Source organism: Pseudomonas putida group bacterium ESBL64, assembly GCF_045277175.1.
GTDB lineage: Bacteria > Pseudomonadota > Gammaproteobacteria > Pseudomonadales > Pseudomonadaceae > Aquipseudomonas > Aquipseudomonas alloputida.
This window is the reverse complement of the sequence record NZ_CP145799.1, coordinates 2,118,146-2,233,488: the sequence shown is the minus strand read 5'-3', so window position 1 is coordinate 2,233,488 and position 115,343 is coordinate 2,118,146. Positions and strand designations below refer to the sequence as shown.

Here is a 115,343-nt window from a genome sequence, read left to right as displayed (position 1 = left end):
CCTCCACGGCCCGCAGCGGGTCGGCTTCCAGTTCCAGCACCGCCAGTCCGCTGGCTCGCACCGAGGCGCAGCGGTCATACAGGCCCGAGAGCTTCAGGCGGTCCTCGATCAATGGCACGGTGCGGTCAAGCGTGGTTACTACGGAATAGGCGTGGCCCAGGTACATTGCCGTGCTGGCGGCGGCATCAGTAATGTCCACCACAGGCACGTTGAGCAGTTCCTGCAGGCCTTCGCGGCCATGTTCGCCATAACCGGCCTGGATCACGGCATCGTAGGGCCCTTCAAAGGCCAGGACCCGGTCCATCACCGCGATGGCCGCCAGGTAGCTCTCGAAGTTGCCCTCCACCGATTCGGCGCCGAACCAGGGCGTGAGGCCGACGATTTCGGTACCGGGTGCGGCCACCGCACGGGCCTGCTCGGCAATGGCCTGGGTAATGGCTTCGGTGGTGTTGACGTTGGCGATCAGAATACGCATGGGCAGTCCTCCTTGATTAGTGGCCGCTGTGGTCGACGGCGATGCACTCGCCGCTGACGTCGTGGTAGTGGCGGTTACGTGGCGCGATCAGCAGGTACAGGGCGGCGGCGATGCCGGCACCGATCAGCCAGGAGAACGGCGCGATACCCTGGAAGTTGGGCACCAGGGCCAGCACGATGGCCAGCAGTGCGGCCGGCACGAAGGCGGCCACGGCGCGCAGGTTGATGCCCTTGCTGTAGTGATAGGCACCGGCCGGGTGCTCGGTATACAGCTCTGGCACGTTGATGCAGCCTTTGCGCAGCAACCAGTAGTCGGACATGATCACGCCGTACAGCGGGCCGAGCAGGGCGCCCAGGCCCGACAGGAAGTACACGATCACCAGCGGGCTGTTGTACAGGTTCCACGGCAGGATCAGCACCGCCAGGGTGGCACTGATCAGCCCGGCACGGCGGAAGTTCAGGTGGCGCGGCGCCAGGTTGCTGAGTACGAAGGCCGGGGCGACGAAGTTGGCCATGATGTTCACCGCCACGGTGACGATCAGGAAGGCCAGGCAGCCGAGCACCAGGAATGGCGTGCTGGGTATGGCGGCGACGATCTGCGTAGGGCTGTCGATGATGTGGCCGTTGATCTGGAATTGCGCGCCGCACAGCACCACGGTGATCACGGCGAATACCAGGATGTTTACCGGCAGGCCCCAGAAGTTGCCGACGCGGATGGTCTTGCGGCAAGGCGAGGAGCGGGCGAAGTCACAGAAGTTCAGCACCAGGGTGCCGTAGATCGCCAGCCACAGTGCGCCGCCGGCAAAGATGTTGCGCCACATCTCGTAGCCGGTCAGCGGGGTAGCCACCGACCAGGCAATGCGCGCGTCGGCCTTGAAGTACATGAACACCGCCAGGGCGGCGACGGTCAGCAGGATCACAGGCCCGGCAAAGGCCTCGTAACGGCGCACCATCTCCATGCCGTAGGCCAGGATCACCAGCTGCACCAGCCAGATCGACACGAAACACACCCAGCCCAGGCTCGACAGGCCGAGGATGCTGTCGTGGTCGTAGGCTGCCAGTTGCGGCCACACGGCGGTGAGCAGCACCCGAAGCACCACCGATGCCAGGTAGGTCTGGATGCCGAACCAGGCGATGGCGATGACGGCACGGATCAGCGCCGGGATCTGCGCGCCGTGGATGCCGAAGGCAATGCGGCTGATGACCGGGAACGGTACCCCGGTTTTCTGCCCCATGTAACCCGACAGGTTCATGAAGAAGTACACCAGTGCCGCGCCGATGGCCAGCGACAGCAGAATTTGCCAGCCGCCCAGGCCGAGGGCGAACAAGCCCATGGCGAACGAATAGTTGGCGATATTGTGCACATCGTTTGTCCACAACGCGAAGATACTGTAGCCGCCCCAGCGACGGCCTTCCATACGCGTTGGCGCCAGGTCGCGGTTATGCAGGCGCGGGCTGAGAACAAGGTCCGGCTGGTGGCCGGCAAGCGTGGACGCGGGGTGTGTGCTGGCGACGGATAGTTCAGGGGCAAGGTCGAGGCTGCTACTCATTCCGGCGGGCTCCTGATGCACATGGACTGCGATGAGCGGGCATGCGCACGGGCTCGCCATCTCGTCGGTGCAGCGTTGGCATCACAGGGTTGTGGGCGCGGCGGCTGACATTGGGTCGGCGTCGCGGATTCTTGTGTATCTATGTTTTGTTTAAGTTGTATACAAAACACGAACACATAAAAGCGAGTTCCATGCCAAGGGAAGAGCAGGTTTCAACAGGCGATCATTTCGAACTTATCTTGTTAAAAGGTAAGTTAATGAAATACAGAGAATATAAATTGACCAAATGAACAAGTTATATTTTTTGAAAGATTGATTAGTTGATCATTTGGTCAAAATAACGGGTGGAAAGTGTGTAACGAATTGGGGCGCTACTGAAGAAAGTGCACACAAAAATGGCACCTATGGTTACGTTTTTGTGTACAAAAAATAGTCAGCTTTTCCTGTGCTGGCCTCTTCGCGGGCACGCCTGCGAGGAGGCCAGTACAGGGGCCAATCAATCCATTGGCGGCAACCGCCGCTTGACCGGGGTCTTCTTGATGATCGCGGTATTGGTCTCAGCCAGCACATTCATGAGGTCGAGCAGCGTGTCTAGCTGCTCCATCGAGCGCACATGCAGTCGGGCGACGAAGCAGTCTTCGCCAATGACCTTGTCGCATTCGGTGAACTCAGGGATGGCAATGATCTGGCGCTCCACTTCTTGCAGCTTCCCCGGTAGCGGACGGATGCGCACGATCGCCTGCAACTGGTAGCCAAAGGCGCGTGGGTCGACCTCCACGGTATAGCCGCGCAGCACGCCGCGCTCTTCCAGCCGGCGCAGGCGCTCGCTGACGCTGGGTGCGGACAGCCCGCTGACCTGCGCCAGCGCCTTGAGCGAGCGGCGCGAGTCCTCCATCAGTGCGTTGATCAATAATTGGTCGATGGCATCGGTCATACCCACCTCATCAGGTGATTCGTGTTATTTGCCTTGATAGTAAAGGCAGGTTGGCGAAAATGCCTTGGTTATCCGCTGGATGGCCAGGCTGCCGCCTTTGCATACTGTGGCCATCATCAACGGGAGGTTTGAGATGGACAGTTCATTGCGCCGTGGCTCGCTGGAAATGGTGGCCGCCATGCTGATTTCCGGGACCATTGGCTGGTTCGTGCTGGTGTCCGGCCAGCCGGTGCTGGATGTGGTGTTCTGGCGCTGCGTGTTCGGTGCCGTGACCTTGCTGGCGATTTGCGCCGCGTTTGGCTTTCTGCGACCGGGCGTAATCAGCCGCACGGCATTTTTGCTGGCGATTGCCAGCGGGGTGGCCATTGTCGGCAACTGGCTGCTGTTGTTCGCCTCGTACGCACGGGCGTCGATTGCCATCGGCACGGCGGTTTACAACGTGCAGCCGTTCATGCTGGTGGGGCTGGCGGCGCTGTTTCTGGGCGAAAAGATCACCTTGGCCAAGGTGACCTGGCTGAGTGTGGCGTTCCTCGGCATGCTGGCCATCGTCAGTGCCCATGGCGCTGGGCAAAGTGATGGCGAGGACTATCTGCTGGGGATTGCCCTGGCGCTGGGGGCGGCGTTTCTGTATGCAATCGCGGCCTTGATCATCAAGCGCCTGAGTGGCACGCCCCCGCACCTGATTGCGTTGATTCAGGTAACCACGGGTGTGTTGCTGCTGGCGCCATGGGTCACGCTTGGCGGGTTGCCGGTTGAAGTGCCCGCGTTGGCCAGCTTGTTGACACTGGGCATGGTACACACCGGCCTGATGTATGTGCTGTTGTACAGCGCCATCCAGCGTTTGCCCACGGCGTTGACCGGTGCGCTGTCGTTCATTTACCCGATTGCGGCAATTCTGGTGGACTGGGTGGCGTTCGGGCACCGCCTGGCGCCGCTGCAGTGGCTGGGGGTGGGGTTGATCCTGCTGGCGGCGGCGGGGATGCAGCAGGGGTGGTGGTTCCGCTCGGCGCGGCATCCTGTAGGCGCGGGTTTACCCGCGAAGAGGCCCGCAAGGTAGAATGCCGCTTTTTGCCAGCCTGCGATCCGCCATGACCTCGCCCATCGACACCCTTGAGCAACACCTGCTTGCCGCCCTCGACCCTGCCCCACAGGAAACCCGCCGCCTGTTTCACGGCCGCGGCCGCTGCTGGCAGGGCCTGGAGCAGGTGACCGTCGACTGGCTGCAGGGCGTGCTGTCGGTCGCCTTGTTCCGTGAGCCGCCCGAAGGCCAGCTCGCCGAACTGGAAGCCATGCTGCGCAGCTTGGCCGAGCGCCCGCAGTGGACGGGTCAGGCAGTCATCATCCAGCACCGCTACCTGCCCGACAGCCCGGGCCAGTGGCTGCTGGGCGAGCCGTGCCAGCAACGCGAAGTGATCGAGGACGGCCTGACCTACCTGCTGGACTTGGGCGTGCGGCAAAACAATGGCCTGTTCCTCGACATGCGCTATGGCCGCCGTTGGGTGCGCGAGCAGGCGGCGGGCAAGCGCGTGCTGAACCTGTTCGCTTATACCTGCGGCTTTTCCGTGGCAGCGATTGCCGGTGGCGCTGAGCAGGTGGTGAACCTGGACATGGCCAAATCGGCCCTGTCGCGGGGCCGGGACAACCATCGCCTCAATGGCCACGATGCATCACGGGTGGCGTACCTGGGGCATGAACTGTTCAAGTCGTGGGGCAAGGTGCGCAAGTACGGGCCTTATGACCTGATCATCATCGACCCGCCGACCTTCCAGCGTGGCAGCTTTGTGCTGACCCAGGATTACGCAAAGATCCTGCGGCGTTTGCCGGAGTTGTTGAATGCGGGGGGAACGGTGCTGGCGTGTGTCAACGATCCGGGCATCGGGCCGGAATTCCTGATCGAGGGGATGGCGGAGCAGGCGCCTTCGCTGGCGTTTGTCGAGCGGTTGGAAAACCCGCCGGAGTTTCCGGACGTTGACCCGGCGGGGGGCCTGAAGGCCTTGGTGTTCCGCCGGGTTTGATGTTGCTTGTGCGTTACTGACCGGTATAGATCTGGTCAAACACCCCACCGTCATTGAAGTGGGTCTTCTGCACGGTACGCCAGTCACCGAAGGTTTTCTCCACCGACAGGAAGTCCACTTTCGGGAAGCGGTCGGTGTACTTGGCCAGTACCGTTGCATCACGCGGGCGCAGGTAGTTGTTGGCGGCGATCTCCTGGGCTGCGGGTGACCACAGGTACTTCAGGTATTCCTCGGCCACGGCCTGGGTGCCTTTCCTGGCCACCACCTTGTCGACCACCGTCACCGGTGGCTCGGCTTCGGCCGATACGCTTGGGTAGACCACTTCGAACTGGTCGCGGCCGAACTCGCGGGCGATCATCTCGGCTTCGTTCTCGAAGGTGACCAGCACGTCACCGATCTGGTTGGTCATGAACGTGGTGGTGGCGGCACGGCCACCGGTGTCCAGCACGGGTGCCTGTTTGAACAGCTTGCCGACGAAGTCGCGGGCTTTGCTTTCGTCGCCGCCTTGCTTGAGTACGTAGCCCCAGGCCGACAGGTAGGTATAGCGGCCATTACCCGAGGTTTTCGGGTTGGGCACGATCACCTGCACACCGTCCTTGAGCAGGTCGGGCCAGTCTTTGAGGGCTTTCGGGTTGCCCTTGCGCACGATGAACACAGTGGCCGAGGTGAACGGCGCGCTGTTGTTCGGCAGGCGGGTTACCCAGTTGTCGGGCACCAGCTTGCCATTGTCGGCCAGGGCGTTGATGTCGGTGGCCATGTTCATGGTGATGACATCGGCCGGCAGGCCATCGATCACTGCACGGGCCTGCTTGCTCGAGCCGCCGAAGGACATCTGCACGTTGACCTTCTCGTTGTGCTCGGCTTCCCAGTGCTTCTGGAAGGCCGGGTTGTAGTCCTTGTAGAAGTCGCGCATCACGTCGTAGGAAACGTTGAGCAGGGTGGGGGCGGCCTGGGCGAGGTTGCCCAGGGCCAGGCCTGCGGCGAGCAGCGAGGCGGTGAAGAGTTTTTTCACGTTGCTTCCTTGTTCTTGAAGGGTGTTGGGGCAGATTGCCTGCGACTATAGCGGGTGGGTTTATACGGGTTAAAGAACAAAAAATGCTTTGGTTATGCTTCTGCCTGTGCCGGCCTCTTCGCGGGTAAACCCGCTCCTACGGGGACCGCGCACGGTCCGGGCCTGTTGTAGGGGCGGGTTTACCCGCGAAGAGGCCGGCGCAGGCGCTGTCACGCTTTGGGAAACAACCCATTCCCACAGCGAGAACAGAACGCTGCCCCATGCTCGTGGGTCTTCTTGTGGCAGGTCGGGCAATCATGCTGCAGCTGCTCCCCACGCATGGCATTGGCCAGCTCGGCGGTAAAGATGCCGGTCGGCACGGCAATGATCGAGTAACCGGTAATCATCACCAGCGACGACAGCACCTGCCCCAGCGGCGTCTTGGGCACGATGTCGCCAAAGCCCACGGTGGTCAGGGTAACGATGGCCCAGTAGATGCCTTTGGGGATGCTGGTAAAGCCATGCTCAGGCCCTTCGATCACGTACATCAGCGTGCCGAACACCGTTACCAGCGTCGATACTGTCACCAGGAACACGATGATCTTCTGCTTGCTGCCGCGTAGCGCCTCCATCAGGTAATGGGCCTGCTTGAGGTACGGGCTGAGCTTGAGTACACGGAAGATCCGCAGCATCCGGATGACCCGGATGATGAGCAGGTACTGGGCGTCGCTGTAGTACAGCGCGAGGATCCCCGGCACGATCGCCAGTAAATCGACCAGGCCGTAGAAACTGAAGGCATAGCGCAGCGGCTTGGGCGAGCAGTACAGGCGGGTGATGTATTCGGCCAGGAAGATCGCGGTAAAGCCCCACTCGATACCGGCCAGCAGGCCGGCGTAGCCCTGGTGCACCTCATCGATGCTGTCGAGGATCACCGTGACCAGGCTGGCCAGGATGATCAGCAACAGGATCTTGTCGAAGCGGCGACCGGCTACGGTGTCGGTCTGGAAGACGATGACGAAGAGCCGCTCGCGCAGGCTCGCTGGGTTGTTCATTGGCTCGTTCCACAAAAGCGATGGGCTGAGCCTAGGGGTTGCGTATCAGCCGTGCAAGCGGCTGGCGTTGCGCTGCCTGGGTTGCGCCAGGTGACTGCCCAAGTGCATCAGCCAGCAGGCGGCAACGAAGGGGGCGGTCAGGCCAGGCACTGGCAGCAGCTTGAACAGCGGTTGCAACAGCAGGGCCAACGCTATCGCCAGCAGCGTCACCCAAGGTTTTTCACCTTGCCTGCTGAAGGCCAGTGCCGCCAGTGCGCCATTGAAGCCGTACAGGCCTAACCAGGCGGCTTGCGCCTGATCGGTGAGCAACGCCACCCCGCCGCCAATGGCCGAGCCGATCACCGCCCACAGCGCCGCATAGGGGTTGGCGATGAACATGCCGACGATGATCAGCAACCCGGCCAAGGGCTGGTCGAGCAGGAAGATCTGGCCCACGCCGCGGGCCAACGCGTACAGCGGGTCAGCTTCGACGAAGCCGCTGGGTGAGGGGCTGACGACTAGCAGTGTGCCCCAGCCCAGCAGCACGAATGGCGCGGTGTAGGCGACCAGCAACTTGCCGCCGCGCTTGCGCCACTGGTGGGTGATGATGCTGGACAGGCCGCCGGCGGCGATGATCAGGGGGGGCAATATGACCGACCAGGGCAGCACGGCGCTGATCAGGATGCCGATCAGCACGCCGTTGTAGCAGTACAGCCCGGCCTGGCGGTCGGCACGGTCATAGCCGCGTGCCTGGGCGGTGAGCAGGCCGGCCAGGGCGCCAAGCAGCGCGCCGCCGACCAGGTTGGGCGCCGTCAGCAGGATGGCAAGCAGGCAGCACAGGCCGCACAGGGGGTTGCGCAGCAGCAGCACCTGGCTGAAACCGTTGAGTAACGCCGTGGCCCAGTCGGGGCACGGGTTGACGAAATTTTTGGTGTACATGGGGCAGTCAGTGAGGTTGATGGGGGAGCGGTGGGCCTCTTTGGGCCTCGGTTTTCCGCGGTCGGGTAGAGCGGTATTCAGGGAGGGCTTTGCCCTCCAATCGCGACACGAGGCCGCTCCCACAGGGATCGCATTCCCTTGTGCCAGCGTGGCCCTGTGGGAGCGGCCTTGTGTCGCGAAAGGGGCGCAACGCGCCCCCGGCAATCTCAGATCAAAGTCTCGATCCGCAGCGTGTTAGTCGTACCCGGCTTGCCGAAAGGCACGCCAGCGGTGATCAGCAGCGTGTCGCCACGGCTGGCCATGCCTTGCGCCTGGGCAATCTCCAGGGCGGTGGAAACCACCTCGTCGACCTGACGCAGGCGGTCGTTGACCACCGAATGCACGCCCCAGGCCACGCTCAGGCGCCGTGCGGTGTTCAGGTTCGGCGTCAGGTTGAGGATCGGTGCCCGTGGCCGCTCACGTGCCGCGCGCAGGGTCGAGGCACCCGACTCGCTGTAGTTGACCAGCACCGCCACCGGCAGGATGCCGCTGATGCGGCGGATCGCGCAGCTGATGGCGTCCGACACGGTGGCCTCGGCCTTTGGCCGGCCGACGTCGAGCTGGGCCTGGTAGTCCGGGCCGTTCTCAACCTGGCGGATGATCTTGCTCATCATCTGCACGGCTTCCAGCGGGTAATCACCCGAGGCGGTTTCGGCCGACAGCATCACTGCATCGGCACCTTCGGCCACCGCGTTGGCCACGTCGGTGACTTCGGCACGGGTTGGCGCTGGCGAGAAACGCATCGACTCGAGCATCTGCGTGGCCACCACCACGGGTTTGCCCAGCTGGCGGCAGGTGCCGATGATGCGCTTCTGGATCTGCGGCACGCTCTCGGCCGGTACTTCCACGCCCAGGTCACCACGGGCCACCATGATCGCGTCTGCCAGCTCGGCGATGGCTTGCAGTTGTTCGACGGCCGATGGTTTCTCGATCTTGGCCATCAGGTAGGCGCGGTCGCCAATCAGCTGGCGCGCTTCGACGATGTCCTCAGGGCGCTGCACGAACGACAGGGCGACCCAGTCCACACCCAGCTCCAGGCCAAAGGCCAGGTCGCGGCGGTCTTTTTCGGTGAGCGGGGAGAGGTCGAGCACCGCTTGCGGTACGTTGACGCCCTTACGGTCGGAAAGCTCGCCACCGTTCAGCACCTCGGTGTCAATCGCGTCGCTGTGCTTGGCGGTCACGCGCAGGCGCAGTTTGCCGTCGTCCAGCAGCAGGTCCATACCGGGCTCGAGGGCGGCGATGATTTCGGGGTGCGGCAGGTTGACCCGGCGGCTGTCGCCCGGGGTTTTGTCCAGGTCCAGGCGCAGGGCCTGCCCGCGTTGCAACTGCACTTTGCCTTCGGCGAAGCGGCCAACGCGCAGCTTCGGCCCTTGCAGGTCCATGAGGATGCCCAGCGGGTAGTTCAGTTGCTGCTCGACTTCGCGGATCCACTGGTAGCGCAGGGCGTGGTCGGCATGCTCGCCATGGCTGAAGTTGAGGCGAAAGATGTTCACCCCGGCTTCGACCAGCTGGCGGATATCGTCGATGCCGTTGATCGCAGGGCCAAGGGTGGCGAGGATCTTAACTTTTTTATCAGGCGTCATGATTGGGCAGTCTCGAGGATCAGGATGGCGCGGAAGTCGTTGACGTTGGTGCGAGTCGGTTCGGTGACGATCAGCGCATCCAGCGCGGCGAAGTAGCCGTAGCCGTTGTTGTTGTCCAGCTCGTCGCTGGCCGACAGGCCCAAGGCTTCGGCGCTGGCGTAGCTGGCCGGGGTCATGAAGGCACCGGCGTTTTCTTCCGAGCCATCGATGCCGTCGGTGTCACCGGCCAGGGCGTACACGCCCGGCAGGCCTTTCAGGCTTTCGGTGAGGCTGAGCAGGAACTCGGCGTTGCGCCCGCCACGGCCATTGCCGCGCACGGTCACGGTGGTTTCGCCACCCGACAGGATCACGCAGGGCGCTTTGAGCGGCTGGCCGTGCTGAACGATTTGCCGGGCGATACCGGCATGCACCTTGGCCACTTCGCGCGATTCACCTTCCAGGTCGCCGAGGATCAGCGGGCTGAAACCGGCCTGACGGGCTTTGACCGCGGCGGCCTCGAGCGACTGCTGGGGTTTGGCGATCAACTGGAAGTGGCTGCGGGCCAGGGCCGGGTCATCGGCCTTGACGGTTTCCGAGGCCGGGTTGTTCAGCCAGTCGATGACCGCTTTGGGCGCTTCGATGTTGTAGCGTTTGAGGATGGCCAGGGCGTCGGCCGAGGTGCTAGGGTCGGCCACGGTGGGGCCGGAAGCGATGACCGTGGCGAGGTCGCCCGGTACATCGGAAATGGCATAGGTGTAGACCGTGGCCGGCCAGCAGGCCTTGGCCAGGCGCCCGCCCTTGATCGCCGAGAGGTGCTTGCGCACGCAGTTCATCTCGCCGATGGTGGCGCCGGATTTCAGCAGCGCCTTGTTGATCTGCTGCTTGTCGGCCAGGGTCAGGCCTTCGGCAGGCAGGGCCAGCAGCGCCGAGCCACCGCCAGACAGCAGGAAGATGACGCGGTCTTCTTCGTTGAGGTTGCTGACCAGTTCCAGCACGCGCTTGGCCACAGCCAGGCCGGCAGCGTCCGGGACCGGGTGGGCCGCTTCGACCACCTCGATCTTCTGGCAGTTGGCGCCGTGGCCGTAACGGGTCACGACCAGGCCGGAGACTTCGCCCTGCCAGCTTTTCTCGACCACTTCGGCCATGGCAGCTGCGGCCTTGCCGGCGCCGATGACGATAACCCGGCCGCTGCGATCGGCGGGCAGGTAGGGTTCGAGGACTTGACGGGGGTGGGCGGCGGCGATGGCTGTGTCGAACAGTTCGCGGAGAAGTTTTTGCGGATCGACCGACATGGCAGGCTCCCAATTATTGTTGTTCTGCAGAATCAAAAACGCCCCTGGAACTGCCTCCGTGCAGGCCGAACCAGGGGCGGGTGTTGCTCGATGCCACCATTGGGCCTGTGGTCGCAGGTTCAACGGCGTTGGTTTCTTCGCGGACAAGCCCCGCTCCTACATGCACAGCTCTGAGCGATTGTGCGGTCTTTGGTAGGAGCGGGTTTACCCGCGAAGAGGCCAGTGAAGGCTAAAAACGACTTATTTGTCGTCGCGGATCGAGAAGTTGGCCATGTGCTCCAGGCCTTTGATCAGCGCCGAGTGGTCCCAGTTGCCGCCGCCCAGTGCCTGGCAGGTGTTGAACACTTGCTGGGCATTGGAGGTGTTGGGCAGGTTGATGCCCAGTTCCTTGGCGCCTTGCAGGGCCAGGTTCAGGTCCTTCTGGTGCAGGTTGATGCGGAAGCCTGGGTCGAAGGTGCCCTTGATCATGCGCTCGGCGTGCACTTCGAGGATTTTCGACGAAGCAAAGCCGCCCATCAGTGCTTCACGCACCTTGGCAGGGTCGGCGCCGTTCTTGGCGGCGAACAGCAGGGCTTCGGCCACGGCCTGGATGTTCAGGGCGACAATGATCTGGTTGGCGACCTTGGCGGTCTGGCCGTCACCGTTGCCACCGACCCGGGTAATGTTCTTGCCCATGGCTTCGAACAGCGGCAGGGTGCGCTCGAAGGCTTTCGGGCAGCCACCGACCATGATGCTCAGGGTCGCGGCCTTGGCGCCGACTTCACCACCGGACACTGGGGCGTCCAGGTAGGCGGCACCGGTAGCCTTGATTTTTTCGGCGAAGGCTTTGGTAGCGGTAGGGGAGATCGAGCTCATGTCGATCACCACCTTGTTCGGGCCAACGCCTTCGGCCACGCCGTTTTCACCGAACAGGACGCTTTCGACCTGCGGGGTGTCGGGAACCATGACGATGATGAATTCGGCTTCCTGGGCAACTTCTTTCGGGTTGGCCAGGGCCACGGCACCGGCGGCGATCAAGTCGGCTGGCGCGGCGTCGTGGTGGGTGGAAACGAAGATGCTGTGACCTGCTTTTTGCAGGTTCTGGGCCATGGGCTTGCCCATGATGCCGGTGCCGATGAAACCGATTTTAGCCATGAGAGATTACCTCTTTGTAATTGTGATATCTCAAGCAAGCTTTGGCCCCCTGTGGGAGCGGGCTCGCCCGCGAAGCAGACAACTCGGTGGATGGCACCGGCTTTGCCGGTGTTCGCGGGCGAGCCCGCTCCCACAGGGTCCCGAGTTGTTCCTCAGATTGCGTTGTGGGTTTTCAGCCAGCCCAGGCCTGCTTCGGTAGTGGTCTTGGGCTTGTACTCCGCGCCCACCCAGCCCTGGTAGCCAATGCGGTCCAGGTGTTCGAACAGGAAGCGGTAGTTGATCTCGCCGGTGCCTGGTTCATTGCGGCCGGGGTTGTCGGCCAGCTGGATGTGGTTGATCAGTTTCAGGTTGGCTTCCATGGTGCGAGCCAGGTCACCTTCCATGATCTGCATGTGGTAGATGTCGTATTGCAGGAACAGGTTGTCGCTGCCCACCTCGGCCTGGATTTCCAGGGCCTGCTGGGTGGTGTTCAGGTAGAAGCCTGGGATGTCGCGGGTGTTGATCATTTCCATGACCAAGCGAATACCGGCGCCCTTGAGCTTGTCAGCGGCGTAGCGCAGGTTCTCGACGAAGGTCTTGCGCACGGTGGCGCAGTCCGGGCCTTGTGGGCGGATGCCCGCCAGGGCGTTGACCTGGGTGTTGCCCAGCACCTTGGCGTATTCGATGGCCTTGTCGACACCCGCGCGGAATTCCTCGACGCGGTCAGGGTGGCAGGTGATACCGCGCTCACCTTTGGCCCAGTCGCCGGCCGGCAGGTTGAACAGCACCTGGGTCAGGCCGTTGGCCTCCAGCTGCTGCTTGATTTCAGCTGCGCTGAAGTCATAGGGGAACAGGTATTCGACGCCGCTGAAACCAGCATCGGCGGCAGCCTTGAAGCGGGCCAGGAAGTCCTGTTCGGTGAACAGCATGGACAGGTTGGCAGCGAAGCGAGGCATGAGTTGTCTCCTTGCGATGAAGGCCCCCAGGGCGTGCCTGGGGGCGTCAGGCGATCAGTCCAGCAGCGAGATGGCGGTTGGCGCGTCGTTGCCGACCAGGGCCAGGTCTTCGAACTCGTTGACCGCGTTGATCTCGGTGCCCATGGAAATGTTGGTCACACGCTCGAGAATCACTTCAACCACCACCGGCACGCGGAACTCTTCGGCCATCTTCTGTGCCTTGATCAGGGCAGGGGCGATTTCTGCTGGCTCGAACACACGGATGGCCTTGCAACCCAGGCCTTCGACCACGGCGACGTGGTCGACACCGTAGGTGGCAGCGTCGGTCGAGTTGATGTTCTCGAACGCCAGTTGTACACAGTAATCCATGTCGAAGCCACGCTGCGCCTGGCGGATCAGGCCCAGGTAGGCGTTGTTCACCAGTACGTGAACGTACGGCAGGTTGAACTGCGCACCCACCGCCAGTTCTTCGATCATGAACTGGAAGTCGTAGTCACCCGACAGCGCCACAACCTTGCGCTTCGGATCGGCTTTGACCACGCCCAGTGCAGCAGGGATGGTCCAGCCCAGCGGGCCGGCCTGGCCGCAGTTGATCCAGTGGCGTGGCTTGTACACATGCAGGAACTGCGCGCCGGCGATCTGCGACAGGCCGATGGTGCTGACGTAGCAGGTGTCTTTGCCGAACACCTGGTTCATTTCTTCGTAGACGCGCTGCGGCTTGACCGGCACGTTGTCGAAGTGGGTCTTGCGCTGCAGGCTCGACTTGCGCTCCTGGCACTCTTCCAGCCAGGCCTTGCGGCACTTGAGCTTGCCGGCGGCTTTCCACTCGCGGGCCACTTCCAGGAACACGTCCAGTGCCTTGCCAGCATCGGAAACGATGCCCAGGTCCGGGGTGAACACGCGGCCGATCTGGGTCGGTTCGATGTCGACGTGCACGAACTTGCGGCCTTCGGTGTAGACATCGACGGAACCGGTGTGGCGGTTGGCCCAGCGGTTACCGATACCGAATACCAGGTCGGACTTCAGCAGGGTTGCGTTGCCATAGCGGTGCGAGGTCTGCAGGCCAACCATGCCGACCATCTGGGCGTGGTCGTCCGGGATGGTGCCCCAGCCCATCAGGGTCGGGATCACGGGTACGCCGGTCAGTTCGGCGAATTCGACCAGCTTGTCGCTGGCGTCGGCGTTGATGATGCCGCCACCGGCTACCAGCAGTGGGCGCTCGGCGTCATTGAGCAGGGCCAGGGCTTTCTCGGCCTGTACGCGGGTGGCGGATGGCTTGTTGACTGCCAGTGGTTCGTAGGCATCGATGTCGAATTCGATTTCGGCCATCTGCACGTCGAACGGCAGGTCGATCAGCACCGGGCCTGGGCGGCCGGTACGCATTTCATAGAAGGCCTTCTGGAAGGCGTAAGGCACCTGGCCTGGCTCCAGAACGGTGGTCGCCCACTTGGTCACTGGCTTGACGATGTTGGTGATGTCGACAGCCTGGAAGTCTTCCTTGTGCAGGCGGGCACGTGGCGCCTGGCCAGTGATGCACAGAATCGGGATGGAGTCGGCCGAGGCGCTGTACAGGCCGGTGACCATGTCGGTGCCGGCAGGGCCGGAAGTGCCGATGCACACACCGATGTTGCCCGGGTTGGCGCGGGTGTAGCCCTCGGCCATGTGCGAGGCACCTTCGACGTGACGAGCGAGGACGTGATCGATGCCACCGACTTTCTTCAGGGCCGAATACAACGGGTTGATGGCAGCCCCCGGGATGCCGAACGCGGTATCTACACCTTCACGGCGCATGACCAGAACGGCTGCATCGATTGCTCTCATTTTGCTCATGGTTTGTGCCTCATCGATTTTGTAATTGTATACAACTTGCTTTGCGACAGAGTGTATTCACGCCTGGCGGCTCAGGTCAATGGGTTTTCATCGGGTGGGCTCGCTTTCGTCAAAGCGGCCGTGAAAACGGCTATTTGCGCCATCGCATACGATCGTTTCAAAATATTGTATACAAAAATACATCTCGTTGTGTTCTATTTGCTCTATCGGTTTTCAACTGCCCTTAGGGCTTCTCACAACAAGAAGAGGACCTTTCCATGAACGTCTTGAACCTGAAAATCGCTGTCAGCCTGGTAAACGCCGCACTGGCGGCAGGCCGCAAGATCAACGCCGCGCCACTGACCGTTGCGGTGCTGGATGCCGGCGGGCACTTGCTGGCGTTGCAGCGTGAGGATGGCGCGAGCCTGATTCGGCCTGAAGTGGCCACTGGCAAAGCCTGGGGTGCGATTGCCCTGGGCAAGGGGTCGCGCTTGCTGGCGCTGGATGCGCAGCAGCGGCCGGCTTTTTTTGCCGCGTTGAACGGGATGGGTGAGCGGCCGGTGGTGCCGGCGCCAGGTGGGGTGCTGATTCGTGATCAGGACGGCAAGGTGCTGGGTGCCGTGGGGATCAGCGGCGATACGTCGGATATCGACGAGCAGTGTGCGATCAGTGCGATCGAGGAGGTGGGGTTGCGGGCAGATGCCGGGGTAGCGGCGTAAGGCTCAAGTCAGCTGGGGCCGCTTTGCGGCCCATTCGCGACACAAGGCCCCACAAGGACTGCGCCAGGCTTTAGATGTGTACGGCGACTTTCAGGGCTTCCAGCGCCGGCTCGACGTTGATGCCCAGCGCTGCACCCAGCTCCATTACCCAGGGTTGATGGGCGGGTTTGCGGTGATGATGTTTCTCGACACTGCGCTGGGTTGAGGCTGAACACCGGCCTGATTTGCATCGACGCTGAACCCCGGGGCTGCTGTGCAGCCCTTTCGCGACGCAAGGCCGCTCCCACACGGATCGCGCCAGCTTTCAGAAATTGAGCAAGACAGTTGCTCCCACAGGGGCGTGCGACCCCAGTGGAATGCGGTCCCCATTGGCCATGTCAGGCCACCTCTGGCTCACAACCCTTGAGCACCATGCGGATAATGGTCTCGGCCGCCGCGTCATAATCACTGTCGGCCAGCTTGGCCTTGCCGGTCACCGCAGAAATCTGCCAGTCGAAGTCCGCATAGGTCTGGGTCGCCGCCCAGATGCTGAACATCAGGTGGTGCGCGTCCACATGGGCGATCTGCCCGCGGTCGATCCAGCGCTGGATGCACTCGATGTTGTGCCGGGCCTGCTCGTTCAACTGCTCGACCTGGTTCGGTGACAGGTGCGGCGCGCCATGCATGATCTCGCTGGCGAACACCTTGGACGCATGGGGCAGGTCACGCGAAATGCGAATTTTCGAACGAATGTACGCACTCAGCACTTCCTTCGGGTCGCCGTCTGCATTGAACGGCGTGGATGCCTGCATGATCGGCGCGATGATGCTTTCCAGGACCTCGCGGTAAAGGTTGTCCTTGGACTTGAAGTAGTAGTACACGTTCGGCTTGGGCAGGCCGGCCTTGGCCGCGATATCGCTGGTCTTGGTGGCGGCGAAGCCCTTGTCGGCGAATTCCTCGCTGGCCGCGCGCAGGATCAATTCCTTGTTGCGCTCGCGAATGGTGCTCATGGTCAGGGATCTTCCTCGTGTCTGGCCACCTCTAAGGGGGATCGGGCATGGTAGCACCGGCCTCGACGGGCGCTCAAGGCAGCGGCTTTGGGCTAGAATCCGGCACATTGACTTATTTGGATACAAGCAAACATGGCAGGAAGCAGTCTACTGGTACTGATCGACGACATCGCCACGTTGCTGGATGACGTCTCGCTAATGACTAAAGTCGCGGCGAAAAAGACTGCGGGTGTGCTGGGTGACGACCTGGCGCTGAATGCTCAGCAGGTCACCGGCGTGCGCGCCGATCGTGAACTTCCGGTCGTCTGGGCGGTGGCCAAGGGGTCGTTCGTCAACAAGGCGATCCTGGTACCGGCCGCGCTGCTGATCAGTGCGTTCATACCGTGGGCGGTTACGCCGTTGTTGATGCTGGGTGGCGCGTTCCTGTGCTTCGAGGGTTTCGAGAAGCTGGCGCACAAGTTCTTGCACAGCAAGGATGAGGATGAGGCACAGCACGAGGCGCGCAAGGAGGCTGTTGCCGATGCCAGTGTTGACCTGGTGGCTTTTGAAAAAGCCAAGATCAAGGGGGCGGTGCGTACCGACTTCATCCTGTCGGCGGAAATCATCGCCATTACCTTGGGTATCGTGGCTGACTCGCCGCTGACCCAGCAGATCATCGTGCTGTCGGGCATTGCGGTGGTCATGACCATTGGTGTGTATGGGTTGGTAGGCGGGATCGTCAAGCTTGACGACCTTGGGCTGTGGATGGCCCGCAAAACCTCCAGGCTGACTCAGGCAGTGGGTAACGGCATCCTGCGGGCGGCGCCGTACATGATGAAAAGCCTGTCGGTGATTGGTACTGCGGCGATGTTTCTGGTGGGCGGTGGGATCCTGGTGCATGGCATCGAGCCGCTGCATCATGCCATCGAGGCGTTCAGCGAAGGGCGTGGTGGGGCGCTGACCGGGGCGTTGCTCAACGCTGGGGTCGGGGTTGTGGCCGGTGCCATGGTGCTGGCGGTGGTCAGTGCTGCGGGGAAGTTGTGGCGGGCGCTCAGACCTGCCAATTGAGGCGCCTGGCCGGGGCTTTGCCCCGGTTCGCGCGTGAACCCGCCCCCCAGGTACCGCGTATGCCTTGAACCCGGTGCGGCCCCTGTAGGAGCGGGTTTACCCGCGAATGGGCCGCAGCGCGGCCCCGAGCGATCCGTTCAGAAGTGAACCTTGACCAAGAAGCTCATGGTGTTCTGGTCGGTAGTGAAGGCATCGCTGTCCTTGATGCCGTACTTGTTCTTCCAGTAATCGTACTCAACACCCACATACAACTGCTTCTCGCCCAGGTGCAGCGCCTTGCCCAGGTCATACTTGATCTGCGGGTTGAAGTGCAGGTTGGCCTGGTAGGTGCCGCGGCGGTTCTCGTCGTTGTCCACCACCCAGTCCATGAAGCCGTCGATCAGCACGTCGGAGTCACCGACCGGAATGGTGTAAGACCACACCGGGGTGATCTGCCACACGTTGTCGCCCGCGCGGCTGCCGTCGGTGGTGCGGTTGTAGAAGTTCAGCTGGAAGTAGTCGAAGCCCGGGATGGCCAGGTCGAAGCCCGGACCGATCAGGTAAGACTCGGTGTCACCCTCGCCAAACTCGTAGGTCATCGCCAGCAGCACGTCCTTGACCGGGCCAAACTCGATCTTCTGGTCGAAAATCTTGCCGAACGACAGGCGTGGGCTGATCTCACCGTAGTAGGTGTTCGGGCCGTTGCCGGCGTCTTTCTGGCCCTGGTAGAAGATCTTGTCGACGAAAATGAAGTTGTCGCCGTACTTCCAGCCATCGGCGTGCTCGAAGGTGACGGTTTGCTGAATCGCCGGGTTGACCTTGAAGTTCTTGCCCCACAGGTAGGTCAGGCTGTTGTTTTGCCATTGCAGCAGGTCGCCGCCGAAGGTGGTGCCGCAGGCCAGCAGGCCGCCGGCGAGGATCAGGCTGTTGATGGTACGCATTGCGAGTGTCGCTCCCTTGATTGATCTGTTGTCAGCGCTCGTTGCCGGCGCTTTTTTGTCTTTTGAGTCAGCTTTTTTCGATGGGCCACAGCTGTTTGGCAAGGGTCGAGCCAACTTTTCCGGGTTGGCAAAACCTTCCTGCTCGACTTCGTTCTGAACGGATGAAAAGGGTCTTTCAGGCTGGCAACACGTTGGCCAACCGCCCGTATTCATTGACTGAGCGGTCAGTAAACGCAGGCAGAATCCGTTCTGCCCTGATCGAGGGGGCGCGCAGATTACTGGCTTGCGCGCCGCGCCTCAAGTGCTCCGTCCTGGAGCGGGGTGATTCAAACTTGTGCGTTTGGTCAACTTCCTAGAAGTGCACCTTGATCAGCGCACTGGCCACGCTCTGGTTGCTGTCCAGGTTGCCGCGGCTGTCAATGCCGTACTTGTCTTTCCAGTAGCTGTATTCAAAGCCGACGTAGAGCTGCTTGGCGCCCAGGTTCAGCGCCTTGCCCAGGTCGTATTTAACCTGCGGGTTGAAGTGCAGGTTGGCGTGATAGGTGCCACGGCGGGTCTGGTCGTTGTCGGTAACCCAGTCCATGTAACCGTCGATCAGAATGTCTGACCGGCCGACAGGGAGGGTGTACGACCAGCCGGGGGTAATCTGCCAGACGTTGTCACCGGGGCGGCTGCCTTCGGTGTTGCGCACGTAGAAATTGAGGGTGAAATAGTTGAAGCCGGGGATGTTCAAGTCAAAGCCTGGGCCGATCAGGTAGGCCTCGTTGTCGCCTTCACCGCGCTCGTAGGTCATGGCCAGCAGCATATCCTTGATCGGACCGAAGGCAAGCTTGCGGTCGAAGATCTTGCCCAATGACAGGCGTGGGCTGAACTCGCCGTAGTAGGTGGTCACACCTTTGCCGGGGTCGGCCTTGCCGTTGTAGAAGATCTTGTCGACGAACATGAAGGTGTCGCCGTACTTCCATTTGTTGGCGTGCTCGAAGGTGATGGTCTGCTGGATATCAGGGTTGACCTTGAAGTCCTTGCCGTACAGGTAGGTCAGGCTTTCGCCGTGCCATTGCAGCCATTCGCCTGCGTGCGAGGGTAGGGTGGCCAGCAGGCTGCTGCCCAACAACAGGGACGTGGTGATGCGCTTCATGTTGTGATTCCCGGACTTATTGTTTTTGTTGGCGGTTTTTTTGGCGCGCAGGCGCCCCGGGCGACCCATTCCGGCGGGTCGACGGCGTAGCGGTTACTGCAGAGGTGATGAGGGGCGGTCATGCACCGCCCCTTTTGGCTCAATGCTGGTGACAGACGTCGTTGTGCATTGCGCGGTCGGCACCGCCAAGGATGTTGAACAGAACGTTCAACACCAGGGCACAGACCGTGGCCATGGCGATACCGCTGTGGGTGATGGGTTCCATCCACTGTGGCATCTGGGCAAAGAACTCCGGACGCACCACGGGGATCAACCCGAAGCCGACGCTCACGGCAACCAACAGCTGGTTGCGGCGGTCGCCGATGTCCGCCTCCTGAAGAATTTTGATCCCGGTGGCGGTGACCATGCCGAACATGGCGATGGACGCGCCGCCCAGTACTGCGGGCGGGATCGAGGCAATCAGGAAGGCCGCCTTGGGCAGCAGGCTGAGCAGGATCAGCAGTGCACCGGCCACGATGGTGACATAGCGGCAGCGCACCCCGGTCATCTGCACCAGGCCGATGTTTTGGGCGAACGAGGAGTGGGTGAAGGTGTTGAAGAAGCCCGCAATGAACGACGCACCGGCATCGCACAGCAGGCCGCGACGCAGCATGCCTGGGGTGACTTCGCGATCGGTCACCTTGCCCAGGGCCAGGAACATGCCGGTGGACTCGACGAAGATGATCACCACTACCAGGCACATGGACAGGATCGGCGCCAGGCTGAAGGTCGGCATGCCAAAGTGCAGCGGGGTGACCACCTGCAACCACGGTGCTTCATTCAGACCCGACAGGTCGACCATGCCGATGGAGCCGGCCAGGATGTAGCCAAGGCCCATGCCCACCAGTACCGACACGTTGACCCAGAAACCGCGCATGAAGCGGTTGATCAGCAGGATCACGGCCAGTACCAGGCCGGCCACCAGCAGGTAGATCGGCGAGCCGAACGTTTGAGCGTCTTGGCCGCCACCGGCCCAGTTGACGGCCACCGGGAACAGCGACAGGCCAATCGAGGTGATCACCGTACCGGTGACCAGTGGGGGGAAGAAGCGGACAACCTTGGACATGAACGGCGCGATCAGCATGCCGAAGAACCCGGCAGCGATGGTCGCGCCGAAGATCCCCTGCAGGCCTACGCCGGGCATGCCGGCCATGGCCACCATGCTGCCGACGGCAGCGAAACTGGCACCCATCATCACCGGCATGCGGATGCCCACCGGGCCGATACCGAACGACTGGATGATGGTAGCGACGCCAGCGACCAGCAGGTCGGCGTTGATCAGGAAAGCGACTTCTTCACGGGACAACCCGGCGGCCTGGCCGATGATCAACGGCACGGCGATCGCGCCACCGTACATCAGCAGAACGTGTTGCAGGCCAACCAGGAACAGTTGGAACAGGGGCAAGGGTTCTCGCGGCGGCGCAATGGGGATATACGCCTTGCGTGACTCGGACATGCAGCACCTCGAGTTTTGTTTTTATTCTCGGATCCAAGCGGCAGGCCTCATGCCTGCGCGCTCGATGCTTGCTTGTTGCGTAACACATGGAGCTTGAGGCCGGGGCTTCCGGCCTCTTCGCGGGCAAGCCCGCTCCAACAGGGGAAGGTGATTCCCTTGGGGGGCGGGTTGCCTGGCGAGGTGCTGTCAGTTGACCTGGGCGCCTTTGGCGATCCAGTCGCCGACGAGCTTGCGCTCTTCGGTGGTCATCTGGGTGATGTTGCCCAGCGGCATGATCTGGCTGGCAACCGCTTGCGCCTGAATGCGCGCGGCCTGGGCCTGGATCTGCTGCGGAGTGTCGAACATCACGCCGGCAGGAGCGGCGCTGAACAGTGGGCTGGTCGGCTTGGACGAGTGGCACACGGTGCAGCGTTCCTGGATGACATTGTGGATCTTGTCGAAGTCGCCACCACCGGCCTGGGCAGCGGCCTGGGCCGGTGCCTGCGCAGGTGCGGCGGGTGCTTCGGCAGCCTTGGCGGCGTCCTCGGCACGCTGCTCGGCAGCGGTCTTGCCGCCTACGGCAGTTGCCGGCAGCGGTTGGTAATCAATCTTCGCTGCGGCTTGCTCAGGGCTTACGGCCATCGGTTTCGGACCGGTAACGTAGGCCAGGCAGATCATCGCCAAGGCGCCGACGGGCAGGGTCCAGGCGTACTTGTTGCTGTCGTGGCGGGTGTTGAAGTAGTGGCGGATCAGAACCGCGGCTACTGCGATACCGGCCAGGATCAGCCAGTTGTACTGGCTACCGTAGGTGCTCGGGAAATGGTTGCTGATCATGATGAACAGCACCGGCAGGGTGAAGTAGTTGTTGTGACGCGAGCGCAGCAGGCCCTTGGCCGGCAGTACCGGGTCGGGCGTCTGGTTGTTCTCGATCGCCGCCACCAGCTGGCGTTGGGCCGGCATGATGATGCGGAACACGTTACCGACCATGATGGTGCCGATGATCGCGCCGGTGTGCAGGTAGGCGCCACGGCCGCTGAACACCAGGCTGAAGCCCCAGCAGGCAGCGATGATCAGCACGAACAGCACAGCACCGAGCAGCGCTGGCTTCTTGCCCAGGGGCGAGTCGCACAGGAAGTCGTAGATGAACCATCCCGCGATCAGCGAACCGATACCGATGGCCACGCCTTCGGCACCGCTCAGGGTGCTGCCAGGTGCCAGCAGGTACAGGGTCGGGTTCCAGTAGAACACCACGCACAGCAGGGCGATACCGGACATCCAGGTGAAGTAGGCTTCCCATTTGAACCAGTGCAGGTTCTCGGGCATTTTCGGGGGGGCGAGCTTGTATTTCTCCAGGTGGTAGATACCACCGCCGTGAATCGCCCAGAGATCACCCGACAACCCATCGCGCGGGTTGCTTCGGTTCAGGTGGTTCTCCAGCCAGACGAAGTAGAACGATGCACCGATCCAGGCGACGCCGGTGATCATGTGAACCCAGCGAATGCTCAGGTTCAGCCATTCGTGAAGGTGTGCTTCCACAGTATGTACCTCTGCCAGTCACCGAGAAGATGACTGACCTTTTCTTATTGGTGGGGATTGAGGATCAGCATCTGTTCCTCGGTGAAGTAATGCTCATCGCAGTTGTTGCCAGAACCACTGCGATCAACCACCAGGAAATCATCCCGCTTTTCGATCGTCAGCACCGGGTGGTGCCAGACGCCGCGATGGTAATTAACGCCCTGCCTGCCATTACTGCGGAAGGCTCGGACCAAGCCTGATACAGGTGCATCGCCAACGGGCGCGACCACGATCAGAAAGGGGTTGCCGAGCAGCGGGATAAAAGCCTGGCTGCCCAGCGGATGGCGTTCCAGCATGCGCACGGTCAGCGGCATGTCCTGCGCGTCGGCGCGGAAGATGCTGATGATCGCCTTGTCTTCAGGCTCGGCGGTTTCGACCGTGGCGAGCTTGTGAAAGCGCATGGTCGAGCCGTTGTTGATCATGAAGTGGTCGCTGCCGTCGGTTTCGATCACGTCTCCGAACTGGGCGAAGGCTTCTTTGGTCAAGGGCTCGATCATCAGGGTGCGCATGCGGTTATCTCTTCTATTGTTCGTTTTCTGAATAAGGTTCGGCTGTTGCTTACAGCTGCAGCAGGCGGAACAGGGCGATCAGGTTGATCTGCGCCAGGGCTTCCTTGAATTCGGCATCGGCATCGTTGTGGATGCGTTTTTCAAAGGCGGCGAGAATCTGGTGCCGGTTACTGCCCTTCACCGCCATGATGAACGGGAACTGGAACTTGGCCTTATAGGCATCGTTCAGTTCGGTGAACCGGGCGAACTCTTCGGCGGTGCACTGGTGGATACCGGCACCGGCCTGTTCGTTGGTGCTCGATTCGGTCAGTTCGCCCTGGATGGCGGCCTTGCCTGCCAGGTCCGGGTGAGCATTGATCAGCGCGAGCTGGTCAGCGTGGTTGGCGCTGAGCAGGATGTCGCTCATGCGCTGGTGCAGCGCCTCGATCTCGTCCAGCTCGCCCAGCTGGCCCAGGTCATAGGCTTTTTCGGCAACCCACGGCGAGTGCTCGTAGATATCGGCGAAGGCCTTGACGAAGGCGTCGCGGTCCAGGGCGGATGGTTTGAGGGTATTGAAGGCGGTCATCAGGCGTTCTCTTTCTTGTACGGGTGGGTGGTGTGCCAGTGGCGGGCGATATCCACGCGACGGGCGAACCAGACCTGGTCATGACTTTTTGCGTAATCGACGAAGCGCTTGAGTGCAGCCAGGCGTGCCGGGCGGCCGACCAGGCGGCAGTGCAGGCCGATGGAAAGCATTTTCGGTGCTTCGGCGCCTTCGGCGTACAGCACATCAAAGGCGTCTTTCAGGTACTGGAAGAACTGCTCGCCGCAGTTGAAGCCCTGTACCTGGGTGAAGCGCATGTCGTTGGTGTCCAGGGTGTAGGGGATCACCAGGTGCGGCTTGCCGGTGGGGTTGTTCGGCTCCCAGTAGGGCAGGTCGTCGTCGTAGGTGTCGCTGTCATAGAGGAAACCACCTTCCTCCATCACCAGGCGGCGGGTGTTCGGGCCGGTACGGCCGGTGTACCAGCCCAGCGGGCGCTCGCCGGTGAGTTCGGTGAGGATACGGATGGCTTCGAGCATGTGCTCGCGCTCCTGGGCCTCGTCCATGTTCTGGTAGTCGATCCAGCGGTAGCCGTGGCTGCAGATCTCGTGGCCGGCTTCGACCATGGCGCGGATCACGTCGGGGTGGCGCTGGGCGGCCATGGCCACGGCGAAGACGGTGAGTGGCACGCCGCTGTCCTTGAACAGCTTCAGCAGGCGCCATACACCGGCACGGCTGCCGTATTCATACAGCGACTCCATGCTCATGTTGCGCTGGCCCTGCAGGGGTTGGGCAGCGACCATCTCGGACAGGAAGGCTTCGGATTCCTTGTCACCGTGCAGGATGTTGCGTTCGCCACCTTCCTCGTAATTGAGGACGAAAGACAGCGCGATGCGGGCGTTACCCGGCCATTGCGGGTGAGGAGGGTTGTTGCCGTAACCGATCAGGTCGCGAGGGTAATCAGCGCTCACTGCAGTCTTCCTTCTTGTGCGTTAGTGCGGGGGGTGGGCGGGCCGCGTCGGTATGTCGCACCACCGGATGGGCTGATTGTATACAACTTCTGAAATCTTTTGTAAGCCTGTTTTTCCGCATTTCTTCCCTTTTGTCGCCTGACAGCGACCTGGAAATACAGTGCAAGAAACCTGCCTGTTTGGTCAGCTAATGAGGTTGGCATCGTTATGGTGCGTGTATTTGCGACCGATGGGTCGTTTATGGGCAGCAAAGGGAGGGTGTGACAGAGGGGATCAAAAAATTGTGTACAATCCTTGGATGGAATGTCTTAATAACGTCATTCCCGCCTGCCGCAGGCGCTAAGCTGGTGCGATGGCTGAGTATTTTTTGCCCACAGATTGAACAAGAGGCGACACGCAATGGGACGTTTGACCACACACGTACTGGATGCCGCGCATGGCTGCCCGGGTAGCTCGATCAAGGTCGAGCTGTACCGCGTCGAAGGCCAGCAGCTGGAGCTGGTGAACACCGCCCTGACCAACAGCGATGGCCGCGTCGACGCGCCGCTGTTGCAGGGGGACGATTACCGCACTGGCGTTTACCAGTTGCAGTTCAGCGCTGGGGATTACTACCGCGCCCGTGGCGTGCAATTGCCGGCCCAGGCGTTTCTGGATGTTGTCGTGCTGCGCTTTGGCATCGACGAGTCGCAGGAGCACTACCATGTGCCGCTGCTGATTTCGCCTTACAGCTATTCGACCTATCGTGGAAGCTAGTTGGTCGCTAGAAGAATCTTCGTAGGTCCTTTGGCCCGCTCTCACACTGGCGGGCTTTTTTTCGTCTGCTGTTTTTGTGTGGCCTGTGCCGGCCTCTTCGCGGGTGAACCCGTTCCTACGACGGCCTGCGCCCAATCACCGATGTGTGTCCACCCCCGATCAGGTGTAGGGGCGGGTTTACCCGCGAATACGGTAGCGGCGGCAACGGTGAACGGCGGGTGGAGATTGGCCAGCAGGCCCGGCCCTTTCGCGGGTGAACCCGCTCCTACGGCGGCCTGTATCCAACTGTTCACCCCGTGGTAGGAGCGGGTTTACCCGCGAATACGGTGGCGGCGGCAACGGTGAACGGCGGGTGGAGATTGGCCAGCAGGGCCGGCCTCTTCGCGGGTGAACCCGCTCCTACGGCGGGCTGTGTCCAACTGTCCACCCCGTGGTAGGAGCGGGTTTACCCGCGAATACGGTGGCGGCAGCAACGGTGAACGGCGGGTGGAGATTGGCCAGCAGGGCCGGCCTCTTCGCGGGTGAACCCGCTCCTACGGCGGGCTGTATCCAACTGTCCACCCCGTGGTAGGAGCGGGTTTACCCGCGAATACGGTGGTGGCGGCAACGCTGAGCGGCGGGTGGAGATAGGCCAGCAGGGCCGGCCCTTTCGCGGGTAAACCCGCTCCTACGGGCGACCGCGCAGGCCTTTCAAATGTTGAGCAAGGGCGCCATATCGCGGCGTACCAACTAGGCGTTCGCGCGCGTACCTCGCAGGCATTAATGGCCCGAAACAAGCGTAGGAACGACCTTGGTCGCGACGCGCCGCGCAGGCGGCGCTCGATTTCGAGAACACTGGAAATCTAAAGCCAAGCGCCCTCGGTCAGAGGAACACGAACTTGGCAATGAAGATCGCGCACAGCACCCACAGGCTGGCCGAGATTTCCTTGTATTTGCCGGTACCCGCCTTCAGTGCCACATAGCTGATGAAGCCCAGGGCAATACCATCGGCGACCGAGAACGTCAGCGGCATCATGATCACCGTGACGATCGCCGGAATGCTGTCGGTGGCCTCATCCCAATGGATGTGCGCCATGCTGCCCATCATCAGCATTGCAACGTAGATCAGTGCACCTGCTGTCGCATAAGCCGGAATCATCCCGGCCAGCGGCGCGAAGAACATCGCGGCGATGAACAGTAGGCCTACCACCACAGCCGTCAGGCCAGTTCGGCCACCTGCGGCAACCCCCGCAGCACTCTCCACATAGCTGGTCACCGGCGGTACACCGACCACCGCACCGAACACACTCGAGGCACTGTCAGCCTTCAACGCCTTCGACAGGTTCTCGATACGCCCGTCCGGCGCCACCAGGTTGGCCCGTTGCGCAACCCCCATCAGCGTGCCGGCAGTGTCGAACATGTGCACGAACAGGAACGCCAGCACCACGCTGATCATGCTGACATTGAACACGCCAGCCACGTCCATGGCCATCCAGGTCGGTGCCAGGCTTGGGGGCATCGACATCACCCCGCCAAACTTGACCAGGCCCAGGCCCCAGCCCGCCAGGGTGACACCAATGATGCTGATCAGGATCGCGCCGAATACCCGCTTGTAGCTGAGGATGGCGATCAGCAGGAAGCACACGGCCGCCAGCAGCGGCCCCGGCTCATGCAACGAGCCCAGCTTGATCAGGGTGGCGGGGCTGTCGACGATGATGCCTGCGGTCTTCAGGCCGATCAGCCCGAGAAACAATCCGACGCCGGCCCCCATGGCATGGCGCAGGCTGACCGGGATGCTGTTGAGCAGCCATTCGCGCACTTTCGACAAGGTCAGGAACATGAACAACACGCCGGAGACGAATACCGCCCCCAGCGCCGTTTCCCAGTTGTAGCCCATGGTGCCGACCACGGTGTAGGTAAAGAAAGCATTGAGCCCCATGCCCGGCGCCAGGCCCACCGGCCAGTTGGCGTACAGGCCCATCAGCAGGCAGCCCAGCGCGGCGGCGATGCAGGTGGCGACAAAAGCGGCACCATGGTCGATGCCGGCGTCGGCCATGATGTTGGGGTTGACGAAGATGATGTAGGCCATGGTGATGAAGGTGGTCACCCCAGCGATCATTTCGGTTTTGACAGTGCTGCCGTGTTGCTTGAGTTTGAAAATCCGCTCCAGCCAGCTCGTTTCGAGCGGCGGGGCGAGATCCAGCGTAGGGGCTTCGGATTTGCGGCTTTCCACAGCGGGTACTCCTCAAGTCTTTCTTGTTGTTATGGAGCCAGTTTCCTGCGCAATGCACTTGGCGGCTCCGCGAGGGAAGGCAGACGTCTGACCTTTTTTGTTGACTCAAGGGTCAAGAAGTTGCTCGGTGGATTATGCTTTTGTGTACAAATAAAGCAAATAATGTTTTATGTTTTGTATGCGCAATGCGTCGTACAACGGCTATATAGGTAAAACGCCCCCTGCGGAATCGCCTCAGCCTGTGTACAATGGCGCCATACTTTCTCTTCGTGCCTCGAGAGCCCATGAACGAACAGCTGCAACCTCTGAAAAAACCTGCACGAGTCGGCAAGGCCGGCCGCAGCGGTACCCAGGACGACATCGTCTACGCGCATATTTTCGAGGCGATCCTCGAGCAGCGTCTGGCTCCGGGCACCAAGTTGAGCGAGGAAGCGCTGGGCGAGATCTTTGGCGTCAGCCGCACCATCATCCGCCGCGCCTTGTCGCGCCTGGCCCACGAAAGCGTGGTGCTGCTGCGGCCGAACCGCGGCGCGGTGGTGGCCAGCCCGACTGTAGAAGAGGCGCGCCAGGTGTTCTTCTCGCGGCGCATGGTCGAACGCGCCATCACCGAGCTGGCGGTGCAGCATGCCACCCCCGATCAGCTTAACGAGCTGCGGCAGATGGTGCGTGAGGAGCGCGACAGCTTTTCGCGCGGTGACCGGGGTGCCGGCATTCGCCTGTCCGGTGAGTTCCACCTCAAGCTGGCCGAAGCGGCGGGCAATGCACCGCTGGTAAGTTTCCAGCGCAGCCTGGTATCGCAGACTTCGCTGATCATTGCCCAGTACGAAAGCGGCAACCGCTCGCACTGCTCTTACGATGAGCACATGCAGCTCATCGATGCCATCGAGGCGCGCGATGCCGAGCAGGCCGTGAGCCTGATGATGCATCACATGGACCACATCGACAGCAAGCTGAACCTGGACGAGGAGAGCGCCTCCGACGATTTGCATGCGGTGTTCTCGCATTTGCTGAAAAAGCCCAAGGTTTCCGTCAAGGGTTGAACGTTTGCCAGTGTGATCGAGGGGCTGCAAGGCCGCCCCCAGCCGCTACTGGCCATAACCCAAAGGTCTGCTAAATTCTTGTGAGCAAACCTTCATCAAGCAGTTGGGCTTGCGCATTCGTTGCGTTCAACTTCTTGAGGAATGGATTCATGAGCATGTCCCTCGGTAAACGCATGGGTGCCGAACTGATCGGCACCTTCTGGCTGGTCCTTGGTGGCTGTGGCAGTGCGGTACTCGCAGCCAGTTCCCCTCTCGGCATCGGTGTGCTCGGTGTCGCCTTCGCCTTCGGCCTCACCGTACTGACCATGGCCTTTGCCATCGGCCATATTTCTGGTTGCCATCTAAACCCTGCCGTGTCGTTCGGGCTGGTGGTCGGCGGGCGCTTCCCGGCCAAAGAGCTGCTGCCTTATGTGATCGCCCAGGTGATCGGTGCCATCCTGGCGGCCGGGGTGATCTACCTCATCGCCAGCGGCAAGGCCGGGTTCGAGCTTTCTTCGGGGTTGGCTTCAAACGGCTACGCCGACCATTCGCCCGGTGGCTATACGCTGGGTGCAGGCTTTGTCAGTGAAGTGGTGATGACGGCGATGTTCCTGGTGGTCATCATGGGGGCGACCGACGCCCGCGCACCGGCAGGTTTCGCACCCATCGCCATCGGCCTGGCCCTTACCCTGATCCACCTGATCTCGATCCCGATCACCAATACTTCGGTCAACCCCGCGCGTAGCACGGGGCCGGCCTTGTTCGTCGGTGGCTGGGCCCTGCAGCAGCTATGGCTGTTCTGGGTGGCGCCGCTGATCGGTGCTGCAATCGGCGGCGCGCTGTATCGGGGCCTGGCGAAAGAACCTTAGCGCTGGTGCACGCAGCGCCCGGCGGCGTAGGTTTCACGTACGGTACGGTCATCGCCCAGGGTAGTGAGCACGAACAAGGTTTCTTCGATGCTGTTGGACTGCTGGATGCGGTAGTCCAGCAGTGGTGTGGCCTTGTAGTCCAGCACTACGAAGTCTGCATCGTTGCCTGGGCGCAGGCTACCGATACGGTCGTCCAGGCGCAGTGCGCGGGCGCCGCCGAGGGTGGCCAGGTACAGCGATTTGTACGGATGCAGGCGCGCGCCTTGCAGCTGCATCACCTTGTATGCCTCGTTCAGGGTGTTAAGCAGAGAGAAGCTGGTGCCGGCGCCAACGTCGGTACCCAGGCCCACGTTGACCTTGAACCGCTCGGCCTGGGGCAGGTTGAACAGGCCACTGCCAAGGAACAGGTTGGAGGTGGGGCAGAAGGCCACGGCCGAGCCGGTTTCGGCCAGGCGCTGGCACTCGTCGTCGCACAGGTGCACGCCGTGGGCGAACACCGAGCGCTCGCCCAGCAGCTCGAAGTGGTCGTAGACGTCCAGGTAACCCTTCTGCTCGGGGAACAGCGACTTGACCCAGTCGATTTCCTTGAGGTTTTCCGACAGGTGCGTGTGCATGTACACGCCCGGGTGCTCCTTGAGCAATTGGCCGGCCAGGGTCAACTGTTGCGGCGTGCTGGTCGGGGCGAAACGCGGGGTCACTGCATAGTGCAGGCGGCCTTTGCCGTGCCAGCGCTCGATCAGTGCCTTGCTTTCGGCATAGCCGGACTCGGCGGTGTCGGTCAGGTAGTCTGGGGCATTGCGGTCCATCATCACTTTGCCGGCGATCAGGCGCAGGTCCAGGCGCTCGGCCTCTTCGAACAGGGCGTTGACCGATTCCGGGTGCACGCTGCCGAATACCAGCGCAGTGGTGGTGCCGTTGCGCAGCAGTTCCTTGAGGAAGATCTTCGCCACCTGGTCGGCGTGGCCTTTGTCGGCGAACTGCTTTTCGCACGGGAAGGTGTAGGTGTTCAGCCAGTCCAGCAACTGCTCGCCGTACGAACCGATCATGCCGGTCTGCGGGAAGTGGATGTGGGTATCGATGAACCCCGGGGTGATCAGCGCGTCCTGGTAGTGCTCGACCGGGATGCCGGCATCCAGCGTCGGCAGCAGTTCACTGGCGTGCCCAACGGCGCTGATGCGGCCATCGTCGACCACCAGCAGGCCGTCTTCGTAGTATTCATGGGAAGCCTCCAGGCCCACCTCGGCCGGGTCGGCAATGCTGTGCAGGATGGCGGCACGGTAGGCTTTGCGGGTAACGGTCATAACACACTCGTCAAATGGCTTGGCTGCGGCGGGAGGGCGGCAGCAATTGGGCAATGGGGCCGGCATTGGCGGCAGCGTCGTGCTGGCCGAAGCAGGCGTTGTAAGTGGCAATGATTTCACCGGCGATAGACACGGCGATCTCGATGGGCAGCTTGCCCTTGACCTCGGCCAGGCCCATCGGGCAGCGCATGCGTGCCATGACGGCCTCGTCGAAGCCTCGCTCGCGCAGGCGGTGCTCGAACTTGACCCGTTTGGTCTTCGAGCCGATCAGGCCGAACCAGGTGAAATCGTTGCGCTTGAGAATGGCGGCGGTCAGTTCCAGGTCGAGCTGGTGGTTGTGGGTCATGACGATGCAGTAGCTGCCGGGCGGCAGGTCTGCGACTTCGTCGACCGGCTCTTCACTGACCACCTTGGTCACCCCGTTGGGGATGAGCTCGGGGAATTCCTGTTCACGCGAGTCGATCCAGCGCACCCGGCAGGGGAGCGCCGCGAGCAAGGGTACCAGAGCCCTGCCGACATGGCCCGCGCCGAACACGGCGATCTGAGCCTGCACGGCGGCCATGGGTTCGAACAGCAGCACGGTCACGCCGCCGCAGCACTGGCCCAGGCTGGCGCCGAGGCTGAAGCGCTCAAGGTGCGGCGTGGTGCGCTGCGCTTCGAGCATTTGCCGGGCGATGTGCAGCGCCTTGTATTCCAGGTGGCCGCCGCCGATGGTGTCGAACAGACCGCTGGCGCTGACCACCATCTTCGAGCCTGCGTTGCGCGGGGTCGAGCCGCGTTCCTCGATGATGGTCACCATCACGCAGGCTTCGCCACGGGACTGGTGGTCGGCGAGGGCGTTGATCCATTGGTGCATGATGCAGATCCTCTTCAGGTCAACGCGGTCCGCTTCTTTGTGGGAGCGGCCTTGTGTCGCGATAGGGGCGCGAAGCGGCCCCAGAATATTTAAAGCAACATACATATTTGGGGCTGCTGCGCAGCCCTTTCGCGACACAAGGCCGCTCCCACAGAAAAAGCGGAGCGCGGCGTTACTGGGTGACGGTTTCCAGCTCCGGTTCTGCGGACTGAGTGGCAGCCACCGCCTTGCGCATCTGCTCACAGCCCCACAGCACCCGCTCCGGCGTAGCTGGTGCATCCACCTGCGGCTGCACGCGGTAATCAGCCAGGCTGGCCACGGCATCCTTGATTGCACACCAGGCAGCAATGCCGAGCATGAACGGCGGCTCGCCCACGGCCTTGGAGTGGAACACGGTGTCTTCCGGGTTCTTGCGGTTTTCCACCAGCTTCACCCGCAAGTCCAGTGGCATGTCGGCCACGGCCGGGATCTTGTAGCTGGCCGGGCCGTTGGTCATCAGCTTGCCTTTGGCGTTCCACACCAGCTCTTCGGTAGTCAGCCAGCCCATGCCCTGGATGAAACCGCCCTCTACCTGGCCGATGTCGATCGCAGGGTTCAGCGAATCGCCCACGTCGTGCAGGATGTCGGCGCGCAACATCTTGTATTCGCCGGTCAGCGTATCGACGATCACTTCCACGCAGGCAGCGCCAAAGGCGAAGTAGTAGAACGGCCGGCCGCGTGCCTGGCTGCGGTCGTAGAAGATTTTCGGCGTGCGGTAGAACCCGGTGCTGGACAGCGACACCTGAGCGAAGTAAGCCTGCTGCACCAGTTGCTCGAAGCTGACGATCTGGTCGCGCACCCGCACATGGCCGTTGCGGAATTCGACGTCTTCCTCGGTCACCTGATAGTGCCGTGCGGCAAACTCGGTCAGGCGGCGCTTGAGGATTTCGGCCGCGTTCTGCGCCGCCTTGCCGTTCAGGTCGGCGCCGCTCGACGCTGCGGTTGGCGAGGTGTTGGGTACCTTGTCGGTGTTGGTGGCGGTGATCTGGATGCGGCTGAAATCAACCTGGAAGATCTGCGCCACCACCTGGGCCACCTTGGTGTTCAGGCCCTGGCCCATTTCGGTGCCGCCGTGGTTCAGGTGAATGCTGCCGTCGGTGTAGATATGGATCAGTGCACCGGCCTGGTTGAGGAAGGTGGCGGTGAACGAAATGCCGAACTTGACCGGTGTCAGTGCCAGGCCTTTCTTCAGGATCGGGCTGTTGGCGTTGAAGCGACGGATCGACTCGCGGCGTTCGGCGTAGTCGCTGCTGGCTTCCAGTTCGGCGGTCATCTCCTCGAGCATGTTGTGCTCGACGGTCTGGTAGTAGTGGGTGACGTTGCGTTCGGTCTTGCCGTAATAGTTGGCCTTGCGCACGGCCAGTGGGTCACGGCCCAGATGACGGGCGATATGGTCCATCACCTGCTCGATGGCGACCATACCTTGTGGGCCGCCAAAGCCGCGGTAGGCGGTGTTGGAGGCGGTATTGGTCTTGCAGCGGTGGCCGTGGACGGTGGCATCGCCCAAGTAGTAAGCGTTGTCGGAGTGGAACATGGCACGGTCGACGATCGAACCGGACAGGTCGGGCGAATAGCCGCAGTTGCCGGCCAAGTCGAAATTGATACCGTGCAGCCGGCCGTTGTCGTCGAAGCCCACGTCATACTCGACGTAGAACGGGTGGCGCTTGCCGGTCATGGTCATGTCTTCGACCCGCGGCAGGCGCATCTTGGTTGGCTGGCCGGTCAGGCGCGCGACTACCGCGCACAGGCATGCCGGGCTGGCGGCCTGGGTTTCCTTGCCGCCAAAACCGCCACCCATGCGGCGCATGTCCAGCACCACCTTGTTCATCGGCACGTCGAGCACTTCGGCGACCAGTTTCTGCACTTCGGTGGGGTTCTGCGTGGAGCAGTAGACGATCATGCCGCCGTCTTCGGTGGGCATGACCGAGGAAATCTGCGTTTCGAGGTAGAAGTGCTCCTGGCCGCCGATGTGCAGGGTGCCCTGAATGCGGTGCGGGGCGCTGGCCAGGGCGGCAGCCGAATCGCCGCGCTGGTGGGTGTGGCTATCGAGCACGAAGTGCTTCTTGCGCAGCGCCTCGACCACGTCCAGCACCGGCTCCAGGTCTTCGTACTCGACGATGGCGGCCATGGCCGCTTTGCGTGCGGTTTCAAGATCGCGGGCAGCGACAGCGAGCACCGGCTGGCCGAAGAACTCGACCTTGTCGATGGCCAGCAATGGGTCGCCGGCCACCACCGGGCCGATGTCTTTCAGGCCGGGGATGTCTTCGTGGGTGATGGCAATGCGCACACCCTCGAAGGCATAGCACGGCGTGGTGTCGATGCGCAGGATGCGCGCATGGGCGCGGTCGGCGGTGCGGGCGTAGACGTGCAACTGGTTGGGGAATTCCAGGCGGTCGTCGATGTACACAGCCTCGCCGGATACATGCTTGTCGGCGCTGTCGTGCTTGACGCTGCGGCCGACCCCGGTGGTCAGGTCCTGGCTGAACAGTTCGGCCATCTCGGCCTGGCTCTTGGCTACGTGATGGTTAGACATAAGCGGTCACCCGGGTTTCGATGTGCGGCGTTTGCTGTTCGATGAAGTACTTGCGCAGCAGGTTCTGCGCGGTCAGCAGGCGGTATTCCTTGCTGGCGCGGAAGTCGCTGAGTGGGGTGAAGTCCTCGGCCAAGGCCTGGCAGGCGCGCTCGATGGCGGCCTGGTTCCACGGCTTGCCGCGCAACGCTGCCTCGCAGGCACGGGCGCGCTTGGGTATCGCCGCCATGCCGCCGAAGGCGATCCGCACACCGCTGACCACACCGTCTTCGATGCTCAGGTTGAAGGCTGCGCACACGGCGGAGATGTCGTCGTCCAGGCGTTTGGACACTTTATAGGCGCGGAACGCCCAGTCACTGGAGGCGCGCGGTACGATGATCTTCTCGATGAACTCGCTGTCCTGGCGAGCCGTGATGCGGTAGTCGATGAAGTAGTCTTCCAGTGGCATCACCCGTTGGCGTTCACCCTGGCGCAGCACCACCTGCGCGTCCAGGGCGATCAGCAGGGGTGGCGAGTCGCCGATTGGCGAGGCGTTGCCGATGTTGCCGCCGAGGGTGCCCTGGTTGCGGATTTGCAGCGAGGCAAAACGATGCAGCAGGGCGCCGAAGTCAGGATATTCCTCGTTAAGCGCGCCATAGCAGTCGGTGAGCGGGGTGGCGGCGCCGATTTCCAGGTGGCTGGCGGTTTTCTCGATGCGCTTGAGCTCGGCCACGTGGCCGACGTAGATCATCACGGGCAAGGTCTTGTGGAACTGGGTGACTTCCAGCGCCAGGTCGGTACCACCGGCCAGCAGCCGCGCTTCGGGGTGCGAGCTGTACAGGTCGGCCAGATCCGCCACGGTCAGCGGCACCAGGCAGCGCTTGTCGCCGCTGTTCAGCTCGCCGGTCTGCGTCGGGGCAATGGCCTTGAGGCGGCTGATGGTTTGTGCCTGCTGGGCATCGAACTGGTCGCGGCAGGGCTGGCGGCAGCTCTGCTCGGCGGCGTCGAGGATCGGCCGGTAACCGGTGCAGCGGCACAGGTTGCCAGCCAGGGCTTCCTGGGCCTGGTGCAGGTCAGGGCCGCTGCTGTTCTTTTGCAGAGCGAACAGCGACATGACAAAGCCAGGGGTGCAGAAGCCGCACTGCGATCCATGGCAATCGGCCATGGCCTGTTGCACGCTGTGCAGTTGGCCTTGGTGCTTGAGCCCCTCGACGCTGATCAGTTGCTTGCCGTGCAGCGACGACACAAAGGTCAGGCACGAATTGAGGCTGCGGTAGCGCAGGCTGTCGTTGCCTTGGTCGTCCTGGCTCAGTTCACCGACCACCACGGTGCACGCACCGCAGTCACCACTGGCGCAGCCCTCCTTTGTGCCGGGTTTGCCCAGGTGCTCGCGCAGGTACTGCAGCACTGTCATGTTAGGGTCCAGGGCGTGCTCACTACGCAGCTCCTGGTTGACGAGAAACTGGATCACGGGGATGGCCTCGCAATGGTTTTATTGTTGTTGGGCGGACTCTAAGCAAGACCTGTCTGGCAGGTCAATATTTTTCTGACTCAAAGGTCAAGAAAATGCACGTATCCATGCCCAGCCGCACACACTGCCTCTATTCCAAGCATAGATCGCGCCGGGCGCGTGGCTGTCTGAAAGGTCAAATAAACCACCTGGCCCCTCTGCGCGATTACCGCCCAAGTACGCTACAATTCGCCCCTTGTGCCCAGTTCAATGATTTTGAAGGAAAACCATGACGTTCAAGGCCCCGGACAGCCTCTCCGAGCAGATTGCCGATTACCTGGCCGAACGCATCATCCGCGGCGAGCTGGCGCCGGGCGAACGTATCCAGGAGCAGAAGGTTACCCAGGCGCTCAACGTCAGCCGCGGCTCGGTGCGCGAAGCACTGCTGATCCTCGAACGCCGCCATCTGGTGGCGATCCTGCCGCGACGTGGTGCCCATGTCACCGAACTGGACGAACGCAGCGTTCGTAGCCTGTGCTCGCTGATGGGCGAGTTCTACATCCTGCTGGGCAATGCGGTTGCGCAAAAATGGCGCACCGAAGCCGACCTGCGCCCGTTTCTGGAGATCCAGCAGCGGCTGCAGCGTGCCCATGACCAGCTCGACATCAAGACCTTCGTCGCCGACAGTTTTGCGGTCATGCGTGCGGCCTATCCGTTCGCCGACAACCCGTTCCTGCAGGAAACCGTGGAAAACCTGCAACCGGCCATGAGCCGTGCCTATTACCTGTCGCTGGACCAGCGCCAGGCCAACATGATCGACTATCTCGACCTGTTCGCCCGCCTGCTCGAAGCCGTGGTCTCCCGCGACCTGCCGCGCATTCGCGAGGTGCTCACCGCCTATGGCCAGCGCAGCTGCGAACTGGTGCTGGCGGCACTGGCCAGAGGCTGACCGATGCGCCTGAAGTGCATTCGTCTGGCCGGGTTCAAGTCGTTCGTCGACCCGACCACGGTCAACTTCCCCAGCAACATGGCGGCCGTGGTTGGCCCAAACGGCTGCGGCAAGTCCAATATCATCGACGCGGTGCGTTGGGTGATGGGCGAAAGTTCGGCGAAAAACCTGCGCGGCGAGTCGATGACCGACGTCATCTTCAACGGCTCCAGTGGCCGCAAGCCGGTCAGCCAGGCCAGTATCGAACTGGTGTTCGACAACAGCGAAACCACCCTGGTCGGCGAGTATGCCGCCTACGCCGAGATTTCGATCCGCCGCAAGGTTACCCGCGACGGGCAGAACAGCTATTACCTCAACGGCACCAAGTGCCGCCGGCGTGACATCACCGATATCTTCCTCGGGACGGGTCTGGGGCCGCGCAGCTACTCGATCATCGAGCAGGGCATGATCTCCAAGCTGATCGAGGCCAAGCCCGAGGAGCTGCGCAACTTCATCGAGGAAGCGGCGGGCATTTCCAAATACAAGGAGCGCCGCCGCGAAACCGAGAACCGCATCCGCCGCACCCAGGAAAACCTGGCGCGTCTGACCGACCTGCGCGAAGAGCTCGAGCGCCAGCTGGAGCGTCTGCATCGCCAGGCCCAGGCCGCCGAGAAGTACCGTGAGTACAAGGCTCAGGAGCGGCAGATGAAAGCGCGCCTGTCTGCCTTGCGCTGGCGAGGCCTGGACGAACAAGTCCGCCAGCGCGAGTCGGTGATCGGCGACCAGGGCGTTTCTCATGAGGCACTGGTGGCCGAGCAGCGCAATGCCGATGCCAGTATCGAACGCCTGCGCGACGGTCATCACGAACTGTCCGAACGCTTCAACCAGGTGCAGGGCCGTTTCTATTCGGTGGCCGGTGACATCGCCCGGGTCGAGCAGAGCATTCAGCACGGCCAGCAGCGCCTGCGCCAGTTGCAGGACGACTTCAAGGAAGCCGAGCGCACACGCCTGGAAACCGAATCGCACCTGGGGCACGACCGTACCTTGCTGGCAACCCTGAGCGAAGAGCTGGCCATGCTCGAACCCGAGCAGGAAATGACCCTGGCGGCTGCCGAGGAAGCCGCTGCCGCGCTTGAAGAGGCCGAGCTGGGCATGCACGGCTGGCAGGAGCAGTGGGACAGCTTCAACAGCCGCTCCGCCGAACCGCGCCGCCAGGCCGAAGTGCAGCAAGCGCGCCTGCAGCAGCTGGAAACCAGCCTTGAGCGCCAGGCCGAGCGCCAGCGCAAGTTGGTCGAGGAGCGCGAGCAACTGGGCAGCGACCCGCAGGATGCCGCCATGTTCGAACTGGCCGAGCAATTGGCCAGCAGCGAAATGCTGCTGGAGGAACTGCAGCTCTGCGAAGAGCAGGTGATTGAGCGCCTGGAAAGCGCGCGCGAGCAAATGCAGCAGGCCACCCGGGCGCAACAGCAGGCACAGGGCGACCTGCAGCGCCTGGGCGGGCGCCTGGCCTCGCTTGAAGCCTTGCAGCAGGCCGCCCTGGAGCCGGGCGCAGGTGCTGCGCAATGGCTGCACGGCCAAGGGCTGGAGCAACCGCCGCGGCTGGCCGAAGGCTTGCGGGTGGAGCCGGGTTGGGAGCTGGCGGTAGAGACGGTGCTTGGCGCCGATCTGCAGGCTGTGCTGGTGGACGATTTCAACGACCTCGATTTTGCGGGCCTGGAACAGGGTGAGCTGCGCTTGCTGCTGGCCGTCGGCGCGGGGGCGACGTTGCCCGGCAGCTTGCTGGAGAAGGTTGAGGGCCGTATCGACCTGGCGCCCTGGCTGGGCCAGGTCAGGCCTGTGGAAGACCTGGCTCAGGCACTGGAGCAGCGCGGGTCGCTCGGCGAAGGGCAGAGCCTGGTCAGTCGTGATGGCTACTGGGTCGGCCGGCACTTCCTGCGGGTACGCCGAGGTGGCGAGGCCGAAGGCGGCGTGCTGGCGCGCGGCCAGGAAATCGAACGCCTGGGCCAGGAACAACTGGAGCAGGAAGCGGCGCTGGAACAGCTCGATCAACAGTTGCAGGCCCTGCGCGAGCAGCAACTGGACCTGGAGGAGCAGCGCGAACAGTTGCGCCGCCGCACACAGGATGAAAACCGCCTGCACGGCGAGCTGAAGGCCAGTCTTTCGGCCAGTCGCGCGCGCGCCGAGCAGGTCGAGTTGCGCCGCCGCCGCCTGCACGAAGAGCTGGGCGAGCTGGAAGAACAGCGCGCCCTGGAACACGAGCAACTGGGCGAAGCGCGCCTGCTGCTGCAAGAGGCTTTGGAGCTCATGGCCCAGGACACCGAGCAGCGCGAACAGTTGATGGCCCGCCGCGACACCCTGCGCGAAAGCCTTGACCGGGTGCGTCAGGAGGCCCGCCAGCACAAGGACCACGCTCACCAGCTGGCGGTGCGCCTGGGGTCGTTGCGTGCCCAGCACGACTCCACCCGCCAGGCGCTGGAGCGTCTGGAGCAGCAAGCTGCGCGCCTGACCGAGCGCCAGGAACAACTGAGCCTGAACCTGGAGGAGGGTGAAGCCCCGCAGGAAGAACTGCGCCTGAGACTGGAGGAGCTGCTGGAGCGGCGCATGAGCGTCGACGAGGAAATGCGCCTGGCTCGCCTGCACATGGACGAAGCTGACCGCGAACTGCGCGATGCCGAAAAACGCCGCACCCAGGCCGAGCAGCAGGCCCAGCTGCTGCGTGGTCAACTGGAGCAGCTGCGCCTGGAGTGCCAGGGCCTGGATGTGCGGCGCAAGACCCTGCAAGAGCAGTTGCTGGCCGACGGCTATGACCTGCAAGGCGTGCTCGCCACCCTGGAAGCCGAGGCCAGCGAGCAGGGCACCGAGCAGGAGCTGGAACAGCTTGAAGCGCGCATCCAGCGCCTGGGGGCGATCAACCTGGCGGCCATCGAAGAATACGAGCAGCAGTCCGAGCGCAAACGATACCTGGACGCTCAGGACGCCGACCTGGTCGAAGCGCTGGAGACCCTCGAAAACGTCATCCGCAAAATCGACAAGGAAACCCGCAACCGCTTCAAGGATACCTTTGATCAGATAAATGCCGGATTACAGGCACTTTTCCCAAAAGTTTTCGGTGGTGGCAGCGCTTATCTGGAACTGACGGGCGAAGATCTACTCGATACAGGGGTAACGATCATGGCGCGACCGCCGGGCAAGAAGAACAGCACCATCCATCTGCTGTCCGGCGGCGAGAAGGCACTGACCGCCTTGGCGCTGGTGTTTGCCATCTTCAAGTTGAACCCCGCACCGTTCTGCATGCTCGACGAGGTCGATGCACCGCTGGACGATGCCAACGTCGGGCGCTACGCGCGTCTGGTCAAGGAAATGAGTGAAAGCGTGCAGTTCATCTACATCACCCATAACAAGATTGCCATGGAGATGGCGGACCAATTGATGGGGGTAACCATGCATGAGCCGGGTTGTTCACGCCTTGTTGCAGTTGATGTGGAGGCGGCCATGGCCATGGTCGACGCTTGATGCACGACGATAGGGGCACATTCTGCAGCGAAATGCCCCGCCGTGTGCGACAGACGGTGTAAAGTTGTCTTTGGTCGTGCTAGCTTAATGTCACTCGTTTTTTGCGTGGGTAAAACGCCTGTCAGAACATAGAGTTGGCGCCACGTGTTAAAGGGCTTTGAACCCTTTGTTTTCAAGCATATTTTTATAGAGGCACGGGATTACATGGAAATCGGTCTGCGCGAGTGGCTGATCCTCATCGGCATCATTGTTATCGCCGGGATTCTTTTCGACGGCTGGCGCCGCATGCGCGGCGGGAAAGGCAAGTTGAAATTCCGTCTGGATCGCAGTTATTCCAACCTGCCGGACGAAGAGGGTGGCAGTGCCGAGGTGCTCGGCCCGTCGCGCGTGCTCGATACCCACAAGGAGCCTGAGCTGGACGAAAGCGACCTGCCGTCGCTCAGCGCATCTGCGCGTGATCGCGAGCGTGAGCCCAAGCCGGTCAAGGCCAGCAAGCGCGGCAAGCGTGCCAGTGCGGCTGCCGATGTGCAGCAGGGTGACCTGAACCTGAGCGCCGAGCAGCGCGAGCCCGACCTGTTTGCCGACAGCGATGACGACTTTGCCGCCGACAACAACCGTAGCAGCGGCGCAGCGCCTGCCAGCAGCAGCGTCAAGGAGTTGCCACCCGCCGAAGAGGTGCTGGTCATCAGCGTGATCTCTCGCGACGAGGGTGGCTTCAAGGGCCCGGCGCTGCTGCAGAACATCCTGGAAAGCGGCTTGCGCTTCGGCGAAATGGACATCTTCCACCGCCACGAGAGCATGGCCGGTCACGGCGAGGTGCTGTTCTCGATGGCCAACGCAGTCAAGCCTGGCGTGTTCGACCTGGACGACATCGATCACTTCAGCACTCGCGCTGTGAGCTTCTTCCTCGGCTTGCCGGGCCCGCGTCATCCGAAGCAGGCTTTCGACGTGATGGTTGCCGCGGCACGCAAGCTGGCCCACGAACTGAACGGTGAGCTCAAGGATGACCAGCGCAGCGTGCTGACTGCCCAGACCATCGAGCACTACCGCCAGCGTATCGTCGAGTTCGAGCGCCGTGCGCTGACCCAGAAACGCTGACAGATCCAGACGAAAGAGCAGCCTGAGGGCGTGCTGGCCGGTTCGGGTATCGTCGTTGCCTGTGCCGGCCTCTTCGCGGGTAAACCCGCTCCTGCAGGTACATCACCGCCCTAGAGGCATGTGATGCCCTTGTAGGAGCGGGTTTACCCGCGAAGAGGCCGACACAGTCAATAGACACCTGATACCCCACGCACCACCCCCAAGCTGCTCTTTTGCTTTGCAAGAGAAGACAAATCCCATGACCGCCGAAACCCGTATCCTCGAACTGCGTGCCGAGCTCGATCAGCATAACTATCGCTACTACGTGCTCGACGAGCCCAGCGTGCCTGATGCCGAATACGACCGCCTGTTCAACGAGCTCAAGGCGCTGGAAGCCGAACACCCGCACCTGGTAACCCCCGACTCGCCCACCCAGCGCGTTGGCGGCGCTGCCTTGGCTGCGTTCAGCCAGGTGCGCCACGAAGTGCCCATGCTCAGCCTGGGCAACGCCTTCGAAGAAGCCGACCTGCGTGAGTTCGGTCGCCGCGTGGTAGAAGGCCTCGATCAGCCGGGTGCGGTCGACTACAGCTGCGAACCCAAGCTCGATGGCCTGGCCGTGAGCCTGCTGTACCGCGACGGTCAGCTGGTGCAGGGCGCCACCCGTGGCGACGGCACCACTGGCGAAGACATCAGCGCCAACGTACGCACCGTGCGCAACATCCCGCTCAAGTTGCAGGGTAAGGGCTGGCCGGCAGTGCTGGAGGTGCGCGGCGAGGTGTACATGAGCAAGGCCGGTTTCGACCGGCTCAATGCCGCCCAGGCCGAGGCCGGTGGCAAGACCTTCGCCAACCCGCGCAATGCCGCTGCTGGCAGCTTGCGCCAGCTGGACTCGAAAATCACCGCCAGCCGCCCACTGGAGTTCTGCTGCTATGGCGTCGGCCAGTTGTCCGAAAGCATCGGCGACAGCCACATCGGCATCCTCGAGCAACTCAAGGCCTGGGGCCTGCCGATCAGCCGCGAGCTCAAGCATGCGGCGGGCATCGAAGAATGCCTGGCCTACTACCGCGACATTGGCGAGCGGCGTAACAGCCTGCCGTATGAGATCGACGGTGTAGTGTTCAAGGTCAACAGCCTGGCCGCCCAGCGCGAGCTGGGCTTCCGCGCCCGTGAGCCGCGCTGGGCGATTGCCCACAAGTTCCCGGCCATGGAAGAGCTGACCGAGGTGCTGGACGTTGAGTTCCAGGTTGGCCGTACGGGTGCCGTAACGCCTGTGGCGCGGCTGAAGCCGGTCAAGGTGGCCGGTGTGACCGTGTCCAACGCCACCTTGCACAACATGGACGAAATCGCCCGCCTGGGCCTGCGCATCGGCGACACGGTGATCATTCGCAGGGCCGGCGACGTGATCCCGCAGGTGATGCAGGTGGTGCTGGAGCGTCGTCCGCAAGACGCCCGCCCGGTAGAAGTGCCAAGCGAGTGCCCGGTGTGTGGTTCGCAGGTCGAGCGCACCCAGCTGGTCAAGCGCAGCAAAGGCAAGGAAACCACCAGCGAAGGTGCGGTGTACCGCTGCGTCGGCCGCCTGGCCTGTGGCGCGCAGCTCAAGCAGGCGATCATTCATTATGTGTCGCGCCGTGCCATGGACATCGACGGCCTGGGTGAGAAGAGTGTCGAGCAGTTGGTGGATGAAGGCCTGATCGGCTCGCCGGCTGACCTGTACAAGCTGCAGTTCGAGCAGGTCGTCGGCCTTGAAGGCTTTGCCGAGGTGTCGACCCAGAAGCTGCTGGATGCCATCGAAGCCAGCAAGCGCCCGAGCCTGGCGCGCTTCATCTACGCGCTGGGCATCCCGGATGTCGGCGAGGAGACTGCCAAGGTGCTGGCCCGCTCGCTGGGCAGCCTGGCGCGCGTGCAGCAGGCATTGCCGCAGGTGCTGACCTATTTGCCGGACATCGGTCTCGAAGTGGCCTACGAGATCCACAATTTCTTTGAAGACGAGCACAACCAGAAGGTTATCCAGCAGCTGCTCGACAGCGGTATGCAGTTGCAGGACGAAGGTGAGCTGGCTGCCGAATTTGCCGCCAGCACCACCTTGGCCGGGATGATCGCCAAGCTCGACATTGCCTCCGTCGGCCCGACCGGTGCCGAGAAGTTGGTGGCCAAGCTCGACAGCCTGGACAAGATCATCGCCGCCGACGGCATTGACCTGCGCCAGGCCCTGGCGGCCAAGCAGGCCGACGCAGTGCGTGAGTTCTTCAAGGATGAAGCAAACCAGAAACTGGCCCGGGACATCGAAGCGCAGCTGCTGGCATTCGGCATGCACTGGAGCAGCGAGAAGAAGGTGGCCGAAGGCTTGCCGCTGGCCGGCCAGACCTGGGTGCTGACCGGTACGCTGGAGCGCATGAGCCGCGACATTGCCAAGGACAAGCTGGAAAGCCTGGGGGCCAAGGTTGCCGGTTCCGTTTCCGGCAAGACCCACTGCGTGGTGGCAGGGCCGGGGGCAGGTTCCAAGCTGGCCAAGGCTGCTGAGCTGGGTGTGAAGGTACTGGACGAAGATGCCTTCGTCACATTCCTGGCCGAACAGGGCATAGCGGTCTAGGCATCCGTGCCCCCCTGTGGGGGGCAACTGCCTTGCTCAAAACTCGAAAAGCCTGCGCGGTCCCCCGTAGGAGCGGGTTTACCCGCGAAGAGGCCCGTCCAGGCCGTCTCGCCCCTGACAAGTCATTGAGAAATGATGACTTTTTCTGCCGCAGTGGTTGTATCTGCCCCAAAGACCGGTACAATGGCGCCACTCGCTGCTCAGCGAGGCATGTAGTGGTGGCCCCATCGGTCCCCCCGCATTGATTACCCGTTAACCTGGTCAGGCCCGGAAGGGAGCAGCCATAGCGGGAACATCGAGTGCCGGGGTGTGGCTGGTGGGGCCGCCTCCATTTCTGGGGTCGGAAAACCTCAATCTGTAACGAACGTCTTCGTTCTTTTCTGCTTTTCGCCCAATGCTCCTGCCGCCGACAGCTTCATCAGCTGCTGGAATTTCGGGCATGTCAGATGATCTTTCTCAGGGCATTGCGCGGCATGCCGCAACCCCTTGCTCATCGCCCGCAACCGCTTGATCCGCGCATCCAGCTCGTCCGCCTTGGCCATCAGCATCTGCCGGTGGACCTGCAGGTCCACCAGCATCGCCCCCACTTCATCCAGCGAAAACCCCGCAGCCTGCCCCAGGGCGATCAGCGCTAGCCTGTCCGCCACGTCGGCTGCAAACTGTCGACGCTGACCGTGCCCGGCAAGCGACTTGAGCAAGCCTTTCTTCTCGTAGTAACGCAGTGTCGATGCGGGTACGCCTGTGCGTTTGGCGACGTCGGCAATGTCCATTTCGGGCCCTTGACTTGAAGTTGACTTCAACTTCTATGCTGCGCGGCATGGTAATGACCGTCAACCTTCGAGGGCTTGTTCAAATGACGTTTACTGCGATGTTTCTAGCTGCATTGCCGATTGGCATTGGTGCCACTGTAGTGATGGACCTGTGGGGGTTGCTGCTGAGGCGGTTAGGTATCGCAACGCTGAATTTCGCCATGGTCGGGCGTTGGGCGGGGCACTTGCTAGGTGGGCGTGTTTCGCACCAAGCGATTTCCAAAGCGGAACCGGTGCGAAATGAGTTGGCGTGGGGATGGGTGATTCACTACGCCACCGGCGTGCTTTTCGCGATGCTGCTGCTTGTGATCGTAGGGGAGGGCTGGTTGCGGTCGCCTACTCTTTTACCTGCAGTAGTTGTGGGTGTGGGTACAGTCGTGGCGCCGTTTTGCCTCATGCAGCCGGCGATGGGGGCAGGGTTCTTTGCGTCCAGAACGCCGACACCTGCGCGGAACTGTCTGAAGAGCCTGGCCACGCATTTTGTGTTTGGTGTGGGGTTGTTCTTGAGTGCGTATTTACGGGCTTTGGTGTGAAGACAGGGAGCCCGATAACAGTAAGCACATGATCAGAGTGCCCACTTTAAGATAGGTCTGATAACAGTCTAGGAAAGCCCCTACACGTCAGGCAGGCATAGCGAATTATCCTACGTGTTCCGTCGACTCCCGTCTGATTGTCCCGGTCAACCTCGCCCACTAGGCTTTCGCGGTCGCTGTCAGTTCAGCGATCGGGTGTGGAAGCCTGGGTGGTTTGGCGGCTGTCGATATGACAGTTGTGCGTGGGAGGCCTTCGGGCCTGCCGGGTTTGCCATACCCCTGGTCTTCCACCCCGCGTACAACTGTCACCCTAAGTGTGGAAGCAAAAGGGTGCTCTCAGCCCGGTATGGTGAGCTCATGAAAAAACGGGTCCCCGATCCGCCCCACGTCTTTGATCTTCCCCAAGGCAAATCCCTTTCCCGCGCGATCAGCGAAGGCATCGTCCCGATGGAGTTCGCGTTGATGAATGTTTCCCACTACCTGATGTTCGCCTACAGCGATAGCCGGCGGGCGCTTGAGCGTATTCAGGACGAAGAAACCAGGCAGTTGTTGGAGCATGGTTTGCGGGCCATGCAGATTGCCTGGGGGGCAGGCGGATGCTGTCAGCTTGGCGTTTGAACGTAAAGGCCGGTGACATTGAGTTTGTGATAGAGATTGTGAGTGTGCCGCACAACGCTGTGGGAGCGGGCATGCCCGCGAAGAATATAACGCGGTGGATGGCACCGGCTATGCCGGTGTTCGCGGGCAAGCCCGCTCCCACAGTGTTTGCGCAAGCGTTCGCGAAATGAGCAGGGCGTTAGTTGCGCTGGCTGTGTGCCGGCATTTTGCTGGGTATTTCGGGCCGGGCCACAGACATACTGTCCGGGTCGCCCGTCCCTCCATACCGCTGCAAAATCCGCTCGATCTCCCCCGACTGCTTCATCCTTACCAACGCCCGCAACAGCCCTTGTGTCGGTATCGCCGGATCGTTGCGCACCATGCACCCCAAATCCTGTTCGTCCAGCACCGCCAGCGCTTGCAATTGCTGCTCCGCTGGCAACCCTTGGTTGAACCACTGCAACGACAACTGGTTGCTCACCGCATGGCGATACCGGCCTGCCTGCAGCTTTTGCAGCACCAGCAACTGGCTGCGGCTGTCCTCACGGTGCAGCTGGCCGTGGTCCAGCAGCGGTTGCAGGGTTGAATAGGTGTAGCCAAGCACCGTGCCGATCGCCTGAGGTGGCAGTTGCTCAGGGGGGATCGGTGTGCTGTCGCCGGCGCGGCCGACCAGTACGTCACGCTGATGAATCAGCGGGATACTCCACACAAAATCCCTTGGGCGGTCGTTGAGCCATTGGGTACTGACGTAGCAACGCACATCAATGTCGCCGCTGCTCATGGCCTCCTCCAGGCGCAGGCGGGCCATGACGTGGAACTCGGGGCGAGCGCCCACTTGCCTGGCAACGGCTTGCATCAGGTCGTAAAGCAATCCCTCCACTGGCTGATCGCCTTCGATGCGTACCAGCGGCATGCTCCAGCTCTCGGCGACGGAAAAGCGCAGCACCGGCTGGTCAGCCAGGCTGTTTGTAGACCACAGCAGTAACAGGGCCAGCAGTCTTCGCAAAGGCAATCCTCCCTGGACAATGCGCCATTCCAAGCTTAGACGAGTTGCGCAGGGTGCAATTTTGCCCCCGCTCCGCTAGCATTAGCGATCTTCCGCTCGATCAGGCTACGATGGTTTTTCGATGAGTTATCAGGTTCTTGCACGAAAATGGCGTCCGCGCTCGTTCCGCGAAATGGTCGGCCAGACCCATGTGCTCAAGGCCTTGATCAATGCCTTGGACAACCAGCGCCTGCACCATGCCTACCTGTTCACCGGTACCCGCGGCGTGGGCAAGACGACCATCGCCCGTATTATCGCCAAGTGCCTGAACTGTGAAACCGGCATCACCTCCACGCCCTGTGGCACCTGTTCGGTGTGCCGGGAAATCGACGAAGGCCGTTTTGTCGACCTGATCGAGATCGACGCCGCCAGCCGTACCAAGGTCGAGGACACCCGCGAACTGCTCGATAACGTGCAGTACGCCCCTAGCCGTGGGCGCTTCAAGGTCTACCTGATCGACGAAGTGCACATGCTCTCGACCCACTCGTTCAACGCCTTGCTCAAGACGCTGGAAGAGCCACCGCCCTACGTCAAGTTCATCCTCGCCACCACCGACCCGCAGAAGCTGCCGGCCACTATCCTGTCGCGCTGCCTGCAATTCTCGTTGAAGAACATGAGCCCGGAGCGGGTGGTGGAGCACCTCAGCCACGTACTGGCCGCCGAAAATGTGCCGTTCGAGGAAGATGCCCTGTGGCTGCTGGGCCGTGCGGCCGATGGTTCCATGCGTGATGCCATGAGCCTGACCGACCAGGCCATCGCCTTTGGTGAAGGCAAGGTACTGGCTGCCGATGTACGTGCCATGTTGGGTAGCCTCGACCATGGCCAGGTGTATGGGGTCTTGCAGGCACTGCTCGAAGGCGATGCCAGGGCTTTGCTGGAGGCCGTGCGTAACCTGGCCGAGCAAGGACCGGACTGGTCGGGCGTTCTGGCCGAAATGCTCAATGTGCTGCACCGTGTAGCCATTGCCCAGGCGCTGCCCGAAGCGGTAGACAACGGCCAGGGTGATCGCGAGCGGGTATTGGCGCTGGCTTCGGCGCTGCCGGCCGAGGATGTGCAGTTCTATTATCAGATGGGCCTGATTGGCCGCCGTGACCTGCCCCTTGCGCCGGACCCGCGCGGTGGCTTCGAGATGGTGCTGTTGCGCATGCTGGCGTTCCGCCCGGCAGACACGGACGACGCACCGAAGCCGGTGCTAAAGCCAGCGGGGATCAGCCAGGCCACAGCTGATCCTGCAGGGAAGGTGGCAGCCGCGGCGCCGGTCGCGCTTTCATCGCCTGTTGCGGCTGTGCCGGCGGAGCCTGTAGCGCAAGCCCCGCAGCTGGAGGTGCCTGCACCCGCGACGGCTGATCATGAACCGGAGGCCGAGGCAGATGTTGAGCTGAAGGCCGAAGCCGAGGCCATCTCCGTACCTGAGCCTGTTGCCGAAGTGGTCGACCTGCCGTGGGAAGAGCCTGCCGTTGCACCCGCGCCGTTAGCGGCCGAACCCGCGCCTGAACCGGCACCTGCGCCCGAGCCTGTTGCCCCGGTGGCGCCCCCACAGGCCGCCCCGGCACACGACGAGCCGCCTTTCGACCCGTCTGCCTACGCTGCCGTGGGGATGGAGCGCGACGATGAGCCGCCGCTTGACGAAGACTATTACGGCGGCGAAAGCGATCCGGCAGGTTTCAGCTACCTGGACGAATTGGCCGAGCATGTTCAGGAAGACGTGTCCAAACCGGCTGCCGAACCGTTGCCGGCAGCCAAACCGGCCACCGGCCTGGCCTTGCAATGGCTGGAATTATTCCCACAGTTGCCTGTGTCCGGGATGACAGGCAACATCGCGGCAAACTGTACGCTGATTGCCGCCGATGGCGACGACTGGTTGCTGCATCTGGACCCGGGCCAGGGGGCGTTGTTCAACGCCACCCAGCAGCGGCGCCTGAACGAAGCGCTCAACCAGCACTTGGGGCGCACGCTGAACCTGCGTATCGAGCTGATCCTGCCCGAGCAGGAAACCCCGGCTCAGGCCGCAGCGCGCAAGCGTGCCGAGCGCCAGCAGGACGCCGTCGCGTCGATCGAGCAGGATCCGTTGATCCAGCAGATGATCAAGTTGTTCGGCGCCAAGGTGCGGCAGGATACTATTGAGCCTGTAGAAGCCCTGGCCAGTCAGGGCCAGTAACGGATAACCATGCGGCCGGCCCGGTGCCGGGCCGCATCACATGACCCAATCGAGGTATACCCCATGATGAAAGGTGGCATGGCCGGCCTGATGAAGCAGGCCCAGCAGATGCAGGAAAAAATGCAGAAGATGCAGGAAGAACTGGCCAACGCCGAAGTCACCGGTCAGTCCGGTGGCGGTCTGGTGAGCGTGGTGATGACCGGTCGTCACGACGTCAAGCGCGTCAGCATCGACCAGAGCCTGATGTCGACTGATGAAGACGACAAGGAAGTTCTGGAGGACCTCATTGCCGCTGCGCTGAACGACGCCGTGCGCAAGGTTGAGCAAAGCAGCCAGGAAAAGATGGGCGGCATGACCGCCGGCATGCAGCTGCCGCCAGGCTTCAAGATGCCGTTCTAAGGCATTGAGGTACTCAAAAACGCCGCTGATATCAGCGGCGTTTTTTTTGCGTAGGTTTCAACCCAGACGCGGTCTGCTTTTTTATGTCGGGACAACTGTTTTGCTCGAGCGTTGAAATTTTGCACGATCACTGTGGGAGCGGGCATGCCCGCGAACACGGGCGAAGCCCGTGCCATCCACTGTGCAGCCTGCTTCGCGGGCATGCCCGCTCCCACAGTGATCACACTAGCTTTCCAGTTTTGTGCAAGGCAGTTGCTCTCATAAAACTGCAGGCCGCGTAGACTTGGGGTGACCTGATTTGACGCCACCGCCCCCGCTGGGTATAAACCGCCTCTTATTGAATTGTCAGGCCTTTCCCATGAGCTTCAGCCCCCTCATCCGCCAACTGATCGACGGCCTGCGCATCTTGCCAGGCGTTGGCCAGAAAACCGCCCAGCGCATGGCCCTGCAACTGCTCGAGCGCGACCGCAGTGGCGGGCTGCGCCTGGCTCAGGCCTTGACCCAGGCCATGGAAGGGGTAGGGCATTGCCGCCAGTGTCGCACCCTCACCGAGCAGGAACTGTGCCCGCAGTGCGCCGACCCGCGCCGTGACGACACCCAGTTGTGCGTGGTCGAGGGGCCGACTGATGTGTATGCGGTGGAGCAGACGGGCTACCGTGGCCGTTACTTCGTGCTCAAGGGGCACCTGTCGCCGCTGGATGGCCTAGGGCCTGAGGCGATCGGTATTCCGCAGCTGATGGCGCGGATCGAAGAGCAGGGCACCTTTACCGAGGTGATCCTGGCGACCAACCCGACGGTGGAGGGGGAGGCGACGGCGCATTACATTGCCCAGTTGCTGAGCGAGAAAGGCTTGGTGGCGTCTCGCATTGCCCATGGTGTGCCGCTGGGCGGTGAACTGGAGATGGTGGACGGTGGTACCTTGGCCCATGCCTTTGCAGGGCGCCGGCCCATTTCGCTCTGATTCATTGGGGCTGCAAAGCAGCCCCAAAAGCCCACTCAGTACTCGCTGAGGGAAAACTCGGTCAGGCAGAAGGTAGGCACCCCGGCCGCCTGCAACCGGCGCGACCCGTCCAGTTCCGGCAGGTCGATGATCGCTGCCGCCTCGAACACCTGCGCCCCAGTACGACGCACCAGGTTGGCCGCCGCCAGCAGCGTACCGCCAGTAGCAATCAAATCATCGAAGATCAGCACCGAGTCGCCTTCACACAGGCTGTCGGCATGCACTTCCAGGAAGGCCTCGCCGTACTCGGTCTGGTAACCCTCGCTCAACACGTCAGCCGGCAGCTTGCCCTGCTTGCGGAACAGGATCAGCGGCTTGTTCAGCTGGTGGGCGATGATCGAGCCGATCAGGAAACCCCGCGCGTCCATGGCGCCGATGTGGCTGAATTCAGCCTCGACATAGCGCTCGATGAACTGATCGGCCACATAGCGCAGCCCGCGTGGCGACTGGAACAACGGGGTAATGTCGCGGAAGATCACACCCGGTTTGGGGAAGTCCACTACCGGGCGGATCAGGGCTTTGAGGTCGAAGGCTTCGCTGTGCATTGTTGCGGGTATCCTGGGAAAACGAATGCCCAAGTATACCCGCTAAAGACCAGCGTCAGGCCTCGATTGCACCACCGGCCAGCGCGCACAGCTGGATCGGGTCGAGGATGTGCACTTCCTTGCCCTCGGCGCGCAGCAGGCCGTTCTGCTGGAAGCGGGTGAACACCCGCGACACGGTTTCTACCGCCAAGCCAAGGTAGTTGCCGATTTCGTTGCGCGACATGCTCAGGCGGAACTGGTTGGCCGAATAGCCACGGGCACGGAAGCGCGCCGACAGGTTGACCAGGAAAGTGGCAATGCGCTCGTCCGCGGTTTTTTTCGACAGCAGCAGCATCATTTGCTGGTCGTCGCGGATTTCGCGGCTCATCACCCGCATCAGCTGGCGGCGTAGCTGTGGCAGTTGTACCGACAGCTCGTCCAGCCGCTCGAAGGGGATTTCACACACCGAGGTGGTTTCCTGGGCCTGGGCCGATACCGGGTAGGCCTCGGTATCCATGCCCGACAGGCCGACCAGTTCGCTGGGCAGGTGAAAGCCTGTGATCTGCTCTTCGCCGCTGTCGCTGAGGCTGAAGGTTTTCAGGGCCCCGGACCGTACTGCGTAGACCGAGCCAAAACTGTCACCCTGGCGGAACAGAAACTCGCCTTTCTTGAGCGGCCGCCCGCGTTTGACGATTTCATCCAGTGCGTCCATGTCTTCCAGGTTCAGCGAAAGAGGCAGGCACAGGGGGGCCAGGCTGCAATCCTTGCAATGGGCCTGGTTGTGTGGGCGCAGTTTGACTGGCTCGGACATTTGAATCGATCCTTGTGGGAAAGCACACATAAGTCGTAAGGGTAACTCACGACACAGGGTGTAGGCCAGTGTGCGCGGTGATGGTGCGCGCTGGCGAAACCCCGGCAGGTGGCCTGCCGGGAGTCCTTGTGTGCTCATAGTGTGCCTGACAAGGAAGCTTGTCCATGCGGTTGAACGCCTTGTTTTTCAGATCACTCGCGAGAAGCGCTGGCGGTTGTGCATCGCCAGATAGGCGTCGAACACCATGCATACCGAGCGCGCCAGCAGCCGGCCGGCGGGCAGGATGCGAATGCCCTTGTCGTCCAGGCTGATCAGGCCGTCGCGCTGCAAGGTCAGCAGCTCGGGCCAGAGGTCGTTGAAGTAACCGCGAAAATCCAGGGTGAAAGCCTGTTCGATGGGTTCGAAATCCAGCTCGAAATGGCAGATCAGTTGCTGGATCACTGCCCGGCGTATGCGGTCGTCGTGGTTGCACAGCAAGCCGCGCTGGGTGGCCAGCTGGGCGTTGGACAGGCTGTCCTGGTAGGTGTTGAGGTCACTGCTGTTCTGGCAGTACAGGTCGCCGATCTGGCTGATCGCCGACACGCCCAGGCCAATCAGGTCGCAGTGCCCGTGGGTGGTGTAGCCCTGGAAGTTGCGCTGCAAGGTGCCTTCTTCCTGGGCAATGGCCAGTTCGTCGTCGGGCAGGGCGAAGTGGTCCATGCCGATGTAGCGGTAACCGGCGGCGGTCAGTTGGTCGATGGTGGCGTGCAGCATCTCCAGCTTGGCGGCCGCGCTGGGCAGATCGTTGCTGTCAATGCGCCGTTGCGGCATGAAGCGTTCGGGAAGGTGAGCGTAGTTGAACACCGACAGGCGGTCGGGCTGCAGGCGGATCACCTCTTCGACGGTGCGGGCAAAGCCTTCCGGGGTTTGCTTGGGCAGGCCGTAGATCAAGTCGAGGTTGACCGAGCGAAACTGCAGCGTGCGCGCAGCCTCGATCAAGGTGCGGGTCTGTTCCAGGCTCTGCAGGCGGTTGATCGCGCGCTGCACGGCCGGGTCGAGGTCCTGTACACCCAGGCTGACGCGGTTGAAGCCCAGTTCGCGAAGCAGGCCCATGGTCGACCAGTCGGCTTCGCGAGGGTCGATCTCGATGCCGTAGTCGCCGGAATCGTCGTCCAGCAGGTGGAAGTGCTGGCGCAGGGTGGCCATCAGCTGGCGCAGTTCCACATGGCTGAGGAAGGTCGGTGTGCCGCCGCCAAAATGCAGCTGTTCAACACGTTGTTTAGGGTCCAGGTGGCAGGCGATCAGCTGGATTTCCTGCTCCAGGCGCTGCAGGTAGGGCGCAGCGCGCGCACGGTCTTTGGTGATGACCTTGTTGCAGGCGCAGTAGTAGCAGATGTTGGCGCAGAACGGCACATGCACGTACAGCGACAGCGGGCGCACGGCCCGTCGGCTCTCGCGCAGGGCGTTGAGCAGGTCGAACGAACCCACCTCGCTGTGCAGTTGCACGGCGGTTGGGTAAGAGGTGTAGCGTGGCCCGGCGAGATCGTAGCGGCGGATCAGGTCGGTATCCCAACGGAGGTCGTCGAGCATGAGGGTAGTCCCCGGAAAGAGCAGCAGTGCACCGGAGTCTATGGCCGTCTGTAGGAAACTGTGTTGATTTGTATCAAGGGCATTGGGGCTGCTTTGCAGCCCCCGTCAATGCCCCATCAGCCAGTGCTGGTGTGGGCCCGGCAGGGTCCAGACACCGAATAGCATCACCAGCACACCGCCCGCCACGCGCACGCTGCGTCGCCGCAACAGGGCGTTTACCCGTTCGGCAGCCAGCCCGGTTGCCAGCAACACCGGCCAGGTGCCCAACCCGAACGCGAGCATCAATACCGCGCTGTACCCGGCGTTGCCCTGGCTGGCGGCCCACAGCAGGGTGCTGTACACCAAACCGCACGGCAGCCAGCCCCACAAGGCGCCCAGCAGCAGCGCCCGGGGCAGGCTGGACACCGGCAGCAAGCGCGACGCCATCGGCTGGATATGCCGCCACAACCCGCGGCCCAGCGCCTCGATACGGGTCAGCCCGCTCCACCAGCCGGCCAGGTACAGGCCCATGGCAATCAGCAGCAGCGCTGCAGCCACCCGCAGCGCCAGCGCTGCCGGGCTGCTGGCCACGGCCCAGCCGGCCAGGCCCAGCAACAGGCCGGCGCAGGCATAGCTGAAAATGCGCCCCAGGTTGTACGCCAGCAACAGGCGCAGACGCTTGCCGCGTTGTTCGGGGGGGATGGCCAAGGTCAGTGCGCCCATCAGGCCACCGCACATGCCCAGGCAGTGACCGCCCCCTAGCAGGCCAAGGACCAGTGCCGAGCCCAGCAGCGCAAGCAGGTCAGGCACGGGGTGGTGGTTCCTTGTCGGTGTCGGCTGCGGCATCGTCAGGCTTCACTGCCGCCTGGTGGCGCGGGTCCTGATCGTCGAACAGGATGCTGTGGGCGGGGCCTTCAAGGTCATCGTACTGACCGCTGTCTACCGCCCAGAAGAAGATGTACACGGCCACGCCGACCAGCAGCAGCGCTGCCGGGATCATGACATAGAGGGCGGGCATGGCGACTTCCTCCCGGGTAAAGGGGCTTCGTGGGGCAGCGGGCCCGAGGCCACTGGCATACGGGTCAGGCGCAAGGCATTGAGCACCACGATCAGCGAGCTGACCGACATGCCGATGGCGGCCCACACCGGCGTGATCCAGCCGAGCGCGGCGAACGGCAACATCAGGCCATTATACAGGGTCGCCCACAGCAGGTTCTCGAGGATGTTGCGGCGGGTGCGGCGGGCCAGCTCGAACGCCTGCACCAGCGCTTGCAGGCGGTTGGACAGCAAGACGGCGTCGGCACTGGTCTTGGCCAGGTCGGTGGCGCTGCCCATGGCGATGCTGATATCGGCGGCGGCCAGTACCGGTACATCGTTGACCCCGTCGCCGAGCATCAGCACCTTGCGCCCGTCAGCCTGCAGGGCTTTCAGGCGGTCCAGTTTGTCATCCGGGCGCAGGCCGCCAATGGCCTGCTCGATACCCAACTGCGCGGCCACTTCGGCAACCATCGGCGAGCTGTCGCCCGACAGCAGCAGGGTGTGCCAGCCGCGCGCCTTGCAGGCAGCGAGCAGGGCCGGGGCATCGTCGCGCAGGCGGTCATCCAGGCCGAACCAGGCCAGTGGCCCCTGGCGGTCGCCCAGCAGCAGCCACTGGCCGCGAGGCTCGGGCACAGCGGGGATTTCCGCACCACTCAAGGCGCAGACGAAGGTAGCCTGACCAATGCGCAGGCGCTGGCCGTCGACCAGCCCCTCCAGGCCCAGGCCGGGTACGCTCTGTACGTCATCGGCAGGCGTGGCGGTACGACCAAAGGCGCGAGCGATGGGGTGTTCGGAGCGGTTTTCCAGCGCCGCGGCCAGGGCCAGGCAGCGGTCGGCGGCCTGGCTGCCGAGCGGGCGGATGCTGCGCAAGGTCAGCCGGCCTTCGGTCAGTGTGCCGGTCTTGTCGAAAATCACCGTGTCGATGTGGTTCAGGCCTTCCAGCACGTGGCCGCGGGTGACCAGCAGACCAAGCTTGTGCAGGGTTCCGGTGGCGGCGGTCAATGCGGTTGGCGTAGCCAAAGACAGGGCACAAGGGCAGGTGGCCACGAGCATGGCCAGCACGATCCAGAACGCCCGTGCCGGATCCAGGTGCCACCACCACAGGCCGATGGCTACCGAGGCCAGTAGCGAGAACAGCAGGAACCACTGCGAGGCGCGATCGGCGATTTCCGCCAGGCGCGGTTTTTCAGTCTGGGCGCGTTCCAGCAGGCGGACGATGGCCGACAAGCGTGAGTCATGGCCGAGGGCTTCCACTTCCACATTCAGCGCGCTTTCGACGTTCAGCGTACCGCCAGTGACCCGCTCACCCACCCGGCGTGGTTGCGGCAGATACTCGCCGGTCAGCAGCGATTCGTCGACGCTGGAGCGGCCCTCGACGATGCGCCCGTCGGCAGGAATGACCGCGCCGGGCAGCACCTGCACGGTGTCGCCGCACTGTAACTCGCTGAGCAGGATGCGTTCGCTGCGCCCGATGGCGTCCAGGCGCAGGCATGAGGCGGGCAGCAGGTTGACCAGCTGCGCAGTGGCCGCCGCTGTGCGCTCGCGGGCGCGGCGCTCCAGGTAGCGGCCGGTCAGCAGGAACAGGGCGAACATGCCCACCGTGTCGAAATAAAGCTCGCCGCTGCCAGTGATGGCTGTCCAGATGCCGGCGCCGAACGCCAGGCCAATGGCCAGCGACACCGAAACGTCCATGGTCAGGTGGCGCGTTCGCAAGTCGCGCGCCGCGCCCTTGAAGAAGGGCGCGCAGCTGTAGAACACGATGGGAATGGTCAGGAACAGCGCCACCCAGCGCAGGATCGTGTGCAACTCGGGTGTCAGGTCGATGTTGAATTCCGGCCAAGTGGCCATGGTCGCCATCATCGCCTGGAACCACAGCAGCCCGGCCACGCCCAAGCGGCGTAGGGCGCTGCGGTTTTCCCGGGCCAATTGCTCGGCGGCCTGGTCAGGCTGGTAGGGGTGGGCGGCGTAGCCGATCTGGCGAAGTTCGGCGAGCAAGCGCGACAGCGGCAGCTGCTTGTCGTCCCAGTTCAGCGCCAGGCGGTGGTTGGACAGGTTCAACCGGGCTTCGGCGACACCGGGCAGGTTGCGCAAGTGCTTTTCGATCAGCCAGCCGCAGGCGGCGCAGCTGATGCCCTCGACAAGCAAGGTGGTTTCGGCCAGCTCGCCCTGGTGGCGGACGAAGGTTTGCTGCACGTCGCTGCGGTCGTACAGGGCCAGTTCGTCCTGTAGTTGTTTGGGCAGGGCTTCGGGGTTGGCGCTGTTGTCGCTGCGGTGCTGGTAGTAATGTTCCAGGCCACCCGCGACGATCGACTCAGCCACCGCCTGGCAACCGGGGCAGCAGAACTGCCGCGGCTGGCCGAGGACCACGGCGGTGAAGCGGCCGCCAGTGGGGACGGGCAGGGCGCAGTGGTAGCAGGGGGTGGGCTGGGTCATTTTGGAACAGTCTTATGTCGTGAGATCGCCGGGGCTGCTTCGCAGCCCTTTCGCGACGCAAGGCCGCTCCCACAGAAGCATGCGTTCTCCTGTGGGAGCGGCCTTGCGTCGCGAAAGGGGCGCAAAGCGCCCCCATTCATACCAGGAATCATTACTGGTGTTCGGCGCCTTGCAGGGCTTCGTCACCCAACTGCAAGGTCACACCATGCGCCACTTTTTCCTCTTCGAACAGGCGCCACACCTGGCCCCCTTCGCTGCCCAGCAGTTCCACAAAGCGCCGCCCGTCGACCTTGTCCTCCAGTTGTCCCACATAGCGTCCTGCTTCGACACGGCTCAGCAGCACCTTGCGGTCCTTCTCTGGCTGGGTTGGCGAAATCAGGTTCAGCTCCAGGTTTTGCGGGCCACTGCTACCGGTCAGGCGCAGGTCCACTTCGCCGGTCAGTTCGTCCAGATGCACGCTGGCTTTCAGGCCCAGCTGCTGCGCCAGCAGCTCGCGGTCCAGCGAGCGGTTGATGCCCTTGCCGGCCTCGTAGTAGTTGTCATTCACCAGGTTGTCCGGGTTGTGCACAGCGATGCTGACCATGGTCAGGCTCAGGCACACCGAGGTGGTGAGAATGCCGATGATGATCCAGGGCCAGAGGTGCTTGTACCAGGGGCTGGCGGCGGTGGCGGCAGGCATTGTGCGTTATCTCTCTTAGCGGATCTGTGGGCCGATGAAACGGCTCTTGGCTTCAACCTGGGCGTCGCTGTCGTCGGCGCTCTTGAGGATGAAGGTGATTTCGTTGGTGGTCGATGGCAGCTTCTCGGGGGCAACCGACAGCTGCACGGGAAGGCTGACGATGTCACCGGCGGCCACGCGGATCTCGCGCTGGCCTTCGAGCTTGAGGTCCGGCAGGCCGGCGGCGTCCAGCACGTAGACGTGATCGCGCTGATCCTTGTTCATTACCTTCAGGCTGTACACGTTCTCGATCCGGCCCTGGGCGTTTTCGCGGTACAGCACGCGGTCTTTGCTGACGTCGAAACCGACCAGCGAACGGGTGGCGAAGGCCGTCGCCAGCCCGATCATCATCACCAGCAGTACCACGGCATAGCCGATCAAGCGCGGGCGCAGCAGGTGGGTCTTCTGCCCGGACAGGTTGTGCTCGGTGGTGTAGCTGATCAGCCCTTTGGGGTAGTTCATCTTGTCCATGATGCTGTCGCAGGCATCGATACAGGCGGCGCAGCCGATGCACTCGATCTGCAGGCCGTCACGGATGTCGATGCCGGTCGGGCAGACCTGCACGCACATGGTGCAGTCGATGCAGTCACCAAGGCCCTGGGCTTTGTAGTCGGTATCTTTCTTGCGCGGGCCGCGGGTTTCGCCACGGCGCGGGTCGTAGGAAACGATCAGCGTGTCCTTGTCGAACATCACACTCTGGAAACGTGCATACGGGCACATGTACACACACACCTGTTCGCGCAGCCAGCCGGCGTTGCCGTAGGTGGCGAGGGTGAAGAAACCGACCCAGAAGTAGGCCCAGCCATCGGCCTGGCCAGTGAAGAATTCGACCACCAGCTCACGGATCGGCGAAAAGTAGCCGACAAAGGTCATGCCGGTGACAAAGCCGATCAGCAGCCACAGGCTGTGCTTGGTGAATTTGCGCAGGAACTTGTTGCCGCTCATGGGGGCTTTGTCGAGCTTCATGCGCTGGTTGCGGTCACCCTCGGTGACCTTTTCGCACCACATGAAAATCCAGGTCCACACGCTTTGCGGGCAGGTGTAGCCACACCACACCCGGCCGGCGAACACAGTGATGAAGAACAGGCCGAAGGCGGCGACGATGAGAATGCCCGAGAGCAGGATAAAGTCTTGCGGCCAGATGGTGGCGCCGAAGATGTAGAACTTGCGTTCGGGCAGGTTCCACCACACGGCCTGGTGCCCTCCCCAGTTCAGCCACACGGTGCCGAAGTACAGCAGGAACAGTGCGGCACCCCCGACCATGCGCAGGCGACGGAACAGGCCGGTGAAGGCGCGGGTGTAGATCTTTTCCCGGGAAGCGTAGAGGTCGACGGAATCCTTCCCTTTGCTGGCAGGCGGGGTGACATCATGTACCGGAATTTGCTTGCTCATCATCAAGTCCCACGGCAGTGGAGAAACGCCGCGGCCTGTGCGTGCGGGCCGCAGTCTCGCGCAATCTGCTAGCGCTCTGCGGTCCATGATACGCCGCTGAGGGCAGCATGGGATCGCACTGCGACCTTTAGTCGCGTTGGGTTCGTGGTATGAAACGTGTTATGGCGGGTGTCAATTGATCCAGGTCATCAGCCTGCGAGAAATGCTGTGCCAGTACCGGCCTCTTCGCGGGTAAACCCGCTCCTACAAGGATCCTGTGTAGGAGCGGGTTTACCCGCGAACAGGCCAGGCCTGCCTTACTCAGCCTTGGCCGGCTCAGCCTGGTGCGACAGGCTGTACACATAAGCCGCCAGCAAGTGCACCTTGTCGTTGCCCTGCAGCTGTTCCTGGGCCGGCATCTGCCCCTGGCGGCCATAACGGATAGTCTGCTGCAACTGGGCAAAGCTCGAGCCGTAGATGAACGCCTGCGGGTGGGTCAGGTTCGGTGCGCCCATGGCGGGCGTGCCTTTGCCTTCCGGCCCGTGGCAGGCCACGCAGTTGGCTGCGAAGATCTTCTGCCCGTTCTCCACATCGGCCTTAGCCCCCTCAGGCAATGTGCGGCCATCGAGTTTGCTGACCACGAACGCAGCCACGTCGGCCACGCCCTGGTCACCGATCACTTCGGCCCAGGCCGGCATCACGCCATGGCGACCGCCCATGATGGTGGTCTTGATGGTGTCCGGTTCGCCGCCCCAGCGCCAGTCGTTGTCGGTCAGGTTGGGGAAGCCGAAGGCGCCCTTGGCGTCGGAGCCGTGGCACACCGAACAGTTGGAGGCGAACAGCCGCGCACCCATTTTCAATGCCTGTGGGTCCTTGGCTACGTCTTCGATCGGCATCGCCGCGAACTTGGCGAAGATCGGCCCGAAACGGGCGTCGGCCTTGGCCATTTCCTTTTCCCATTCGTGCACGCCGGTCCAGCCCGGCTGGCCGTTGGAAAACTCGGTCTGCTTGTCGTTATCCAGGTACGAATAGCCCGGCAGGACGCCTTTCCAGTTGCCCAGGCCCGGGTACAGCACCAGGTAGCCGAGGGCGAAGATGATGGTGCCGACGAACAGCCAGAACCACCATTTCGGCAGCGGGTTGTCGTATTCCTCGATGCCATCGAAGGCATGCCCGACGGTTTCGTCGGTAACCTCTTCGCGCTGGCCCTTGCGGGTCGACAGCAGCAGCCAGGTCAACGAGAAGATGGTGCCCAGGGTCAGGACGGTAACGTACAGACTCCAGAAGGTTGTCATTGTTGTTTGCTCCCAGAAGCTTTTGCTTGCTCGACGTGCCGAGTGGCCTCGGGGTCATCCGCGAAGGGCAGTTGGGTCGCTTCGTCGAAGTCCTTTTTACGCCGTGGGTTGAACACCCACAGCGCCAGGCCCACGAACGCCACCATCACCACGACGGTGCCCAGGCCGCGAATCATCCCGATATCCATCAGCGTCACCGTTTGCTCTTGATGATGGTGCCAAGACCCTGCAGGTACGCGACGATGGCGTCCATTTCGGTCTTGCCCTTGACCGCGTCACGTGCGCCGGCAATGTCGGCGTCGGTGTACGGGGTGCCGAGTGTGCGCAGCACTTCCATCTTCTTCGCGGTGTCCTTGCCGTCGAGCTTGTTCTCGACCAGCCACGGGTAGGACGGCATCTTCGATTCCGGTACCACGTTGCGCGGGTTGTACAGGTGCGCACGGTGCCAGTCATCGGAGTAGCGGCCGCCGACGCGGGCCAGGTCCGGCCCGGTGCGCTTGGAGCCCCACAGGAACGGGTGGTCCCACACGCTTTCACCGGCTACCGAGTAGTGGCCGTAACGCTCGGTTTCGGCACGGAACGGGCGGATCATCTGCGAGTGGCAGCCTACGCAGCCTTCGCGGATGTAGATATCGCGGCCTTCCAGCTCCAGCGCGGTGCGCGGCTTCATGCCCTCGACCGGCTTGTTGGTGACGTCCTGGAAAAACAGCGGGACGATCTGGGTCAGGCCACCGACGCTCACGGCGATGACCATGAAGAAGGCCAGCAGGCCTATGTTCTTCTCGACGGCTTCATGCTTCATCAGTGCGCTCCCACAACGACGATCTTGGCGGCCTCTTCAGCCTGTGCCGGGTTGGCGGCACGTACGGTACGGAACACGTTGTAGGCCATCAGCAGCATGCCGCTGGCGAAGAACGCACCGCCCAGGGCGCGGACGATGTAGCCGGGGTGGCTGGCCTGCAGGGCTTCGACGAAGGAGTAGGTGAGGGTGCCGTCATCGTTGATGGCGCGCCACATCAGGCCCTGGGTGATGCCGTTGACCCACATCGAGGCGATGTACAGTACGGTGCCGATGGTGGCCAGCCAGAAGTGCGCGTTGATCAGGCCGATGCTGTGCATCTGCTCGCGGCCGTAGAGTTTCGGGATCATGTGGTACACGGCGCCGATCGAAATCATTGCCACCCAGCCGAGGGCGCCGGCGTGGACGTGACCGATGGTCCAGTCGGTGTAGTGCGACAGTGAGTTCACGGTCTTGATGGCCATCATCGGGCCTTCGAAGGTGGACATGCCGTAGAACGCCAGCGACACCACCAGGAAGCGCAGGATCGGGTCGGTGCGCAGTTTGTGCCAGGCGCCCGACAGGGTCATCATGCCGTTGATCATGCCGCCCCAGCTTGGCGCCAGCAGGATGATCGACATCACCATGCCCAGCGACTGCGCCCAGTCAGGCAGGGCGGTGTAGTGCAGGTGGTGCGGGCCGGCCCAGATGTACAGGGTGATCAGCGCCCAGAAGTGCACGATCGACAAGCGATACGAGTAGATCGGCCGCTCGGCCTGCTTGGGCACAAAGTAGTACATCATCCCCAGGAAACCGGTGGTGAGGAAGAAGCCCACGGCGTTGTGGCCGTACCACCACTGGATCATCGCGTCGGTGGCGCCGGAGTAGGCCGAGTACGACTTGAACAGGCTCACCGGCAGCGAGATGTGGTTGACGATGTGCAGCATCGCGGTGACCACGATGAACGCACCGTAGAACCAGTTGCCGACATAGATGTGCTTGGTCTTGCGCTTGACGATGGTGCCGAAGAACACCAGGCCGTAGGTAACCCAGACGATCGCCAGCAGGATCGCCAGCGGCCACTCGAGCTCGGCGTATTCCTTGGTGGTGGTGTAGCCCATCGGCAGGGTGATCAGCGCGCCGACGATCACGGCTTGCCAACCCCAGAAGGTGAAGGCGGCCATGCTGTCGGAGATCAGCCGGGTCTGGCAGGTGCGCTGCACCACGTAGTAGCTGGTGCCGAACAGCGCACAGCCCCCGAAGGCGAAGATCACCAGGTTGGTGTGCAGCGGGCGCAGGCGGCCGAAGCTGGTCCAGGGAAGGTCCAGGTTCAGCTGCGGCCACACCAGCTGCGAGGCGATGAAGACGCCGAGGCCCATGCCAAGGATCCCCCAGACCACCGTCATGATGGCGAACTGGCGGACGACCTTATAGTTATAAGCAGTCGGACTGATTGCTGTGCTCATTCTAAGGTTCCACGGTTTTGATGTTCTTGTTGGTCGAAAAATCGGCGCCAGTATTGATAACCAGCAAGGTTACCGCAACGCAACTTTGGTACGCCGACCCGTGTCCAGGTCCGATCACTGATGTCCCGCAGTGATCAGGTCTGGACGATTGTACACAAATAAATATTTGTAATGTGTACCGTTTTTCATATTTTTCTGATCGATCGGTCAAGCTTTTTCGGGGCGGCGTCAGGCTACGCGCCGTGTCTGCATCGGTCCTTTCGGAGCGAAGCCCACTGAGGCAACAAGCTTAGTTCTGTTCGGTGGGGGTGCAAGGGAAGGGGGGCGGCGGTGGGGGTATGGTTTGAGGGGGATGGTGGGGCGGGGGTGTAAGGTTTGATGGTTATGGTGGGGCGGATATCGAGCGCCGCCCGCGCGGCGCATCGCGACGCAAGGCCGCTCCCACATTTGTTTCGGGCCAGTCCCTCCTGTGTCAGGGGCGCGCGACCGCCTTGTTTGTACGACGCGATATCGAGTCATGCGCCAAGGCGTTCGCGCGCAAACGCCACAGGAATAATTGGCCTGAAACAAATGTGGGAGCGGCCTTGCGTCGCGATGCGCCGCGCGGGCGGCGCTCGATCTCACAGGCGGCAAATCCCTTTCGGCGAACTCACTTGGCCGTCACGGTCTCAGCCGAACCACCCTGCGACAGGCTATACACGTAAGCCGCCAGCAGGTGCACCTTGTCATTCCCTTGGATCTCGGCCTGCGCCGGCATTTGTCCCTGACGACCATAACGAATGGTCTGCTGCAGCTGGGCAAAGCTCGAGCCATAGATGAACGCCTGCGGGTGGGTCAGGTTCGGTGCGCCCATGGCAGGCGTACCTTTACCTTCCGGCCCGTGGCAGGCCACGCAGTTGGCTGCGAAGATCTTCTGCCCGTTCTCCACATTGGCCTTCGCCCCCTCAGGCAGTGTGCGGCCGTCGAGTTTGCTGACCACGAACGCAGCCACGTCGGCCACGCCCTGGTCACCGATCACTTCGGCCCAGGCCGGCATCACGCCATGGCGACCGCTCATGATGGTGGTCTTGATGGTTTCCGGATCGCCGCCCCAGCGCCAGTCATTGTCGGTGAGGTTGGGGAAGCCGAAGGCGCCCTTGGCGTCGGAACCGTGGCACACCGAGCAGTTGGAGGCGAACAGGCGGCTGCCCATTTTCAGCGCCTGCGGGTCCTTCGCCACTTCTTCTACGGGCATGGCGGCGTATTTGGCGAAGATCGGACCGAACCTGGCATCGGCCTTGTCCATTTCCTTCTGCCATTCGTTGGCGCCAGTCCAGCCATTTTCATAGCCCGGCAGGATGCCTTTCCAGTTGCCCAGGCCCGGGTAGAGGATCAGGTAGCCGACCGAGAACGCCAAGGTGCCCACGAACAGCCAGAACCACCACTTGGGCAGCGGGTTGTCGTATTCCTCGATGCCGTCGAAGCTGTGGCCCATGGTTTCGTCGGTGGTGTTGTTGCTCTGGCCCTTGCGCGTGGCGAGCAGTAGCCAGGTCAGGCCAATCAGGCTACCGATGGTCAGTACGCTGATGTACGTACTCCAGAAGGTGGTCATTGCCCGTTACTCCTTTTTGCAGCAGGCTCCTGCCCGGCAGGGGGCAGGCGGTCGTCGACGAAGGGCAGCAGGCGCGCTTCGGCGAAATCACGGTCGCGGCGGCGGTTGAAGACCCACAGGGTGAGGCCGATAAAGGCAATCATCACCACCAGGGTGCCCACACCGCGGATCATGCCGATGTCCATTTCCATCGCACTCACCTCTTGTTCTTGATCGCGGTGCCGAGCACCTGCAGGTAGGCGACCAGAGCGTCCATCTCGGTTTTGCCTTTGACCGCTTCACGGGCGCCGGCAATGTCGTCGTCGGTGTACGGCACGCCCAGGGTGCGCAGGGTGCGCATCTTGACGTCGGTGTGGCTGTTGTCGACCTGCTGGGCAACCAGCCACGGGTAGGACGGCATCTTCGACTCCGGTACCACGTTGCGCGGGTTGTACAGGTGCGCACGGTGCCAGTCGTCCGAGTAGCGGCCACCGACCCGGGCCAAGTCCGGCCCGGTGCGCTTGGAGCCCCACAGGAACGGGTGGTCCCACACGCTTTCACCGGCCACCGAGTAGTGGCCGTAACGCTCGGTTTCGGCACGGAACGGGCGGATCATCTGCGAGTGGCAGCCCACGCAACCTTCGCGGATGTAGACATCGCGGCCTTCCAGTTGCAGCGCGGTATAGGGCTTCATGCCTTCGACCGGTTTGTTGGTGACGTCCTGGAAGAACAGCGGGACGATCTGGGTCAGGCCGCCGATGCTGACGGCAAATACCATCAGCAGGGCCATCAGGCCGACGTTTTTCTCGATGACTTCATGTTTCATCAGGCGTTTCTCCTCAAGCCAACTGGGCGTTCGCAGGGGCGACGTCAAGCGCTGGCGAACGCACGGTGCGCCAGGTGTTCCAGGCCATCAGGAACATGCCGCTGAGGAAGATCGCGCCGCCGACGAAGCGCACGACGAAGCCTGGGTGGCTGGCCACCAAGGTTTCCACGAACGAGTAGGTGAGCGTGCCGTCGCTGTTGACCGCGCGCCACATCAGGCCCTGGGCGATGCCGTTGACCCACATCGAGGCGATGTACAGTACGGTACCAATGGTGGCCAGCCAGAAGTGCGCATTGATCAGGCCGAGGCTGTACATGCGTTCTTTGCCGAACACTTTGGGGATGGTGTGGTACAGCGCGCCGATCGAGATCATCGCTACCCAGCCGAGGGCGCCGGCGTGGACGTGGCCGATGGTCCAGTCGGTGTAGTGGGACAGGGCGTTGACCGTCTTGATGGCCATCATTGGCCCTTCGAAGGTGGACATGCCGTAGAACGCCAGCGACACCACCAGGAAGCGCAGGATCGGGTCGCTGCGCAGTTTGTGCCAGGCGCCCGACAGGGTCATCATGCCGTTGATCATGCCGCCCCAGCTTGGCGCCAGCAGGATCAGCGACATCACCATGCCCAGCGACTGCGCCCAATCGGGCAGGGCGGTGTAGTGCAGGTGGTGCGGGCCGGCCCAGATGTACAGGGTGATCAGCGCCCAGAAGTGCACGATCGACAAGCGATACGAATACACCGGCCGTTCGGCCTGCTTGGGCACGTAGTAGTACATCATCCCCAGGAAGCCTGCGGTCAGGAAGAAGCCCACCGCGTTATGGCCGTACCACCACTGCACCATGGCATCGGTGGCGCCTGCGTAGACCGAATAGGATTTGGTCAGGCTGACCGGCAGCTCCAGGTTGTTGACGATGTGCAGCAGCGCCACGGTCAGGATGAAGGCGCCGAAGAACCAGTTGCCGACGTAGATGTGTTTGGTGTTGCGCTTCATCAGCGTGCCAAAGAACACGATGGCGTAGCCCACCCAGACGATGGTGATCAGAATGTCGATCGGCCATTCCAGTTCGGCGTATTCCTTGGAGCTGGTGTAGCCCAGCGGCAGGCTGATGGCCGCCAGCAGGATAACCAGTTGCCAGCCCCAGAACGTGAACGCGGCCAGGCCCGGTGCGAACAGGGTGGTCTGGCAGGTGCGTTGCACCGAATAATAGGAGGTGGCGAACAGTGCGCAGCCGCCGAACGCGAAGATCACCGCATTGGTATGCAGGGGGCGCAGGCGGCCGAAGCTGGTCCAGGGGAGGTCGAAGTTGAGGGACGGCCAGGCGAGCTGGGCGGCGATGAAGACGCCGAGCCCCATCCCGACGATTCCCCACACCACCGTCATGATGGCGAATTGGCGGACCACCTTGTAGTTATAGGCGGTACTGCTGGTTGTGTTCATGTATGGGTTCCCATCCACGGTTATTTGGCAGGCTTTACAGCGAGGCAAGCATGATTAATGGGCAAAGTGCCGGTATTGACGGGGATCAATGGGCGAAGGTCGCAAATGTCCCAGGCTTGCGCTGCGATCCTCCGCGGGTTGCAGGTCAGGATGACTACAAGGGGTGCCTGATTCTGGCCCATGGCGCGGGTGCGCCGATGGACAGCGGGTTCATGGACGAAATGGCGCAAAGGCTTGCGGCTCTTGGGGTAGCGGTAGTGCGCTTCGAGTTCCCGTACATGGCCGAGCGCAGGGTTACCGGTGGCAAGCGGCCGCCGAACCCGCAGAAGGTGTTGCTTGAATGCTGGCGCGAGGTGTACCGGCAGGTGCGACCTTTGGTCGCGGGCAAGCTGGCCGTGGGTGGCAAGTCCATGGGCGGGCGCATGGCGAGCCTGCTGGCCGACGAATTGGGCGCGGATGCGCTGGTGTGCCTGGGCTATCCGTTCTACGCGGTGGGTAAACCCGAGAAGCCACGGGTAGAGCACCTGGCCGAGTTGAAAACACCGACGTTGATCGTGCAGGGCGAGCGGGATGCGCTGGGTAACCGCGAGGCGGTGGCGGGGTATGCGTTGTCGCCGGCGATCGAGGTGAGCTGGCTAGTGGCGGGGGACCATGACCTGAAGCCGTTGAAGGCTTCGGGGTTCAGCCATGAGCAGCATTTGCAGGCGGCGGCTGAACGTGTTGCTGATTTCCTGAAGGATTAGTGCTGGATTCTTCGCGGGTAAACCCGCACCTACAAGGACCGCACACCATCGAAGGTCGGCTCAGCACCCTGTAGGAGCGGGTTTACCCGCGAAGAGGCCGGAACAGGCCGGCGCTTAGTCGCGGTATTCGCACAGGTAAGCGGTATCCACCTTCACCTGCAGCTGGAACTTGCTGTCAGCCGGCACGTTGAACTTGTCACCGGCGTTGAAGGTTTCCCAGTTGTCGCTACCCGGCAGTTTCACGGTCAGCGCGCCCGATACCACATGCATGATCTCACGCTTGGCAGTGCCGAATTCGTATTCGCCCGGAGCCATGACGCCGACAGTGGCCGGGCCTTCTTCGCCCGAGAATGCGATCGACTTGACGGTGCCGTTGAAGTACTCGTTGACCTGGAACATGGGCGACTCCTGAAAAGAGGTGCTGAAAAAGGGCTGGCCAGTATGCCCAAGGCCACAGGCCTCGTCATCTGCTTTCAGGGGCTGTGGGCGGGCAGGGTCAACGGTAATAGCCGCGCCGTGTTGCGCGCATCTTCCAGGGCCCTGTGCTGTTGCCCGCAAAAGTGCATGCCGGCCAGTTGCAGGGCGCCGTTCAGACCGGTGGGGCGCTGCAGGTGGCGGGCCTTGGCAAAGCGTTGCTTGAGGTTGATATGCGGCAATGTGCGCAGCAGGCTGTCGAGGCCGTGCTGCTGCCACTCCTGGTGCAATTGCTGGCGGTCGTAGTCGCCCCAGCTGACCCAGGCCTGAAGCTGCCCGCGGTGGTGCCCCAGCCAGCGCTCGAAGCTTGCCCACACCTCGCGAAACGGCGCGGCGTTGTCCACGTCGGCCTGGCTGATGTGGGTCAGCTCACGGCAGAACGGGGTCAGCTGCGGCCGCCGCCGTGGCTTTACAAAACGCTGGAAATGGTCGACCTCGCGGCCTTCGCGGGTCACCAGGCTTGCGCCGATTTCAATGATTTCCATCTCTGTGACCGGCCACCCACCATCGTCGGTGGTGGCTTCCAGGTCGATCACCAACCAATGGCCCATACCAGGCTCCCATGCAGATCCTGCTAGAGCGTAGCCAATGTACGGGCATACGGCATCCTATGGCATTTTGCCGCCTGCTTTGGCACAAAGAGCAGACGCCAGTAGTTGTGCCGCCCCTGGAAAACGCCTAGCTTAAGCGCATACAGGCATAAACCGTGATGAGTGTCCGTCTTGACTCCAGCGCCCGGCCTCAAGGCCTTGTCCACCCTGATGCTGCTGGCCGTGTTCTGGTTGGCGGCACCGGTATGGGCTGGCGAAGCGGTTGAAGTGAAGATTGGCGCAGCCCATTTCCCGCCTTACACAGTGCGCCCCGAGCAAGGTGCCGATACCGGTTTGCTGCCGCAGTTGGTCGATGCACTCAACCGGGCGCAGCAGCACTATCACTTCGTTCTGGTACCTACGTCTATCCAGCGGCGCTTCGGTGACTTCCAGCAGGGCCGCACCGACATGGCCATTTTCGAGAACCCACAATGGGGCTGGGAGCAGATTGCCCATCAGACCGTGGACATGGGCCTGGAAGATGCCGAAGTGTTCGTCGCCCGCAAGGAAAACGGCAGTGATCCGCGTTACTTCGACGACCTGCGTGGCAAACGCCTGGCCTTGTTCAACGGCTACCACTACGCGTTCGCCAGCTTCAACGCTGACCCCGATTACCTGCGCAAGACATACAACGCGACCCTGACCTATTCCCACGACAGCAACCTGCTGATGGTGCAGGCCGGCCGCGCCGATATCGCCCTGGTCACGCGTTCCTACCTCAGCGATTTCCTGGCACGCAACCCGGCGAGCAGGGCGCAGCTGGTGCCTTCGCAACGCATTGACCAGGTCTATCACCACTACGCCTTGCTGCGCCCGGGGGCGCCTATCGGCGAGCAGACGTTCGCTGCACTGCTGCGTGGCCTGCGTGACAGCGGTGAACTGGCGCGGATTTTCGAGCCCTACCGCATCACAGTCAGCACGCGCAGGCCTTGATTCCCGCCCGACGGCCTCGCCAATGTTCTCGAAGAATGACTCAGACCTGCCGGTTGGCGGTCTTGCGGCAATGCACCAGTGCATCGCGGATCATGAAGTTGACCAAAGTCGGCGACACCCCCAGTTCCTTGGCAATGTCCTTTTGCGGTACCCCATGCAGGCGGTACATCTCGAACGCATAGCGGGTACGTTGCGGCAGCTCGTTCAGCGCTTCGGCAATGTCGTCCAGCGCGGCAAGGTTGATATGGGTGGCTTCGGGCGAGGCGTTCTGGATAACCACATTCAGGCCTTCCTCCTCGCTGCCGGAGTACTTCAGCTCCATCGTCTGCTTGCGGTAGTGGTCGATCGCAAGGTTGCGCACGATCTGGAACAGGTAGCTTAGTTGCGCCTTGAACGACGAAGTGATCTGCGGGGCAGCGCCGAGCCGGAAGAAGGCGTCTTGCACCACATCCTCGGCGCGGGAGCGGCAGCCAGTGATGCGGGCAGCAATCTTGACCAGGATGCTGCGGTTGTCGACGAAGGCCTGCAGTAATGGTGAATCGCACTTACTTGTGGATAGTTGTTCCGCCATGGAAATCACCTTGTCACAGAGGGGAAAGGAGGCGCCCAGGGGTGGGTCGCTTCCTACGACGTGCGACAAGCTATTCAGAATGATAATGATTGTCAAATGCGAAACTAAATTATTATTGGGTGTTTCTGTTCTAAGGGGGCATACCTCAAGGTATGCCCCCAACCTTGACGCAGCGCAAAACCCTCACCCCCGCTAATTTCTGCCCCCGTCCATCCGTTCCCCTGTGTACATCCCCGGTCGCCGCTCGCTGCCCGCCCATGTTCGCGGCGTAGCCGGCACGCCCTAACAGACACTGGCAGGAACACCCCATGACGGACGCCTTCGAACTCCCGCTCTCGCTGGTCCAGGCCCTGGCGCAACGCGCCGCGCAGACCCCGGACAGGATTGCCCTGCGCTTTCTCGCCGACACCCCCGGCGAGCAGGCCGTGCTCAGCTACCGGGACCTCGACCAGCGTGCACGCACCATCGCCGCTGCCTTGCAGGCGCGCGCCAGCTTCGGTGACCGTGCCGTGTTGCTGTTCCCTAGCGGGCCAGACTACGTGGCGGCGTTTTTTGGCTGCCTGTATGCGGGCGTGATCGCAGTGCCGGCTTACCCGCCGGAGTCCGCGCGGCAGCATCACCAGGAGCGTTTGCTGTCGATCATCGCCGATGCCGAGCCGCGCCTGCTGCTGACCGTGGCGGCACTGCACGACAACCTGAACGGCCTGGAGGCACTGGCGGCAGATAACGCGCCCGAGCTGCTTGCCGTGGATGGCCTGGACCCGTTGCTGGCCTCGAGCTGGCACGCGCCCGAGCTCCAACGCGATGACATCGCCTTCCTGCAGTACACCTCCGGCTCCACCGCGCTGCCCAAGGGGGTGCAGGTCAGCCATGGCAACCTGGTGGCCAACGAGCAGCTGATCCGCCAAGGCTTTGGCATCGACCTCAACCCCGACGACGTGATCGTCAGCTGGCTACCGCTGTACCATGACATGGGCCTGATCGGCGGCCTGCTGCAGCCAATCTTCAGTGGCGTGCCTTGCGTGCTGATGTCGCCGGGGTACTTCCTGGCCCGGCCATTGCGCTGGTTGCAGGCCATCAGCGAATACGGTGGCACCATCAGCGGTGGCCCCGACTTCGCTTATCGCCTGTGCAGCGAGCGGGTCAGCGAGGCTTCGCTGGCCGGGCTCGACCTGAGCCGCTGGCGCGTCGCCTATTCCGGCTCCGAGCCGATCCGCCAGGACAGCCTGGCCACCTTTGCCGACAAGTTCCAGGCCTGCGGCTTCGACCCGCAGAGCTTCTTTGCCAGTTATGGCCTGGCCGAAGCCACCCTGTTCGTCAGCGGCAGCCGTCGTGGCCAGGGCATCGCTGCACTGGAGCTGGACGCCGAAGCCTTCGCTGGCAACCGCGCCGAGCCAGGCAAAGGCAGCGTACTGATGAGCTGTGGCTACCCGCAGCCCGGGCATGCGGTACGCATTGTCGAGCCGCAGCACTTGCAGGTGCTGGGCGACAACCAGATCGGCGAAATCTGGGCCGGTGGTCCGAGCATCGCGCTGGGTTACTGGCGCAACCCTGAAGCCAGCGCCCGTACGTTCGTCGAAATGGACGGCCAGACCTGGCTGCGTACCGGCGACCTGGGTTTCATGCGTGAGGGCGAGGTGTTCGTTACCGGGCGCCTGAAAGACATGCTGATCGTGCGCGGACAGAACCTGTACCCGCAGGACTTGGAAAAAGCCCTCGAGCGTGAAGTCCAGGTGCTGCGCAAAGGCCGTGTGGCAGTGTTCGCCGTCGAGCACCAAGGCGAGGAGGGCATCGGTGTCGCGGTGGAGATCAGCCGCAACGTGCAAAAGGCACTCAAGCCCCAGGACCTGATCAAGACCCTGCGCCAGGTCGTCGCCGACGCCTGCCGACAGGCCCCGGCCGTGGTCCTGCTGCTGAACCCCGGCGCGCTGCCGAAGACCTCCAGCGGCAAGTTGCAGCGCTCTGCCTGCCGGCTGCGCATGGACGATGGCAGCCTGGACTGCTATGCCCGTTTCCCTGAGGTGAGCGCAGCCGGTACCCGTGCAACCGCTGGCGACGAGCTGCAAGCACGCATCGCCGCTGTGTGGCGCGACATCCTCAAGGTAGAGGCGGTGGCCGCGGACGACCACTTCCTGCTGCTGGGCGGTAACTCCATCGCCGCCACCCAGGCCACAGCGCGCCTGGCCGATGAGCTGGGTATCGACCTGAGCCTGCGTACCCTGTTCGAGGCGCCGGTACTGGCCGACTACAGCAAGGCCGTGGCACAGATCATCGCCGATGGCGCCGCAGCCACCGCAGCCATCACCACGCTGGCGCGCGCCCAGGCATTGCCCCAGTCGCTGGCGCAAAACCGCTTGTGGCTGCTGTGGCAGCTGGAACCGCAATCAGCGGCCTACAACATTCCTGCCGGCTTGCACCTGCGTGGCGAGCTGGATGTCAACGCTCTGCACGTGGCCTTCGAGGCACTGGTGGCGCGCCATGAATCGCTGCGTACCGTGTTCAGCGAAGAGAATGGCCAGGCGCTGCAGCGTATCCTGCCGCAGCAGCCGCTCAGCCTGCACCGCCTGGACCTTGAAGGGCACTCGCCCGAGCAGGTTGCCGCGCAGCGTGAAACCGAGGCCCGCCAGCCGTTCGACCTCACCCAGGGGCCGCTGTTGCGGGTAACCCTGGTGCGCCTGGGCGACGAAGAGCATCAGCTGTGGGTGACCCTGCACCACATCGTTGCCGACGGCTGGTCGCTGAACATCCTGCTCGAAGAGTTCGCCAAGCTGTATGCCGCTCGCTGCCAAGGCCTGGAGGCCAACCTGGCGCCGCTGCCCCTGGGTTACGCCGACTACGGCAGCTGGCAGCGGCGATGGCTGGCTGACGGTGAAGCCGAGCGCCAGTTGCAGTACTGGAAGGCACACCTTGGTGGTGAGCTGCCGGCGCTCGACCTGTGCACTGACCAGCCGCGCGCCAGCCAGCGCGAACACAGCGCCGCGCGCTTCAGCCTCAAGGTGCCAGCCAGGCTTGGCGAAGCGCTCAAGGGCCTTGCCCACCAGCAGCAGGCCAGCCTGTTCATGGTCCTGCTGGCAGGTTGGCAGGCGCTGCTGCAGCGCTACAGCGGCCAGGCCGATATCCGCGTCGGCGTGCCCAACGCCAACCGCCCGCGCCTGGAAACCCAAGGCATGGTCGGTTTCTTCATCAATACGCAGGTGCTGCGCGCGCAATTCGATGGCCGTCACTCGTTTACCCAGTTGCTGACCCAGGTACGTCAGGCCACCTTGCAAGCCCAGGCTAATCAGGACCTGCCCTTCGAACAGCTTGTCGAAGCCCTGCCCGATGCGCGCGAGCAGGGCCTGTTCCAGGTCATGTTCAACCACCAGCAACGCGACCTGTCAGCCCTGCGGCGCCTGCCAGGGCTGTTGGCCGAAGAGCTGGCGTGGCACAGCCGCGAAGCCAAGTTCGACTTGCAGTTGCACAGTGAGGAGGACCATCTGGGCCGCCTGAGCCTGGCCTTCGACTATGCCGCGGAGCTGTTCGAAGCCAGCACCGTCGAACGTCTGGCCCATCACCTGCTGGCGTTGCTGGAACAGGTGTGTGCCGCGCCGCAGCAGGCGCTGGGCGACGTGCAACTGCTGGATGAGCCCGGCCGTGCGCAACTGCTGGGTTGGGGCCAGGCACCGGCCGCCGCAGCGCAGCACCTGTTGGTCGAACAACTCAATGAGCAGGCACGCCTGATGCCGCAACGCACCGCCCTGGTTTGGGACGGAGGCAGCCTGGATTACGCCGGGCTGCACCAGCAAGCCAACCGCCTGGCCCACTACCTGCGTGACAAAGGCGTCGGCCCCGATACCTGTGTGGCCATTGCCATCGAGCGCTCACCGCAATTGCTGGTCGGCCTGCTAGCCATTCTCAAGGCTGGCGGTGCCTACGTGCCGCTGGATGTCGATTACCCTGCCGAACGCCTGGCCTACATGCTGGCCGACTGCGACGCCCGTTTGCTATTGAGCCACAGCAGCCTGCTGGGCAAGCTGCCGCAGGTCGACGGTGTCAGCGCCATTGCCCTCGACCAGTTGCACCTGGACAGCTGGCCCAGCCATGCCCCCGGCCTGCACCTGCACGGCGACAACCTGGCCTACGTTATCTATACCTCCGGCTCCACCGGGCAGCCCAAGGGCGTAGGCAATACCCATGCGGCGCTGGCCGAGCGCCTGCAGTGGATGCAGACGACCTATGCGCTGAATGACAGCGACGTGCTGATGCAGAAGGCGCCGATCAGTTTCGACGTCTCGGTGTGGGAATGCTTCTGGCCGTTGGTCACCGGCTGCAAGCTGGTGCTCGCTGGCCCCGGTGAACACCGCGACCCACAGCGTATCGCTGCCCTGGTGCAGGCTTATGGGGTGACTACGCTGCACTTTGTACCGCCGCTGTTGCAGGTGTTCGTCCAGGAGCCGCAGGCAGGTGCCTGCAGTAGCTTGCGTCGGGTGTTCTCGGGTGGCGAAGCGTTGTCCGCCGCGCTGCGTGACCGCTTGCTGCAGGTGCTGCCGCAGGTGCAACTGCACAACCGGTACGGCCCGACCGAAACCGCCATCAACGTCACCCACTGGCACTGCCAGGTGGCGGACGGCGAGCGCTCGCCCATCGGCCGCCCGCTGGGCAATGTGCTGTGCCGCGTGCTGGACGATGAGCTGGAACTGAGCGCCCCCGGTGTGCCGGGCGAGCTGTACCTCGGTGGCGCGGGCCTGGCCCGTGGTTACCTGGGCCGCCCCGGCCTCACTGCCGAGCGCTTCGTACCCCAGGCCGACGGCAATGGTCAGCGTCTGTACCGCAGTGGCGATCGCGCCCGCTGGCAGGTTCAGCTGGAGGCACTGGAATACCTTGGCCGCCTCGACCAGCAGGTCAAGGTGCGTGGTTTCCGCGTCGAGCCCGAGGAAGTGCAGGCCTGCCTGCTGGCACAGGCGGGTGTGGAACAGGCGCTGGTGTTGATACACAAGGACGCCGTTGGCGCGCAACTGGTCGGCTATTACAGTGGCAGCGCTCAGCCTGCCGAGGTGCTGGCCGTGCTGGCTGAGCAATTGCCAGCCTACATGGTGCCGGCGCAACTCATCCCTTTGGCACAGATGCCATTGGGCCCCAGCGGCAAGGTCGACCGCAAGGCACTGCCTGCCCCAGTGTGGCAGCAGCGTGAGCATGTCGAGCCACGAACCGAGCTGCAACAACAAGTCGCGGCCATCTGGCGCGACGTGTTGAATCTGCCGCGCATTGGCCTGCAGGACGACTTCTTCGCCCTTGGTGGCCACTCGTTGCTGGCCACTCAGATCGTTTCGCGCACCCGCCAGGCCTGCGATGTCGAGCTGCCGCTCAAGGCCCTGTTCGAAACCAGCGAGCTGGGCGCCTTCTGTGCCGAGATCGCCCGCCTGCGCGCGGCCGGCGAGCGCAATCTGCAAGGTGAAATCGCCCGTGTCGACCGCCGTCAGGCGGTGCCGCTGTCGTACTCGCAGCAGCGAATGTGGTTCCTCTGGCAGATGGAGCCGGACAGCCCGGCGTACAACGTCGGCGGCATGGCACGCCTGCGCGGCACCTTGCATGTGGACGCTTTCGAGCGTGCGCTGCAGGCGCTGATCGTGCGCCACGAAACCTTGCGCACCACGTTCCCCAGCATCGACGGCGTGCCGTACCAGTGCGTGGCCGAAGACAGCGGCCTGCATCTGGACTGGCAAGACTTCAGCGATTTGTCAGACGATGCCCGCCAGCAACGTTTGCAACAACTGGCCGACGACCAGGCGCACCAGCCCTTCGACCTGGAGCGGGGGCCGCTGCTGCGCGCCTGCCTGGTCAAGGCCAACGAGCGCGAGCACTTCTTCGTGCTGACGCTGCACCACATCGTCACCGAAGGCTGGGCCATGGACATCTTCGCCCGCGAGCTGGGCGAGCTGTACGAAGCCTTTGTCGATGACCGCGAGTCGCCACTGGCGCCGCTGCCGGTGCAGTACCTGGACTACAGCGTGTGGCAACGGCAATGGCTGGAAAGCGGCGAGGGTGCTCGTCAACTGGCCTACTGGAAGCACCGCCTGGGCGACGAGCACCCGGTGCTGGCGTTGCCTGCCGACCGCCCGCGTCCGGCAGTCCAGAGCCACCGTGGCGCGCTGTACCGCTTCGAACTCGATCCGGCACTGGTGGCCCGCGTGCATGCTTTCAATAGCCAGCGCGGCCTGACCCTGTTCATGACCATGACCGCCACCCTGGCCGCCTTGCTGCACCGTTACAGTGGCCAGCGCGACCTGCGTATCGGCGCGCCGGTGGCCAACCGCATCCGCCCGGAGAGCGAAGGCCTGATCGGTGCCTTCCTCAACACCCAGGTGCTGCGTTGCGAGCTGGACGGGCAGATGACCGCCAGTGAACTGCTGGAGCAGCTGCGTCAGGTTGCCATCGAAGGCCAGTCGCACCAGGACCTGCCGTTCGACCAACTGGTAGAGGCCCTGCAGCCACCGCGCAGCAGTGCCTACAACCCGTTGTTCCAGGTGATGTGCAACGTGCAGCGCTGGGCCTTCCAGCAAAGCCGCACGCTGGCCGGCATGCAGGTGGACTACCTGGTCAACGATGCCAGCGCCACCAAGTTCGACCTATACCTGGAGGTGACCGACCTGGACGGCCGGCTGGGCTGCTGCCTGACCTACAGCCGCGACCTGTTCGACGCGCCGCGTATCGCGCGCATGGCCGAGCACTGGCAACAACTGCTGGTCGGTTTGCTCGACAACCCGCAACACCGCCTGTGCGAACTGCCAATGCTGAGCAGTGCCGAGCAACAAGTGCTTACAGGCCAATTGCAGGGCGAACACGATTTCGACCTTGGCCAGACCCTCCACGGTCTGTTCGCTGCCCAGGCCGCGCGCACGCCACAGGCTGGCGCGTTGACCTTCGCCGGCCAACACTTGACCTACGCCGAGCTCGACCAGCAGGCCAACCGCCTGGCGCGTGCCCTGCGCGAACGGGGTGTCGGCCCGCAGGTGCGGGTGGGCCTGGCGCTGGAGCGCTCGCTGGAAATGGTCGTCGGCCTGCTGGCCATCCTCAAGGCCGGCGGCGCCTATGTACCACTCGACCCCGAGTACCCGCTCGACCGCCTGCGCTACATGATCGAAGACAGCCGCATCGGCTTGCTGCTCAGCCAGCGTGCGCTGCTGCACACCCTGGGCGAGCTGCCTGAAGGCGTGGCCAGCTGGAGCCTGGAAGACGATGCCGCCAGCCTGGCGGCCTACAGCGATGCGCCGCTGGACAACCTCAGCCTGCCGCAGCACCAGGCTTACCTGATCTACACCTCAGGCTCCACCGGCAAACCCAAGGGCGTGGTGGTCAGCCATGGCGAGTTCGCCATGCACTGCCAGGCGGTGATCGCTGCATTCGGCATGCGCAGCGATGACTGCGAGCTGCACTTCTATTCCATCAACTTCGACGCTGCCAGCGAGCGCCTGTGGGTGCCGCTGTTGTGTGGTGCGCGCGTGGTATTGCGCGCCCAGGGGCAGTGGGGCGCCGAGGACATCTGCCAGTTGGTGCGCGAGCAGCAGGTGAGCATTCTGGGCTTTACCCCCAGCTACGGCAGCCAGCTGGCGCAGTACCTGGGCGGGCGGGGCGAACAATTGCCGGTACGCCTGGTGATTACCGGGGGCGAGGCGCTGACCGGCGAGCACCTGCAGCGTATTCGCCAGGCCTTTGCACCGCAGCAGTGCTTCAATGCCTACGGCCCGACCGAAACCGTGGTCATGCCGCTGGCGTGCCTGGCCCCAGAGGCCTTGCCAGCAGACCTTGGCAGCGTACCGATCGGCCGCGTCATCGGTAGCCGTACGGCCTACATCCTCGACGAGGATCTGGCCTTGTTGCCGCAAGGCGGCATTGGCGAACTGTATGTCGGCGGCGCCGGCCTGGCCCAGGGTTACCACGACCGGCCAGGCCTCACTGCCGAGCGCTTTGTCGCCGACCCGTTCAGTGCCGAAGGCGGGCGCCTGTACCGTACCGGCGACCTGGTACGCCTGGGTACTGATGGCCTGGTGGAGTATGTCGGCCGTGCCGACCAGCAGGTGAAGATCCGCGGCTTCCGCATCGAACTGGGCGAAATCGAGAGCCGCCTGCTAGCGCACGAGGATGTCGACGAGGCCGTCGTGCTGGCGCTGGACTTGCCGGGCGGCAAGCAACTGGTGGGCTATCTGGTGTGCAGGCAGGCCACCGCCGTTAACGACGTGCAACAACTGCTGCGCGAAGCGGTGAAAGCCGATGCCCGCCAGCACCTGCCCGACTACATGGTGCCTGCGCACCTGGTGCTGCTCGATAGCCTGCCGCTGATGGGCAACGGCAAGCTCGACCGCCGTGCGCTGCCGCTGCCGGACCTTGAGCAGGCGCGGCAGCAATACCAGGCCCCTGGCAATGAGGTGGAAGCACAGTTGGCGCAGATCTGGCGCGATGTGCTCAACGTTGGCCGGGTCGGCGTGCAGGACAACTTCTTCGAGCTGGGGGGCGACTCGATCCTGTCGATTCAGGTGGTCAGCCGCGCCCGGCAGGCCGGCTTGCAATTCACCCCACGCGACCTGTTCCAGCATCAGACCATCCAGACCCTGGCAACTGTGGTTCAGCTCAGCGAAGCCGCGAGCACCGTCGAGCAAGGCCTGCGCCGGGGCCAGGCCGGGCTGACGCCGATCCAGCACTGGTTCTTCGACAGTGACCTGCCACAGCCGCAACACTGGAACCAGGCTGTGCTGCTGGAGGTGCGCCAACCCTTGGTTGAGGCCACCCTTGAACAGGCATTGGCTGCGCTGGTGCAGCACCATGACAGCCTGCGCCTGCGCTTCAGCGACGCCCAGGGCCGCTGGCAGGCACAGTACGCGCAGCCTGGCGCCGAGCAACTGCTGTGGAGCGCCACTGTCGCCGATTTCAATGATTGTCAGGCCCTCTACACTGACGTGCAGCGCAGCCTGGACCTGCAACAGGGGCCGCTGCTGCGCGCCTTGCTGGTGCGTGACGGGCAGGGCACCCAGCGGTTGCTGCTGGCGATTCATCACCTGGTGGTTGATGGCGTGTCCTGGCGGGTGCTGCTGGAAGACCTGCAGGCGCTGTACCGTGGCCAGCCTCTGCCGGCCAAGACCCACGCCGTCGGCGACTGGGCGGCGCGCCTGGCCAGCTACGCCGGCAGCGATTCGCTGCGTGACGAACTGGCCTGGTGGCAAGGCCAGCTGGGCGGTGTGCGTCGCGAATTGCCGTGCGACCATCCGCAGGGCGGCAATTTGCATCGCCACGCTCAAACTCTGGCCATCGGCCTGGACGTGGAGCAAACCCGACAGCTGTTGCAACTGGCCCCGGCGGCTTACCACACCCAGGTCAACGACCTGCTGTTGACTGCACTGGCGCGGGCCTTGTGCCGGTGGAGCGGCGATGAAGAAGTGCTGGTGCAGCTCGAAGGCCATGGCCGTGACGGGTTGTTCGAAGACATGGACCTGACCCGCAGCGTCGGCTGGTTCACCAATGCCTACCCACTGAGCCTGCGTCCGCTGCCAGGTGAAGACGACGCGGCGCGGGCCGGTTCGATCAAGCGCATCAAGGAACAACTGCGCCATGTACCGCACAAGGGCCTGGGCTACGGCGTACTGCGCTACCTGGCGGATGCCGCCGGGCGCGAGCAGATGGCGGCTTTGCCGCAGGCGCGCATCACCTTCAACTACCTGGGCCAGTTCGACCAGCAGTTCGACAGTGCGGCCTTGTTCCAGCCCCTGGAAGCCCCGGCCGGGTTGGCGCATGACCTCGATGCGCCGTTGCCCAACTGGTTGAGCGTCGATGGCCAGGTGTATGGCGGTGCTCTCCAACTGCGCTGGACCTTCAGCGCCGAGCGCTACGACCAGCAGACCATCGCGGGTCTGGCTGAGGCCTATCGTCAGGAGCTGCTGGCGCTGGTCGCGCATTGCCTGGCTGATGGCAATGGCAGCTTCACCCCATCGGACTTCCCGCTGGCGCACCTGACTCAGGAGCAGATCGACGCATTGCCGGTCCCGGCCGCGCAGATCGAGGACGTTTACCCGCTGACGCCGATGCAGGAAGGCATGCTGCTGCACACCCTGCTGGAGCCGGGCACTGGCCTGTACTACATGCAGGACCGCTACCGCATCAACAGCGCCCTCGACCCCGAGCGTTTCGCCCAGGCCTGGCAGGCCGTGGTGGCGCGCCACGAAGCGTTGCGCGCCTCGTTCAGCTGGAACAGCGGCGAGGCGATGCTGCAGATCATCCACAAGCCGGGCAACCTGGCGGTGGACTACCAGGACTGGCGCGGCCTGGCCGACGATGCCCAGGAGCAGCGCCTGCAGGCCCTGCACAAGCAGGAGCGCGAGGCCGGCTTTGCCTTGCTCAGCGAGGCACCGTTCCACCTGCGCCTGGTGCGCGTGGCCGATGAACGCTACTGGTTCATGATGAGCAACCACCACATCCTTATCGATGCCTGGTGCCGCTCGCTGTTGATGAACGATTTCTTCGAGGTCTACCAGGCCCTTGGCGAAGGCCGTCAGGCCCAACTGCCGGTGCCACCGCGTTACCGCGATTACATCGGTTGGCTGCAACGCCAGGGCCTGGACGACGCACGTGCCTGGTGGCAGGCCAACCTGGCCGGCTTCGAACGTGCCACAGCCATCCCGAGCGACCGCCCGCTGCGCCATGACCACGCCGGTAGCGGCATGGTCGTCGGCGATTGTTATACCCGCCTTGAGGTGAATGATGGCGTGCGTCTGCGCGAACTGGCCCAGGCCCATCAGCTCACCGTCAACACTTTCGCTCAGGCGGCCTGGGCCCTGGTGCTGTCGCGCTACAGCGGCGACCGCGACGTGGCCTTTGGCGTAACCGTGGCCGGGCGCCCGGTGAGCATGCCGCAGATGCAGCGCACCGTCGGCCTGTTCATCAACAGCGTGGCCCTGCGCGTGCAGTTGCCCGCGGCGGGTGAGCGCTGCAGTGTGCGCCAGTGGCTGCAAGGCCTGCTGCAAAGCAACATGGAGCTGCGCGAGTACGAATACCTGCCGCTGGTGGCGATCCAGGCGTGCAGCGAGCTGCCCAAGGGCCAGCCGCTGTTCGACAGCCTGTTCGTGTTCGAGAATGCGCCGGTTGAAACCGCCGTGCTCGATCACGCCCAGCACCTGAACGCCAGCTCCGACTCGGGACGTACCCACACCAACTTCCCGCTGACGGCGGTGTGCTACCCGGGTGATGACCTGGGCCTGCACCTGTCGTTTGACCAGCGCTACTTCGACTACCCGACCGTCGAGCGCCTGCTGGCCGAATTCAAGCGCCTGCTGCTGGCGCTGGTACAAGGTTTTGAAGGGGAGGTGAGCGAGCTACCGCTGCTGAGCGCCCAGGAGCAAGGCTTCCTGCTGGAGGACTGCAACCGGACCGAGCGGGTTTATCCGCTGGAACAAAGCTATATCGCGCAGTTCGAAGCGCAGGTCGTGGCGCATCCACAGCGTACCGTGGCCCGCTGCTTGGAGGCATCCTATGATTACGCCGGGCTGAACCTGGCGGCCAACCGCCTGGGCCATGCGCTGGTGGCTGCCGGCGTCTGCGTGGACCAGCCAGTGGCACTGCTTGCCGAGCGTGGGTTGCCGCTGCTGGGCATGATTGTCGGCAGCTTCAAGGCCGGCGCCGGCTACCTGCCGCTGGACCCGGGCCTGCCGGCGGCGCGCCTGCAAAGCATCATCCAGCTCAGCCGCACGCCAGTGTTGGTGTGCAGCGCGGCCTGCGCCGAGCAGGGGCGGCAGTTGCTCGGTGAGCTGGAGGCTGCGCTCAGGCCGCAACTGCTGGTCTGGGAAGACGTCCAGGCCAACCCGATCGCAAGCCACAACCCGGGTATCCACAGTGGCCCGGACAACCTCGCCTACGTGATCTACACCTCAGGCTCGACCGGCCTGCCGAAAGGGGTGATGGTCGAGCAGCGCGGCATGCTCAACAACCAGCTGAGCAAGGTGCCTTACCTGGCGCTGAGCGAGCAGGACGTGATTGCCCAGACCGCCTCGCAAAGCTTCGACATCTCGGTCTGGCAGTTCCTGGCTGCGCCGCTGTTCGGCGCCAAGGTGGAGATCGTGCCTAACGCCATCGCCCACGACCCGCAAGGCCTGCTGGCGCACGTGCAGGCCACCGGCATCACCGTGCTGGAGAGCGTGCCGTCCCTGATCCAGGGCATGCTGGCCAGCGACCACCAGGCCCTCGACGTCCTGCGCTGGATGCTGCCGACCGGCGAGGCCATGCCACCGGAGCTGGCGGCGCAGTGGCTGCAGCGCTACCCGCAGATCGGCCTGGTCAATGCCTATGGCCCGGCGGAGTGCTCGGATGACGTGGCGTTCTTCCGCGTCGATGCCGCCTCGACCCAAGGCAGCTACCTGCCAATCGGCACGCCAACCGATAACAACCGGCTGTACCTGTTCGGTGAGGACCAGGCGCTGGTGCCGCTGGGTGCGGTGGGCGAGCTGTGCGTGGCGGGTACGGGTGTAGGCCGTGGCTACGTCGGTGACCCGGTGCGCACGGCGCTGGCGTTCATCCCTCACCCTTACGGGGCGCCGGGCGAACGCCTGTACCGTACCGGTGACCTGGCGCGGCAACGCCCGGACGGCGTGCTGGAATATGTCGGTCGCATCGACCACCAGGTGAAGATTCGCGGCTATCGCATCGAACTGGGCGAAATCGAGGCCCGGCTGCATGAGCAGGCGGAAATTCGCGATGCTGCCGTGGCGGTGCAGGAGGGTGTGAACGGCAAGCATCTGGTTGGCTACCTGGTGGCGCACCAAGGCGTCAGTGCCGATGCCGCGTTGCTGGAGCAGGTCAAGCAACGACTGCGTGCCGAGTTGCCGGAGTACATGGTGCCCTTGCACTGGGGCTGGTTCGACAGCTTGCCGCACAACGCCAACGGCAAGCTCGACCGCAAGGCCCTGCCAGCCATCGATATCGGCGTGCAGCATAGCCAGGCCTATCAGGCGCCACGTAACGACCTGGAGGACGTGTTGGCGGGCATCTGGGCCGATGTGCTCAAAGCCGAGCGGGTGGGGGTGCACGACAACTTCTTCGAGCTGGGCGGGCATTCGCTGCTGGCCACGCAGATCGCTTCGCGGGTGCAGAAGCAGCTACAGCTGAACGTGCCGCTGCGGGCGATGTTCGAGTGCAGCACGGTGGAGGCGTTGGCCGAGTATGTACAGGGGCTGCAGGGCAGTGCGCTGGATGATGACAAGGTCGACCGGCTCAGTGACCTGATGGCGGAACTGGAGGGGCTGTGATGGGCAGGGGCGCTTGGCGCCCCCTCTCAATGGCCAACCACTCCCGATCAGCGTAGGAGCGGGTTTACCCGCGAATACAGTGGCGGCGGCAACGGTGAACGGCTGGTGGAAATTGGCCAGCAGGTCCGGCCCTTTCGCGGGTAAACCCGCTCCTACGCCCGACCGCGCAGGCCTTGCGATCACGTGCCTGGCGTACAATCCAGCCGTTAGCGCGAGCCCCGTAGGAGCGGGTTCACCCGCGAACACCGGCGTAGCCGGTGCCATGCCCCGCGTCACCTGCTTCGCGGCGCTCGATCTTTGCCCCACCACATGCACTAGCGCTTGCCCAGAATCTTCCCAAGCATCTCCGGCCGTGGTGCCCCTTGCTGGCTTTGCAGGTTGCCTTGCTCATCCTGATAGAAAATGGCCGGGGTCGCCTGCAACCCCATCTCTTCCATCAACGCCATGTTCGCCGCCAGCTTCTGTTGCACAGCCTCTGGCACCTGTTCCAGCGCCTTCAGGGTGCTGGCCTTGCCGGCCTTCTCGTGCTGTTGCAGTGCCTTGGCCGGGTCTTTCGCCGCCAGCAGCGCCGCCGACTTGCCCGGGCTGTCCTCACGGATGATACCGACCATGATATGGCGCAACTGCACCTTGCCCGACTCCACCCAGGGCCGCGCCTGTTCCCAGAACATGTTGCAGTACGGGCAGTTCGGGTCGCTGAACAGGTACACCTTGCGCGGCGCGTCGGCCTTGCCGTCGGCGATCCACGCGGTCTTTTCCATTTTCGCCCAGATTTCCTTGCTCATCGGCGCGTATACCAGCTTTTGCAGCGGCTCGGCGCTCAGGTCCTTGCCCTGCTCGTCGAACAGGCTGCCGACCAGCACGTGCTTGCCGTCGGGGGTCAGGTACAGGGCCAGGGCGTTGTTCTGGTACTCGGCGGCATAACCGCGCAGGCCGTTGGGCGCATCGAAGCTGCCCTTGATCACGGCGCCTTTGGCTTGCAGTTGCTGAACCGCCTTGGGCAGTTCTTCGGCCTGCAGGGCAGGGGCGGCCAGCAGGGCCAGGGACAGGGGCAGCAGGGCAGTCAATCGCATGTCAGTTTCCTTGTGCGGCAGGGGCGGGCGCAATGGCCCGGTCGAAAGGTTCCAGGGCGTGGCGCAGGCTGGCCCGGGACAGTTCGCCCAGGTGGCTGCCGACCAGCCGCCCGTTGGCGTCGTAGAACAGGGTGGTGGGCAAGGCCATGGAGCCGACACGCTGGGCCAGCAGGCCGGTGCCGTCGAACAGCACGTGGGTCAGGCTCAGGCCGGTGGTGGCGAGGAAGGTGCTGACGTTTTCCGGGGTCTCGCCCTGGTTCACGAACAGGAAGGTCACGTGCGGGTAAGCGCTTTGTGCCTGTTGCAGCACGGGCATCTCACGCCGACACGGTGGGCACCAGGTGGCCCAGATGTTGATGACCAGCGGCTTGCCGCGGTAGCTGTGCAATGCCACGGCCTGGCCGCCGGCGTTGCGCAGGCTCAGCTCGGGCAGCTCGGTGCCTTTGCTGTACAGGTGGCCACCCAGGCTGGCCAGGCCCCAGAACAGTGCGCCGCTGAACAGCGCCCAGCCTAGCGGGCGGCGCAGGCCGGGGTGGCGCCAGCCCTGCCACAGGGCTCCGAGCACGATGCCGGCAAGGCCCGACCAGAACAGGAAGCCGCCATCACGAATGTCGATGATCTGCAGCGGGTCGTCCTGATACATCGGCCAGTAGGCCAGCACGAAGCCGGCGCGGGCACACAGCAGGCCGATCAGGAACAGGTTGAACAGCGCCGATTCCGGGCTCTCGCCGCCACGTCGGGCGACCCACCAGCCGACCACGCTGGCGATCACCAGGGCGGTGAGCATCAGCAGGTGGTTGAGGGCCATGGTCAGTGGCCCGAGTGTTACGGTCAGCATCAGCCTTGGCTCCTGGTCTGGCCCCAGTGTTGCTGGAACGCTGCTGCGTCCACCTCACCGGTGATGCGCCGCGCGCGGCGTTCTTCACCTTCCGGGCCGATCCAGATGATGCTGGGCGGGCCGGGTACCTGGTAGCGCTGCAGCAGGGCCTTGCTGGCCGGGCTGTCGGCCGTCACGTCCAGGCGCAGCAGGTGTACGCCGGCCAGGCCGGCCTGTACGTCGCTGCGTGCGAATACCTGTTTTTCCATGACTTTGCACGACACGCACCAGTCGGCATAGTAGTCGAGCATCACCCACTGGCCGCGGGCTTTGGCCGCATCCAGCTCACGTTGCAGGTCTTCGGGGCGGCTGACGGTGACGAAGCGGTCTTCGGCGTGTTGGCTTGGGGCTGTCGCGGCGACGCCACCGGCGAACGGGCGTAGTGGCTGCCAGAGGTCGTCGCCGCCTGCTGCCGCACCGACCAGCAACAAGCCACCCCACAGCGCGCCGAGCAACGGTACTGCACGCAACGCCGGCAGCCGTTGCAGGGCCGGCCAGGCGGCCCAGGCCAGGGCGATCAGCCAGGCGCCGCTCAGTGCCAGCAGCAAGGTCGCAGGCAGCAGGCTGCGCACGGTGTACAGCGCCATGCCCAGGAACACGAAACCGAACACACCCTTGACCCGGTTCATCCACGCACCCGGGCGCGGCAGATAACGGTTGCCCAGGGTTACCAGCAACAGCAGCGGCACGCCCATGCCCAGGCCGAGGCTGAACAGCACCAGCGCGCCTTGCAGCACGTCGCCGCTCTGCGCGATGTACAGCAGCGCACCGGCCAACGGCGCAGTCATGCACGGGCCGAGTAACAGGCCGGACAACGCCCCGAGCAATGCCGCGCCATACAGGTTGCCGCCACGGGTACCTTGCCCGGCGCGGTCCAGGCGGTCGCGCAGGGCGGCAGGCAGTTGCAGTTCGAAGGCGCCGAACATCGGCAGTGCCAGCAGCACGAACAGCCCCGCCAGGCTGCCCAGCAGCCAGGGTTGCTGCAGCCAGGCCTGCAGGCTGGCACCCAGCAGGGCAGCAACCACCCCCAGCACGGCGTACACCAGGGCCATGCTCAGCACATAGACCCCGGCCAGCAGCCAGCCACGGCGGGTGCTGGCGCCATTGCCCAGCACCAGCCCGGCCAGGATCGGCAGCATCGGCAGCGAGCAGGGGGTAAACGCCAGCAGCAGGCCAAGGCCGAAGAACGCCAGCAGGCTCCAGGCCAGGTGGCCTTGTTGCAGGCCGCTGGCCAGGGCCTGGTCGCTGGCTTGCTCGGCGGCCGGCGTTACGCTGCCACCCAAGTCGATCGAGGTGGTTTGCGGCGGGTAGCACAGGCCGGCGTCGGCGCAGCCCTGCCAGCCCAGGCGCAACTGACCCTGGGCGTTGGCAGGCAATAGCAGTTCAAGCTGGTCGCGGTACACCGCGCTGTCGCCGAAGAACTCGTCGTGATGGTTGAGTGCCGGTGGCAGTTGCGGGTGCTGCTCGGTGGGCAGGCCATCGAACTTCAGGCGCTTCTGGTACAGGTAGTAGCCCGGCTTGATCTGGAAGTACAGGCGCATCTGGCCGTCGGCCTGGCGGTCGTGGGTGAGCACGAAGGCTTGGTCAACCGGCAGGAAGTCTGGTTTCACATCGAACGGGTTGGCTTGCAACGGGCCGGCCAGTAGGAGTGTGAGGAAGAGCAGGAGAACGCGCATGTCTTCGCCTTGGCAGATCTGGGAATGGGGCCATGCTGGCTGGGGTTGATTAAATGAAGGTTAACGCGGGTGTTGGGGTTGGGGTGGTCAGGAGTAGTAAGAGTTTGGTTCTGGATTTGCAGGGTCTTCGTTGTTGGATTTTCGAGGGGGGCGGCGCTCGATCTCACAGGCGCTGAAACTCTCGCGGCGAACACCTACCAGGCGCTGAAAATCTCCCGCCAAACACCTACCCGCCAAAGCGCGAATTCCGCCTCTTGCCCTATACACACCGCGACACATTGTCGGCTTGACTTTGCCTATATCCACCCAATTGCTGTAAAGTTGACGCCAAGGTCAGCTTTTATCAAGCCAGGCCAAGAATCAAAAGAAAGGGCAGGCCCCAACTGCCCAGAGGATCAAGCATGTCCAACCGTGATATTTCCCGGCGCGCCTTCCTGCAAGGCGGCCTGATCGCTGGTGTCGGCGTGACCATGGCGCCACTTGGCAGCCAGGCCTTCGCCGCGTTGATGGAGGAGCGCGTTACCACTTCGCCGCAGAAGTGGATGAACCACGACGGCAAGGCGCGTTTCCGTAACGATGCCTTGTCCAAGGTCTGCGGCGACAAAGTGTTCGCCCGCGACATCCGCGCCAAGGACATGCCCGGGTGGCCCGCGCAGCAGGGCCATGCGCTGCTGCTCAAGGCCACCACGGTTGATCGTATCTATGCCGGGCATGACCTCAGCCTGCTCGGCACCGACCTGCAGCCGGACCGCATCGTCACCGCCGCCGACCTCGAACAGGACGGCATTGCCTGGCCCGAGGCCCATTCGCCCGACCCGCTGCTGCCGCCCGGCAAGGTGCCGATGTTCATCGGCCACCCGGTGGCGATCCTGATCTGGCACGACTTCGAGCGCTTCCGCCAGGCCAAGCGCAAGCTGCAGTTCAATCAGCAGGCGATCCGCTACGGTGCCCAGGCGCCGCTGTACCAGCGCGACCCTTATGGCAGCTTCCGCTTCGTGCGGGTGGGCGGCGCCACGCCGTTCGACGACGATGAGTTCTCCAGCCTGAAGAACTCCATGCTGTTCCCCACCATTCTCAACCGCAAGCCGGTGTGGTCGAAGCAGCCCAACCAGCACGGCGACCTGACCGAGCAGGGGTTGTTCTACGCCAAGCGCATGGCCGAGCAACTGGACAACCCGCCCGAGGACTGGCTGGTGTTCGACGAGCGCTACAAGACGCCGTCCATCGAACCTGCCGCGCTGGAGCCGGACAACGGTAACGGCTGGTATGACCCGGCCACGGGCACGCTGCACTTCGTGGTCGCCACCCAGTGCCCGTTCGAAGTGGTGCAGGAATGCGTGCACATGATCAAGCCGTCGCGCTTTGCCCTGAACACGCTGAACATGCATCCGGGCTATACCGTGGGCTATGGCTCAAAAGACAACAACATCTTCGTCTTCTATGCCGCGGTGGCTGCGCTTTACGGCGCCGGCGTGCCGATCCGCCTGGCCAACGACCGCTACGAGCAGTTCCAGAGCGGTATCAAGCGCCATGCCTTCGATATCCGCTACCAGCTGGCGGTGGACAAGAAGGACAACAGCTTCAAGATCTTCCGCGCCGACATGAGCTGCGACGGCGGCGGGCGCATCAACTACAGCCCGTCGGTGGCAGCCGTGGGCGCCACGGCAGCGCAGTCGATCTACTACATGCCACAGAACGACCTGTCGGTGACCGCCTACTATTCCCGTGGCGTCGAGGCCGGCTCCATGCGCGGTTACGGCACCCTGCAGAGCATGGCGGCCACCGAGATGATGGTGGATGAGATCGCCGGCCGCCTGGGCGTCGATGCCATCGACCTGCGCCGCGCCAACGCGCTGAAGTCGGGCATGAAGAACACCCAGGGTGCGGTCCCGGCCGGCGCCCTGCGCCTGTACGAGATCCTCGACAAGGCCGCTGTGCACGAGTGGTGGCGCAACCGCGATGCACGCAAGCAACAGATGGACGCCAAGGACCCGGACCACTGGTACGGCGTCGGCTTCGCCATCTGCCAGAAGGACTTCGGCACAGGTTCCGAGGCGCCGATGGCCAGTGTCGAATTCAGCGCCGATGGCCGCATCAGCCTGCGCCATATCGGCACCGAGCTGGGTACCGGCATGTCCACCTCCCAGGCTTTGGTGATCAGCGACTTCCTTGGCCGTTCGGCCGACGAGGTGAAGACTGCAGTCACCGAATGGCCAGAGCTGCAATTGAGCACCAGCGGAAACCCGTACCTGATCAGCCAGCCGGAGCAGGACGCCGCGCTGCGCAACCCGCGCTGGGTCGGCAAGCTGGCGTCGCCATCGTCGGCCACCAACTCGGCGTTCTACTTCAGCCACGCCACCCGTGAAGCAGCCCGTGTGCTGTTCAACCATGGCCTGTGGCCGGCGGCCATGGCGATCTGGAGCCAGGGCCCGCATGGCGGCCAAGCCAACCCGCTGGTGGTGCGCCGTGAAAATGCGGTGTGGGTCAACGGTGAGCTGACCGGCAACGGCCTGGCGCCGATTCCGTTTGCCCAACTGGCGCAGAAGGCCCACGACATGGGGCTGGTTACCGGCGTGAGCGTGCACGGCTTCAACCGCTGGAGCTGGGCCGAGGCCGACTTTGTCATCGATGGCGTGCGCGAGCGCTTCCCGCTCGATGCCATGGCGGTGAAGTACGGCGATGGTGCGGTGAATGCCAAGAAGGCGCAGATGGGCAGCCATGGCTATCACCTGCTCGACCGGCAGAATGCGGCCTACCCCGACACCCAGCTGAACAACGCCATGGTCACCTACTACAGCCCGGTGGCGACCATCGTCGAGGTCAAGGTCAACAAAGGCACCTTGGAGACGCAGGTGCTCAACCACCACAGTTGGGTCGAGTGTGGCCGGGTGCTGGTGCCGGAACTGGTCAAGGGCCAGCTCGAAGGCGGTATCGCCATGGGCATTGGCCATGCACTGACCGAAGAAATGCCGTTGTACGAGGGTGGGCCCGGGGAGGGCGACTGGAACTTCAACCGCTACCGCCTGCCGCATGCGCGCGATGTGGCGGTGTGGCAGCAGACCAGCGAAATCCTCCCGCCGCTGTCACCGACCGACCCCTCCAAGGGCATCGCCGAAGTGGTGATGATCCCGGTCGTCGGTGCCATCGGCAATGCCGTCGCGCATGCCATCGGCAAGCGCGTGCGCGATCTCCCCATCACCCCAGCCCGTATCAAGGAGGCCCTCAATGGCTAACCGTCCACTGCAACTGACGCTCAACGGTCAACCGGTCGGGCCGGTCGAGGTCCCCGCGGACCTGGCGATGATCGACTACCTGCACGAACACCAGAACCTCACTGGCTCGCGCCTGGGTTGCGGCCAGGGCATCTGCCACGCCTGCGTGGTGATCGTCGACAACCCCGACGGCACCAGCGAAGAAGTGCGCACCTGCATCACCGGTGCGCATTACTTCGAAGGCAAGAAGGTTCGCACCATCGAAGGCCATGCCAAAAAAGACGAGGCCGGCAACCTGACGCTCAACCCGATCCAGCAGAAGTTCGTCGACCTGTTCGCCTTCCAGTGCAGCTACTGCGCACCAGGCTTCGTCAACGCCGCTACCGTGCTGGTGGAAACGGCCCAGCGCCAGCCGTTGAAGAAGAGCGAAGTGGAAGACCGCATCGAGGCCAGCCTTGGTCATCACATCTGCCGCTGCACAGGCTACGTGCGTTACTACGATGCCACCCGCAAGGTGCTCAACGATCTCGGCCTGGTCAAGGAGGGTTGAACATGGGCTTCGTACGTAGCGCCTCGGCATTGGCCCTCGGGCTGGCGGTCAGTTCGTTTGCCTTGGCGGCCGACGATGCGCTGGTCAAGCGCGGTGAATACCTGGCCCGCGCGGCCGACTGCATGGCCTGCCATACTGCCGAAGGCGGCGCGCCGTATGCGGGCGGGCTGCCGATCCATTCGCCGTTCGGCACCATTTATGGCAGCAATATCACCCCGGACAAACAGTACGGCATCGGCAACTACAGCGCCGACGAGTTCTTCGCCGCAGTCACCGAGGGCAAGCGCAAGGATGGCGCCAACCTTTATCCTGCGATGCCTTACACCTCGTACCACCTGATCAAGCGTGAAGACTCGGACGCGATCCTCGCCTACCTGATGACCATACCGCCGATCAACCGCCCGGCACCGCAGACCGCGTTGCGCTTCCCGTTCAATGTGCGCATGGGGCTCAGCGGCTGGAACATGCTGTATGGCAAGAGAGTGCAACTGCAGCCGACCGAGGGTAAAAGCCCGGCCTGGCAGCGCGGCCAGTACATGGTCGAGGTCATGGGCCATTGTGGCGAATGCCATACCCCGCGCAACCCGATCGGTGCGCTGCAGCAGGACCAACGCCTGAGCGGCGGCCTGCTGGGTGGCTACCTGGCGCCAAGCCTGCTGGCCCAGGACCTGGCGGAGCGCGGCTGGACCCAGCCGGACCTGACCACCTTCCTCAAGCACGGCATCAGCGCCCAAGGCAGCATGTTCAACGAGATGTTCCCGGTGGTGCACCACAGCACCCAGCACCTTGAAGATGCAGACCTTGCGGCAATGGCCACCTACCTGCTGGGTGACCAGCCGCCGCCGGCCAAGGCTATCGAGGCCGTTGCCCTGGAGCAGATGAGCGACAGTGCCAAGCGGGGCCACCAGCAGTACCTGAACGTCTGCGCCGGCTGCCATGGGGTCGACGGCGAGGGCAAGCCGCACATCGCCGTGGCCATGCGCGGCAACACTGTGCTGCGCCAGGCCGACTCGCGCAATCTGGTCAAGGTGGTCCTCGAGGGCATCCGTGAACAGCAGTTCACCGGCTTCGAGCGCATGCAGCCGATGCCGGGCTTTGCCGACAAGCTTGATGACCAACAGGTGACGGATATGGTCAACTACCTGCGCCAGGCCTGGGGTGGATTGCCCGGCGACCTGAACGTACAGCAGCTCGCCGAGCTGAAGGCGGAGTAAAGCGTGCAGCATCTCGATCTACAGGTGATCCGTCAGGCTTTGCAGTGGTCCTGCAACGGCCAGCGGGTATGGTTGTGCACGGTGCTCGCCACCTACGGCTCGGCGCCGCGTGCGCCGGGTTCGCTGCTGGCGGTGAACGCCAGCGGCCAGTGGCTGGGCTCGCTGTCCGGTGGCTGTGTCGAAGACGACTTTCTCGAACGCGTGGCCCTGGGGGAATTCCCGGAGCCGGTTGCCATCGTGCGTTATGGCGACGGCAGCGACCCGCGTTCGCGCGTTCGCCTGCCGTGTGGCGGTGTGCTTGAAGTACTGGTGGAGAACCTGCCGGTTGAATGCGAGGTGCAGGCGCATCTGCGTGAGTTGGAACGTGCGCTGCTGGGCCAGCGCCGGGTACTGCGTGAGGTGAGCCTGCCAACGGGTACCCGCCAGCTGCTCGATGACCATAGTCAGGGGCCACGGGTCGAGCGGGAAAATGCCCGGGTGCGCTTGCGTGTCGGCGCCGCCCAGCGGCTGCTGCTGGCCGGCTATTCCAGCGTGGCGCATTTTTGCGCCGAATTCGGCAGGGGGCTGGGTTTTGAGGTCATCCTTTGCGAGCCGCGTGACGAAGTACTCGACGGCGTAGTGCTGAATGGCATAGAGGTGCGCCGCGAGCTGCCGTCGGAATTCATCGCCAATGGCGGTTGCCATGCCGATACGGCAGTGGTGGCATTGACCCATGATCCAAAAATCGATGACCTGGCCATGCTTGAAGCCGTGCGGACCGAAGCGTTCTACATCGGCGTGATGGGCTCCAAGGCCACCTCCGACAAGCGTCGCGAACGCTTGCAGCGAATTGGTGGCCTGGGTTGCGACGAGCTGGCGCGCATCCATGCGCCGATTGGCCTGAACCTGGGCAGCAAGACCCCGGCCGAGATCGCCCTGGCGGTACTGGCCGATATCCTTCGTGCGCGCAATGGCATCGAGCGGGCGGCGCTGTGAGCGTGGTTGCGTTGGTATTGGCTGCAGGCAGCAGTGTGCGTTTCGGCGCTGACAAGCGCCGTTCGCTGCTGGCTGACGGTCGAAGCTTGCTGGTACACAGCGTAGAGAGCGCCTGCGCAGTGTTCGATGATGTGCGGGTGGTGTTGCGTGAAGGGGAGCGAGGCGTGGACCTGGGTTTGCCTGCGCGGTGCAGGGTGGTCTCCAGTCCGGATTTCACATTGGGCATGGGCCATAGCCTGGCGGCCGGTGCCGCTTCGCTGGCTGACAGCGAGGCGCAGGCAGTAGCGATTCTGTTGGGTGATATGCCCTGGGTGGCGTCCGCGACCCTGGATTTGCTTGCGCGCGAGGCCAGTGGGTCAACGATAATCCTGCCTTGTCATGCTGGACGACAGGGCCATCCGGTGTTGTTCGGGCGCGATTTCTGGCCGGCGCTTGCCCGGTTGAAGGGTGATGAAGGGGCGCGTTCGGTGCTGAAGGCCCATGCGGACCGTTGCGTCCGGCTGGATGTCGAGGATGCCGGTGTGCTGCGGGATGTCGATTCGCCCGATGCGCTGCGCCAGTGAGCGTTGTAAGCGCGTGCTAATCATCTTCCTTTTCATCGAGTTCGTAGGGTCCCAGTTCGCCCGTCTACGCTAGCAGAATCAGATGCACGTCGGCCTTCAGCCGCTGAAGATTGGCCAGGCTGGCAGACACGCCCAGCATCAGCGCCGGGACGAAGCCGTGCATCTCATCCGCCGCTTTTCACGGCCAATACTGTGTTTAGAAGTCAGAAAAGCTATAGGGCTCGAGGGTGGAGATCTGTGCAAGTAGTATCAAGTGCTCGACAGCTTTGACTTTTTCTAGGTGCGCAAGATCGCAGGGGCCACCGAATGCCAAGGCTGGAACGAAACCATACATCTCATCATGATTGAGTTTGCCTAATTTGTTATATGCAGGCTCGAATAAATCGCCAAAGTCGTTGGACTCCCGTTCGATCAATAGAAAGAAGTCTTGCACGTCCTTGTCCATGTTGCCTGCATCAAGTTCATTCACTCTGCCGCAGTATTGTGAAGTGTGGGCTACGATGTCTAATGAAAACCCGGAACTTTCTCCGTACAGATAGAGATCACCAAAGGCGCCCCGAGCGATGACATGATAGGTATCTCGCCCTTCGAGCGCAGTGCCCTCTATGAATGAGGCGGCTACGCCCTCGTAGTCTTGCGGATTGACCGTCCAGAATATTCCATCACCATATCCGCACCATCCGTGCTCGGTCCAGTATTCCAACAGTTTCTTCGGCAATTTACCGCTGTAGCGCTCGATGCTAGAAGGAGGCACCTCCTGCCTGAAAATCGGCTCGCCCATTTCTTCTATGAAGAGGGAGAAAAATTCGTCCATTGTCGCGCTCCTTATCTTGTTAGCATTTGTGCAGTCTGACATTTAAAAAGCCTGATGCGCGGCCATCTTTGGCTTGTTCTTCGACTGATCTTGTCAGCTCTCCTACCCTGCTTCTCCATTGGGGACCTATAGTGGAATTTACTTGCCTATCCCCGAAGTCAGAGATGACATCCTTGCCGCCGGCGATTAGATCTGGATTGTGCAGCGCAGCAAGAGAGGACATCGATTCCTTAGCCTGCATCGTTGAAATTTTTCTTGCTTCAATTGGGTTCATGTCCTTGGGCAGTTTTCTATAAGCTCTTTTCCTTAGGTCGTCATACAGTTTTTGTCTTGCTTTTCTCGCAGTTTTTGGATCTCGCTCTATGGGGTTTGCAATATTTTCCAGGAACTCTTCAACCGTCAGCCGATTGAGTCCATCTTGTTGTCCCTTTAACTGCCGCTCAAACTCGCCATGCTTCGACGCTGGCAATTTATCCGCCTTGAAACACGCCACCGTATGCAACGGCATGCTACCGGGCTTCCCTGTGGGGTGCTCCTTGTCTTTTCCCGCCTGCCGATTCGGCTGAACTGGCTGCGGATCATCCATCGCCCCTTTGCGCCGCTCCGGCACCTGCAGATCCGGCCGTTTCTTCAACCCCTCTTCATGCTGGAGCATCCATTGCCCCAACCGCGCGCCTTTGCGGCTGGCCGCCATCTCCTGGGCCAGCACTCGGGCATCGCCGCGTCCGCGGGTGAGGTATGACACGATCGCCCCCAACAACAGCACCACGACTTCCACATGGCCTTGGGCAATCTGATGCGTGGCCCGAGATATCGCATAAGGGTCGTCCCGGCAGAACGGGCCGGTGCCTTCATTGCCGCAGGTGCCTTCCCAGGCGAAGCGGATGCCATCGACGTAGTACTCGCCGATACGCGGCAAGCCGTCGATGAAGAACTCGGCGATGGAGGCCAGCCCCAGCGCACCGAGGATCCAGCCGCTGACCTTGAGGCCCATGGCCGCGCCTGCGCCAGCGAACGGTATGGTTCCGGCGCCGCCGGCGAATGCGCCGACCCCTGCGCCAAGCAGGCCACCGGTAACGGTGCTGCCGACGACGATCATCGCCATCTGCTGCACGACCCTCAGCAGTTCGTCGACGATGCTGTTGATGTCGAGGTCGGCGAAGCGCTGGCGTAGCAGGTGCGCCGCCTGCCATTCGGCGTGGTAGAAGGCTGTGCGGACAGCTTCGATCCGGCGCAGGTTGAGGCCCAGCGAGGCGACCTCTTCATTGAGGCCGGTGCGGAACTGGCCACCGCTTGGGTAGCCCACCATGGCGATGACACGTGACTCGATCTCGTGCCAGGAGGGCACGAGGTAATCCAGGTACATGAGGTGTCTCCCTGACAGCGCGTGCAGGGGGAAATCCCATCATGGATTCTGATCAGAGGTTTCTGGATCAGTTGTAGGAAAAGGCGACTTCGTTTCTGTTGTGTTCGAGAAGCTCGGGAATTGGCGTTGAGGCTGCGAGGGGCAGGGTGGCGACCCGCGCGGCGCTCGATCTCCCCCCAACCCTCCCCAAAAGGTCCATAATCCCCCCTTAATCCGCCCAAGGTGCAATACCAGCCACACCACTCCGGGAGCCCCACCATGCACGTTCTGCTCTGCGAGGACGACGACCTGATCGCCGCCGGCATCTGCGCCGGCCTCACCGCTCAGGGTCTGACCGTGGACCGGGTTGGCAACGCCGCCGCTGCGCGAGCGATGCTGCAGGCCGCGCAGTTCGACGTGATGATCCTCGACCTCGGCCTGCCCGACGAAGATGGCCTCAAGCTGCTGCGCCGCCTGCGCGAAAAAGGCGAGACCCTGCCGGTACTGGTGCTCACCGCCCGCGATGCCGTCACTGATCGTGTCGATGGCCTGCAGGCCGGTGCCGACGATTACCTGCTCAAGCCCTTCGATCTGCGCGAGCTGGCCGCACGCCTGCATACCTTGCTGCGGCGGGTGGCCGGGCGGGCGGTGAACGTGATCGAGCACGGCCCGCTGCGCTATGACCCGAGTAGTTGCGAGGCGACCTTGGCCGGCCAGCATGTCGACCTGTCCCGCCGTGAGCAGGCCCTGCTCCAGGCGCTGCTGCAGAACCCCGGGCGCGTGCTGTCCAGCGAGCAACTGAAGGACTGCGTATACGGTTTCAGCGACGAGGTCGAGAGCAACGCCCTGAATGTGCACATCCACCACCTGCGTCGCAAGCTGGGTAACGGCATTGTCGAGACCGTGCGTGGCCTGGGCTACCGGCTGGGCCCGGCGCAGGCACCGCAAGAGGCCGCATCATGAGCCTTCGGGTACGCCTGAGCCTGATCCTCGGCAGCGCCTTCGTGATCATCTGGGCGCTGGCCGCGGCGTGGATGCTGCGTGACCTGCGCCAGCAGATGATGTTTTCCCTCGACCAGCGCCTGGTGGCGTCGGCGCGTATGGTCGCCGGGTTGATCGACCAGTTGCCGCAGCCGCTGACTGCCAAGGGCGGGGAGGCGCATTTTTCCGCCGACCAGTTCAGCGTACCGGACGGCATGGCCTGCCAGGTCAGCTCGCTGCGTGGCGAGATCCTCGCCAGCAACCACAAGCACGATGGCGCCATGGACGACGAGCGCAGCGGGTTCCGTGACCAGACCATCGACGATGCGCTTTGGCGCACCTTTACCTACAACCACGGCGATGTGCGCATCACCACGGCCGACCGGCACATGGAGCGCGAGGCGCTGAACCAGTCGATTCTGCTGGCGGCATCGGCGCCGGTATTGATGGCCCTGCTTGGCAGCCTGGGGCTGTTGTGGATCGGCCTTGGCAAGGGCCTGGAGCCGCTCAACCGCATGCGTGATGCCTTGCGCCGCAGGCGTGCGGACAGTGTCGAGCCGCTGCAGGTGGCGGGCATGCCCAGCGAGTTACAGCCGTTGCTGGAGACCCAGAACCAGCTGTTCCTGCGCATTGCTCAGACCCTCGAGCGTGAGCGGCGCCTGACCGACGATGCCGCGCATGAACTGCGCAGCCCGTTGACCGCGATCAAGACCCACCTGCAGGTGGCGCGCATGACCGACGGTGCAGTGCGCGAGCAGGCGCTGGAACATGCCGAGCAGGGCACCGACCGCATGCACCGCACGCTTGAGCAGTTGCTGATGCTGGCGCGGGTAGAAGGCAGCCTGTCGTTCGAGGATGGCGTGCAGTGCAGCGCCGAGCAGGTGGCGCGGCAGGCGATGCAGGATGCGGGCGGCGGCGACAACCGGCGTATCGTGCTGCGTCTGCCTGAGGAGGCTACGCAAATCTACCTGGGCATGCCGGCACCGTTGGCGGTGGCAGCACTGCGCAACCTGCTGGACAACGCCTTGCGTCATGGCGGTGATGAAGCTGTAGAGCTGGACGTGCAGATGGCAGACGGCCAAGTGGGCTTCATGGTGCGTGACCATGGGCCAGGGATTGCCGAAGCGGACCTGGAGCACCTGACCGAGCGCTTCTGGCGTAATGGGCAGAGTGGTGGTTGCGGATTGGGGCTGGCGATAGTGCAGGCAATCGTGCAGCGGTGTGCCGGTAGCCTGCGCTTTGACAGCCGTAGTGACGGCTTGCGGGTCTTGTTGCGGGTACCGGCGCGTCCGGTGCATTGATGTTTATTGCCTGTGCTGGCCTCTTCGCGGGTGAACCCGCTCCTACGGGGGGGTTTACCCGCGAAAGGGCCGGCACAGACAAAAATAAAATCCAGTAACAACCGCTAAATCCTCCCCCCACTCAAGCGTTTCCAAAGCGATAACCGCCCATCCGCTTGCTTGCGAGGATTCACCCATGTCCACCGCTTCCAGCCTTGCCCAGGTTGCACCGGCCAGCTTGCCGCAACCCTTGTACGAATTCACCGATTCGCCTTTGCTGCAACGCCAGCAACAGCAAGAGTCCAACGCCCGCAGCTACCCGCGGCGCATCCCGCTGGCGCTCAAGCGCGCCCGGGGCATCCATGTCGAAGACGTCGAAGGCCGCCAGTTCATCGACTGCCTGGCCGGCGCTGGCACCTTGGCGCTGGGTCATAATCACCCGGTCGTAGTCGAGGCAATCCAGCGCGTGCTGGCTGACGAACTGCCGCTGCATACACTCGACCTGACCACACCGGTCAAGGACCGTTTCGTCCAGGACCTGTTCGGCATCCTGCCCGAGGCGCTGCGTCGCGAGGCCAAGGTGCAGTTCTGCGGCCCAACCGGTACCGACGCCGTTGAAGCGGCGCTCAAACTGGTGCGTGGTGCAACCGGGCGCAGCACCGTGCTGGCCTTCCACGGCGCCTACCATGGCATGAGCCAGGGCGCGTTGAGTCTGATGGGTAGCCTTGGCCCCAAGCAGCCACTGGGTGCGTTGCTGAGCAGCGGCGTGCAGTTCATGCCGTACCCCTACGACTACCGCTGCCCGTTCGGCCTGGGTGGTGAGGCCGGGGTCAAGGCCAACCTGCATTACCTGGAAAACCTGCTGCTCGATCCGGAAAGCGGCGTGCCGCTGCCCGCCGCCGTGATCCTCGAAGTGGTACAGGGTGAGGGCGGGGTAATTCCGGCCGACATCGAATGGCTCAAGGGCGTGCGGCGCATTACCGAGCAGGCGGGCGTGGCGTTGATCGTCGATGAGATCCAGAGCGGCTTCGCCCGTACCGGGCGCATGTTCGCCTTCGAGCACGCCGGCATCGTGCCCGATGTGGTCACCTTGTCCAAAGCCATCGGTGGCAGCCTGCCGCTGGCGGTAGTCGTCTATCGCGACTGGCTGGACACCTGGAAGCCGGGCGCCCATGCCGGTACCTTCCGTGGCAACCAGATGGCCATGGCGGCGGGGTCGGCGGTGATCAACTACCTGGTCGAGCATCGCCTGGCCGAGCATGCCGAGGCCATGGGGCTGCGCCTGCGTCAGCACTTGCAGCAATTGCAACGTGACTATCCGCAATTGGGTGATGTACGCGGGCGTGGCTTGATGCTTGGGGTCGAACTGGTGGAGCCGCAGGGCGAGTGGGATGCCTTGGGGTATCCACAGGCCAACCGAGAGCTGGCGGCCAAGGTGCAGCGCGAGTGCCTCAAGCGCGGGTTGATCCTGGAACTGGGCGGGCGGCATGGCGCGGTGGTGCGCTTCCTGCCGCCGTTGATCATCAGCGCTGAGCAGATCGATGACGTGGCGCAGCGCTTTGCAGAGGCGTTGATCGCGGCAGTCTGAACCTTTGTCAGGGCCGCGTTGCGGCCCATCGCCTGCGCCAATGGCCCATCAAGATCAGGTTGCCGTCACGCCGGTTACCAGCCGCGTCCGGAGTCTACCCAGAAGTTCACGGACAGCGACGTGGACACTGACTCTACCTGGTGGAACCAGCCCTCGGGCAGGAACAGCAAGTCGCCGGCCTGCAACACCACGCGCAGGAAGGGCACCTTAAGGGCTTCGGGGAAGCGCTCGTAGTCGGGGGCATCGGGGTTGAAATCGCAGCCGTCCAGGCCGCCCTTCGGGCTGGTTGACCAGGTGCCCAGTGCGGCGCGATGGTGCGGTGCTGCCAGAATGAACGATTTCTGCCCCCAGACCTGGGCGAACAGGTTGTCGGTGTCATCCCGGTGCAGGGGTGTAAGGGTGCCTTTGGGACCGATCCAGATGCGCGGTGGAATGAAGCGCTGGCGATCGAAGTAGTCCGGGTAGCGGATCAGAGCCTGCAGCTTTTCCGGCACGATATTGTTGCCCATGTAGGCGGGCGGCTCGCCGGGCTTGGCCGGCTTGTCGAGCGAAGCGATGAAGTCGGCCATGGGGGTGGTGCGGAAGTCGCGGTCGGTAGAGAACGTCTTCTTCACGTAGTCACCATGCCGGGTGATGCCCTGCAGCTCGGCAAAGTGGGCCAGCGAAGCGTCACGGCCCATGGTGAACAGCGGCCAGTCGCCAAGGGCATCGCTCAGCACCACTGGCACGCCCGTTGAAAGGTGTTCATGGTGAAACCGCGACGGCGGCATTTCGGCCCGTGACAGGCGTTGTACCTCATACAGCACGGGTTGGGCTGCCGAGACCTCCTCGCTGTAGCGTCCTGGCGTGGGGTAGCGCTGGTTCATTGCTGCCTTGCTGGTGGTCGCGCCTTGCCGCGCGCTGCTGATAACCTGCGGCAGTAGGGTCGCCAGGCCCATGTTGCCGGTTATTTTCAGGCGTCCACTGGCGAAAAGCTCCTCTACGTCGACAGCGCCCGCCATGATGCCGAGGAAGTCATCTTGAGCCACTTCGATCGTGACGTCCGGAGCCTCATGCCAGCCACCCCCCGTGCAGGGGTTGGCGCATACCTCGGACCAGTAGGCGAGTCCCTGGCCGAAGTCGAACTGGAACACGCCTTCGATGCCGACGGCATGGGCATTGACGAACAGTTTTTCGAGTATGCGCTGAAGGTCCACGGTAAGCCTCGTCGGTTGTCGTTGTGCAGGGTTGGCATGGGCGCGTGTGGCCGGGCCCGGGTTGTCAGGCGCGCGGGCGCTGGCGCAGTACGTCGACCAAGCGGTCGATTTCCGCTTCGGTATTCAGCAAACCCGGCGCAGTGCGCACCACTGGCCCGGCATCGCGCGAGACGGCGTCGACGATGATGCGTTGGCTAGTCAGGTACCTGGCCAGCGCGTCGGCATCCTGGCCTTTGCCGCGAAAGAAGGTGAAGCCCGCCGAATGGGTGCTGCTGCGCGGCGTCACCAGTTCGATGGCAGGCAGGCTTTCCAGCTGTTGCTTCAGGTAGTCGTTGAGGGCGTGGATGCGTGCCTGCACGGCAGCCTTGCCGGTTTGCAGGTGCAGTTCGAACGCCTTGCCCAGGGCCCAGCGGTGCTCGAAGGCGTGGTAACCGCCCGGGCTCATGATGGTGGCGAAGTCTTCGTTTTCCGAGAAGGTGGCGATGCTCGGTTGCAGCTGCCCCAGTGCCGAGGATGCGGCGCAGATGATGCCTGTCCCGCGGGGGCCGAACATCCACTTGTGGGTCCCGGATATGAAGTAGTCGCAGTTCAGGTCGGCGAAGCGCATGTCCTCGACGCCAAAACCGTGAACCCCGTCGATGACATACAGGATATGGTCGCGTTCGTCCCTGTTCTGATTGACCTCGCGTACGAGCGCACCGATTTCGCCAACCGGCAGTTTCACCCCGCTGCCCGAATGTACCCAGGTCATGCCCAGCACGCGCGTTTGTGGGGAAATGGCGGCCCGCACGGTACCCAGCACCTGGTCGGTGCTCACCTGCCAGGGTTGCTCGAACAGGCGTAGCCTGCGTACCGGGTTGCCATCGCGGGCGCTGCGGTAGTTCATGGTCTGCCGTGCGGCGGAATGCTCGTGCACCGTGGTCAGGATTTCCTGGCCGGGCGCCAGCTTGATGCCGCCATAAATCAAACCCAGGCCCTCGGTAGTGCTGCCCGTCAGGGCAATCTGGCGTGGCGCCACCTCCAGGTAGCGTGCCGCCCATTGGCGTACCTCAGCCTCGTGCTTCCACTCCGACTGGGCATCCCAGTCGACCATCAGCGCCGGGTGACGGTCGAAACGTGCACGCAGGGCCTCGATGGCTTCGCGTACCGGCCTTGGATGAGAGGTGATCAGGAAGTTGGCGAAGTGCGCATAGTTTGGGTCGAGTTCGAACAGGCGGCGAAAATCGGCCCATCGTTGGTTGCCGGCGCTCGGTATCGGCGTGGCGGCCTCGGCAACGGGTAGCAGATGGCTGGCGAGGGGCAGGCCGGCGGCGAGGATGCCGGCCCTTTTGAGAAAATTGCGGCGGTCGTTCATAAAGGTGCCCAATGGCTTAGCGCAGTGAAGTGTCGGTACCGCGGGCGGCGCTCTGTACCTGTGCCCAGACGCGCAGGAAGTTGCCACCCCAAAGCTTGGCGATGTCGGCTTCGGAGTAGCCGCGGGTAATGAGTTCGGCCGTTACGTTGCGTGCTTGGCTGGCGTCGTGCCAGCCGTCGATGCCGCCGCCTTCGTTGAAGTCCGAGCTGATGCCTACGTGGTCTATGCCGAGCTTGCGCACGGTGTAATCGATGGCATCACCGTAGTCCTTCAGGGTCGCTGGCGGCTCCTGTTCGAGGATTGCATAGAGTTCGTTGGCATATTGCCCGACCTTCTGCTCGGGCCAGCCGGCTATGACCGGGTCGCCAGGCATCAGCGCGTAGTTCAGGTCAGCCAGTGGCGGCAGCGCGTAGCGGGCACGCAAGGCATTGAGCTTTTCCTGGGTCTGCGCGCTGAGCGGCTTGAGGTAGCTGGAGAACGCGACCAGTTGCACGACCCCGCCGCTTTCCTTGATCAACTGCATTTCCTTGTCGGACAGGTTGCGGTTGATATCGACCATGGCCCGTGGTGCCGAGTGCGACGCCACCACCGGAGTACGGCTGAGCTGAATGACCTGGTTCAGCGCCTTGCTGGACATCTGCGAGACATCGATGATCACACCCAGGTCATTGAGCCGTTGTACGGCGCGCTTGCCGATGGGGGACAGACCCTCGAGCGCATCGACAGTGTCATTGAAGAACGGCAAGGGGCGAGACGAGTCGGCCCAGCTGTTGTTGCCGACGTAGCTGAAGCCGAACATGCGCACCCCGCGTGCCGCCCAGCGGTCGAGCTGGTCGATATCGTCCCCCAGCGCATACGCATTGAGCATGCTCAGGAACACCGCGAACTTGCCTTCGCCGTGCAAGCGCCGCATGTCCTGTGGGGTGTAGGCGATGGCGACGCGTTCGGGGAAGTCGCGCACCATTGCGGTGATGGCGTTGTAGCGCACTTCCTGGGTGTGGCGGGCGGCCTCGACGAAACCTGGCGTGGGGCGATGCGGGCTGTTTGCGCCCGTCCAGGATTCGGGCCAGGCAAAGATGGTCAGCGCCGCGCCAGACAACCGCCCTTGGGCAGCCTTGGCCAGGTCGAAGCGGCCCGGTCCGTCCTTGTCGGCTTCGCTGCCTTCGTTGCCGAAGTCCAGCGGCAAGGTGACATGGCTGTCGAACGAGATGATGCGTTCCTGCAAGTCGTTGGCTTGACGAACGACTTCCCGGGAGTAGCCGCCAGGGGCCGCGAAATGGTACCAGGCAGCCAGACCGGCACCCGCGGCGACTGCCGCAGCCAGGCTGATGTACAGGGCTTTTTTCCAGCGTGGTGTCGTCATCTTGGTCTCGGTAGGTTCGCCGTCGAGGGAGGGCACAGAGGCCGTCGCTACCTGGGGTGAACGAGTCGACACGGAGGAAATTTAGCCGCCCCGGCCGCGGCGTTAAATTTCAGTGCAGGTACAACGTTCTAGCCTTGGACGGGCCGTGCTCCATGGCCGCAATGAAGGCGCAGGTAGTTGCAATGACGATTTCTCGACGCGGGTTCATCGCTGCTGTGGCATTGACGGGCGTAGCGGTACCCGGAGCGCTGTATATACAGCGCCAGCGGGATGCCGAGGCGTTTCCGGAAACGCCTGGCGAGGCTGTTGTCGAGTTGGCCGATACCCGCCTGCAGCAGCTGGGCGACATCCTGCGGGGCATCTGGCGCTGGACTGCACATGGCAAGGATGCCCAACTGCTGGGTTTGCCCGACGGGGAGCTGGAATTGTTTCTGGATGTCGCCAGCAATGGCCGGGGGCTGCGAGGTTACCTGGACACCGCCGAACGCCTGCGCAGTGAGCAGGAACCCCGTTATCGGGTCATGGGTGACTTGCTGACGGACAAGCCCGGGATGTTGCGCTGGCGGCTGTTTTCAACCGAGCCCGGTGCAGGGCAGGCGCGCTATGAATGCCATGTGGTGCTCGATGAGGTCTGGGGCGCCTATGGCAATGCCGGGCCGGCAACGCTCAATGGTCGTATCTCGGCCCTGGACCGCGCCCTGTCTCTGCCTGTTCTGGACAATGGCTTCCTGGCCTTGAAGCGGCCTTTCCCGGAGGCTCGCGAACGTACGCCGCTGTCGCCACAGCTGCTGGCTTGGCTCATTTCGCCGGAGCATCGGCTGTTCCACCAGCTATGGCACGCATCGCGGGACAAGTGGCACAAGCTGGAAGAGGACAAGCAATCCGCCCTGCGTGGCTTGGGCTGGCAACCCGGGCCGCGTGGCCAGGAGCGTGATGCGCGTGGCCGGCACAAGGATCGCAACGGTTCCGGAGAGGACTTCCTGTTCATGCACCGGCACATGCTCGGCAGTGCCAGGGCCCTGCAGGACCTGCCTTCGTGGACGCGGTTCCCGCTGCCTCAGCCGGAGCTTGAGCGTGACCGCATCGGTTTTGCCCGTTACTTCGACAACCACGACGGCAATGCCTTGCCACCGACCTGGCTGGCCCATGACGACCAGGAGTACACCCAGTGGGTACGCGACATCAAAAGCCCGGATACCTTCCACGGCAACTTTCAGGTCTGGGAGTCGCGCTACAGTGATCCGGAATATCTGAGCAAGCTGACCTTGGGGCAGTTCGGCTCAGAACTGGAGCTGGGCCTGCATGACTGGTTGCACATGCGTTGGGCGGCGGTGCCGCGCGACCCGTCCAACGGTATGCCGGTGCCTGCTGCACGTACCCCGGGTGATTTCGCTGAGCGCTGGTTCGAAGCACGCAACGATTTTCTCGGCGACCCGTTCTCGTCACATGTAAACCCGGTGTTCTGGCATTTTCATGGCTGGATCGACGACCGAGTCGACGATTGGTTCCGAGCCCATGAGCGGGTCCACCCGGGTGAGATCCGCCGCTTGCAGGTGAACGGCGTGCCCTGGTTCGCACCCGGGCGTTGGGTGGCGGTGGCTGACCCGTGGCTGGGTCCCGATACCCATGGCTGTTCGACGGTGCCGGGCTTGCGGCCCGGTCGAAGCGTCGAAATGGACCCGGAAACCATGAAGCTGGCGTTGCGCATCATTTATGGCAACGAAGACCTCTTTGCCCGGCTGCAACCACGGGTGCCGCAGCGCCCCTGGTATGCCCGCAATCTCAAGGTTGTACGGGCGTCGGGTTGACGGTAAGCACAGCGCAGGTGTGCGTTGCTGAGAATCATTATATTTTGTAAGATCGCACGCTGATATCACTCAGTTCTGCATCTGCCCCAGCGTGGGTGTGCAGACGATTCCAGGTGTGTTTGTGGAACGTTACTATCGTGAGTTGGTGAGTTTCCTGTCCGCGCGCTTGGGTAACCGTCAGGCGGCAGAGGATGTTGCCCACGATGCCTACCTGCGGGTACTGGAGCGAACGGACAACGGGCAGATCGAGCATCCGCGCGCATTCCTGTACCGTATCGCCCTGAACCTGGTGATCGACCGTCATCGTCGCCATCTGGTGCGTCAGGCCGAACCGCTTGAGATACTCGATAGTGATGAGGGCGGGCATGTGCCGGCGCTGGCGCAGGAACTGCAGCTCAACCAACGCCTGGCCCTCATGCAGCGGGCGCTTGACGAACTGACCGGCCCCTGCCGCGAATGCTTCCTGCTGCGCAAGATCGAAGGCCTTTCACATCTGCAGATCGCCGAGCGGCTGGGCATCTCCCGCAGCCTGGTGGAAAAGCACATCGTCAATGCCATGAAGCACTGCCGGGTGCGCATGCGGCAATGGGAATCCTGATTGCCAGGTTAAAGGCAAATGCAAATTCCGTCAGTCAATCACTTGATTTATGCGGCTTTCCCGACTTCTATCAAAGAAGACCGTTGCCGGGCATGGCCTTGGCATTAGCCGTTATTGGCGCAGTATGGTCATGGAGCGTGCCCATTACCCAATGGCCTAGGTCCGACCATGGTAAACAAGACCCTGCGCATTCTCATCGCCGATACACACCCGTGCCAGCGCCTGCAGCTGGAGCGGTTGCTCAATGGTTTGGGCTATTACCGGATAGCCCCAGTGGCCAGCTTCGAGGAGCTGCAGCGCCTGGTGCAGTGCGCCTTGCAGCCCTTTCACCTGTTGCTGGGCAATATTGAGCTGGCCAGCCATTGTGGCGTCGATCTGGAGCGCTTCTGCCGTGTCAGCACACAGATCCAGCATGCACTGCTTTACCATTCCAGCCAGTTGAAAGTGCCAGCAGTGCCGCAGGCCGAGCGCCAGGCGGTCAGCCTGAGCCTGCCTCAGGCGCCCGATAACGAGGCGCTGGAGACGTTCATGGCAATCATCGACGCACCGATGGTGGTCGGCAGGCTACCGCTGCCGGGCACCCTGCCGGCCAGTACAGTGCGGCCACGGCCGCGAGCCAACTTCGCGCATACGGTGTTCAACCGCTAGCGGTGCCGCCGGCGGGGCAATCGGGCAGCTATTTGATATGCTCTTGCCCTTTGCCGATCTGCGGACCCTGCCATGACTGCCATCGATACCGCTCGCCCGCCCCGGTTCAGCCGCGGCGACCATCGGACCCTGGGCCTGGCGGCGCTGGGTGGCGCGCTGGAAATCTACGACTTCATCATTTTCGTGTTCTTCGCGCTGACCCTCAGCCAGCTGTTCTTCCCGCCCGAGATGCCCGAATGGCTGCGCTTGCTGCAAAGCTTCGGAATCTTCGTCACCGGCTATCTGGCGCGGCCGCTGGGCGGCATCCTGATGGCGCACTTCGCCGACCACCTGGGGCGCAAGCGGGTATTCAGCCTGAGCATCCTGATGATGGCCCTGCCGTGTCTGCTGATCGGGGTGATGCCGACCTATGCCGACATCGGCTATGCCGCCCCGCTGATCCTGTTGGCCTTGCGCATCCTCCAGGGGGCTGCCGTAGGCGGTGAAGTGCCAAGCGCCTGGACGTTCGTTGCCGAGCACGCGCCCAACGGGCGGCGCGGTTATGCCCTGGGCTTTCTGCAGGCCGGGCTGACTTTCGGCTACCTGCTGGGGGCGCTGACCGCCACCTTGCTGGCGCAACTGTTCACCCCGCAGGAAATCCTCGATTACGCCTGGCGCTACCCGTTCCTGTTGGGTGGGGTGTTCGGTGTGGTGGGTGTGTGGCTGCGCCGCTGGCTCAGTGAAACACCGGTGTTCCTCGCCCTGCGCGCGCGCCAGGAGCAACCTGTGAGTTTTCCGCTGCGGCGAGTGCTGGGTGAACACCGCCGGGCATTGATCCCTGCCGCGTTGCTGACCTGTGTGCTGACCTCGGCGGTGGTGGTGCTGGTGGTGATCACGCCGACGGTGATGCAGCAGCGTTTCGGCATGACTGCCGGGCATACCTTCGCCCTCAGCAGTGTGGGCATCGTCTTCCTCAACATGGGCTGCGTGCTGGCCGGGCTGCTGGTCGACCGTGTGGGTGCCTGGCGCGCGCTGATGCTGTATAGCCTGTTGCTGCCGCTGGGTATTGGCGCGTTGTACGCCAGCCTGGTGGGGCAGTGGGGCATGACCTGGCTGGCCTATGCGCTGGCGGGGTTGAGCTGTGGCGTGGTGGGGGTGGTGCCCTCGGTGATGGTGGGGCTGTTCCCGGCGCAGATCCGCGTATCGGGCATTTCCTTCACCTACAACGTGGCCTACGCACTGTGGGCCAGTACCACGCCGTTGGCACTGATTGCGCTGATGCCGTGGAGCCCGTGGGTGTGTGTCGGGTTTTGTCTGATCATGGGCGCGGTGGGGCTGCTGACGGCCTTGTATTTCGGGCGTCGTGAGCCATTGGCGTTTGCGGCTGAGCCGATGCCGGTCATGTGTGGCGACAAATGAGCCGGTAACGGCTGCGGGGCATTGGGGCAGACTTCCAGGTGGGGGCTATTGGAATAACCTATTAGCCAAATTTAACCTGGAAGGTTAATTTCTCATGGAAAAGAGAATGCCTCATTGCCCGCTGGAGCGGGTAAAAGCCCTGGCTGCGGCAAGGCGAATCCGCCCTACGGGTGCTGCATTGAAAGGCGCCAAGGCGCTGGGAATGGATTTTCCGGGCATGCTTGAGGTGATCACCAGCTTGAAGCGCACTGATTTCTACAAGAGCATGACCAGCCATATTGACCACCGGGTTTGGCAGGATGTGTATCGCCCGCTTACAGCAATTGGGTACGTTTATTTGAAATTGTCCGTGGTAGACGACGTGCTCATCGTGTCTTTCAAGGAGTTGTAACCATGAGATGTCCAATATGCGGCGGCTCGGAGCTTGCACCTGACATTCAGGGCATGCCCTATAGCTACAAAGGCGAGATGACAGTGATCCCTGAGGTAAGTGGCGATTACTGCTCCGCATGTGGTGAATGTGTACTGAGTCATGATGAAGCCATGCGCGTCAGTCACTTGATGACGGCATTCGAGCGCCAGGTCAACGCAAATGTTGTGGATCCTTCCTTTATTGCCTCCATACGCAGAAAGTTCGACCTCGACCAGCGTGAAGCGGGGGAAATTTTCGGTGGTGGGGTCAATGCGTTCTCCCGCTATGAAAACGGCAAGACCACACCGCCAGTGGCGTTGGTGAAACTGCTCAAGCTGCTGGATCGCCATCCAGAACTCTTTGAGGAAGTGCGTACCGCCTGATAATGGCAGCCAACAAAAAGCCCCCGGCCCATAAGGACCGGGGGCTTTTTGTTGCCGCAAGGGCAGGGGCCTTACATGTTCGGGTAGTTCGGCCCGCCAGCGCCTTCAGGGGTGACCCAGGTGATGTTCTGGGCCGGGTCCTTGATGTCGCAGGTCTTGCAGTGTACGCAGTTCTGCGCGTTGATCTGGAAACGCTTGTTGCCGTCTTCCTGGGTGACCACTTCGTACACGCCGGCCGGGCAGTAGCGCTGGGCTGGCTCGTCGTACAGCGGCAGGTTGCTGGCGATCGGCACGCTCGGATCGGTCAGCTTCAGGTGGCAGGGTTGTTCCTCTTCGTGGTTGGTGCTGGAGAGGAATACCGAGCTGAGCTTGTCGAAGCTGAGCTTGCCGTCCGGTTTCGGGTAGTCGATCTTTTTCGAGTCGGCGGCCAGCTTGAGGCAGGCATAGTCCGGCTTGGTGTCGTGCAGGGTGAACGGCAGCTTGCCACCGAACCAGTTCTGGTCGACATAGTTGAACGCCGCGCCCAGCAGCGGGCCGAACTTGTGCATGGCCGGGCCGAAGTTGCGGCTGGCGAACAGTTCTTCGTACAGCCAGCTCGCCTTGAAGGCGCTGACATAGCTGTTCAACTGATCACCGCCTTCGCTACCGGCGATCAATGCGTCGGCCACTGCTTCGGCAGCAAGCATGCCGGACTTCATCGCGGTGTGGCTGCCCTTGATCTTGGCCACGTTCATGGTGCCCAGGTCGCAACCGATCAGCGCGCCACCCTCGAAGACCATTTTCGGCAGCGAGTTGATGCCGCCCTTGGCCAAGGCGCGGGCGCCGTAGCTGATGCGCTTGCCGCCTTCGAGGTACTGGCTGATCACCGGGTGGTGCTTGAGGCGCTGGAATTCGTCGAACGGCGACAGGTAGGGGTTGGCGTAGGACAGGTCGACGATCAGGCCGACCACCACTTGGTTGTTTTCCAGGTGATAAAGGAACGAGCCACCGGTGTTTTCCTTGGCCACCACGTCCAGCGGCCAGCCGGCGGTGTGTACCACCAGGCCCTGTTCGTGCTTGGCCGGGTCGATTTCCCAGATTTCCTTCAGGCCGATGCCGTAGTGCTGGACGTCGGACTCGCTGTCGAGGTTGAAGCGTTTGATCAGTTGCTTGCCAATATGGCCACGGCAGCCTTCGGCGAACAGGGTGTACTTGGCGCGCAGCTCCATGCCCGGGGTGTACAGGCCGTCCTTAGGGTTGCCTTCACGGTCGACACCGAGGTCGCCGGTAACGATGCCGCGGACCACGCCGTTGTCGTCGAACAGCGCTTCCTGGGCGGCGAAGCCCGGGTAGATCTCTACACCGAGGTTTTCGGCCTGCTGCGCCAGCCAGCGGCACAGGTTGCCCAGCGAGATGATGTAGTTGCCATGGTTGTGCATGGTCTTGGGCACGAACAGGTCAGGCACCTTGGTCGCGCTGCCGGCATCCTTGAGTACGTAGATGTCGTCGCGCTTCACTTCGGTGTTCAGCGGTGCACCGAGTGCTTTCCAGTCGGGGAACAGCTCGTTCAGGGCGCGGGGCTCGAACACTGCGCCAGAGAGGATGTGGGCGCCGACTTCAGAGCCTTTCTCCACCACGCAGACGCTGATTTCGCTACCGGCTTCGGCGGCCTTCTGCTTCAGGCGGCAGGCGGCGGACAGGCCCGCCGGGCCGGCGCCGACGATGACCACGTCGAATTCCATGTATTCGCGTTCCACTGGTTCTCTCCTACTCATCAAGGCTCGTGCTGTTGCTTTGTCTTATGGGTGCGGGGCATTCGCAGCGGTTCTACGCAACGGCGGAACTGTAGCTGGGCAAATGACGGACTACACCGTTTTGTCTTGGCCGCGCATTATATCTACACCACTTGGCGGGTCCAATACAAACGTTTGTTTGAATTTGCCGCAGGCCAGTAAAATCACAGGAACGCGGCTGGAGGGTGACCGATTTGCCGTATTGACCGGAATGGGTGTTACGGTCAAGATACGAGCGGTTTTACGTTCGCCGTAGGCTTGCAGCCGGGCGCAGGTACACCTCTAAAGACCAGGTGTGGAGCAGGGTTTTGCGGGCTTAGGCCGGTTTGTAGTGGAGTTTACACGCCACGACAGGAAATGACCCGTGAGGATTTGTCGCAAGAGTCCGAACAAGACTGTTTGGTCACTGTGAAGTTGCTGCCTCCCGATACGTCTTTAGAGGTGCCCTTGTACCCACGCGCATCGCAGGGCTCTGCCCCAGGCGACTATCTATTCACCGGAGAGTAACGAGGAATCCATGAAGGTTCTTGTAGCTGTCAAACGAGTGGTCGACTACAACGTCAAGGTTCGCGTCAAAGCGGACAACTCCGGCGTCGACCTTGCTAACGTCAAGATGTCCATGAACCCCTTCTGCGAAATCGCCGTCGAAGAAGCCGTGCGCCTGAAGGAAAAAGGCGTTGCGACCGAGATCGTCGTCGTTTCCGTCGGCCCGACCACTGCCCAGGAGCAACTGCGTACCGCCCTGGCCCTGGGTGCCGACCGTGCCATCCTGGTAGAAGCCGCTGACGAACTGAACTCCCTGGCCGTGGCCAAGGCGCTGAAGGCCGTTGTCGACAAGGAGCAGCCGCAGCTGGTCATCCTCGGCAAACAGGCCATCGACAGTGACAACAACCAGACCGGCCAGATGCTGGCCGCGCTGACTGGCTTCGCCCAGGGCACCTTCGCTTCCAAGGTCGAAGTCGCTGGCGACAAGCTGAATGTCACCCGTGAAATCGATGGCGGCCTGCAGACCGTTGCACTGAACCTGCCCGCGATCGTCACCACCGACCTGCGCCTGAACGAGCCACGCTACGCGTCGCTGCCGAACATCATGAAGGCCAAGAAGAAGCCGCTGGAGACTGTTACTCCAGACGCACTGGGCGTTTCCCTCGCCTCCACCAACAAGACCGTGAAGGTTGAAGCCCCGGCTGCCCGCAGCGCGGGCATCAAGGTCAAATCGGTGGCCGAACTGGTCGAGAAGCTGAAGAACGAAGCGAAGGTAATCTGATATGACTATCCTGGTTGTCGCTGACCTTCTACAAGGTCCGGAGAACGGTGCCGTAGCCCCGGCCACCCTGAACACTGTCGCCGCAGCCGCCAAGATCGGTGGTGATGTGCACGTGCTGGTCGCAGGCCAGAACGTCGGTGGCGTTGCTGAAGCCGCTGCCAAAATCGCTGGCGTTGCCAAGGTGCTGGTGGCTGATAACGCTGCCTACGCCCACGTCCTGCCGGAAAACGTCGCGCCGCTGATCGTCGAGCTGGCCAAGGGTTACAGCCATGTGCTGGCCCCGGCTACCACCAACGGCAAGAACATCCTGCCACGTGTTGCCGCGCTGCTCGACGTGGACCAGATCTCCGAGATCATCTCGGTCGAGTCCGCCGACACCTTCAAGCGCCCGATCTATGCGGGTAACGCCATTGCTACCGTGCAATCGAGCGCGGCCATCAAGGTGATCACCGTGCGTACCACCGGCTTCGACGCCGTGGCCGCCGAAGGTGGTTCGGCTGCCGTCGAGGCTGTTGGCGCTGCGCACAACGCCGGCATTTCGGCTTTCGTTGGCGAAGAGCTGGCCAAGTCCGATCGCCCAGAGCTGACCGCAGCCAAGATCGTCGTTTCCGGCGGCCGTGGCATGGGCAACGGTGACAACTTCAAGCACCTGTACAGCCTGGCCGACAAGCTCGGCGCCGCCGTCGGTGCTTCGCGCGCCGCGGTCGACGCAGGCTTTGTGCCGAACGACATGCAGGTCGGCCAGACCGGCAAGATCGTTGCGCCACAGCTGTACATCGCCGTCGGTATCTCCGGCGCGATCCAGCACCTGGCCGGCATGAAAGACTCCAAAGTGATCGTGGCGATCAACAAGGATGAAGAAGCGCCGATCTTCCAGGTGGCTGATTACGGCCTGGTTGCTGACCTGTTCGAAGCGGTGCCGGAGCTGGAAAAGCTGGTCTGATCCGCCTGCTTCACTTATAAAGAACCCGGCCCTCGTTTTGAGGGTCGGGTTTTTTTATGGCTTGAGGGGTGAGGGATGACGTTGCGCGGAACGGGCAGGGTGCTGGCATGTGTGGCGCTGTTGGTGTCACCACTGGCCATGGCCGCAGGCAAGTGCGAGCGCCTGGTGGCGACCGGCAGCCCTGATGCGCCGCCCTATTCGTGGCAGGACCCGAAAGACCCGAAGCACCTGGTCGGCGCCAACGTTGACCTGTTGCGCCAGGTGGCGGAAGAGCTGGGTGTGAAGGTCGAGGTGCTGAGCGCCGGTCGCCGTGATCAGGCGCTGGAAGAGGTGCGCAGCGGGCGCATGGACCTGCTGCTCGACACCCCCATGCAGGTGGAGCAACTGACCGCGCTGGACTACATCCATCCGCCGTTGCAGCTCAATGAGTACCTGGTGTGGACCCGCCATGATGCAGCGGTGACCTTTGATGGCCCGGCCGACCTGGCCAGGTACCAGGGCAGTTTGTCCGAGCGTGCGCGCCTGACCCCGGCCTTTACTGCGTTCGCCAAGGCCCAGCTCAAGCTGGTGCCGGCGCAGAACCTGACCCAGGCGTTCCAGAAACTGGTACTCGGCCAGGTGGATTATGTGCTGGCTGGCCGTTACTCCGGTATGGCCATGGCCCAGAGCCTGGGTATGAGCAATGACCTGATAGCCCGCGGCTTGCCGGTGGACAGGCCGGGCCTGTACCTGGCGCTGTCGCACAACTCGGCGTGCAATGACAGCTGGTTGCGTGGGCAATTGGCAAAAAAACTGACAGAATTGCCGATCTCTGGTGCATCCGAAGCTGTGCTGCAACGTAATGTCGAGCGCTGGAAAGCGCAGTTGCACGTGCCTGCGGACGCCCCCAAACACTAGGAAGATTGCGTGAGAACCCAACCACTAATCCTCGCCCTGGCCGTGCTCGGCCTGGCTGGCTGCGCCAATGATCCGGCCCCTGACGAGCAGATGCGCATTTCCGAACAGGCTCTGGACCAGGCCAAGGCCGTCGGCGCCACTGAGCAGGTAGAAACGCTGAAACTGGCTGAAGACAAACTGGCCCGCGCCAAGGCCAACATGCTTACCCAGGACTATCGCGATGCGCGCATGCGCGCCGAGCAGGCCGAGCTGGATGCGCGCCTGGCCGAGGCCCAGGTGCTGAACCAGAAGAGCGAAGAGCAGCTGCAGGTGCTGCAGTCGCGGGTCAAGCGCTTGCGCAAGCAACTGGAGGTGCAGCCATGATCCGTCGTACGCCTTTGGCTGCATTGGCATTGTTGGCGCTGACGGCAGGTTTGCAAGGTTGTGCCAGCCAGCGCAGCAGTGCCGCGCTGGATGAGGCCACCGCCGCCTTCCAGGGGGTCAAAGATGATTCCGATGTGCTGCGCAGCGCGCCGCGTGACGTGATTCGGGCGGGTGAATCGCTGGCTCGCGCCGAGCGCCTGTCCAGTTACATCGGCACCGGTTCTGATGTGCGGCATTATGCTTACCTCAGTCAGCGCTACAGCGAGATTGCCCGCGAGCATGCCAAGCTGGCGCTGAACCAGGAGCGCCAGGCCAAGCTCGACCTGGAGCGCCAGCGCCTGCAGCTGGCCTTGCGTGAGGCCAAGCTGGCCAGCGTGCAGCAGCAGGGCAAGTGGGTCGAGTCGCAGATTGCTGCGTTGGCTTCGGAGCAGACCGACCGTGGCTTGGTGATGACCTTGGGCGATGTGCTGTTCGATACCGGCAGTGCCGACCTGAAGAACTCGGCCAGCCGGACTGTGCTCAAGCTGGTGCAGTTCCTGCAGCTCAACCCGCGCCGGGTAGTGCGTATCGAGGGCTATACCGACAGTACTGGCGCGGGCGAGGAAAATCTCAAGCTGTCGCGCGACAGGGCGCAGTCCGTGGCCGACATGCTTGTGGACCTGGGCATCGATGAAAAGCGCCTGCAGGTCGAGGGCTATGGCGACCAGTACCCGATCGAGGCCAATGCTTCGGAGCGGGGCAGGGCGCAAAACCGACGAGTGGAGATCGTATTCTCCGATGACAAGGGTCGGCTCGCGCCAGCGCGCTGAGTCTTGTCGAAACGGGCCGCTTTGCGGCCCGTTTTATGTCGGTTTAATCGTTTCGACAGCGGTCACGCTGTTGTATTGTCGACTATGTTGCAATCTGTCCCAGTACACTTTGCAACTGTTACGGTATTCTCTACCGTCAGTGACCCGTACAAGAATAACGAGCATGTCGACATGACCAACCTGCTGCTGTACCAGCGTATCGCCCAGCAACTGGCCGATGATATCCGTCGCGGTGTCTACCAGCCAGGCGAGCGGGTACCTTCCGTGCGCAAGATGAGCGCCCAGCTCAACGTCAGCCATGCCACGGTGTTGCAGGCCTATGCCAATCTTGAGGACCAAGGGCTTATCCGGGCGCGGCCGCAGTCTGGCTATTACGTGCACCAGACCCCTGCCTTGACCGCGCAAACCCCGGACATCGCCCGGGTGGAACGCCCCGGCCTGGTCACGCGCGCCAGCATCATCCAGCAGGTGCTGACTGAGGCGCGCCGCGATGGTGTGTTCCCATTTGGCGCTGCAGTGCCGCATGTCGACTACCTGCCAGTGCGCGCCCTGCATCAGCAAATCGCCAAGGTGACGCGCTTCCACAGCCCGCGCGCCTTCAGCTACATGTTCAGCCCCGGTTTCGAGCCGCTGCGCCGACAGATTGCCATACGCATGCGCGATGCCGGCGTGCTGGTCGACCCGCGCGAAGTGATCGTGACCCATGGGTGTGTCGATGCCCTGCAGATGTCGCTGCGGGTGCTCACCCGCCCAGGTGACCTGATCGCCGCCGAGTCGCCGACCTATTACGGCTTGCTGCAGCTGGCTGACCTGCTGGGTTTGAAAGTGATCGAAATCCCCAGTGACCCGTCCACCGGTATCAGCCTCGAAGCCTTGCAACTGGCGGCTAACCAATGGTCGATCAAGGCGCTGGTGCTCACTGCGCGCTTGAGCAACCCGCTGGGCGGCACCGTTCCCGAAGAGCGGCAAAAGCAATTGCTGCGCCTGGCCTCGGACTTCGATATCCAGATCATCGAGGATGACATCTACGGTGAGCTGATGTTCGAGCAGGGCAAGACCAAGGCGCTGAAGGCGTTCGACCGGCTGGACCGGGTAATCTACTGTTCGAGCTTCTCCAAGACCCTGTCCCCTGGCGTGCGGGTGGGCTGGATGATCGCCGGGCGTTACCAGGACGAGATTCAGCGCCTGCAGACGTTTACCACCCACTCGGCCTGTAGCGTGACGCAGATGGGCGTGGCAGCCTACCTGGAGAATGGCGGCTACGACCGGCATCTGCGCTACATACGCCAGGAATATCGCAAGAACCTTAGTGCCTATCAGCTGGCAGTGCAGCAGCACTTCCCCGAGGGTACCCAGATGACCCGGCCGACA

General features: G+C 63.1%; 94 protein-coding genes, 1 other RNA gene and 1 pseudogene (2 of these 96 running past the window's edge). 41 read left to right on the top strand and 55 right to left on the bottom strand.

The features are described from left to right. From V6093_RS10100 to V6093_RS10090, 3 genes are all read right to left on the bottom strand, one after another. Positions 1 to 475 carry the 5' portion of an aspartate/glutamate racemase family protein gene (locus V6093_RS10100; protein WP_003254359.1) on the bottom strand. The gene continues 254 nt to the left of window position 1, outside the view, so 475 of the gene's 729 nt are visible here — the first part of the coding sequence; the start codon lies at positions 473 to 475; its stop codon lies beyond the left edge, outside the window. 16 nt (positions 476 to 491) lie between these two features. After that, positions 492 to 2,024 (bottom strand): NCS1 family nucleobase:cation symporter-1, encoded by a 1,533-nt coding sequence (locus V6093_RS10095; protein WP_108190951.1) that lies wholly within the window; start codon positions 2,022 to 2,024, stop codon positions 492 to 494. A gap of 496 nt (positions 2,025 to 2,520) precedes the next feature. Further along, the gene (locus V6093_RS10090; RefSeq protein ID WP_003254357.1) at positions 2,521 to 2,958 is read right to left on the bottom strand and encodes an Lrp/AsnC family transcriptional regulator; all 438 of its coding nucleotides are present in this window, start codon (positions 2,956 to 2,958) and stop codon (positions 2,521 to 2,523) included. A gap of 133 nt (positions 2,959 to 3,091) precedes the next feature. Between V6093_RS10090 and V6093_RS10085 the strand changes: the two genes are divergently transcribed. Beyond that, the gene (locus V6093_RS10085; RefSeq protein WP_179052265.1) at positions 3,092 to 4,015 is read left to right on the top strand and encodes a DMT family transporter; all 924 of its coding nucleotides are present in this window, start codon (positions 3,092 to 3,094) and stop codon (positions 4,013 to 4,015) included. A 31-nt stretch (positions 4,016 to 4,046) separates the two neighbouring features. Then, a complete protein-coding gene (locus tag V6093_RS10080; protein WP_375136177.1) occupies positions 4,047 to 4,973 on the top strand; it encodes a class I SAM-dependent methyltransferase in 927 nt (308 codons plus the stop codon). A 13-nt stretch (positions 4,974 to 4,986) separates the two neighbouring features. Here V6093_RS10080 and V6093_RS10075 read toward each other — a convergent pair whose 3' ends face one another. From V6093_RS10075 to gcl, 8 genes are all read right to left on the bottom strand, one after another. Further along, positions 4,987 to 5,985 carry a sulfate ABC transporter substrate-binding protein gene (locus tag V6093_RS10075; protein WP_020193435.1) on the bottom strand — a complete coding sequence of 333 codons (999 nt, stop codon included), beginning with the start codon at positions 5,983 to 5,985 and terminating at the stop codon, positions 4,987 to 4,989. 209 nt (positions 5,986 to 6,194) lie between these two features. Continuing rightward, positions 6,195 to 7,016: an ion transporter gene (locus V6093_RS10070; protein WP_012051670.1), complete on the bottom strand. Its 822-nt coding sequence runs from the start codon at positions 7,014 to 7,016 to the stop codon at positions 6,195 to 6,197. Between the two features lie 45 nt (positions 7,017 to 7,061). Further along, complete coding sequence (locus tag V6093_RS10065; RefSeq protein ID WP_047604156.1) at positions 7,062 to 7,934, bottom strand: urea transporter; 873 nt, start codon at positions 7,932 to 7,934, stop codon at positions 7,062 to 7,064. A gap of 206 nt (positions 7,935 to 8,140) precedes the next feature. Continuing rightward, the gene (pyk, locus tag V6093_RS10060; protein WP_003254349.1) at positions 8,141 to 9,556 is read right to left on the bottom strand and encodes a pyruvate kinase; all 1,416 of its coding nucleotides are present in this window, start codon (positions 9,554 to 9,556) and stop codon (positions 8,141 to 8,143) included. Further along, on the bottom strand, positions 9,553 to 10,827 hold the full coding sequence (locus tag V6093_RS10055) for a glycerate kinase (protein WP_003254348.1): 1,275 nt from the start codon (positions 10,825 to 10,827) through the stop codon (positions 9,553 to 9,555). Before V6093_RS10055 ends, pyk begins: the two co-directional genes overlap by 4 nt. A 240-nt stretch (positions 10,828 to 11,067) precedes the next feature. Further along, positions 11,068 to 11,961, bottom strand: coding sequence for a 2-hydroxy-3-oxopropionate reductase (locus tag V6093_RS10050; protein WP_003254347.1), 894 nt, complete (start codon positions 11,959 to 11,961; stop codon positions 11,068 to 11,070). Positions 11,962 to 12,113: 152 nt separating this feature from the next. Then, a complete protein-coding gene (gene hyi, locus V6093_RS10045; RefSeq protein WP_003254346.1) occupies positions 12,114 to 12,896 on the bottom strand; it encodes a hydroxypyruvate isomerase in 783 nt (260 codons plus the stop codon). 54 nt (positions 12,897 to 12,950) lie between these two features. Then, positions 12,951 to 14,726: a glyoxylate carboligase gene (gcl, locus tag V6093_RS10040; RefSeq protein ID WP_003254345.1), complete on the bottom strand. Its 1,776-nt coding sequence runs from the start codon at positions 14,724 to 14,726 to the stop codon at positions 12,951 to 12,953. A 257-nt stretch (positions 14,727 to 14,983) separates the two neighbouring features. Here gcl and V6093_RS10035 point away from each other — a divergent pair, with 257 nt between their 5' ends. Both V6093_RS10035 and V6093_RS10030 read left to right on the top strand, forming a co-directional pair. Further along, complete coding sequence (locus V6093_RS10035) at positions 14,984 to 15,424, top strand: heme-binding protein (RefSeq protein WP_003254344.1); 441 nt, start codon at positions 14,984 to 14,986, stop codon at positions 15,422 to 15,424. Between the two features lie 76 nt (positions 15,425 to 15,500). Continuing rightward, positions 15,501 to 15,629 (top strand): hypothetical protein, encoded by a 129-nt coding sequence (locus tag V6093_RS10030; RefSeq protein ID WP_257784239.1) that lies wholly within the window; start codon positions 15,501 to 15,503, stop codon positions 15,627 to 15,629. Between the two features lie 172 nt (positions 15,630 to 15,801). Here the strand turns inward: V6093_RS10030 and V6093_RS10025 are convergent, their stop codons facing one another. After that, the gene (locus V6093_RS10025) at positions 15,802 to 16,413 is read right to left on the bottom strand and encodes a TetR/AcrR family transcriptional regulator (RefSeq protein WP_014590197.1); all 612 of its coding nucleotides are present in this window, start codon (positions 16,411 to 16,413) and stop codon (positions 15,802 to 15,804) included. Positions 16,414 to 16,545: 132 nt separating this feature from the next. Here V6093_RS10025 and V6093_RS10020 point away from each other — a divergent pair, with 132 nt between their 5' ends. Next, positions 16,546 to 17,460, top strand: a complete 915-nt coding sequence (locus V6093_RS10020) for a DUF808 domain-containing protein (protein WP_392523711.1) — start codon at positions 16,546 to 16,548, stop codon at positions 17,458 to 17,460. A 137-nt stretch (positions 17,461 to 17,597) separates the two neighbouring features. Here V6093_RS10020 and V6093_RS10015 read toward each other — a convergent pair whose 3' ends face one another. From V6093_RS10015 to puuE, 7 genes are all read right to left on the bottom strand, one after another. Further along, on the bottom strand, positions 17,598 to 18,380 hold the full coding sequence (locus V6093_RS10015) for an outer membrane protein OmpK (protein ID WP_012051676.1): 783 nt from the start codon (positions 18,378 to 18,380) through the stop codon (positions 17,598 to 17,600). Positions 18,381 to 18,732: 352 nt separating this feature from the next. Further along, positions 18,733 to 19,518: an outer membrane protein OmpK gene (locus V6093_RS10010; RefSeq protein WP_406669785.1), complete on the bottom strand. Its 786-nt coding sequence runs from the start codon at positions 19,516 to 19,518 to the stop codon at positions 18,733 to 18,735. Between the two features lie 139 nt (positions 19,519 to 19,657). Next, on the bottom strand, positions 19,658 to 21,013 hold the full coding sequence (locus V6093_RS10005) for a nucleobase:cation symporter-2 family protein (protein WP_003254336.1): 1,356 nt from the start codon (positions 21,011 to 21,013) through the stop codon (positions 19,658 to 19,660). A 186-nt stretch (positions 21,014 to 21,199) separates the two neighbouring features. After that, positions 21,200 to 22,528, bottom strand: coding sequence for a urate hydroxylase PuuD (locus tag V6093_RS10000; protein WP_267828227.1), 1,329 nt, complete (start codon positions 22,526 to 22,528; stop codon positions 21,200 to 21,202). Between the two features lie 44 nt (positions 22,529 to 22,572). Continuing rightward, positions 22,573 to 23,076 (bottom strand): ureidoglycolate lyase, encoded by a 504-nt coding sequence (locus tag V6093_RS09995; RefSeq protein WP_003254333.1) that lies wholly within the window; start codon positions 23,074 to 23,076, stop codon positions 22,573 to 22,575. A gap of 49 nt (positions 23,077 to 23,125) precedes the next feature. Then, positions 23,126 to 23,641 carry a 2-oxo-4-hydroxy-4-carboxy-5-ureidoimidazoline decarboxylase gene (gene uraD / locus V6093_RS09990; protein ID WP_004576924.1) on the bottom strand — a complete coding sequence of 172 codons (516 nt, stop codon included), beginning with the start codon at positions 23,639 to 23,641 and terminating at the stop codon, positions 23,126 to 23,128. Further along, complete coding sequence (gene puuE / locus V6093_RS09985) at positions 23,641 to 24,567, bottom strand: allantoinase PuuE (RefSeq protein WP_003254330.1); 927 nt, start codon at positions 24,565 to 24,567, stop codon at positions 23,641 to 23,643. The genes uraD and puuE overlap by 1 nt, the downstream gene beginning before the upstream one ends. A gap of 399 nt (positions 24,568 to 24,966) precedes the next feature. Between puuE and uraH the strand changes: the two genes are divergently transcribed. Further along, positions 24,967 to 25,320, top strand: a complete 354-nt coding sequence (gene uraH / locus V6093_RS09980) for a hydroxyisourate hydrolase (protein ID WP_003254328.1) — start codon at positions 24,967 to 24,969, stop codon at positions 25,318 to 25,320. Positions 25,321 to 26,182: 862 nt separating this feature from the next. Here the strand turns inward: uraH and V6093_RS09975 are convergent. Continuing rightward, positions 26,183 to 27,532: an NCS2 family permease gene (locus V6093_RS09975; protein WP_003254327.1), complete on the bottom strand. Its 1,350-nt coding sequence runs from the start codon at positions 27,530 to 27,532 to the stop codon at positions 26,183 to 26,185. Positions 27,533 to 27,816: 284 nt separating this feature from the next. Here V6093_RS09975 and V6093_RS09970 point away from each other — a divergent pair, with 284 nt between their 5' ends. Further along, entirely contained in the window at positions 27,817 to 28,572 is a 756-nt protein-coding gene (locus V6093_RS09970; RefSeq protein WP_004577063.1) for a GntR family transcriptional regulator, read from the top strand. A 149-nt stretch (positions 28,573 to 28,721) separates the two neighbouring features. Then, on the top strand, positions 28,722 to 29,420 hold the full coding sequence (aqpZ, locus tag V6093_RS09965) for an aquaporin Z (protein ID WP_033725980.1): 699 nt from the start codon (positions 28,722 to 28,724) through the stop codon (positions 29,418 to 29,420). On the opposite strand, the gene guaD is transcribed toward aqpZ, so the two are convergent. The 4 genes from guaD to xdhA all read right to left on the bottom strand — a co-directional run bounded on the left by guaD (position 29,417) and on the right by xdhA (position 35,596). Then, complete coding sequence (gene guaD, locus V6093_RS09960) at positions 29,417 to 30,721, bottom strand: guanine deaminase (RefSeq protein ID WP_003254322.1); 1,305 nt, start codon at positions 30,719 to 30,721, stop codon at positions 29,417 to 29,419. The genes aqpZ and guaD overlap by 4 nt on opposite strands. A gap of 10 nt (positions 30,722 to 30,731) precedes the next feature. Next, the gene (xdhC, locus tag V6093_RS09955; protein ID WP_406669784.1) at positions 30,732 to 31,577 is read right to left on the bottom strand and encodes a xanthine dehydrogenase accessory protein XdhC; all 846 of its coding nucleotides are present in this window, start codon (positions 31,575 to 31,577) and stop codon (positions 30,732 to 30,734) included. Between the two features lie 172 nt (positions 31,578 to 31,749). After that, entirely contained in the window at positions 31,750 to 34,149 is a 2,400-nt protein-coding gene (gene xdhB, locus V6093_RS09950) for a xanthine dehydrogenase molybdopterin binding subunit (protein WP_332730233.1), read from the bottom strand. Beyond that, positions 34,142 to 35,596 (bottom strand): xanthine dehydrogenase small subunit, encoded by a 1,455-nt coding sequence (gene xdhA / locus V6093_RS09945; protein WP_003254319.1) that lies wholly within the window; start codon positions 35,594 to 35,596, stop codon positions 34,142 to 34,144. Before xdhA ends, xdhB begins: the two co-directional genes overlap by 8 nt. A 268-nt stretch (positions 35,597 to 35,864) precedes the next feature. On the opposite strand from xdhA, the gene V6093_RS09940 reads away from it, so the two are divergent. The 5 genes from V6093_RS09940 (at position 35,865) to ffs (ending at position 44,005) form a co-directional block, all read left to right on the top strand. Further along, a complete protein-coding gene (locus V6093_RS09940; RefSeq protein ID WP_003254317.1) occupies positions 35,865 to 36,524 on the top strand; it encodes a GntR family transcriptional regulator in 660 nt (219 codons plus the stop codon). Between the two features lie 3 nt (positions 36,525 to 36,527). Next, positions 36,528 to 40,016, top strand: a complete 3,489-nt coding sequence (gene smc, locus V6093_RS09935) for a chromosome segregation protein SMC (RefSeq protein ID WP_406669783.1) — start codon at positions 36,528 to 36,530, stop codon at positions 40,014 to 40,016. A 204-nt stretch (positions 40,017 to 40,220) separates the two neighbouring features. Continuing rightward, the gene (gene zipA, locus V6093_RS09930; RefSeq protein WP_003254313.1) at positions 40,221 to 41,114 is read left to right on the top strand and encodes a cell division protein ZipA; all 894 of its coding nucleotides are present in this window, start codon (positions 40,221 to 40,223) and stop codon (positions 41,112 to 41,114) included. A 238-nt stretch (positions 41,115 to 41,352) separates the two neighbouring features. After that, entirely contained in the window at positions 41,353 to 43,683 is a 2,331-nt protein-coding gene (ligA, locus tag V6093_RS09925; protein ID WP_003254312.1) for an NAD-dependent DNA ligase LigA, read from the top strand. A gap of 225 nt (positions 43,684 to 43,908) precedes the next feature. Next, an RNA gene (gene ffs, locus V6093_RS09920) (signal recognition particle sRNA small type) lies at positions 43,909 to 44,005 on the top strand. Positions 44,006 to 44,033: 28 nt separating this feature from the next. On the opposite strand, the gene V6093_RS09915 is transcribed toward ffs, so the two are convergent. Then, entirely contained in the window at positions 44,034 to 44,453 is a 420-nt protein-coding gene (locus tag V6093_RS09915) for a helix-turn-helix domain-containing protein (protein WP_014755832.1), read from the bottom strand. Positions 44,454 to 44,536: 83 nt separating this feature from the next. Here V6093_RS09915 and V6093_RS09910 point away from each other — a divergent pair, with 83 nt between their 5' ends. After that, positions 44,537 to 45,025 carry a DUF2938 domain-containing protein gene (locus V6093_RS09910; RefSeq protein ID WP_108078495.1) on the top strand — a complete coding sequence of 163 codons (489 nt, stop codon included), beginning with the start codon at positions 44,537 to 44,539 and terminating at the stop codon, positions 45,023 to 45,025. Positions 45,026 to 45,382: 357 nt separating this feature from the next. Further along, a pseudogene (locus tag V6093_RS09905) lies at positions 45,383 to 45,659 on the top strand (hypothetical protein). A gap of 162 nt (positions 45,660 to 45,821) precedes the next feature. Here the strand turns inward: V6093_RS09905 and V6093_RS09900 are convergent. Next, positions 45,822 to 46,628 carry an ABC transporter substrate-binding protein gene (locus V6093_RS09900; protein WP_108078491.1) on the bottom strand — a complete coding sequence of 269 codons (807 nt, stop codon included), beginning with the start codon at positions 46,626 to 46,628 and terminating at the stop codon, positions 45,822 to 45,824. Between the two features lie 121 nt (positions 46,629 to 46,749). Between V6093_RS09900 and dnaX the strand changes: the two genes are divergently transcribed. The 3 genes from dnaX (at position 46,750) to recR (ending at position 50,185) form a co-directional block, all read left to right on the top strand. Continuing rightward, positions 46,750 to 48,825, top strand: a complete 2,076-nt coding sequence (dnaX, locus tag V6093_RS09895; protein WP_017148185.1) for a DNA polymerase III subunit gamma/tau — start codon at positions 46,750 to 46,752, stop codon at positions 48,823 to 48,825. Between the two features lie 63 nt (positions 48,826 to 48,888). After that, positions 48,889 to 49,224 carry a YbaB/EbfC family nucleoid-associated protein gene (locus V6093_RS09890; protein WP_003254305.1) on the top strand — a complete coding sequence of 112 codons (336 nt, stop codon included), beginning with the start codon at positions 48,889 to 48,891 and terminating at the stop codon, positions 49,222 to 49,224. 358 nt (positions 49,225 to 49,582) lie between these two features. Then, positions 49,583 to 50,185 carry a recombination mediator RecR gene (gene recR, locus V6093_RS09885; RefSeq protein ID WP_003254304.1) on the top strand — a complete coding sequence of 201 codons (603 nt, stop codon included), beginning with the start codon at positions 49,583 to 49,585 and terminating at the stop codon, positions 50,183 to 50,185. Between the two features lie 35 nt (positions 50,186 to 50,220). Here recR and V6093_RS09880 read toward each other — a convergent pair whose 3' ends face one another. The 16 genes from V6093_RS09880 to ccoN (V6093_RS09805) form a co-directional block, all read right to left on the bottom strand. After that, positions 50,221 to 50,769 (bottom strand): adenine phosphoribosyltransferase, encoded by a 549-nt coding sequence (locus V6093_RS09880; RefSeq protein WP_003254303.1) that lies wholly within the window; start codon positions 50,767 to 50,769, stop codon positions 50,221 to 50,223. A 55-nt stretch (positions 50,770 to 50,824) separates the two neighbouring features. Beyond that, complete coding sequence (gene fnrA / locus V6093_RS09875; RefSeq protein WP_003254301.1) at positions 50,825 to 51,559, bottom strand: Crp/Fnr family transcriptional regulator FnrA; 735 nt, start codon at positions 51,557 to 51,559, stop codon at positions 50,825 to 50,827. A gap of 186 nt (positions 51,560 to 51,745) precedes the next feature. Then, a complete protein-coding gene (hemN, locus tag V6093_RS09870; protein ID WP_014755840.1) occupies positions 51,746 to 53,128 on the bottom strand; it encodes an oxygen-independent coproporphyrinogen III oxidase in 1,383 nt (460 codons plus the stop codon). A gap of 105 nt (positions 53,129 to 53,233) precedes the next feature. Continuing rightward, positions 53,234 to 53,953 carry a sulfite exporter TauE/SafE family protein gene (locus V6093_RS09865; protein ID WP_218643329.1) on the bottom strand — a complete coding sequence of 240 codons (720 nt, stop codon included), beginning with the start codon at positions 53,951 to 53,953 and terminating at the stop codon, positions 53,234 to 53,236. Beyond that, entirely contained in the window at positions 53,910 to 54,125 is a 216-nt protein-coding gene (gene ccoS, locus V6093_RS09860) for a cbb3-type cytochrome oxidase assembly protein CcoS (RefSeq protein ID WP_010955011.1), read from the bottom strand. Before ccoS ends, V6093_RS09865 begins: the two co-directional genes overlap by 44 nt. Then, entirely contained in the window at positions 54,104 to 56,578 is a 2,475-nt protein-coding gene (locus V6093_RS09855) for a heavy metal translocating P-type ATPase (protein WP_265979374.1), read from the bottom strand. Before V6093_RS09855 ends, ccoS begins: the two co-directional genes overlap by 22 nt. 151 nt (positions 56,579 to 56,729) lie before the next feature. Beyond that, the gene (locus tag V6093_RS09850; RefSeq protein ID WP_003254292.1) at positions 56,730 to 57,257 is read right to left on the bottom strand and encodes a FixH family protein; all 528 of its coding nucleotides are present in this window, start codon (positions 57,255 to 57,257) and stop codon (positions 56,730 to 56,732) included. A 15-nt stretch (positions 57,258 to 57,272) separates the two neighbouring features. Beyond that, the gene (ccoG, locus tag V6093_RS09845; protein ID WP_004577070.1) at positions 57,273 to 58,688 is read right to left on the bottom strand and encodes a cytochrome c oxidase accessory protein CcoG; all 1,416 of its coding nucleotides are present in this window, start codon (positions 58,686 to 58,688) and stop codon (positions 57,273 to 57,275) included. A 296-nt stretch (positions 58,689 to 58,984) separates the two neighbouring features. Continuing rightward, positions 58,985 to 59,962: a cytochrome-c oxidase, cbb3-type subunit III gene (gene ccoP, locus V6093_RS09840; RefSeq protein WP_003254289.1), complete on the bottom strand. Its 978-nt coding sequence runs from the start codon at positions 59,960 to 59,962 to the stop codon at positions 58,985 to 58,987. After that, a complete protein-coding gene (locus V6093_RS09835; RefSeq protein WP_003254287.1) occupies positions 59,959 to 60,150 on the bottom strand; it encodes a CcoQ/FixQ family Cbb3-type cytochrome c oxidase assembly chaperone in 192 nt (63 codons plus the stop codon). The genes ccoP (V6093_RS09840) and V6093_RS09835 overlap by 4 nt, the downstream gene beginning before the upstream one ends. A 5-nt stretch (positions 60,151 to 60,155) precedes the next feature. Next, on the bottom strand, positions 60,156 to 60,764 hold the full coding sequence (gene ccoO, locus V6093_RS09830) for a cytochrome-c oxidase, cbb3-type subunit II (protein ID WP_003254286.1): 609 nt from the start codon (positions 60,762 to 60,764) through the stop codon (positions 60,156 to 60,158). Further along, positions 60,764 to 62,206: a cytochrome-c oxidase, cbb3-type subunit I gene (gene ccoN / locus V6093_RS09825; RefSeq protein WP_003254284.1), complete on the bottom strand. Its 1,443-nt coding sequence runs from the start codon at positions 62,204 to 62,206 to the stop codon at positions 60,764 to 60,766. The genes ccoO (V6093_RS09830) and ccoN (V6093_RS09825) overlap by 1 nt, the downstream gene beginning before the upstream one ends. A 649-nt stretch (positions 62,207 to 62,855) precedes the next feature. Continuing rightward, positions 62,856 to 63,797: a cytochrome-c oxidase, cbb3-type subunit III gene (gene ccoP / locus V6093_RS09820; RefSeq protein ID WP_003254283.1), complete on the bottom strand. Its 942-nt coding sequence runs from the start codon at positions 63,795 to 63,797 to the stop codon at positions 62,856 to 62,858. Then, positions 63,794 to 63,988 (bottom strand): cbb3-type cytochrome c oxidase subunit 3, encoded by a 195-nt coding sequence (locus tag V6093_RS09815; RefSeq protein ID WP_003254282.1) that lies wholly within the window; start codon positions 63,986 to 63,988, stop codon positions 63,794 to 63,796. The genes ccoP (V6093_RS09820) and V6093_RS09815 overlap by 4 nt, the downstream gene beginning before the upstream one ends. A gap of 5 nt (positions 63,989 to 63,993) precedes the next feature. Then, the gene (gene ccoO, locus V6093_RS09810) at positions 63,994 to 64,602 is read right to left on the bottom strand and encodes a cytochrome-c oxidase, cbb3-type subunit II (RefSeq protein WP_003254281.1); all 609 of its coding nucleotides are present in this window, start codon (positions 64,600 to 64,602) and stop codon (positions 63,994 to 63,996) included. Between the two features lie 13 nt (positions 64,603 to 64,615). Continuing rightward, on the bottom strand, positions 64,616 to 66,040 hold the full coding sequence (ccoN, locus tag V6093_RS09805; RefSeq protein ID WP_003254280.1) for a cytochrome-c oxidase, cbb3-type subunit I: 1,425 nt from the start codon (positions 66,038 to 66,040) through the stop codon (positions 64,616 to 64,618). A 50-nt stretch (positions 66,041 to 66,090) separates the two neighbouring features. Here ccoN (V6093_RS09805) and V6093_RS09800 point away from each other — a divergent pair, with 50 nt between their 5' ends. Then, complete coding sequence (locus V6093_RS09800) at positions 66,091 to 66,783, top strand: alpha/beta family hydrolase (protein ID WP_010955001.1); 693 nt, start codon at positions 66,091 to 66,093, stop codon at positions 66,781 to 66,783. Between the two features lie 114 nt (positions 66,784 to 66,897). On the opposite strand, the gene V6093_RS09795 is transcribed toward V6093_RS09800, so the two are convergent. Both V6093_RS09795 and V6093_RS09790 read right to left on the bottom strand, forming a co-directional pair. Next, on the bottom strand, positions 66,898 to 67,182 hold the full coding sequence (locus V6093_RS09795) for a pyrimidine/purine nucleoside phosphorylase (protein WP_003254278.1): 285 nt from the start codon (positions 67,180 to 67,182) through the stop codon (positions 66,898 to 66,900). 74 nt (positions 67,183 to 67,256) lie between these two features. Then, complete coding sequence (locus V6093_RS09790; RefSeq protein ID WP_003254277.1) at positions 67,257 to 67,808, bottom strand: exonuclease domain-containing protein; 552 nt, start codon at positions 67,806 to 67,808, stop codon at positions 67,257 to 67,259. 171 nt (positions 67,809 to 67,979) lie between these two features. Here V6093_RS09790 and V6093_RS09785 point away from each other — a divergent pair, with 171 nt between their 5' ends. Next, entirely contained in the window at positions 67,980 to 68,780 is an 801-nt protein-coding gene (locus tag V6093_RS09785) for an ABC transporter substrate-binding protein (protein ID WP_003254276.1), read from the top strand. 40 nt (positions 68,781 to 68,820) lie between these two features. Here V6093_RS09785 and V6093_RS09780 read toward each other — a convergent pair whose 3' ends face one another. Further along, on the bottom strand, positions 68,821 to 69,351 hold the full coding sequence (locus tag V6093_RS09780) for an RNA polymerase factor sigma-70 (protein WP_003254275.1): 531 nt from the start codon (positions 69,349 to 69,351) through the stop codon (positions 68,821 to 68,823). A 308-nt stretch (positions 69,352 to 69,659) separates the two neighbouring features. Between V6093_RS09780 and V6093_RS09775 the strand changes: the two genes are divergently transcribed. Next, positions 69,660 to 82,613, top strand: a complete 12,954-nt coding sequence (locus V6093_RS09775; RefSeq protein WP_265980052.1) for a non-ribosomal peptide synthetase — start codon at positions 69,660 to 69,662, stop codon at positions 82,611 to 82,613. 314 nt (positions 82,614 to 82,927) lie between these two features. Here the strand turns inward: V6093_RS09775 and dsbG are convergent, their stop codons facing one another. From dsbG to dsbD, 3 genes are read right to left on the bottom strand one after another with little or no spacing between them, the layout of a single operon-like run. Further along, on the bottom strand, positions 82,928 to 83,686 hold the full coding sequence (dsbG, locus tag V6093_RS09770; protein WP_076402723.1) for a thiol:disulfide interchange protein DsbG: 759 nt from the start codon (positions 83,684 to 83,686) through the stop codon (positions 82,928 to 82,930). A gap of 1 nt (position 83,687) precedes the next feature. Then, on the bottom strand, positions 83,688 to 84,524 hold the full coding sequence (locus V6093_RS09765; RefSeq protein WP_143999548.1) for a TlpA disulfide reductase family protein: 837 nt from the start codon (positions 84,522 to 84,524) through the stop codon (positions 83,688 to 83,690). Beyond that, positions 84,524 to 86,239, bottom strand: coding sequence for a protein-disulfide reductase DsbD (dsbD, locus tag V6093_RS09760; protein ID WP_143999547.1), 1,716 nt, complete (start codon positions 86,237 to 86,239; stop codon positions 84,524 to 84,526). The genes V6093_RS09765 and dsbD overlap by 1 nt, the downstream gene beginning before the upstream one ends. Positions 86,240 to 86,640: 401 nt before the next feature. Between dsbD and V6093_RS09755 the strand changes: the two genes are divergently transcribed. Genes V6093_RS09755 through V6093_RS09735 form a run of 5 tightly spaced genes read left to right on the top strand, consistent with a single transcriptional unit; the run spans position 86,641 to position 92,753 of the window. After that, complete coding sequence (locus tag V6093_RS09755; protein ID WP_265980059.1) at positions 86,641 to 89,472, top strand: xanthine dehydrogenase family protein molybdopterin-binding subunit; 2,832 nt, start codon at positions 86,641 to 86,643, stop codon at positions 89,470 to 89,472. Next, entirely contained in the window at positions 89,465 to 90,001 is a 537-nt protein-coding gene (locus V6093_RS09750; protein WP_003254265.1) for a (2Fe-2S)-binding protein, read from the top strand. The genes V6093_RS09755 and V6093_RS09750 overlap by 8 nt, the downstream gene beginning before the upstream one ends. Before the next feature lie 2 nt (positions 90,002 to 90,003). Next, positions 90,004 to 91,215 (top strand): cytochrome c, encoded by a 1,212-nt coding sequence (locus V6093_RS09745; protein WP_265980061.1) that lies wholly within the window; start codon positions 90,004 to 90,006, stop codon positions 91,213 to 91,215. 3 nt (positions 91,216 to 91,218) lie between these two features. After that, positions 91,219 to 92,190 (top strand): XdhC family protein, encoded by a 972-nt coding sequence (locus V6093_RS09740; protein ID WP_003254261.1) that lies wholly within the window; start codon positions 91,219 to 91,221, stop codon positions 92,188 to 92,190. Continuing rightward, complete coding sequence (locus V6093_RS09735; protein WP_014859277.1) at positions 92,187 to 92,753, top strand: NTP transferase domain-containing protein; 567 nt, start codon at positions 92,187 to 92,189, stop codon at positions 92,751 to 92,753. Before V6093_RS09740 ends, V6093_RS09735 begins: the two co-directional genes overlap by 4 nt. 64 nt (positions 92,754 to 92,817) lie before the next feature. Here the strand turns inward: V6093_RS09735 and V6093_RS09730 are convergent, their stop codons facing one another. Genes V6093_RS09730 through V6093_RS09720 form a run of 3 tightly spaced genes read right to left on the bottom strand, consistent with a single transcriptional unit; the run spans position 92,818 to position 94,933 of the window. Beyond that, positions 92,818 to 92,916: a T6SS immunity protein Tdi1 domain-containing protein gene (locus tag V6093_RS09730; protein WP_080756757.1), complete on the bottom strand. Its 99-nt coding sequence runs from the start codon at positions 92,914 to 92,916 to the stop codon at positions 92,818 to 92,820. A gap of 33 nt (positions 92,917 to 92,949) precedes the next feature. Further along, positions 92,950 to 93,567 carry a GAD-like domain-containing protein gene (locus tag V6093_RS09725; RefSeq protein WP_047604124.1) on the bottom strand — a complete coding sequence of 206 codons (618 nt, stop codon included), beginning with the start codon at positions 93,565 to 93,567 and terminating at the stop codon, positions 92,950 to 92,952. A gap of 19 nt (positions 93,568 to 93,586) precedes the next feature. Next, the gene (locus V6093_RS09720; protein ID WP_406669782.1) at positions 93,587 to 94,933 is read right to left on the bottom strand and encodes a DUF6861 domain-containing protein; all 1,347 of its coding nucleotides are present in this window, start codon (positions 94,931 to 94,933) and stop codon (positions 93,587 to 93,589) included. A 258-nt stretch (positions 94,934 to 95,191) separates the two neighbouring features. Between V6093_RS09720 and V6093_RS09715 the strand changes: the two genes are divergently transcribed. The 3 genes from V6093_RS09715 to V6093_RS09705 all read left to right on the top strand — a co-directional run bounded on the left by V6093_RS09715 (position 95,192) and on the right by V6093_RS09705 (position 98,761). Continuing rightward, positions 95,192 to 95,875 carry a response regulator transcription factor gene (locus tag V6093_RS09715; RefSeq protein ID WP_004576176.1) on the top strand — a complete coding sequence of 228 codons (684 nt, stop codon included), beginning with the start codon at positions 95,192 to 95,194 and terminating at the stop codon, positions 95,873 to 95,875. Then, positions 95,872 to 97,194 (top strand): ATP-binding protein, encoded by a 1,323-nt coding sequence (locus V6093_RS09710; protein WP_003254253.1) that lies wholly within the window; start codon positions 95,872 to 95,874, stop codon positions 97,192 to 97,194. The genes V6093_RS09715 and V6093_RS09710 overlap by 4 nt, the downstream gene beginning before the upstream one ends. Before the next feature lie 175 nt (positions 97,195 to 97,369). Beyond that, a complete protein-coding gene (locus tag V6093_RS09705; protein WP_047604122.1) occupies positions 97,370 to 98,761 on the top strand; it encodes an aspartate aminotransferase family protein in 1,392 nt (463 codons plus the stop codon). Positions 98,762 to 98,835: 74 nt separating this feature from the next. On the opposite strand, the gene V6093_RS09700 is transcribed toward V6093_RS09705, so the two are convergent. The 3 genes from V6093_RS09700 to V6093_RS09690 all read right to left on the bottom strand — a co-directional run bounded on the left by V6093_RS09700 (position 98,836) and on the right by V6093_RS09690 (position 102,674). Next, positions 98,836 to 99,957 (bottom strand): cupin-like domain-containing protein, encoded by a 1,122-nt coding sequence (locus V6093_RS09700; protein WP_047604120.1) that lies wholly within the window; start codon positions 99,955 to 99,957, stop codon positions 98,836 to 98,838. Between the two features lie 64 nt (positions 99,958 to 100,021). Beyond that, entirely contained in the window at positions 100,022 to 101,311 is a 1,290-nt protein-coding gene (locus V6093_RS09695; RefSeq protein ID WP_047604119.1) for an aminotransferase class V-fold PLP-dependent enzyme, read from the bottom strand. 16 nt (positions 101,312 to 101,327) lie between these two features. Next, positions 101,328 to 102,674, bottom strand: a complete 1,347-nt coding sequence (locus tag V6093_RS09690; protein ID WP_004573661.1) for a dipeptidase — start codon at positions 102,672 to 102,674, stop codon at positions 101,328 to 101,330. Positions 102,675 to 102,856: 182 nt separating this feature from the next. Here V6093_RS09690 and V6093_RS09685 point away from each other — a divergent pair, with 182 nt between their 5' ends. From V6093_RS09685 to V6093_RS09660, 6 genes are all read left to right on the top strand, one after another. Continuing rightward, positions 102,857 to 104,482 carry a twin-arginine translocation signal domain-containing protein gene (locus V6093_RS09685; protein ID WP_047604117.1) on the top strand — a complete coding sequence of 542 codons (1,626 nt, stop codon included), beginning with the start codon at positions 102,857 to 102,859 and terminating at the stop codon, positions 104,480 to 104,482. A 121-nt stretch (positions 104,483 to 104,603) separates the two neighbouring features. Continuing rightward, complete coding sequence (locus tag V6093_RS09680; RefSeq protein WP_003254241.1) at positions 104,604 to 105,080, top strand: sigma-70 family RNA polymerase sigma factor; 477 nt, start codon at positions 104,604 to 104,606, stop codon at positions 105,078 to 105,080. Between the two features lie 168 nt (positions 105,081 to 105,248). Beyond that, a complete protein-coding gene (locus V6093_RS09675; protein ID WP_265980067.1) occupies positions 105,249 to 105,728 on the top strand; it encodes a histidine kinase in 480 nt (159 codons plus the stop codon). 72 nt (positions 105,729 to 105,800) lie between these two features. After that, positions 105,801 to 107,126, top strand: coding sequence for an MFS transporter (locus V6093_RS09670; RefSeq protein WP_265980069.1), 1,326 nt, complete (start codon positions 105,801 to 105,803; stop codon positions 107,124 to 107,126). 94 nt (positions 107,127 to 107,220) lie between these two features. Then, the gene (locus V6093_RS09665; RefSeq protein WP_010954960.1) at positions 107,221 to 107,517 is read left to right on the top strand and encodes a type II toxin-antitoxin system MqsR family toxin; all 297 of its coding nucleotides are present in this window, start codon (positions 107,221 to 107,223) and stop codon (positions 107,515 to 107,517) included. Between the two features lie 2 nt (positions 107,518 to 107,519). After that, positions 107,520 to 107,921 carry a type II TA system antitoxin MqsA family protein gene (locus tag V6093_RS09660; protein ID WP_003254235.1) on the top strand — a complete coding sequence of 134 codons (402 nt, stop codon included), beginning with the start codon at positions 107,520 to 107,522 and terminating at the stop codon, positions 107,919 to 107,921. A 71-nt stretch (positions 107,922 to 107,992) separates the two neighbouring features. Here V6093_RS09660 and V6093_RS09655 read toward each other — a convergent pair whose 3' ends face one another. Then, positions 107,993 to 109,675, bottom strand: a complete 1,683-nt coding sequence (locus V6093_RS09655) for an electron transfer flavoprotein-ubiquinone oxidoreductase (protein WP_012051718.1) — start codon at positions 109,673 to 109,675, stop codon at positions 107,993 to 107,995. A 535-nt stretch (positions 109,676 to 110,210) separates the two neighbouring features. Here V6093_RS09655 and V6093_RS09650 point away from each other — a divergent pair. From V6093_RS09650 to V6093_RS09625, 6 genes are all read left to right on the top strand, one after another. After that, a complete protein-coding gene (locus tag V6093_RS09650) occupies positions 110,211 to 110,960 on the top strand; it encodes an electron transfer flavoprotein subunit beta/FixA family protein (protein ID WP_003254232.1) in 750 nt (249 codons plus the stop codon). A 1-nt stretch (position 110,961) separates the two neighbouring features. Continuing rightward, positions 110,962 to 111,903 carry an electron transfer flavoprotein subunit alpha/FixB family protein gene (locus V6093_RS09645; RefSeq protein WP_047604111.1) on the top strand — a complete coding sequence of 314 codons (942 nt, stop codon included), beginning with the start codon at positions 110,962 to 110,964 and terminating at the stop codon, positions 111,901 to 111,903. Positions 111,904 to 111,978: 75 nt separating this feature from the next. Then, positions 111,979 to 112,800 (top strand): ABC transporter substrate-binding protein, encoded by an 822-nt coding sequence (locus V6093_RS09640; protein ID WP_003254229.1) that lies wholly within the window; start codon positions 111,979 to 111,981, stop codon positions 112,798 to 112,800. A 9-nt stretch (positions 112,801 to 112,809) separates the two neighbouring features. Further along, positions 112,810 to 113,163, top strand: coding sequence for a DUF4398 domain-containing protein (locus V6093_RS09635; protein ID WP_003254227.1), 354 nt, complete (start codon positions 112,810 to 112,812; stop codon positions 113,161 to 113,163). Next, positions 113,160 to 113,972, top strand: coding sequence for an OmpA family protein (locus tag V6093_RS09630; protein ID WP_047604108.1), 813 nt, complete (start codon positions 113,160 to 113,162; stop codon positions 113,970 to 113,972). The genes V6093_RS09635 and V6093_RS09630 overlap by 4 nt, the downstream gene beginning before the upstream one ends. Before the next feature lie 171 nt (positions 113,973 to 114,143). Continuing rightward, a protein-coding gene (locus V6093_RS09625; RefSeq protein WP_003254223.1) for a PLP-dependent aminotransferase family protein crosses the window boundary here: on the top strand, positions 114,144 to 115,343 show its 5' portion. 243 nt of this gene lie beyond the right edge of the window; only the first 1,200 of its 1,443 coding nucleotides appear in the window; its start codon is at positions 114,144 to 114,146; its stop codon lies beyond the right edge, outside the window.

What these genes read in the sequence shown, in the direction of transcription:
- V6093_RS10080 (WP_375136177.1), top strand. Translation starts at nt 4,047, where the DNA reads ATGACCTCGCCCATCGACACCCTTGAGCAACACCTGCTTGCCGCCCTC.
- ccoO (WP_003254281.1), bottom strand. Translation starts at nt 64,602, where the DNA reads ATGAAACATGAAGTCATCGAGAAAAACGTCGGCCTGATGGCCCTGCTG.
- V6093_RS09765 (WP_143999548.1), bottom strand. Translation starts at nt 84,524, where the DNA reads ATGCTGACCGTAACACTCGGGCCACTGACCATGGCCCTCAACCACCTG.
- V6093_RS09910 (WP_108078495.1), top strand. Translation starts at nt 44,537, where the DNA reads ATGACGTTTACTGCGATGTTTCTAGCTGCATTGCCGATTGGCATTGGT.
- V6093_RS09720 (WP_406669782.1), bottom strand. Translation starts at nt 94,933, where the DNA reads ATGTACCTGGATTACCTCGTGCCCTCCTGGCACGAGATCGAGTCACGT.
- ccoN (WP_003254280.1), bottom strand. Translation starts at nt 66,040, where the DNA reads ATGAACACAACCAGCAGTACCGCCTATAACTACAAGGTGGTCCGCCAA.
- recR (WP_003254304.1), top strand. Translation starts at nt 49,583, where the DNA reads ATGAGCTTCAGCCCCCTCATCCGCCAACTGATCGACGGCCTGCGCATC.
- xdhB (WP_332730233.1), bottom strand. Translation starts at nt 34,149, where the DNA reads ATGTCTAACCATCACGTAGCCAAGAGCCAGGCCGAGATGGCCGAACTG.
- V6093_RS09815 (WP_003254282.1), bottom strand. Translation starts at nt 63,988, where the DNA reads ATGGAAATGGACATCGGCATGATCCGCGGTGTGGGCACCCTGGTGGTG.
- hyi (WP_003254346.1), bottom strand. Translation starts at nt 12,896, where the DNA reads ATGCCTCGCTTCGCTGCCAACCTGTCCATGCTGTTCACCGAACAGGAC.
- V6093_RS09725 (WP_047604124.1), bottom strand. Translation starts at nt 93,567, where the DNA reads ATGGACGAATTTTTCTCCCTCTTCATAGAAGAAATGGGCGAGCCGATT.
- V6093_RS10015 (WP_012051676.1), bottom strand. Translation starts at nt 18,380, where the DNA reads ATGCGTACCATCAACAGCCTGATCCTCGCCGGCGGCCTGCTGGCCTGC.
- V6093_RS09880 (WP_003254303.1), bottom strand. Translation starts at nt 50,769, where the DNA reads ATGCACAGCGAAGCCTTCGACCTCAAAGCCCTGATCCGCCCGGTAGTG.
- V6093_RS10005 (WP_003254336.1), bottom strand. Translation starts at nt 21,013, where the DNA reads ATGTCCGAGTCACGCAAGGCGTATATCCCCATTGCGCCGCCGCGAGAA.
- hemN (WP_014755840.1), bottom strand. Translation starts at nt 53,128, where the DNA reads ATGCTCGACGACCTCCGTTGGGATACCGACCTGATCCGCCGCTACGAT.
- V6093_RS09745 (WP_265980061.1), top strand. Translation starts at nt 90,004, where the DNA reads ATGGGCTTCGTACGTAGCGCCTCGGCATTGGCCCTCGGGCTGGCGGTC.
- V6093_RS09850 (WP_003254292.1), bottom strand. Translation starts at nt 57,257, where the DNA reads ATGCCTGCCGCCACCGCCGCCAGCCCCTGGTACAAGCACCTCTGGCCC.
- smc (WP_406669783.1), top strand. Translation starts at nt 36,528, where the DNA reads ATGCGCCTGAAGTGCATTCGTCTGGCCGGGTTCAAGTCGTTCGTCGAC.
- V6093_RS10020 (WP_392523711.1), top strand. Translation starts at nt 16,546, where the DNA reads ATGGCAGGAAGCAGTCTACTGGTACTGATCGACGACATCGCCACGTTG.
- ligA (WP_003254312.1), top strand. Translation starts at nt 41,353, where the DNA reads ATGACCGCCGAAACCCGTATCCTCGAACTGCGTGCCGAGCTCGATCAG.
- V6093_RS09690 (WP_004573661.1), bottom strand. Translation starts at nt 102,674, where the DNA reads ATGACGACACCACGCTGGAAAAAAGCCCTGTACATCAGCCTGGCTGCG.
- V6093_RS09855 (WP_265979374.1), bottom strand. Translation starts at nt 56,578, where the DNA reads ATGACCCAGCCCACCCCCTGCTACCACTGCGCCCTGCCCGTCCCCACT.
- V6093_RS09675 (WP_265980067.1), top strand. Translation starts at nt 105,249, where the DNA reads ATGGTAAACAAGACCCTGCGCATTCTCATCGCCGATACACACCCGTGC.
- V6093_RS09630 (WP_047604108.1), top strand. Translation starts at nt 113,160, where the DNA reads ATGATCCGTCGTACGCCTTTGGCTGCATTGGCATTGTTGGCGCTGACG.
- V6093_RS10025 (WP_014590197.1), bottom strand. Translation starts at nt 16,413, where the DNA reads ATGAGCACCATTCGCGAGCGCAACAAGGAATTGATCCTGCGCGCGGCC.
- V6093_RS09715 (WP_004576176.1), top strand. Translation starts at nt 95,192, where the DNA reads ATGCACGTTCTGCTCTGCGAGGACGACGACCTGATCGCCGCCGGCATC.
- ccoO (WP_003254286.1), bottom strand. Translation starts at nt 60,764, where the DNA reads ATGAAGCATGAAGCCGTCGAGAAGAACATAGGCCTGCTGGCCTTCTTC.
- zipA (WP_003254313.1), top strand. Translation starts at nt 40,221, where the DNA reads ATGGAAATCGGTCTGCGCGAGTGGCTGATCCTCATCGGCATCATTGTT.
- V6093_RS10065 (WP_047604156.1), bottom strand. Translation starts at nt 7,934, where the DNA reads ATGTACACCAAAAATTTCGTCAACCCGTGCCCCGACTGGGCCACGGCG.
- V6093_RS10055 (WP_003254348.1), bottom strand. Translation starts at nt 10,827, where the DNA reads ATGTCGGTCGATCCGCAAAAACTTCTCCGCGAACTGTTCGACACAGCC.
- V6093_RS09915 (WP_014755832.1), bottom strand. Translation starts at nt 44,453, where the DNA reads ATGGACATTGCCGACGTCGCCAAACGCACAGGCGTACCCGCATCGACA.
- ccoN (WP_003254284.1), bottom strand. Translation starts at nt 62,206, where the DNA reads ATGAGCACAGCAATCAGTCCGACTGCTTATAACTATAAGGTCGTCCGC.
- V6093_RS09970 (WP_004577063.1), top strand. Translation starts at nt 27,817, where the DNA reads ATGAACGAACAGCTGCAACCTCTGAAAAAACCTGCACGAGTCGGCAAG.
- xdhC (WP_406669784.1), bottom strand. Translation starts at nt 31,577, where the DNA reads ATGCACCAATGGATCAACGCCCTCGCCGACCACCAGTCCCGTGGCGAA.
- V6093_RS10085 (WP_179052265.1), top strand. Translation starts at nt 3,092, where the DNA reads ATGGACAGTTCATTGCGCCGTGGCTCGCTGGAAATGGTGGCCGCCATG.
- V6093_RS09665 (WP_010954960.1), top strand. Translation starts at nt 107,221, where the DNA reads ATGGAAAAGAGAATGCCTCATTGCCCGCTGGAGCGGGTAAAAGCCCTG.
- V6093_RS09995 (WP_003254333.1), bottom strand. Translation starts at nt 23,076, where the DNA reads ATGCGCACCCTGATGATCGAGCCCTTGACCAAAGAAGCCTTCGCCCAG.
- V6093_RS09940 (WP_003254317.1), top strand. Translation starts at nt 35,865, where the DNA reads ATGACGTTCAAGGCCCCGGACAGCCTCTCCGAGCAGATTGCCGATTAC.
- V6093_RS09650 (WP_003254232.1), top strand. Translation starts at nt 110,211, where the DNA reads ATGAAGGTTCTTGTAGCTGTCAAACGAGTGGTCGACTACAACGTCAAG.
- gcl (WP_003254345.1), bottom strand. Translation starts at nt 14,726, where the DNA reads ATGAGCAAAATGAGAGCAATCGATGCAGCCGTTCTGGTCATGCGCCGT.
- V6093_RS09890 (WP_003254305.1), top strand. Translation starts at nt 48,889, where the DNA reads ATGATGAAAGGTGGCATGGCCGGCCTGATGAAGCAGGCCCAGCAGATG.
- V6093_RS09710 (WP_003254253.1), top strand. Translation starts at nt 95,872, where the DNA reads ATGAGCCTTCGGGTACGCCTGAGCCTGATCCTCGGCAGCGCCTTCGTG.
- guaD (WP_003254322.1), bottom strand. Translation starts at nt 30,721, where the DNA reads ATGACCGTTACCCGCAAAGCCTACCGTGCCGCCATCCTGCACAGCATT.
- V6093_RS09645 (WP_047604111.1), top strand. Translation starts at nt 110,962, where the DNA reads ATGACTATCCTGGTTGTCGCTGACCTTCTACAAGGTCCGGAGAACGGT.
- V6093_RS10095 (WP_108190951.1), bottom strand. Translation starts at nt 2,024, where the DNA reads ATGAGTAGCAGCCTCGACCTTGCCCCTGAACTATCCGTCGCCAGCACA.
- V6093_RS09705 (WP_047604122.1), top strand. Translation starts at nt 97,370, where the DNA reads ATGTCCACCGCTTCCAGCCTTGCCCAGGTTGCACCGGCCAGCTTGCCG.
- ccoP (WP_003254283.1), bottom strand. Translation starts at nt 63,797, where the DNA reads ATGACCACCTTCTGGAGTACGTACATCAGCGTACTGACCATCGGTAGC.
- ccoG (WP_004577070.1), bottom strand. Translation starts at nt 58,688, where the DNA reads ATGAGCAAGCAAATTCCGGTACATGATGTCACCCCGCCTGCCAGCAAA.
- V6093_RS09655 (WP_012051718.1), bottom strand. Translation starts at nt 109,675, where the DNA reads ATGAGTAGGAGAGAACCAGTGGAACGCGAATACATGGAATTCGACGTG.
- V6093_RS09835 (WP_003254287.1), bottom strand. Translation starts at nt 60,150, where the DNA reads ATGGATATCGGGATGATTCGCGGCCTGGGCACCGTCGTGGTGATGGTG.
- V6093_RS09640 (WP_003254229.1), top strand. Translation starts at nt 111,979, where the DNA reads ATGACGTTGCGCGGAACGGGCAGGGTGCTGGCATGTGTGGCGCTGTTG.
- V6093_RS09660 (WP_003254235.1), top strand. Translation starts at nt 107,520, where the DNA reads ATGAGATGTCCAATATGCGGCGGCTCGGAGCTTGCACCTGACATTCAG.
- V6093_RS09750 (WP_003254265.1), top strand. Translation starts at nt 89,465, where the DNA reads ATGGCTAACCGTCCACTGCAACTGACGCTCAACGGTCAACCGGTCGGG.
- ccoS (WP_010955011.1), bottom strand. Translation starts at nt 54,125, where the DNA reads ATGCCCGCCCTCTATGTCATGATCCCGGCAGCGCTGCTGCTGGTCGGC.
- dsbG (WP_076402723.1), bottom strand. Translation starts at nt 83,686, where the DNA reads ATGCGATTGACTGCCCTGCTGCCCCTGTCCCTGGCCCTGCTGGCCGCC.
- V6093_RS09865 (WP_218643329.1), bottom strand. Translation starts at nt 53,953, where the DNA reads ATGCCGCAGCCGACACCGACAAGGAACCACCACCCCGTGCCTGACCTG.
- V6093_RS09755 (WP_265980059.1), top strand. Translation starts at nt 86,641, where the DNA reads ATGTCCAACCGTGATATTTCCCGGCGCGCCTTCCTGCAAGGCGGCCTG.
- V6093_RS09800 (WP_010955001.1), top strand. Translation starts at nt 66,091, where the DNA reads ATGATTAATGGGCAAAGTGCCGGTATTGACGGGGATCAATGGGCGAAG.
- V6093_RS09795 (WP_003254278.1), bottom strand. Translation starts at nt 67,182, where the DNA reads ATGTTCCAGGTCAACGAGTACTTCAACGGCACCGTCAAGTCGATCGCA.
- fnrA (WP_003254301.1), bottom strand. Translation starts at nt 51,559, where the DNA reads ATGTCCGAGCCAGTCAAACTGCGCCCACACAACCAGGCCCATTGCAAG.
- V6093_RS10090 (WP_003254357.1), bottom strand. Translation starts at nt 2,958, where the DNA reads ATGACCGATGCCATCGACCAATTATTGATCAACGCACTGATGGAGGAC.
- ccoP (WP_003254289.1), bottom strand. Translation starts at nt 59,962, where the DNA reads ATGACAACCTTCTGGAGTCTGTACGTTACCGTCCTGACCCTGGGCACC.
- aqpZ (WP_033725980.1), top strand. Translation starts at nt 28,722, where the DNA reads ATGAGCATGTCCCTCGGTAAACGCATGGGTGCCGAACTGATCGGCACC.
- V6093_RS09730 (WP_080756757.1), bottom strand. Translation starts at nt 92,916, where the DNA reads ATGCACGGCTTCGTCCCGGCGCTGATGCTGGGCGTGTCTGCCAGCCTG.
- dnaX (WP_017148185.1), top strand. Translation starts at nt 46,750, where the DNA reads ATGAGTTATCAGGTTCTTGCACGAAAATGGCGTCCGCGCTCGTTCCGC.
- V6093_RS10035 (WP_003254344.1), top strand. Translation starts at nt 14,984, where the DNA reads ATGAACGTCTTGAACCTGAAAATCGCTGTCAGCCTGGTAAACGCCGCA.
- pyk (WP_003254349.1), bottom strand. Translation starts at nt 9,556, where the DNA reads ATGACGCCTGATAAAAAAGTTAAGATCCTCGCCACCCTTGGCCCTGCG.
- V6093_RS09670 (WP_265980069.1), top strand. Translation starts at nt 105,801, where the DNA reads ATGACTGCCATCGATACCGCTCGCCCGCCCCGGTTCAGCCGCGGCGAC.
- V6093_RS09775 (WP_265980052.1), top strand. Translation starts at nt 69,660, where the DNA reads ATGACGGACGCCTTCGAACTCCCGCTCTCGCTGGTCCAGGCCCTGGCG.
- V6093_RS10070 (WP_012051670.1), bottom strand. Translation starts at nt 7,016, where the DNA reads ATGAACAACCCAGCGAGCCTGCGCGAGCGGCTCTTCGTCATCGTCTTC.
- V6093_RS09790 (WP_003254277.1), bottom strand. Translation starts at nt 67,808, where the DNA reads ATGGGCCATTGGTTGGTGATCGACCTGGAAGCCACCACCGACGATGGT.
- V6093_RS10010 (WP_406669785.1), bottom strand. Translation starts at nt 19,518, where the DNA reads ATGAAGCGCATCACCACGTCCCTGTTGTTGGGCAGCAGCCTGCTGGCC.
- V6093_RS10050 (WP_003254347.1), bottom strand. Translation starts at nt 11,961, where the DNA reads ATGGCTAAAATCGGTTTCATCGGCACCGGCATCATGGGCAAGCCCATG.
- V6093_RS09695 (WP_047604119.1), bottom strand. Translation starts at nt 101,311, where the DNA reads ATGAACGACCGCCGCAATTTTCTCAAAAGGGCCGGCATCCTCGCCGCC.
- uraH (WP_003254328.1), top strand. Translation starts at nt 24,967, where the DNA reads ATGGGACGTTTGACCACACACGTACTGGATGCCGCGCATGGCTGCCCG.
- V6093_RS09685 (WP_047604117.1), top strand. Translation starts at nt 102,857, where the DNA reads ATGACGATTTCTCGACGCGGGTTCATCGCTGCTGTGGCATTGACGGGC.
- dsbD (WP_143999547.1), bottom strand. Translation starts at nt 86,239, where the DNA reads ATGCGCGTTCTCCTGCTCTTCCTCACACTCCTACTGGCCGGCCCGTTG.
- V6093_RS09780 (WP_003254275.1), bottom strand. Translation starts at nt 69,351, where the DNA reads ATGGCGGAACAACTATCCACAAGTAAGTGCGATTCACCATTACTGCAG.
- uraD (WP_004576924.1), bottom strand. Translation starts at nt 23,641, where the DNA reads ATGACCGCCTTCAATACCCTCAAACCATCCGCCCTGGACCGCGACGCC.